Below are 114,807 nucleotides of genomic sequence, written 5' to 3' on the forward strand. Positions count from 1 at the left end.
ATCGGGGTGATGCGGCTCCCACGCAGACGCGGGGAGCGTGCCGACGGGCCGCGCTTCGCGAAGCACGGCCGTCGAACGTCTTAGTTTATGTGACGGTTCAGATCTTCGAGACCTGGTTGAACGAGAGCTCGACCGGGGTCTCGCGACCGAAGATCGAGACCAGCACCTTGAGCTTCTGCGACTCGGCGCTGATCTCGCTGACCGTCGCGGGCAGGGTGGCGAAGGGGCCGTCCATGACGGTGACCGACTCGCCCACCTCGAAGTCGACGGTCGCCGCGGTGGTCTTCGTGGTCGTCTTCTTGGTCTCCTCGCTGGGCTCGGGGGCCAGCAGCTTGGCGACCTCGTCGATGCTCAGCGGGCTCGGCTTGTTCGACAACCCGACGAAGCCGGTCACGCCGGGCGTGTTGCGCACCGCGGACCAGGACTCGTCGGTGAGCTCCATCCGGACCAGCACGTACCCGGGCAGCACCCGCTCCTTGACGAGCTGGCGCTTGCCGCTCTTCACCTCGGTCACGTGGTGCGTGGGCACCTCGACCTGGAAGATGAAGTCCTCCATGTTGAGGGACTGCGTGCGGGTCTCGATGTTGGCCTTCACGCGGTTCTCGTAACCGGCGTAGGAGTGGATGACGTACCACTCGCCGTACTGGCCGCGCAGGTGGCGCTTGAACTCCTCGACCGGGTCCACGTCGGGAAGGACGTCACCGTCCTCGTCGACGGCACCGGCCGGGACCTCCTCGGCGTCGGCGTCATCGGACTCGGCGTCATCGGCGTCGGTGTCGGCGTCATCGGACTCGTCACGAGCCTCCCCGGACTCGTCACGAGCTCCGGACCCGTCGACCTCTTCGGATGCGCCGAGCGAACCCTCCGCGGCGTCGACGGCCTCTTCCGGCTCGCCCTCCCACTCGTCGCGGGACTCGCCGGCCGACTGTGAAGACTCGGACACGGTGGCTCTTTCTCTTTTCGTCGATGGGCTGACTGGACTTGCGGAAGGGCTGGGGTCACGGCGGGACGGGCCCGCCGGATGCCGGCTCAGGATCCGCCGAAGATCCTCAGCACGCCCTCGGTGAACAGCGCATCGAGCCCGGCCACGATCCCGACCATGATCAAAACGAAGACCAGGACGATGATGGTGTAAGAAATGAGTTCCTTGCGCGTGGGCCAGATGACCTTGCGCAGCTCGGCGACGATCTGCCGATAGAAGAGGGCGGGAGAAGTGCGCTTCGGCTTCTTCTCACCGCTCGGCTTGCCTGCGGTTTCGCCGCGCGTGTCGATCGCCACAGTCCTCACCTGATCCGTCGTGTCCAACGCATGTCTGCGGCGCGCTAGACGCCCTGATGCGCGGACCGCTCCTCGCAGGGCACGAGGGACTCGAACCCCCAACCGCCGGTTTTGGAGACCGGTGCGCTACCAATTGCGCTAGTGCCCTAAGACATGAACCACCATACCCCGGTTGACCCGAAGTTTGTCCGCGGCTCACCGGTCTTGACCGCCGAACCACGCGTACGGCGGGAAGACCATGCCGGAGTCTACGGGGGAATGGGCCCCGCGTCGAACCGGAAACCCGCCCGCAGATCACAGGACGGGTAACGGAACGGTCACGGCCTTCCCTCGCCGCCCGGCGGGACGGCCGCAGGCACGTCCGCACGGCGGATGCGCGACGGCGGCGGCGTGACGGGTCTGTAACCATGGAGGCATGACCCGTCCTCGTATCTCCGCCCGTATCTCCGCGATATCCGAGTCCGCCACGCTCGCCGTGGACGCCAAGGCCAAAGCGATGAAGGCGGCGGGCCGCCCGGTCATCGGCTTCGGCGCCGGTGAGCCGGACTTCCCGACCCCGGACTACATCGTCGAGGCCGCCGTCGAGGCGTGCCGCGTCCCCAGATTCCACAAGTACACGCCCGCCGGCGGGCTCCCCGAGCTCCGGCAGGCCGTCGCCGACAAGACCCTCCGCGACTCCGGCCACCGGGTCGGCGCGTCCCAGGTCCTGATCACCAACGGCGGCAAGCAGGCGGTCTACGAGGCCTTCGCCACGCTGCTCGACCCGGGCGACGAGGTCCTGGTCGTGGCCCCCTACTGGACGACCTACCCCGAGGCGATCAAGCTGGCCGGCGGCGTCCAGGTCGACGTGGTGACCGACGAGACCACCGGCTACCTGGCGAGCGTGGAGCAGCTGGAGGCCGCCCGCACCGACCGCACGAAGGTCCTGCTGTTCGTCTCGCCGTCCAACCCGACCGGTGCGGTGTACCGCCCGGAGCAGGTCGAGGCGATCGGCCGCTGGGCCGCCGAGCACGACCTGTGGGTCGTCACGGACGAGATCTACGAGCACCTCACCTACGGCGACGCGGTCTTCTCCAGCATCGCCACCGCCGTCCCGGAGCTGGGCGACCGGGTCGTCGTGCTGAACGGCGTCGCCAAGACCTACGCGATGACCGGCTGGCGGGTGGGCTGGCTGATCGGCCCCGAGGACGTCGTCAAGGCGGCGGCCAACCTGCAGTCGCACGCCACCTCCAACGTCTCCAACGTGGCCCAGGCCGCCGCCCTGGCCGCGGTCACCGGCGACCTGTCGGCGGTGACCCGGATGCGGGAGGCCTTCGACCGCCGCCGCCGGACGATGGTCCGCATGCTCAACGAGATCCCGGGCGTGGTCTGCCCCGAGCCCGAGGGCGCCTTCTACGCCTACCCCTCGGTCAAGGCGCTGCTGGGCAAGGAGTTCGGCGGCAGGCGCCCGCAGACCTCCGCCGAGCTCGCCGAGATCATCCTGGAGGAGGCCGAGGTCGCGCTCGTCCCCGGTGAGGCCTTCGGCACCCCCGGCTACTTCCGCCTGTCCTACGCGCTCGGCGACGAGGACCTGGTCGAGGGCGTCAGCCGGGTGGCCAAGTTCCTGAGCCAGGCCGGCTAGCCGTACCCGCCGCCGGCGTGCCGCGACCTCCGCGGCCGCCGGCGGCCGCGGACGGCGCCCCTGGAACGACGAGTGCCGCGGACGGCGCCCCCGCCGGCGCGTACGGCGTGCGGCGGAGCCCCGCAGGAGGCGGGCGCGTCAGAAGGCGAGCCCCTGGAGGGCGTGTTCCACGGCGGTCCGCAGATCCGTCGAACGTCCCGTCTCGATGAGCCGGTCGTGCTCCTCCCTGTCGTTGCGGGCGAGCAGCTTCGCCTCGGAGCGCCGTAGCAGCTCGGTCAGCACGGGAGAGCGCAGGGACGGCACCCCGGCGTTCTCGCGGGCGGTGGCCGCCGCGCCGAGGAGGAACAGGGCCAGGGTGTCGTGCGCGTCGCCCTCGGCGATCACCGCGAACACCTCCAGCCCCTCGGTGAGGCAGATGTCGTCGTCGAACATCCGGGCGCCGCGGAGGGACTCGCGGACGGACGCGGTGGCCGCCGCGGTGTTGTCGAGGATGTGCTCGGCGAGCCCGAGGATCAGGTCGAGACGGGCGAGGGTCCAGTAGTCGCGGTAGGAGGCGCAGAGTTCGCGGCCCTCCCGCAGGACCGCCGTCGCCCGGGCGTACTCACCGGAGAGCATCATGCCGGTGGCCACGACGGTGTAGGTCGGCAGGAACCCGGGGAAGACGTCGCCGGACGAGCGGTGGCGCTCCCGGGCGTCCTTGATGAGCCACAGGGCCTTTCCCACGTCGCCCCTGGCGACGGCCAGGTGCGACTGGAAGTGGCTGACGTAGGGGACCAGGTCCACGGCCCCCTCCCAGTCGCTCGTCGCGCACTCGGCGAGGGTGCGCTCGGCGTCCTCGACGTCCCCGCGCTGGATCGACATCCAGGTCTGCACCCACAGCGCCTTGAGCCGCTCGGCGGAGGGCCGCCGCTCCAGGTCCAGACCGCGCCGGAGCAGTTCGTACCCCAGGGCCGGCCGGCCGCAGCAGACCCACAGGAACCACAGGTTGCCGACCAGTTCCAGGCCCTTGCGGCGCTCCTCGGGCCGGGCGTAGCAGTCTTCCGCGGCCTCGCGCAGGTTGGCGAGGTCGGGGAGGATCCGGTGGTACCAGCCGAGCTGGTCGCTCCGCCAGCCCGCGGTGGCGCGCGTGGACAGGTGCAGGAAGTGGTCGCGGTGGCGGCGCCGGGCCTCCTCGGTCTCGCCAAGGTCCTCCAGCAGCGCCGCGCCGAACGCCCTGACGGTGTTCGGCAGGCGGTGGCGGACGCCGCCGCCGTCCTTCTCCGCCAGCAGGACGGACTTGTCGGACAGGCCGCGGAGCGCACCGAGGACCTGCTCGACGGCGAGGCCTCCGTAGGCGCACACGTGCTGGGCCGCCTCGGCGTCGAAGCTCCCGGAGAAGACCGACACGCGGGCCCACACCAGGCGCTCCTCCGGGTCGCACCGGTCGTGGCTCCAGCTCAGCGCGGCTCCCATGGAACCGTGCCGCCCGGCGTCCGGGCGGTCCGCGAAGAGGTCGGCCGCGGCGGGGTCGGGGGCCGCCGCCGCCAGCTCGATCGCCAGCGGGAGGTTGTCGAGCCGCCGGCAGACCTCGGCCGGGTCGGCCCCGCCGAGTCCGTCACCGGCCAGCTCGGTGAGCAGGTCGACGGCCTCGTCCTCCGACAGGCCGCCGAGCTGGTAGGTGTGCTCGCCGGTGAAGCCGAGACGCTGCCGGCTGGTGGCCAGGACGCGCAGCACGCCGACCTCGCGCAGCAGCCGGTCGGCCAGGACCCCGGCGGTGCCCGCGACGCGGTCGCAGTCGTCCAGGACGATCATCCGCGGCCGGGAGAGCAGCTCGACGGCCACGGCGTCGAAGGCGGACGTGCCCGGACGGACGCGGACGCCGAGCGCGCGGGCGAGCGTCCCGGTCAGGCCGGGGAGGTCGTCCGGCGCCTCGGACAGGTCGAGGAGGCACACGTATCCGGGGGACGTCTGCTCCATCGCGTCGGCCAGGCGCCGCGCGAGAGTGCTCTTGCCCGCTCCGGCGACGCCGGTCAGGGTGAGCTGGCGCCGCCTGCCGAGGAGGCTGCGGATCTCGGTCCACTCCGCACGCCTGCCGATGAAAAGATCCGCTCCCACTGCATCCCCGGCGCCGTCCCGACCACTCATAACGCCCCAACTCTCGCACGGGCCCGAGGCCGGACGACAGCATTCGGGAAATTCCGTGATCTTTTCTCTTCGTCACCGCCCGCCGTCATGGCGCGCCGCGCCCGCCGGCCTCCGCCCGCCCGGCGCACGGACACGCCCGCGGGTCGAGCGGCTCCGGCCCGCCGGGCCGCGCGGGTACGGCACCATATGGAAATGCCACGTCCGCTCAGCGCCCTGCCCAAGGCCCACCTGCACCTGCACTTCACCGGCTCCATGCGGCACACCACCCTGATCGAGCTCGCGCGCGAGCACGGGCTGCACCTCCCGGACGCCCTGGTGCAGGACTGGCCGCCGAAGCTGCGGGCCACCGACGAGCGGGGCTGGTTCCGGTTCCAGCGCCTCTACGACATCGCGCGCTCGGCCCTGCGGCGTCCGGAGGACATCTACCGGCTGGTGCGGGAGACCGCCGAGGACGAGGCGGCCGAGGGCTCGGCGTGGCTGGAGATCCAGGTGGACCCGTCCGGATACGCCCACCGGTTCGGCGGGCTCACCGCCACCATGGAGCTGATGCTCGACGCCGTGCACCGGGCCGCCGCGCACGCCGGGATCGGGATCGCGGTGGTGGTCGCCGCCAACCGGACCCGGCACCCGCTGGACGCCAAGACGCTCGCCCGCCTCGCCGCCCGGTACCTGGACCGGGGGGTCGTCGGGTTCGGGCTCTCCAACGACGAGCGGCGGGGCCGGGCCCGCGACTTCGACGGGGCGTTCCGGATCGCCCGGCGGGCCGGGCTGATGGCCGTGCCGCACGGCGGGGAGCTGCTGGGCGCGGCGAGCGTGGCCGAGTGCGTGGACGACCTGGGCGCCGACCGGGTGGGGCACGGCATCCGGGCGACGGAGTCGCCGCGGCTGATGGAGCGGCTCGCCGACCGGCAGATCGCCTGCGAGGTCTGCCCGACGTCGAACGTCGGGCTGGGAGTGACCGAGCGGGCCGAGGACGTGCCGCTGCGGCGGCTGTTCGACGCCGGGGTGCCGATCGCGCTGGGCGCCGACGACCCCCTGCTGTTCGGCTCCCGGCTGCTGGCCCAGTACGAGCTGGCCCGACGGGTGTACGGCTTCCGCGACGCGGAGGTGGCGGAGCTGGCCCGGCAGTCGATTCGGGCCTCGGCCGCCCCCGAGCAGGTGCGCAAGGAGCTGCTGCACAAGGTGGACGCCTGGCTGGCCGCACCTGGCGACCAGCCCGGCGATCAGTCGAGGGCGTAGGCCACCGCGGAGTCGGGGTCGTCGTCGTGGCCCTCGGCGAAGACCGTGTCGTAGGCGTCGTCGCCGAGCAGCTGGCGGGCGGTGCGCTCGGCGACGGTCCGCGGCTCGGACATGCTCTCCGAGCCGAACCCGCGCAACCCGAACGCGGCCCACAACCGCATGCCGGACCCCTGGAGCCGGGCCGTACGGTAGCCGTCGCCCTGGACGGCGGCGATGACCGCCAGCTGGTCGAGGGCCAGCGCCACGCCGGTGGTGTCCCGCAGGCGCCACTTGGCGGCGAGCGACTGGCGGGCGGCCAGCTCGGCCTCCTCCACCCGGCCGAGGCCGAGTTGGGCGATGGAGAGCACGTAGTCGCCGGTGGCGCGGGCCCAGCGCTCACCGCGGTCGTCGCAGAGGCGCTGCACCTCCTGCAGCACGGTGATGGCCTTGGCGAAGTCACCGCGCCACGTGGCCGCCATGGCTGCGGTCACCAGGGCGAGCGGCTCGCTCACGGTCATGGTCTGGGCCTTCCGGAAGTACTCGAGGACGAGCTCGACGCCCGGCTCCACCTCTTCGAGGGCGCCGACGCAGAGCGAGCGGACGGCCAGGCGGAGCCGTGCGTGCCCCGCGGCCTCGTAGTCGCCCCACCGCAGGGCCGCGGCCAGCGCGGTCTCGGCGCGGCGGCGGCCGGACTCCAGGTCGCCCTGGGCCATGGCCACGCAGCCGTCGGCCCACAGGAGCTTGGGCAGGCCCGGGTCGGCGGGGGAGGTGGCCGCGATCGCCCGCCGCATGTAGTAGCGGCCCTCGCGCAGACGGCCCAGGCAGAACCAGAGGATCCAGAGCGCCCCGGCGAGCTCGGCGGAGGTGCCCGCCCCGGAGGGGGAGCGGGAGTCGAGGACGACGCGGAAGTTGGTGATCGCGAAGTTGAGCCGCCGGGCCCACGCCTCCTGATCGGGGCCGTACCAGCCGGCGTCGGCCCGGCGGGCCAGGTCGAGGTAGTGGCAGCGGTGCCGCTCGGCCAGCAGGTCCTCCTCGCCGAGCCGGACGAGCTGCTCCCTGCCGTACTCCCTGATGGTGTCGAGCTGGCGGTAGCCGCCGGGGACCCTGATCAGCAGCGACTTGTCCACCAGGACGGCCAGCAGGTCCGGCACGCCGGTCAGCCGCCCGTCACCGCAGACCCGGTCGGCCGCCTCGGCGTCGAAGCTCCCGGCGAAGACCGACAGACGCGCCCAGAGCAGGCGTTCGGCGGGCGTGCAGAGTTCGTGGGTCCAGCCGACCGCGGTGCGCAGCGTCTGGCTCCGGGAGACCAGGGCCCGGTTGGCCGAGAGCGCGGCGAAGCGGCCGTCCAGCCGCTCGGCGAACCGCTCCACCGATGTGTTCCGCAGCTGCCCCGCGGCCAGCTCGACGGCGAGGGGGATGCCGTCCAGCCGCCGGCAGATCCGGGCGGCGGCCTTCAGCCCCGCCCCGTCCAGGGTCAGGCCGGGCGCGGCCGTGCCGGCCCGGTCGAGGAAGAGCCGGAGCGCGTCGTCGTCCCGCAGTCCTCCCGGTGCTCCTCCGGCCTCCGCGGCGGCGGGGTCGGGCGTGCGGAACGGCTCGACGGGCAGCAGGGTCTCGCCGTCCAGGCCGAGGGGCCGGCGGGAGGTGGCGATGATCCGCACGCCGGGGGCGCGGGCCAGGACGCGGGTGAGGAGCTCGCGGCAGGCGGGCAGGAGGTGCTCGCAGGTGTCCAGCAGGAGCAGGAGCCGCTTGCCCGCCAGGAACTCCACCAGCACCTCGGACTGGGAGCGGGTGGACTCCTCGCGGAACCCGAGGACGGCCGCGACCGTGTGGGCGAGCAGGTCGCCGTTGCGCTCGCCGGAGAGCTCGACCAGCCACACCCCGTCCAGATAGGCGTCCCGGCACTCCTCGGCCGCCCTGACGGCGATCCGTGACTTGCCGACGCCCTCGGCGCCGGTGACCGTGACCAGCGGCGCCTCGGCCAGGAGCTTCACCAGCTCCCTCACCTCGGTCTCGCGGCCGACGAAACTGCTCGTCTCCGCAGGGAGGTTCCCACGCCACCACGGGTTCGGTTCCATCGATTCCAGCTCCTTCCGCGTACCAGGAATAACATCCGGTCAAGGTCACGGGCCGTATATGAAACCGTTTCAGGGTGGAGATTTTCCCCCCCGGAGGAAATCAGCCCTCCATTGCGGAATTGAATCTTCTCCCGGGCGTCGACAATATTCATTGTTGCCCGCATTTAAATACCAATGCCGACCAAATGCCCATAAATGACACAAAAGGGGAACCTTGAAGATCGATGCAGCCGAGGGCGGGACCGCCGGCCTCGCGCACCGCTCCTCCGCGCCCCCTCCGCCGGGACCGCCGGATGTCCCCTTCGGGGAGTTTGGGGAGTCGGCCGAGGGGAACGACTACTAGACTCTGGCTGTCCGTATCCGTGGCTCCGTGCCGCGGTTTTCTGCGAGCTGGACGGAACCGCATGTCTGGGTATGACCGCGTAGTGCAACCCGCGGCCGGCGACGAGGCCCTGGAGAACCACCTCGGCGGGGACGAGGCCAGGAACTACCGGCAGTACGAGTTCGACATGGTCGCCCCGCACGTGGGCCGCTCCATGCTGGAGATCGGCTCCGGCCTCGGCCACTTCGCCGAGCAGTTCCTGCCCCGCCTGGACCGGCTGGTGGTCAGCGACTTCGACCCCTACTGCGTGGAGCAGCTCAAGAAGCGCTTCACCGGGCGCGACGACATCGACGTGCTGCAGTTCGGCCTGCCGACCGAGATCCCCATCGGGGAGAAGGTCGACACGGTCGTCCTGATGAACGTCCTGGAGCACATCGAAGAGGACGTCGAGGCCCTGCGCTCGCTCGCCGCCGTCACCCTGCCCGGCGGCCGGATCGTCATCTGGGTCCCCGGCTACATGCAGCTCTACGGGGACTTCGACCGCAAGGTCGGCCACGTCACCCGCTACACCCCCGCCACCCTGCGCAGCACGGTCACGAAGGCCGGCCTCGACATCGACGTGCTCAAGCCGATCAACTTCCTCGGCGGCATCGCCTGGTGGGCCGCCGTGCGCCGCGGCGGCGTCGGCTACCCCGACCCCCGGCTGGTGAAGATCTACGACCGCACGGTCGTCCCCGCCACCCGCTTCATCGAGCGGTTCGTCCGGCCTCCCTTCGGGCAGACCGTCTTCTGTGTGGCCCGCGTACCGCAGTAGCGCGGCCGCCGGACCGCCCGCGGGGCGGCGCCCCGGCCGGTCGTGCCTTCCCGGGCCTGTCGCCCCGGCGTAGCGTCGGAGGCATCCGCGTCCGAGGAGGTCACGATGACGACCGATTACGCCAAGGCACGTGCGGTGGCCGAGCAGGCCCGCGAGAAGGAGTGGACCCGGCCCAGCTTCGGCCGGCAGCTGTTCCTGGGCGACTTCCGCCTCGACCTCGTCCATCCCGCCCCGGCGCTGCCGGAGACCGAGATCCGCCGGGGCGAGGACTTCCTGCGCGCCCTGCGCGGGTTCCTGGAGACCAGGGTCGACCCCGCGCTGATCGAGCGGACCGCGCAGGTGCCCGACGAGGTCGTCAAGGGCCTGGCCGACCTCGGCGCGTTCGGCATCACCATCAAGCGGGAGTACGGCGGGCTGGGCCTGCCGTACCTCTACTACGGCCGCGCCCTGATGCTCACCGGCTCGTACTGCCCGGCGCTCGGCACCCTGCTCTCCGCGCACCAGTCGATCGGGGTGCCGCAGCCGCTGAAGCTGTTCGGCAGCGAGGAGCAGAAGCGCGCCTTCCTGCCCCGGTGCGCCAAGGGCGCGATCTCCGCCTTCCTGCTCACCGAGCCCGACGTCGGCTCCGACCCCGCGCGGCTGGCGACCACCGCCGTCCGGGACGGCGACGACTACGTGATCGACGGCGTGAAGCTGTGGACCACCAACGGCGTCGTGGCGGACCTGCTGGTGGTGATGGCCCGCACCGGGTCGAAGATCTCCGCCTTCGTCGTCGAGGCCGACAGCCCCGGGATCACCGTCGAGCGGCGCAACTCCTTCATGGGCCTGCGCGGCATCGAGAACGGCGTCACCCGCTTCCACCGGGTCCGCGTCCCCGCCGCCAACCTGATCGGCCGCGAGGGCCAGGGTCTGAAGATCGCCCTGACCACGCTGAACACCGGGCGGCTCTCGCTGCCCGCCGTCTGCGCGGGCAACGCCAAGTGGGCGCTGAAGATCGCCCGGGAGTGGGCCGCCGAACGCGTCCAGTGGGGGCGCCCGATCGGCGAGCACGAGGCGGTCGCGGGCAAGCTCGCCTTCGTCGCCGGCACGGCCTACGCCCTGGAGGCGGTGATGGACCTGACCTGCCGGCTGGCCGACGACGAGAGCAACGACATCAGGATCGAGGCCGCGCTCGCCAAGCTGTACGCCTCGGAGCTGGTCTGGAAGGTCGCCGACGAGCTGGTCCAGCTGCGCGGCGGCCGGGGCTACGAGACCGCGGAGTCGCTGGCCGCCCGGGGCGAGCGCGGGGTCCCGGCCGAGCAGCTCCTGCGGGACGTGCGGATCAACAGGATCTTCGAAGGCAGCACAGAGATCATGCACCTGCTGATCGCCCGCGAGGCGGTGGACGCGCACCTGTCGGTCGCCGGCGAACTGGTCGACCCCGCCGCGGCGCCGCGCGACCGGGCCCGCGCCGCCGCCCGCGCCGGCGGGTTCTACGCCCGCTGGCTGCCCACCCTGATCGCCGGGGCGGGGAACCGGCCCGGCTCCTACGCCGAGTTCGGTCCCCTGGCGGCGCACCTGCGCTACGTTGAGCGGACCGGCCGCCGGCTCGCCCGCTCCACCTTCTACGGCATGTCCCGCTGGCAGGGCCGGCTGGAGCACCGTCAGGGGTTCCTGGGCCGGATCGTGGACATCGGCGCCGAACTGTTCGCGATGACCGCGGTCTGCGTGCGGGCCCGCGAGGAGGCGGCCGAGCTGGGTCGGCGTCCCGCCGAGCTGGCCGACACCTTCTGCCGCCAGGCGCGGCTGCGCGCCGAGGCGCTCTTCGACCGCCTCTGGGACAACACCGACTCCGGCGACGCGCGGCTGGCCAGGTACCTGCTGAAGGGCCGCTACACGTTCGCGGAGGAGGGCGTCCTGGACGCCTCCGTCGACGGGCCCTGGATCTCCGCGGCCGAACCCGGCGCCTCGGCCGCCGAGGACCTCCGCCGACCGGTCCACTGACGCCGCCCGTCCTCCGCCGACCGGTCCACTGACGCCGCCCGTCCTCCGCCGACCGGTCCACTGACGCCGCCCGTGCCGTCGGTCCGCGCCGTCGGTCCGCGCCGTCGTCCCCCGACGGCGGCACGGGTCCGGCGGATACCGACGCATGTCTGGAATCAACCGGAACGAGGGGAAATTAAATGGCTTGCACCGACCCCGTCCGGGCGCGTACCGTCATCGTCATGTGGATTTTCTCCTAAGAAGCCGGCGTCGATCAGCCACTGACTGATCCGCCCGCACTCAGCCCTCTGGCCCCGTAGTCCTGACGCGGCAGCTGAGTTTCCGGCACGGCCCCTCGCGGCGCCGCGTCGTCACCGTCTTCGAAGGAGATTTCCCTATGCGAATTCGCATGACCGCCAAGCGTTCCGGCAAGACCCGCACCCCGCTCCCCGGGCGGACCCCGCCCGCCATGCCGCCAGTGCCCCGGCAGATGCCCAGACCGCACCTGCCGGTGAGGCCGACCCAGCAGCCGCGCCGGATCCCCGGCAAGGGCGGCCGCTGAAGGGGAGGGCGCCGCGGTCCCTCCCACCAGGGGACCGCGGCGCCCTCTCGTGTCCGCCCGCGCCGTACGGCGCGGGCGGACACGCCCCTACAGGCGCTCGATGATGGTGACGTTGGCCTGGCCGCCGCCCTCGCACATCGTCTGCAGGCCGTACCGGCCGCCGGTGCGCTCCAGTTCGTGGAGCAGCTTGGTCATCAGGATCGCGCCGGTGCCCCCGAGCGGGTGGCCCAGGGCGATCGCGCCGCCGTTCGGGTTGACCTTGGCCGGATCGGCCCCGATCTCCTTGAGCCAGGCCAGCGGGACCGGGGCGAACGCCTCGTTGATCTCGGTGACGTCGATGTCGTCGATGGACAGGCCCGACCGCGTCAGCGCCTTGCGCGTGGCGGGGATGGGCGCGGTCAGCATGTAGACCGGGTCGTCTCCGGTGAGCGCCAGCGTGACGATGCGGGCGCGCGGGGTCAGGCCGTGGTCGCGGACCGCCTGCTCGGAGGCGATCAGCAGCGCGCCGGAGCCGTCGGAGACCTGCGAGGAGGTGGCCGCGGTGATCCGGCCGCCCTCGCGCAGGGTCTTCAGCCCGGCCAGCTTCTCCAGGGTGGAGTCGGGGCGCGGGCCCTCGTCGTCCTCGACGCCGCCGACCGGGGCGATCTGGTCCTTGAAGTAGCCGTTGGCGACGGCCTTGACCGCCCGCTGGTGGCTCTCGTAGGCGTACCGGTCGAGCTCCTCGCGCGACAGGTCCCACTTCTCGCACATCAGCTCCGCGCCGCGGAACTGGGAGATCTCCTGCTTGCCGTACCGCTCGACCCAGCCGTCGCCGAACGGGAAGGGCATGCCCTTCTCCAGCGCGGCCGTGATGCTCGCCCCCATGGGGACGATGCTCATCGACTCCACCCCGGCGGCGATCACGAGGTCCTGGGTGCCGGAGAGCACGCCCTGGGCCGCGAAGTGGATCGACTGCTGGGAGGAGCCGCACTGGCGGTCGATGGTGACGCCGGGGACGCTCTCCGGCAGGCCCGCCGAGAGCCACGCGTTACGGGCGATGTCCATGCTCTGCGGACCGAACTGCATCACGCATCCCATGATCACGTCCTCGACCGCGGACGGGTCGACGCCCGTGCGGTCGATCAGCGCCTTGAGGGTGTGCGCGGCCAGGTCGGTGGGGTGGACGGTGGACAGCCCGCCCTTCTTCTTGCCGACCGGGGTACGGACCGCCCCGACGATGTACGCCTCTGCCACAGTGCCTCCTGGGTCCCGTCCCAATGAAACCGAGCATCATTCTGTCAGTAGGAGGTTACCTCAGAACCTCCGCCCGCGCCCGCCCGGGAGTCCCCGGAAGGGCGTGGCGGGAGAACCGGCCCGGCGGAGGAGCCCTCCCTCCCGGGTCGGAGACCCTTCCGGAGACCTCTGGTGATCGGCGGGCGTGGACGCCGGAACGGCCCGGCCCGGCCCGGCGCCGGAACGGCACGGCCCGGCGCCGGATCAGGACGGACGGTGCAGCACGATGTAGCCGTCCCTTTCGAAGACCGTGCGGTAACCGCCGCGCAGCGCCTCGTCGACCCGCTGCCGCTGGAGGTCGTGGGCTCCGAACGGGAAGGACCAGCGGTCCACGTCGGCCACGATCCACGGCGCGCCGCGGGGGTCGGGCCCCCACAACAGCACGGTCGTCCGCGAGCTGAGCGCCGGCCCGACGTGGTTGACGGCTTCGACGACCACCCCGTCCGGCACCACGGCCACCGCCTGCCGGGCCGCCGCGACGTGCGGATCGCCCGCGTAGAAGGACCACTCGACCAGGTTGCCGAGCGCGAAGCGCGGGATCAGCGTGATGGCGATCACGCAGACGGCGACCGCCCAGTGACGGCCCACCGCGTGTCCCGCGTCCCGGCCTTCGACGCGCTCCGCGTCCCGGCCCGGCCCCTCCGGCCCGTCCGCCACCTCCGGCCCGTCCGCCACCTCCGGCCCGTCCGCGCCGCGGTCGGTGCTCCGGTCGGTGCTCCGGTCGACGCCCCGCCCGGCGTGCCCGGCCCGCAGGCGCCGTCCCAGCCGGTCCACCCCGTCCACGCCCGCGCACAGCAGGACCGCCACGATGAAGGCGTTGTAGTGGTGGTCCGGCCCCCACCACTGCGACCGGTCGCCCAGGAAGCGTTCGGCGATCATCGGAACCGCCATCAAGGTGAGCGGCGAGAGCAGCGCGGTCAGCAGCACCGGCCAGAGGAGGAAGGCCAGGGTGTCGACCTTGATCTCCGGGCTGACGAACTGCCACAGCGTCCCCAGCGGGTCGCGCGCCATCCCGGCCACGGCCTCGCCCGCGGTCGCCCCCCACCGGCCGTAGGCCCAGTGGAAGCCCGTCTCGCCCGAACCCGCCAGCGGCATCAGGACACCGCGGACCGTCACCAGCGCCGCGAGCGCGAGCAGGACGAACGCGGTCCCCTCCAGCCTGCGCCGTGTGACGAGCAGGTAGAGGCCGAAGCCCGCGACGAGCAGGCCCATGTCCTCCTTGACCAGCAGCAGGCCCAGCGCGGCCAGGACCGCCACGCCCCGGCGGCCCGCGTCGAAGCGCTCGATCATGATCGCGCTCAGCAGCGGGACGAAGGCCACCTCGTGGAAGTCGAACCCGGCGGTCTGCGCGACCGGCCACGAGAGCGCGTAGGCCACCGCGACCAGGTGGGCGGGGACCGGGCCCAGGCGGCGCGCGGCGTAGTGCCAGACGGGGACCGCGGCCAGTGCGAGCAGGACGGCCTGGGCGATGATCAGGGTCTGCGGCCCGTCGTGGATCCAGTACAGCGGAGCCAGGACGGCGAGGATCGGCGAGAAGTGGTCGGCGAGCTGGAGGAAGTCCATGCCCAGGCCGTGGTTCACGCCCACCGCGGGCGCCGTCGGGGGCCCGAAGCCGGCGTAGCCGCGCACCGCCTGGTCGAAGATGACCAGGTCGAAGATGCTGCTCCGGAAGGTGGCCAGCTTGACCAGCCCGAGTACGGCGTAGGCGTAGGCGGCCAGCAGCACCGTCGCGCCCAGCACCAGGGGGTGGACCCGCCGCTGCACGAACCCGTCGGCGCGCTCCAGGGCTCCGGCGGCGACTCCGGCGACGCGCCCCCTGAGCCCGGCACCGCCGGAGGCCGGCTCCGCCGCCGCGGTACCGGTTCCCCCGGCCTCCGCCGCCGCCGTACCGGCCCCCCCGGCCTCTCCGCTCTCCCCTTCGCCGCTCCCCCCGCGCCCGGGGACGGTGTCCGCGCTCATGTCCGGCGGGTTCCCGTCATCGTCGCGTAGGCGATCACGTTGTCGGTGTAGTGGCCGGTCGCGCGGTCGTAGGTCCCGCCGCAGGTGATCAGGTGCAGTTGCGGCACGGCCGACTCGCCGTACACCCGCTGCGTCGGGAAGACCGACTTCTCCGCCTGCTCCAGCCCGCCCACGGTGAACACCGCGATCAGGCCGTCCTGGCGGTGCACCTCGATGACGTCGCCGTTGCGGATCTCGTGGAGGCGGCTGAAGACCGCGCTCCCCCTCCGGGTGTCCTTGTGCCCCAGCATGATCGCCGGACCCGCCTCCCCCGCGGTGGGGCCCGAGCGGTACCAGCCGACGAGGTTGGGGTCGCTCACCGGCGGCACCTCGATCGCCCCCCGCCGGTCGAGCCCGACGGACTCGATCGGCGCGCTGACGCCGAGCTTCGGGATGACCAGGCGGAGCGGGGTCGACGGCTGCAGCGGCGGGGCCGCGGGCAGGCTCGGCTGCGGCGGCGGCACGGTCGGGGCGGCCTGGAAGTACTGCTCCGCTCCGGCGGCGCTCGGCTGCACCCGCGGCGGCAGCGTGGTCCGCTCGTCGGCGAGGCCGTACTGCTCGGGCGCGGAGACCATGAGGATCATCCCCACGAGCACCGTGACCACCCCGGCGATCCCGGCCAGGATCAGCACCGACCGCAGCACCCGCCCCCCGGCGGGGTCGACGTACGGCTCGCCGTACCCGGGCGGCGGATGACCCGGATCGCCGTACCCCAGAGGGAGACCGCCCGCCCGGCCGTACCCCGGGGGGAGGTGGCCCGCCCGGCCATGCCCCGGAGGGAGGCGGCCCTGGTCGGAATGCCCGTACGGCGGGCGGCCCTGGTCGGGATGCCCGTACGGCTGCGCGGGCCGTCGCGGTCCTCCGCCCTGCGGGGCGGGCCCCGGCCGCCGGCCGTCCGGAGGGGGCGTGGTCATCCGGCCACCCCGGTCAGCCCCGCTGCGCGGTACGGCGCCGCAGCACCAGCCCGCCGGCGCCGGCCGCCGCGACCATCAGCGCCCCGCTCAACATGATCATGCGGGCGTCCGGACCGGCCTCGCCGCCGCCGCCCGTGGACGCCGCGCCCTCGGGCGTCTCCTCGATCTGCCGTGTCTTGGGGCTCTTGACGGTCTTGGTGCTCTTCGTGGGCTCCGGCGTGATGGTGGTGGTGACGGTGATCGTCGGCTTCGGCGTCGTGGCCGTGGCGGTGGGCGTCGCCGTCGGGGTGCCCGTACCGGTGCCGGCGCCGGAGGGCTTCACCGTGATCAGCAGCCCGGCGGCGGTGACCTCGGCCGGGGACGCGGGCGTGCACTCGTAGAGGTCGTTGAGGGTCCCGGTGCCGCCGGCCGAGGTCACCGCCAGGATGAAGGAGCTGGGCTGGACCCCGATGACGCCGGTGGCCGTCGGCGTCATCGTGATGAGCACGGGGGGAGGCGTCAGCGGGCCGCCCTGGGGCACCGCCGCCGGGGCGGCCGAGACCGTGGCGAAGACGGCCGCGCTCTGCGTGGGCAGCGGCGAGCCGGTGACCAGTGCCTCCGCCTCGACCACGAGGCGCTCGGTGGCGGCGATGGCCGACGGGGCGAGCAGGCTCGGCTCGGGGGCGATGGGCTGGCCGATCTTCCAGGTCGCGACGACCGGGCCGTTCGGCGTCGGCGCCAGCGGGCCGGTCAGGTCCATCTGGAACTTGTAGGGGCTGGAGGCTCCCCCGGTCTGCGGCTCGCAGTTGTAGGTGACCGGCTTGGGAGCCGCCGCCATCGACGCGATCGCCGGGACGGCTCCGAAGAGGACACCGGCGCCCACTGCGCCGATGGCGGCCGTCTTGACCGCGACGCGCCTGCGCGTCTTGGACTTCAGCACGGTCTCTCCCCGGTTGGATGAGGTTGCGCGGTGGGGCGGTCGCCCGGGATGCCCACCGATGGTCAAGTCGTGTCATAGATCTTATGGAGACCGACCGGCAAGCGGAAACATCTCGGCAAAACGGGCAAAAATTCTCCCGCGTCCCAGACCTCCCCCTTCTCACCGTCCGCTGGACGATCCTCAAATGGTCGACGAAGCTCCTCCGCAGGAGGCGACGCCGTGGCAGGGAGAGCGGAAGCGGCCGTGCATGACGGCGCGGACGGGTCGGTCGTCTCAGGGCGTGGAGACTGCGGGGATGCCCGGGCGTGAGGGGCCCGAGCCGCACGGCATGCGGCGGCAGGAAGACCGGAGCCACCCGACTCCACACTTTTGATCATTGTCTACGACACGGGGATGTTGATCGCTCTCGCCGACCGCAAGGCCAAGGCCGTGCGACTGCACGACGGTCTCAAGGCCGCACCGCACCGTGCGGTCGTGCTGGGTCCCGTCCTGACTCAGGTCTGGCGTCCGGCTCCGACTCTGGTTCACGCCATCGCCGCCTCGCTACGTGACTGCACCGTTCCCCAGGCACGGGGTTCCGCTCCGGCGCTCCGCCCGGCAGCGGCGGGGCAGCCCACCTGCCTGATGTGCACGACCGCACCGGACCTCGCCGACTGGCAGCGGATCGGAGGCGCTCTCGGCAGGGCCGGACTACCGCCGAAGAAGCGTCCGGACGCGGTCGACGCCCTGGTGGCACTGACCGCCGCACGTCACGGCAGTGCCGTGGTGCTCACCAGCGACCCCGAGGACATGGCCGCCTGTCTGAAGGCACTCGACGCGCAAGACGTACGTCTCGTCACGGTGTGAACGCCCGGGTCAGCGGGAGGCTGCCCTGGCCTTGCCGGTGGCCGAGAGGGTCGCGTAGACGATGATGTTGTCGGTGTAGTGGCCGGTCTTCTGGTTGAGCACGCCGCCGCAGGTGATCAGGCGCAGGGTCGCCTCACCGGTGTTGCCGTAGACCCGCTTCGACGGGAAGGCCTGCTTGCTGACCTGCTCGACCCCGTCGACGGTGAACTCCGCCACGGCCCCGTCCGAACGCGAGACCTTGATCTTGTCTCCGCGCCGGAGTTCCTTCAGCCGGACGAAGACCCCGGCCTTGCCGTTGCCGTTGACGTGGCCGAGGACGACCGCGGGCCCCTGCTGGCCGGGGACGGGACCGTGCTTGTACCAGCCCGCCTGGTGGAGCCTGGTCAGCGGAGGGGTCTGGACCCGCTGCCTCTTGTCGATCCCGAGCGTCATCAGCGACGACAGCACACCGATCTTGGGGATGGCGATCCTGCGCGGGGTCGCCCCCTCGCTCGTGAGCGGCTCCGGCGGCATCACGACGGGCAGCGGCGGCGCGGCCGTGGGCGCGGCGGCCGTCAGCGGCGTCTCCAGCCCGCCCGGTCCCACCTCGGCGGGTGCCCCCGCCGCGCCCTGGTCCTGCGGCTGGACGGGCGGCGGCTGGTTCTGCGCCGCCGCCTGGGGCACCGGAGGCCCGTACATCTCCTCCTCGGAGAGCGGGGCCAGGTAGGCCAGCAGCCCGGCCATGACCATCGCCACCCCGCCCAGCGACCCGGCGACCAGGAGGGAGGGGAGCAGCCACCTCCTGCCCCCGCCGGCCGCGGGCGCGCCTCCCGGGGGGACAGGGCCACCGCCCGGGTAGCCGGAGCCACCGCCCGAATAGCCGGAAGCACCGCCCGGATGGGCGGAAGCACCGCCCGGATGGGCGGAGCCGACACCCGGATAGGCGGAACCGTTCTCCGGAAGGGGGCCGGGCCCCTCCTGCGGCGACTCCGGATGCGTTCCGGCGCCCATGCCTACTCTCCGCCCCGCGCGTGCCCCGCCCGGCGCCGGACGAGCACCACGCCGCCCAGCATCCCGCCGAAGAGCATGGCCGACCCGGCTCCGACGAGGCCCAGCCCGGAACGTTCACCGGGCCGGCCGCCCGTGTCCGCGCCGCCCTGCGGCGTCACCACGACCTGGGGGGTGGTGGGCGTCGCCCGGGTCGGCGTGACGGTGACGGTGGCGGTCGTGGTCGGCTTGGGCGTGGTGGCCTTGGCGGAGGTGGAGGACGAGGCACTCTTGCTCGTCCCCGGGGTCGGACCGGTTCCTCCGGAGGTAGGCGTGACGCAGGTGGGCGTCGGAGTGGACGAGGGGGTGGACAAAGGACTGCCCGTGGCCGACGTGGTGGGGCCGGGAGTGCACGTCGGCGGAACCCTGGTGCCGGTGGACGTCGGCGTGGAGGTCGGTGTGGACGTGGGGGTCGAGGTCGGCGAGCCGGTCATCGTGGGGGTCGGCGAGCCGGTCATCGTGGGGGTCGGCGACATCGTCGTGCCAGCCTCACCGATGGTGACCTCCACCGCCACCGGCTTGCTGACGAGCCTGCATACGGAGCGGTACCAGTGCGGCGGACCCGCCAGTTCCTCCGTGACGACCCGGAAGGCGTCCAACTGGGTCCACTTGCCATCACCGCCGTCGTCCATGATCTCGATGGTGTGCGGACCGTAGCTGAGACCGCGGAAGCTCCAGAGGGTCTGCCCGCCCTGGGTGGAGGAGTTCGTCTGCTCCCCGTTCTCCTCCTTCGACGCGTCGACGGAGGCCGGCGTGGCCGCCTTGCCATCGATCTTGAACCAGACCTTGCCCGCGTCCTTGTCGCGCCGGGCGATGTAGTCGATGCCGGTGCCGGAGAACTGCATGAAGGCGCTGTCGCCCTCATTCTTCGTACGGTGGACGTCCCGCTGATAGTCGTTGTGGTGCGGCGGTTGGTCGCTCAGGTCGTCCCATCCGGCCACCCCGCCGTACTTCACCGCCGAATCGTCGTCGTTGACCATCCTCTCGCCCGCAGGCGGCGTGTAGTCGACGAACAACCGCTCCGGTACAAGGACGACCTTCGCCGCCCGGGTGGTCTGCGCGGCGTCGGAGATCGTCTCCGGAAGTTCCAGGACGTCGTCCGACTGGTCGGCGCTCCCGACCGGTTGGAGGATGCCCTGCCAGGCGCCGGAGAGCTGCACGTTGCCGGTAACCGTGACCTTTCCTCCGGAGGCGGCGCCCTGCGGGGTGCTGAACTTGGTCGTGCCTCCGGTGTACGCGAGGTTCCATCCGATGCTCAGCGGGTCACCGACCGACAGCACCGTGGGGATCGACAGCTTGGTCTGCAGGCGCACCGCGCCCTCCCTGGCCATTCCCCCGGTGCACTTGTAATCGATGACGAACTCGGCGTTGTTCGCGGAGGCCGTGCCGGAGGACAGCACGACCAGCGCGCCGCTCAGCAGGCCCAGCATCGGGACCGCGACCGCCGTACGGAGTCCTGTCGTCCACCGCGCCACTGGTCACTCCGCTCGTAAAACCTGGACACAGAAGTGGTCATTTCATCACAACCGGTCCGGATCGTACTGGTATACGGCCGCACCCCGCAGGAGGTTCGGGGAGACTCCAGGGGCACTGTGGCGCAGTTGTGATCTCTGAACGTTCCATCCGGCGAACCCGGCGCCCCGATCTCCTGTACCTCCAGGTAACAGAATCGTATTCTGTTCCGCGGAGACCCTAAGGAGGCAGTCCATGCAGCGAGACCTCTTCGAGGAGGAGCACGACCTCTTCCGGGAGACCGTGCGCGAGTTCCTGGCCCGGGAGGTCGTGCCCCACCACGACCGGTGGGAGAAGGACGGCATCGTCCCCCGCGAGGTATGGAAGAAGGCCGGCGAGGTCGGGATGTTCGGCTTCGGCGTGCCGGAGGAGTTCGGCGGGGCGGGCATCAAGGACTTCCGCTACAACGCGGTGATCGTGGAGGAGATCACCCGGGTCGGCGCGTCGGGCCTCGGCTTCTCCCTCCACAACGACGTCATGGCCCCGTACTTCGTCGACCTGACCAGCGACGAGCAGAAGGGCCGGTGGCTGCCCGGGTTCGCGAGCGGCGAGCTGATCACCGCCGTCGCGATGACCGAGCCGGGGGCCGGCAGCGACCTGCAGGGCGTGCGGACCACCGCCGTGCGCGACGGCGACCACTACGTCCTCAACGGTTCCAAGACCTTCATCACCAACGGCATCAACTCCGACCTGGTGGTGGCCGTCGCCAAGACCGACCCGGCCGCGGGCGCCCGGGGCATCTCGCTGCTGGTCGTCGAGCGCGGCATGGAGGGCTTCACCCGGGGCCGCAACCTGGACAAGATCGGCATGCACGCCCAGGACACCGCCGAGCTGTCCTTCGACAACGTCCGCGTCCCCGCCGCCAACCTGCTCGGCGACCAGGAGGGCCAGGGCTTCTTCCAGCTCATGGGCAACCTGCCGCAGGAGCGCCTGTCGATCGCCGTCGCGGCGGTGGCCGCCGCCGAGACCGTGCTCAAGGCGACCATCGACTACTGCAAGAACCGCCAGGCCTTTGGGCGCAGCATCGGCACCTTCCAGAACACCCGGTTCGTGCTGGCCGAGCTGGACACCGAGGTGGAGATCGCCCGGCACTACCTGGACAAGTGCATCCTCGCCCTCAACGCGGGGCGGCTCACCGTCGTGGACGCCGCCAAGGCCAAGTGGTGGACCACCGAGCTGCAGACCAAGGTCATCGACCGCTGCCTCCAGCTGCACGGCGGCTACGGCTACATGATGGAGTACCCCGTCGCCAAGGCCTGGATCGACAGCCGCGTCCAGACGATCTACGGCGGGACCACCGAGATCATGAAGGAGATCATCGGCCGCTCCTTCGGCTTCTGACCGCCGCCGACCGCTGCCGGCCGTTTCTGCCCGCCGCCGACCGCTGCCGGCCGTTTCTGCCCGCCGCCGACCGCTGCCGACCGCTGCCGACCACTTCTGACCGCTTTCAGCCCTCTCGTCGGGCCTCTTCGGCCCCTCCGGGCCGCGACGCCGGTCACCGGCCACGCCCGCCCCGCGCCCACGCCCGCACGACGGAATGCCTCCCGGTGCGGGCGTGGTCGGCGGCCGGAGCCTCAGTTCCTGACGAGCTCCTCGATCCTCACCGCCACCCCGTCCTTGATCGTCACCTTGGCGTACAGCGAGACGTCCGCCTTGAGCGCCTTCTTCAGCTGGTCCACGCTGCACCGGTGCGGGATCGCCCCCTCGTCGCAGACGCCGCCCTGCACGTCGAGCACCTCGGTGTACGGCAGGAGCTGCGCGGTGCGGTCGCCGGCGTCGTCCCCCGCGATCAGGATGGAATCCGCCCCCTTCATGGTGACCTGACCCTGCACATCCTCGTCGAGGCCTCTGCCGCCGGGGATGTCCGGGCTCGCCGGCGCCGACGGCGAGGACGCCGGAGGCGACGCCTCGGCCGTCTCCGGGGCCGTCTCCGGAGGCGGGGCCGGGGTGGAGGCGGCGGGAGACGCCGCCTGCGGAGCGGATCCCGAGGCGGAGGGCGCCCCCGGGGCGGCGGACGGGTCCGAGCCGCCCTCCCCCGTGCAGGCGGAGAGGCAGACGGCGAACGCCGCCGCCAGCAGGACACGCGTTGTCTTCGACGTTCTGTTCACGACGGCCACCCTGCCACGAACCGCCGCGCCGTACGCACCCGCAGCGTACGGAGGCCCGCGCGGAACCTCCGCACCCCGCGGCCGGACGGCGCATACTGGTCAGCGAGACTCCCCCGAGGCGGTGACGATGGACAGCGGACTGATCCTGCTGGTCTTCCTGGCGTTCCTGTTCGCCTGGGGACTGAACCGGGTGCGCCGGGCACTGCGGCTCGGTCCCCTCGCCTACGCGGGCGTCATGATCGTGTTCATCATCGTGATGCTCGCCGTCTGGGGCCAGACCATGCGCTGACGGACGATGCGCCGGGCCGCGCCGGGAACGAACCGCGCGCCGGCGGGTCCCGGGCCGCGCGCTAACCGGCGGACGCCTCCAGCAGCACCCGGGCGACCAGCTCGGGATCGTCGCTCATCGGCAGGTGGCCGCAGCCCCGCAGCAGTTTCACCCGCTGCCCGGACCACCGCGCCGCCCGCACCGCCTGCCGCCGCAGCAGCAGCCGGTCGCGCTCGCCCCAGGCGATCGTGACCGGCACCTTGGGCGGCGCCGGAGGCATCAGCCACGCGAACGAGGCCAGCGTCTCGTCGAACCCCCGGGCACCCCGCAGGGCCTCTCCGGCGGCCAGGACCGCCTCCTCGGAGAGCCTGCCCGGATGGGCCACCATCACGCCCGTCGACAGCGCCCGCGCGACCGGGTTGCGCGCCGTCGCCTCGGCCCGCTCCGGCGGGAGGGCCAGCGCCGCCGCCCTCGTCGCGCGGAGCACCGTCTGGAGGTAGCGCAGCTCGCCCCGGCTCCAGAACCCCGCCGGGGACAGCGCCGCGGCCGTGCGGACGACCCCGCGGGAGGCGAGCTCCAGCGCGACGTAGCCGCCGAGCGAGTTGCCCGCCACGTGCGGCTCGCGGACGCCGAGCATCCCGCAGAAGGACTCGACCGCGTCCGCGAGCGTCTCCGCGGTGTACGGCGTGCCGGGCGGCAGCGGCGGCGAGACGCCGAACCCCGGGAAGTCGACGGCGATCACGTCCCGCTCGGCGGCGAGACGGTCGAGCACGGGCAGCCACCCCTGCCAGTGGTGCCCGATGCCGTGCAGCAGGATCAGGGGCGCTCCGGCCCCGCGTCGTTCGAAGGCCAGCTCCATGAGACCACTCAAGCACCGATCGGGCGGCGGGCCTAGCCCCGTGACCGCACGGGGCCGGGCGGCGCGCTCAGCGCGACCGGGTGGGGATCTCGAACCAGACGGCCTTGCCCTCCTGCGTGGGGCGGGAGCCCCAGCGCCGGGCGAGCTGGTCGACGAGGTAGAGGCCGCGGCCTCCCTCGTCGTTCTCCCCCGCGCTGCGGATGCGGGGGAGCCGCAGGTCCTGGTCGAAGACCTCGACCCAGACGGACTCCCGGCCGCGGCGGATCCGGAGCGTGAACTCCTTCTCCGCCGCCACCTCGTCCTCGTCCTCGAAACCGGGCAGGTCCCAGGACTCGTCGAAGTCGAGCGAGCCGCCGTCCATCACCAGGTCCCGGCGGGGGACGTTGGAGTTGGCGGCGTGCAGCACGACGTTGGTGACCACCTCGGAGACGAGCAGGCAGGCGAGCTCGGCCCGCTCCTCCGGGACGTTCCACTCGGCGAAGGCCTCCGACGCCATCCGGCGGGCCTCGCTGACCATGATCGGTTGAGCCGCGAAGGTGCGCTCCTCGACCTGCAGGTCGGCGGCGGCGGACCGGACCACCAGGATGGCCATGTCGTCGTCGATCTCCCCCGGCACCGCGACCGTCGCGGCGTCGGCGATGTGCTCCACCGAGTCGCGGGAGAACTCCACGAGCCTGTCGCAGAGCAGCGTGAGGTTCTCCTCGTCGCTGAGCGGGCGGCTGCCGGAGTCGCGCATCGGGCGGCGGTCCACCAGGCCGTCGGTGTAGAGCAGCAGCGACGCCCCCGGCGGCAGCGTCCGCGTCTCCTCCTTGTAGACCAGGTCGGCGTGCACGCCCTTGGCGCGGACGCCGAGCGGCTGGCCGACCTCCTTGATGTCGAGCTCGACGCAGGTGTCGTCGACGAGCAGCAGCGGCGGGGCGTGTCCGGCGTTGGCGAAGGACAGCTCCCGCGACCAGGCGTCGTAGACGAGGTACTGGCAGGTGACGATGGGCGGGACGCTGATGTCCTCACCGCTGTCGTCCTGCTCCGGGGTGGCGATGATGCGGGTCCACTCGTCCAGGCGGGCGAGGATCTCCGCGGGCGGCTTGTCGTCCTGGGCGAAGGCGCGCAGCGCGGCCCGGAGCTGCCCCATGACGGCGGCGGCCTTGGCGCCCCGGCCCTCCACGTCGCCGATGACGATGCCGACCCGGCCCGCCGAGAGCGGGATCACGTCGTACCAGTCACCGCCGACCTGGGTCTGGATGCCCTGGCCGTGCGAGGCGAGCGGCGCGGCGGGGTAGTAGCGGACCGCGATCTCCAGTCCGTCGAGCTGGGGCAGCGCGCGGGGCAGGAGGTACTTCTGGAAGGACTCGGCGGTGTGCCGCTCCTCCTCGAACAGCAGCGCGTTGTCCACCGCCAGCGCGACCCGGGTGGCGATGGCCCCGACGAAGTCGCGGTCGAAGGTGTCGTAGTGCGGGCTGCGCCGGTCGGTCAGGTTGGACAGCCCCAGGTACATCAGGCCGAGCGTCTCGCCGCGCACGCACAGCGGGGCGACGATGGCCGACGTCAGGCCGACCTCCGCGGCCAACCGGGTGCTGCCCTCGCTCGGGCTCGGGTAGCGGGTCCGGGCGAAGTCCTCGACCAGGATCGTCTCCTGGCGGCGCAGCGCGGTGTCGGCGTAGTGGCCCGCGGGGTAGCGGATCTCGGCGCCCAGCGGAGCCCAGGTGCCCGGCGGCGGGCTCCAGCCCTGCACGTGGGTGGAGACCCTCCGGGTCAGCCGCTCGCCCTCCATCAGCTCGATGAAGCAGTGGTCGGCGAACTGCGGGACGAGCATCTCGGCGACGCGCTTGAGCGTCTCCTCGACGTAGAGCGAGCCGGCGAGGCGCTCGCCGATCCGCTCCAGCAGGCCGAAGCGGTCCTTCTCCCGCTCGTTGCTCCGCATCGCCTCACGGGCGGTGATGACGATGCCCGACACCGCCCCGGAGGAGTGGCGCAGGGGCACGGCCTGCGCGCGAACGTAGATCATCGTCCCGTCGCCGCGCTTGACCTCGAAGGTGCCCTCCCAGACGCCGCCCTTGAGCACCTGCTTGGCGGCCTCGACCACGAGCGGGTGGTCGGCGTCCGTGAGGTTCGGCGCGAGCCCCCGCGGCTCCGTGGAGCCCGGCGGGCCGGAACGGCCGAAGAGCCGCTCGGCGAACGGGTTCCAGTAGAGGAGATTGCTGAAGCGGTCGGTGACCACCACCGCCATCTCCGCCTGGTCGAGGACGGCTCCGGCCGAGAGGTGGTCGGCGGCGTCCTGCGGAAGATCCCCCCACCGCTTCATCGAGTGACCGCCCCTCGGTAACGGGTGTGCGCAAAGCCAACCACGGTTGCTCCTGCTGCAGTCTCGGCCGGGGAGTGGAGGGATTTCCCCGTGGGATCCAACCGGGTGAATGCGCGCCGGTCAGCGCGCGGAGACGAAGACGTGGGCAGCGACCTCCCGCGGAAGGTCCGCAAGAGAGTTGCCCGTCGCATCGTCACCTATCACCCGCACACCGTCGTCGCTCGCCGCGAGCGTCACCTCGCGTCCGGGTTGTATCCCAACTTGCTTGAGTTTAAGCATCACAGCGGGATCGCTTTGCACTTGTTCGCTAATTCGACGCACGACAACGGGTACATCCCTGGGTCCGGCCGCCTCCGCCATCGACGGCAGCGACTCCCATTCGACTCCGGCCGCGGTCACGCCGAGCTCCTCCAGCCCGGGGATCGGGTTGCCGTGCGGGTCCCTGGTCGGGTTGTTCAGCAGCGTGATCAGGCGCGCCTCGACGGACTCGGACATCACGTGCTCCCAGCGGCACGCCTCGATGTGCACCTCCTCCCAGGGCAGGCCGATCACCTGGGTCAGCAGGCACTCCGCGAGGCGGTGCTTGCGCATGACGCGGGTCGCCAGGGTGCGGCCGAGGTCGGTCATGGTCAGGTGCCGGTCGCCCTCGACCCGGACCAGGCCGTCCCGCTCCATCCGCGCGACCGTCTGGCTGACGGTCGGGCCGCTCTGCTGGAGCCGCTCGGCGATACGGGCCCGGAGGGGGACGATCCCCTCCTCCTCCAGCTCGAAGATCGTACGGAGGTACATCTCCGTGGTGTCGATCAAACCGTGTGCGGTCAAGACTCCTCCCGTCCTGTATCGGCGCCGCGTCCGCTCCGCGGCGTCCCGCGGCTCGTTCCGGACAGGGCTGGATTCGCAAAAAGGTCTCGGGCTACGACCCTATTGGGAGAACCGCCCGCGATGACCCCAGATGACGAACGACGGCAACGCGGCGCGGCCCGGAATGCTTCCCCGCCGTCCCGGAGCCCCCGACGCGGCCCGCCCCGGAGCCCCCCGACGCGGCGAGCCCCGGGGCCCCCGGACGCGGCGAGCCCCGGGGCCCCCGGACGCGGCGAGCCCCGCGGGCACGGGCAGGCGGACCCGACGGGCACGGCCACCGGGCCGGCGGCCCGCCCGCCGGGAACCGGCCGGACGCGGTCAGGGGGCCAGGCGCTCGACGACCCAGGAGTCCCCCGCGCGGCGGTAGCGCAGCCGGTCGTGCATGCGGTCGAGCTGGCCCTGCCAGAACTCCGCCTCCGCCGGCACGACCCGGAACCCGCCCCAGAAGTCCGGCACCGGCGGGTCCTCGGGCCAGCGCTCCGCCAGCCTGGCGTACCGCTCGTCCAGTTCCCGCCGCGAACCCACCACCGCGGACTGCCGCGACGCCCAGGCGCCGATCCGCGAGCCGTACGGCCGGGACCGGAAGTAGGCGGCCGACTCCTCCCGCGGCACCCGGACCACCGGGCCCTCCACCCGCACCTGGCGGCGGATGGCGTGCCAGGGGAACAGCAGGCAGGCCCGGGGGTTCTCGGTCAGGTCCCGGCCCTTGCGCGACTCGTAGTTGGTGTAGAAGACGAACCCGGTCTCGTCGTAGCCCTTGAGCAGCACGGTCCGCGCCGTCGGCCGCCCGCCCGCCGAGCACGTCGCGACGACCATCGCGTTCGGCTCGGGAAGCCCGGCGTCCACGGCCTCGCCGAACCAGGCGGCGAACTGGGAGATGGGATCGGGTGCGAGGTCCTCCTCCAGCAGGGGATGACCCTCGTAGGTGCGTCGGAGCCCCGCCGGCGACGGCGGGCGCGAGGTGGCGTCCACGGGACGGTATTCTCGCGTGCTTGACCGCCGCCCACGCGCACCGCCCCCCACCTGGGGCTATCGCGTTCCGGCGGGACCGGCGGCAGGTCTACTCCCCGCAGGGGGTTGAATATGACTCGCCGGTATCTCGACATCAAGGCTTTGACTTCAAGAAAGGGAGGCGGCCGAGAATGTCCGACTTCAAACCCGGGCTCGAAGGCGTCGTAGCTTTCGAGACGGAGATCGCGGAACCGGACAAAGAAGGGGGCGCCCTCCGCTACCGGGGCGTCGACATCGAAGAGCTGGTCGGCCGCGTCTCCTTCGGGAACGTCTGGGGCCTGCTCGTCGACAACAAGTTTCAGCCGGGCCTCCCCCCGGCCGAGCCGTACCCCATTCCTGTCCATTCCGGTGACATCCGCGTCGACGTGCAGAGTGCGCTGGCCATGCTGGCCCCCGCCTACGGCTTCAAGCCGCTGCTCGACATCGACGAGGACGAGGCGCGCGACAACCTCGCGCGCGCCAGCGTGACCGCCCTCAGCTTCGTGGCCCAGTCGGCGCGCGGCCTCGGCCTGCCGATGGTCCCGCAGAAGCGCGTCGACGAGGCCCAGAGCATCGTCGAGCGGTTCATGGTCCGCTGGCGGGGCGAGCCCGACCCCAAGCACGTCAAGGCCATCGACGCCTACTGGGTGTCCGCGGCCGAGCACGGCATGAACGCCTCCACCTTCACCGCCCGCGTCATCGCCTCCACCGGCGCCGACGTCTCCGCGGCGCTGAGCGGTGCGGTCGGCGCCATGTCGGGTCCGCTGCACGGCGGCGCCCCCGCCCGCGTGCTGCACATGATCGAGGGTGTCGAGCAGGTCGGCGACGCCAAGAAGTACGTCCGGAGCGAGCTGGACAAGGGGCAGCGGCTCATGGGCTTCGGCCACCGCGTCTACCGCGCCGAGGACCCCCGGGCACGCGTGCTGCGCCGTACCGCCAAGGAGCTCGACGCGCCCCGCTACGAGGTCGCGGCGGCGCTGGAGAAGGCCGCGCTGGAGGAGCTGCACGCCCGCAAGCCCGACCGGGTGCTCGCCACCAACGTCGAGTACTGGGCCGCGGTCGTCCTGGACTTCGCCCAGGTCCCCCCGCACATGTTCACCTCGATGTTCACCTGCGCCCGCACCGCGGGCTGGGCCGCGCACATCCTGGAGCAGAAGCGCACGGGCAGGCTCGTCCGCCCCAGCTCCGACTACGTCGGCCCGGCGCAGCGCTCGGTCAACGACGTCCCCGGCGCCGACGCGGTCGTCGGCAAGTTCTGACGTCCTGAAGCCGGTACGGCCGCCCCGCGGTCTCCACGGGGCGGCCGTCTCGCGTGGGGCGGCCGTCTCGTCCTCCAGTAATCTCCGTCTCGAATCCCGGACCCGGGTCAGGGCCGCCGGACGGGCTCAGTAGGCTGGTCAGGTGGCTGACATCGTGATTCCCTCTGACCTCAAGCCCGCCGACGGCCGTTTCGGCTGCGGGCCCTCGAAGGTGCGCCCCGAGCAGATCTCGGCTCTGGCCGCCTCCGGCGCGAGCGTGCTGGGCACCTCCCACCGCCAGAAGCCGGTCAAGTCGCTCGTCGGGCGCGTCCGGGCGGGGCTGTCGGAGCTGTTCTCCCTCCCCGAGGGCTACGAGGTCGTCCTCGGCAACGGCGGCACCACCGCGTTCTGGGACATCGCCGCGTTCGGGCTCATCCGCGAGCGGTCGCAGCACCTGCACTTCGGCGAGTTCTCCTCCAAGTTCGCCTCCGTCACGGCCAAGGCCCCGTGGCTGGGCGACCCGAGCGTCATCAAGTCCGAGGTCGGCCGCCACCCGGAGGCCGTCACCGAGGCGGGGGTGGACGTCTACGCGCTCACCCACAACGAGACCTCGACCGGCGTCGCGATGCCCATCCGGCGCGTGGGCGAGGACGGCTCGCTCGTGCTCGTGGACGCCACCTCCGGCGCCGGCGGCCTGCCCGTCGACGTCAGCGAGACCGATGTCTACTACTTCGCGCCGCAGAAGAGCTTCGCCTCCGACGGCGGCCTGTGGATCGCCCTGATGTCCCCGGCCGCGCTGGCCCGGGTCGAGGAGATCGCCGGCAGCGGCCGCTACATCCCCGAGTTCTTCAGCCTGCCCGTGGCGATCGACAACTCCGCCAAGGACCAGACCTACAACACCCCCGCGGTCGCCACGCTCTTCCTGCTCGCCGAGCAGATCGAGTGGATGAACGCCCAGGGCGGCCTGGCCTGGACCACGGCGCGCAGCGCCGACTCGGCGAGCCGGCTCTACACGTGGGCGGAGAAGACCTCCTACACCACGCCGTTCGCCGCCCCCGAGTTCCGCTCCAACGTCGTCGGCACCATCGACTTCTCCGACGAGGTGGACGCCGCCGCGGTCGCCAAGGTGCTGCGCGCCAACGGCATCGTGGACACCGAGCCCTACCGCAAGCTGGGCCGCAACCAGCTCCGCATCGCGATGTTCCCCGCGGTCGACCCGGCCGACGTCGAGGCGCTGACCCACTGCATCGACCACGTCGTCGAGCGCCTCTAGTCACACCCGGCTCGCACCCGGCGTGAACGCCGCCGGGCGCGCGGTGTCCGCCGCGCGCCCGGCGGCGTCGCCTCCGGTGATCCGGTCCGCCTCCGGTGAGCCGGTCGTCCTGCGGGTGCCGCCGCGGGTTCCCCATTCCTGACGGGTCCGCGAACGCCGCCGAGCCCCCCGCGGGACCACCCGGTGGATCGTTCCCCTGCGGCGCGCCGTCCGTCAGCCGGCCCTGCCGTACGGGGAGACGACCTGGCGGCGGCGGACGATCCAGGCGGCCAGGACGCCGCCGACCAGACCGAACAGGTGGCCCTGCCAGGAGACGCCCTCCTGGGTGGGGAGCACGCCCCAGATGATCGAGTAGTAGGCCGCCGCGACGCCGACGCCGATCACGATGTCGAGCAGGCGGCGGTCGAACAGGCCGCGGGCCACCACCAGGCCGAAGTAGCCGAAGACCAGGCCGCTCGCGCCGACCGTGACGAACCTCGGGTCCGTGGTGAGCCAGACCCCCAGACCGCTGACCAGGAGGATGATCAGGCTGGCGGCCAGGAAGCGGCCCAGGCCGCGCAGGGCCGCCAGGAAGCCCAGGACGAGCAGGGGCAGCGAGTTGGCCATCAGGTGGGCGAAGTCGGCGTGCAGGAACGGGGCGAGGAAGATGCCGGTCAGGCCCTCGACGTCCCAGGCCCGGATGCCGTGGGCGTCGAACTCGCCGGGGAGCACGTAGTCGGCGACCTCGATCGCCCACATGGCGGCGACCAGGAGGATGACGAGCATGCCGGCCCCGGCCGCGCCCGCGGCCAGGCTGCCCGCGCTGCGCCGGAGCCGCGCGCCGGTGGATCGGGTGGGAGGGGTCGCCCCCGGGTGGTCGTACATGCGCTCTCCTGGCCTCATGGAGCCGTCACACCGTGGGCCTGTCCTGCCCACGCCGCACGCGCCCACACCTTCACGGTACGCACTCCGGAGGCGTCGCACGCGCCCCGGCGCGAACGGGCCGGGGCACGTGCGGTCTCAGGGGCTACTCGCCCCTCCACTGCGGAGCGCGCTTCTCGGCGAAGGCCGCCGCGCCCTCCATGGCGTCCTTGGAGCCGAACACCGGGTTGACGATCTCGCCCTGCCTGGCGAACATCTCGTCGAGGCTCCAGTCGGCGGACTCGACGATCACGCGCTTGGTCGCGGCCAGCGCCAGAGGGGCGTTCGCCGCGATCCTGCGCGCCAGCTCCAGGGCCGCCTCCAGCGCCCCGCCCGCGGGCGTGAGGCGGTTGACCAGGCCCACCTCGTACAGCCGGGTGGCCGGGAAGTGGTCGCCGGTCAGCGCGATCTCCATGGCGATGTGGTACGGGATGCGCCGCGGCAGCCGCATCACGCCGCCCGCCCCGGCGACCAGGCCGCGCTTGGGCTCGGGCAGCCCGAACGTGGCCTCCTCGGAGGCGACGATGATGTCGCAGGCCAGCGCCAGCTCGCAGCCGCCGGCCAGGGCGTACCCCTCGACCGCCGCGATGAGGGGCTTGCCCGGCGGGGCCTCGGCGAGACCGCCGAACCCCCGGCCCTCGACGACCGGGAAGTCCCCGGTCAGGAAGCCCTTGAGGTCCATCCCCGCGCAGAACGTGCCGCCCGCGCCGGTCAGCACGTAGACGGAGACGTCCTTGCGCTCCTCCAGTTCGTCCAGCGCCGCGGCGATGGCACGGGCCACGACGCCGTTGACGGCGTTCTTGGCCTTGGGGCGGTTGATCGTGATGACGGCGACGCCGCCGTCGACCTCGACGAGGACGTCGTCGGAGGCCGCCGTGGCGTCGGGAGAGACGTCGGACACCGGTACTCCTACTTGGGCTGGAAGCGGATGCCGCCGTCGAAGCGGATGGTCTCGGCGTTCATGTAGTCGTTCTCGATCAGCGAGCGCACCAGGTGGGCGAACTCGGCGGCCTGGCCCATGCGCTTGGGGAAGACCACCGGTGCGACCAGCTTGGCCTTGAACTCGTCGGCGTTGGGCGAGAAGCCGTAGATCGGGGTGTCGATGATGCCCGGGCAGATCGTGTTGACCCGGATGCCCACGGCGCCCAGGTCGCGGGCGGCCGGGATCGTCATGCCGACGATGCCGCCCTTGGACGCGGAGTACGCCACCTGGCCGACCTGGCCCTCCAGCGCCGCCACGGAGGCGGTGTTGATCACCACGCCGCGCTGGCCGTCCGCGTCGACCGGCTCGGTCTTGGCGACGGCCGCGGCGCCGATGCGCATCAGGTTGAAGGTGCCGATCAGGTTGACCTCGATGACCTTGCGGTAGGAGGCGAGGTCGTGCGGCGAGCCGTCGCGGTTCACCGTGCGGGTGGCCCAGCCGATGCCGGCGCTGTTGACCACCACGCGCAGCGGCGTGCCGGTGGCCACCGCGGCGTCCACCGCCGCCTGCACCTGGTCCTCGTCGGACACGTCGGTCTTGACGAACACCCCGCCCAGCTCGTCGGCGAGGGCCTTGCCGCGCTCCTCGTTCAGGTCGGCGATGACGACGGTCGCACCGTGCGCGGCGAGATCGCGGGCCGTGGCCTCGCCGAGGCCGCTGGCACCGCCCGAGATGATTGCTGCTGCTCCGTTCAGGTCCATGAGCGGACTTTAACGCGGAGACCGAATGAAGTTCTACTCAGGTCGGGGTAAATCTCGTCCGGAGAACGCCAGGGGAACGCCGGTTCGGCTCCGATCGGGTCAGAGCCCTCCGACGGCGGCGCCGACGTCGGGGAAGACCTTGATCCGGCGGTCGAGCCCGGTCGTACGGAGGATCCGCGCCACCGGCGCCTGGGGCGCGGCGAGGGCGACGCCTCCGCCCTGGCCCGTCGCCAGCCGCCACGCCTCGATCAGCACCGACAGGCCGCTGGAGTCCATGAACGACAGCGCGGTCAGATCGAACACCAGCCGGGAACCGTCGAGCGTGATCGCCTCGCGGACCTCGTCTCGCAGGAACGGCGCGGTGAACAGGTCGAGCTCTCCCTCGACCGCCACCACCACGGCGTCGCCGACGGCCCGGCGAGCCAGCCGTAGCTTCATCAACCCTCCTCGTCGAGCATGAGAGGCAGACCTACTTTACTTCGACATCGCCGCATGCGTGCTTCCATGATCCGGCGATCACCCCTTCGGGGCGGAGAAGGGACGTTCTGCGCGATGCACCCGGACACGGGCGGGCGCCCCGGGTCATCGGAGGAATGCTACGCGGTGGCCCTCCGCGCCGCTCCTCCGCCCTCCTTCTCCGCCCGATCGTCGCCGTTCGAGTGGGAAAGCGCTGTCCATCAACCGCGAGGAAAGTCCATTCGGCAATGATTGTCCGACAATGGCCATTATTGATCGGATGTATGCGGTTCTTATGGTCGATGTGTTTATCTAAGGCAATGAGGTTCACCGGAAGCCCCGAACCGGAACGGCTCGACGCGGACGGGTGCGCCCGCCTGCTCGGCGTCCCGCCGGACGGGACGCGCCGGGCGGCCGACGAGGGCGCGTTCGCCAGACTCGCGGGGTACGACGCCTGCGGCCGGCCGTACTGGCACGCGGAGGACGTGTACGGGTGGGCGGCGCGGACGGCGCCGGGACTGTGCGACCGCGTCCCGATCGACCACTGGCCCGCGGCCCGCCGGCCGGCGCGCTACCTCGGCGCGGAGACCGTCGTGGACCGGCCCGGCCGCTCCGCGACCGCGCTGGGCTGGCAGACCGCGGCCGGACCCGTGTGGGTGGTGTGGGACCACCCCCTCGACGGGGACGAGACGCTGGCCGAGGCCGTCCGGAGACTGCCGTCCGCCGCCGCGATCACCGCGGTGGGAGGCGACTTCGGCTTCGACGGCCCCGCGCTGCGCGGGATCCTGCCCGCCCTCCCCGACCGCGTCTACGAGGCCCCCTGGTCCGCGCTGTCGCGGGTGGTGGGCGCCTCCGTCCCCTTCTGGCCGTTCGAGCTGCGCGTCCCCGAGCTGCTGAAGGCCTGGCATCCGGGCGCCCCGCCCGTCGCGGCGCCGGCCGTGCCCGTCCAGGACCACCTCCCGGTGCTCCGCCTGGCCTCCGCGGTCGAGCCGGGCAGCCCCGCCCAGCGGGTGCTGACGAACCTGGCCCGGGTCTGGCGGCAGCGCGCCGCCGAGGCGGCCGCGCGGGACCTGGAGACCCTCGACCGGATCCAGGTCCCCGGGAGCACCGCGGTGGCCGCCGTCCCGCTCCCCGTCCCCCCGCCGGACGACGTGGACCGCTCCGTCCGGCGCGCCGGATGGCTGGAGATCCTCTCCCGCGACGACGCGCTCGCCGCCGCCTGCGTGCGCCAGGCCATGCTGTGGGACGGCGGCGCCGACTTCCCCTTCGGCGCCCCCGAGACCGTGGAGCCCGACAGCGCGCCGGGCGCCGAGTGGACCCAGCGGCTGGTCCCCGCGCACCGGACCGCCGCCTTCACCCTCCTGGACCCGGACCGGTCGGCCGTCGAGACGCTGCTCGACCCCGAGACCGACGCCCCCGTCACCCGCACCGGGAACGGGACGCTGCACGTCGCCGTCCCGCAGCGGCTGCCCGCCACCAGCCCCCTGGCCGAGGTGGTGCTGGACTCCCCCGTCTGGGTGCGGACCCGCGACGACGTGCTCTACCCCGCGCCCATGGACCGGCGCCGGCGGCTGGGCTGGGGCTACCGCGGATCCGGCGCGTCGGCCCTGGCCCTGCTGGCCGACCGGCTCCTCGCCGACGTCAACGCCCCGGCCCCGGAGCGCGGGGAGGCGGCGCCCCGGGGCCTGGAGGAGCTCATGGCGACGGGGTGGCCCCGCGGCACGGTCCTGACCCGGGGCCTGCTGGAGGCCGCCCGGGACGGCCGGCCGTACACCGGGCCGGCCTGAGGGCCGGCCTGAGCACCGGCCGGGAGCGACCGGTGGAGCCGGAAGGACGTCCCGGACCAGGCCGACCGGGTTCCGGCGCGCCGGCTGGAAGGGCGGCCTTCGCGCGGAGGCTGCGAAACCCCCGTCGTACCCGAGCGGGAGTCGCTTGCGTTTTGGTGAACAAGGCACTGCTCACCGCCGCCCTCGCCGAGAAGCAAGGCAAGTACCGATATTCAAATCGATATGCTGCATGCCCGATATCGATATTGGACATCCCGAGAAAAATTATGATCTTCTCTTCGACATGACAAGGCATCTCCGACTATGGCTGGGGCTCGCGGCCTTGACCGCTTCTGCGCTGATGAGCGGCCCTGTCTACGCCACGGATGCTGTCACCGGCGAGACGAGAACCCGCAGCGCCGTCGCCCGGGCGGAAAGCAACTCCCCCTCCGGCTTTGACTTGAACCAGGTGCTGAAGGAACTCGAGAGGTCCTTCGACGGGCGTATCGGCGCGGTGGGCATCGACCTGGGGACCGGCGAAACGGTCGGCTACCGGGCCGATGAGCGTTTCCCGTTCAACTCCATGTTCAAGGTGTTCGCGTGTGCGGCGGTGCTGCACAAAGCGCGCACCAGCGATCCCGGGCTGATGGACAAGGTGGTGCGCTGGAAGCCTGCCGAGATGGCCGGGCTGACTGGGAACTCCCCGGAGACCACCGAATACACCGACACCGGTATGACACCCGCGCAGCTGTGCCGGGCCGGGATCACCAAATCCGACGGTTTCGCGGGCAACACGCTGCTGAAGCAGATCGGCGGGCCGCACGGGCTGACCAGGTTCTTCCGCGCCACCGGTGATCGGACGAGCCGGCTGGACCGGCCGGAGCCCACGCTGACCGAGTGGCAGCCCGGCGAAGTGCGCGACACCACCACCCCCGCCGCGGCCGCGCAGACCTTCACCGACCTCACCACCGGTAAGACCCTCCACACCCGCGACCGAGCGCGGCTGGTCGGCTGGCTGAAGGCCAGCCTCACCGGCGCCAACCGGATCCGGGCGGGACTTCCCAAGGACTGGATGGTCGGGGACAAGACCGGCACCGGCGGCGCGAGCAACCACGGCACCGCCAATGACGTGGCGATCGTCTGGACACCCGGATCGAACTCACCGATGGTCCTGTCGGTGTTCACCAACCGCAACACCGACAACACCCCGCATGATGACAAGGTGATCGCCTCCACCGCGACCGCGCTGGCCAGAGCCCTCGGCAGACTCTGAGCTCGTTGTTCGACCTCCGAGATCGCCTTGCGCATCCAGCACCTGGGTCCAGCAGGTCCGCCCCGTCTCCAGCGCGGCGATCACCGAGTACGGCCGGCCCGGGATCATCAGATGCTGGTCCCTGCTGCCGCCGAAGGCATGGAGGTCGAACAACGAGCTCAGGCGACGGTGAAGCCGTACGGGAGCTCCAGCCGGTGCGCGGCCAGCAGCTCGGCGTCGGCCAGCAGCTCCCGGGTCGGCCCGTCGGCGGCGATCACCCCGCCGGACAGGATGAGCGAGCGCTCGCACAGCTCCAGGGCGTAGGGCAGGTCGTGGGTGACCATCAGCACCGTCACGTCGAGGCTCCGCAGGATCTCGGCGAGCTCGCGGCGCGAGGCCGGGTCGAGGTTGGACGACGGCTCGTCCAGCACCAGGATCTCCGGCTCCATGGCCAGCACGGTCGCCACCGCCACCCGGCGGCGCTGGCCGAAGGACAGGTGGTGCGGGGGGCGGTCGATCGCCTCCAGCATGCCGACCTGCTCCAGCGCGTCCTCGACCCGCTGCTGGAGCTCCTCACCGCGGATCCCCAGGTTGGCGGGACCGAAGGCGACGTCCTCGCGGACGGTCGGCATGAAGAGCTGGTCGTCGGGGTCCTGGAAGACCAGGCCGACCCGGCGCCGGATCTCCAGCAGGGAGTCCTTCGCGACCGGGAGCCCGGCCACCGCCACCGTGCCGTGCCCGGCGGTCAGGATGCCGTTGAGGTGCAGCACCAGGGTGGTCTTGCCCGCGCCGTTCGGCCCGAGCAGCGCGACCCGCTCCCCGCGCTCCACCCGCAGGTCCACGCCGAACAGGGCCTGCGTTCCGTCCGGGTAGGCGTAGGCGAGCCGGCTCACCTCCAGCGACGCCACCGCGCCGTCCCCCGGTCGCCGGGACGCCGTCATGCCGTCCCCCGGTCGCCGGGACGCCGCCGAGACCTCCTCCGGTCGCCGGGACGCCGCCGAGGCCTCCTCCGGTCGCCGAGACGCCGTCATGCCATCCCCCAGTTGCCGAGCAGCGCCACCAGCGCCGCGCCCGGCAGCATAGCCGCGACGAGCCATTGCCGCGCCGACGCGGCCAGGTCGACGACGACCGGCATGGAACCGGTGTAACCGCGGCTCAGCATGGCCAGGTGGACCCGTTCGCCCCGCTCGTAGGAGCGGATGAACAGCGCCCCCGCCGACCGGGCGACCACCGGCAGGTGCCGGAGGTCCCGGGCGGCGAACCCCCGCGACTCCCTGGCCACCCGCATCCGGCGCATCTCCCCCGCGACCACGTCCAGGTAGCGGAGCATGAACATGGCGATCTGCACCAGCAGCGGCGGCAGCCGCAGCCGCTGCGCGCCCAGCAGCATCAGCCTCGGCTCGGTGGTGGCCGCCAGCAGGATGCTCGCGGCAACCCCCAGGGTGGCCTTGGCCAGGATGTTCCACGCGGCCCACAGGCCCGGCACGCTGAGCCAGAGCCCCGCGACCGCCACCCGCTCCCCCGTCCCGATGAACGGGATCGCCACCGCGAACAGCACGAACGGGATCTCGACCGCCATCCGGCGGAGCACGAAGCCGGGCGGGATCCGCGCGGCCAGGGCGACCCCCGCCAGCAGCAGCGCGTAGGCCCCGAACGCGGCGAACCACTCGCGCGGCGTGGCCACCACGGTCAGCGCGAACGCGGTGACCGCGGCCAGCTTGCACTGCGGCGGCAGCCGGTGGACGAGCGTGTCGCCCGGCCGGTGGAGCCGGTGGCGGTGGCCCGCGCTCACCTCGGGCGGCTTCCGCGCCCCGTCCGCCGTGCGGCGGGCGTCACGTCGCGACCCCGCCGGTCTCGCGGGCCGGCTCCGGCGCGCCGGTCCCGCGGCGGCGCGCGGCGTACGCGACGGCCCCGGCGACCAGGAGCGTGATCCCGACGCCGACGACCCCCGCGACGCCGACCGGGACGCCGCCCCCGTCGCCGTAGTCGCCCAGCAGCCAGGAGGCGAACGGATGATCGGTGGCCCGGCCGAGGAAGCCCTCGTCCTCGGCGACCTTCTCCAGGCCGTCCGGATCGCCGGAGGCGAAGAAGGAGACGACCCCGGCGAGCACCAGCGTGACGCCGACGCCCGCGAGCAGGAACGGCCGCGCCGGACGCGGGGAGGCGGCCGGCGCCGGGGCCGGCGGGACCACCGTGCTCTCCCCGCCGGGGCCGCGCAGCACCAGCGGGGCGGCCAGGCCGCGCGCGCCGTACACCAGGTCGGGGCGGACGGCGAGCACGGTGCCGACGGTGACCGCGGTGATCAGGCCCTCGCCGATGCCGATGAGCACGTGCACGCCGCCCATCGCGGCGGCGACCGCACCGATCTCGACGGGCGCCGTGCCGCCGATCCAGAACAGCAGCGTGAAGGCCAGCGCGGAGGCGGGCACCGAGACCAGCGCGGCGGCGAAGGAGGCCGCGGTGATCGCGGCGCGGCCGTTCAGGCTCCGGGTGATCAGGCGGAAGACGCCCCAGCCGGCCAGGACGGTGACCAGCCCCATGAGCGTGACGTTGACGCCCAGCGCGGTCAGGCCGCCGTCGGCGAAGAAGAAGCCCTGCACGAGCAGGACCACCGCCATGCACAGCACCGCGGTGTGCGGTCCGACGAGTATCGCGGCCAGCGCCCCGCCCAACAGGTGGCCGCTCGTCCCCGCGGCGACCGGGAAGTTCAGCATCTGGACGGCGAAGACGAACGCCGCCACCAGGCCCCCCATGGGGGCGGTCCGGTCGTCGAGCTCGCGGCGGGCGCCGCGCAGGCAGACCGCGACCCCGGCGGCCGCGACCGCCGCCGCCGAGACCGACACGGCCACGTTGAAGAAACCGTCAGGAACGTGCACGACAAGCCTCCGATGGGCGGATGTGCTCACACCTTAAGCCATCGGCTTGTTGTTGCAATATTCCGGCATTAACGGAACATGCGCCGGAGCAGGGTGCGCAGCGGGACCGCCCTGACCACCACGCTGAGCCGCCCCTTGCCCGCCGTGCCGTACGGCCTGGCGGTCCACCGGACCGTCCCGCGCCACCACGTGCGCGCCGGTGCGACCGGCTCCGCGGCCGTGTCGATCCGGAGGCGCACCGGAGGGCCGCCCAGGTCCAGCTCCAGGTAGGCGTCCCAGGTCCCGGCCGCCAGCCGCCCGATCGCCTGCCGCGCGGTGAACCCGCCACCCGGCCCGGCCGCGACCGGCGCCTCCACCTCGCGCCCGGAGTGCCGGTCCCGCCACACCAGCCGCCGCACGGCCCGCGTCCCGACCGGCTCCGGCCGCCGCCGGCCGACCGTCGCCTCACCGGCCAGCACCAGCCGGTGCCCGGCCGCCCAGCCCGACCGGGTCAGCCGGGCCGTGCCGGGCACGGTGCACACGTGGCCGCCGGCGTCGATGCTGAGGTTGCCGTGCGGGCGGGTGAAGTAGGGCAGGACGATCGTCCCGCCGACCACGCGGGGCTCCGGCCGGGCGACCGCCCCGTCCCGGTCCGCGCCGAGCCGCGCCGTCCGGACGATCCCCTCGCACTCGACGGCCGCGTGGACGTCCCAGACGCCGGAGGGCAGCGCGGCCAGGTCGATCGTCCCGGTGAACTGCCCGCCCTCGCCGGAGGCGGGGACGACGACGGCGGCGCCGGGCGGATCCCCGTCCGGCCGCGGACGCAGCACCAGGGTGACGCCGTCGACGGCGAGCTCCGGAGGGCCCGCCGCGCCCAGGGCGGCCGGGGCCTCCAGCGCGACCCGGCCGGAGACGGTCAGCGCGGTCGACCCGGCGTCCCAGCGCAGTCCCATCAGCTCCCTGCGCACCGCGGCCGACTCGATGTGCGCCAGCCGCACGAGGCGGTCGATGTCCTCCAGCGCGGCGATCCGGTGCCGGTCGACCGGGGGGAGCCGCTCGCGCACCCCGTCGGTCAGCCAGCGTTCGCACAGGTCGGCCACCTCGGCGGCGATCTCCTTGCGCTCGATCTCCCCGGCCTCCAGGAAGGACCTGCCGAGGTGGGCGAGGGCGTCCAGCCGGAGGTGGCGGCGGAGCAGGTGGTCGCGGAGCGGGCCGGGCTGCACGTGGGCGGCCACCAGCTCGATCGGCTTGCGGATCATCCGCATCCAGGAGAGCGGGTCGCGGCTGCCCTCCCGCTGCATGATGCTGGTCCCGTCGGGCCGGTCGACGAGGTGGTAGCAGTCGTAGTCGGCGACCACCGAGATCACCTCGGCGTGGCAGTAGGCGTGGGCGGTGAAGACGATGTCCTCGCCGACCGTGAGCACCTCGTCGAAGCGGACGCCGTGGCGCTCCAGCATCTCCCTGCGGAACAGCTTGAAGCAGGTGAGGCTGTTGTAGACGGCGCTGTCCTCCAGCGGCGCCCGCTCGGCGTTCTCCTGGAACATGGAGGCGGGGGCCCGGCGCCCGTGGCCGACGATCTTCCCCAGGACGATGTCGGAGCCGTTGCGCTCGGCCATCGCCAGCATCCGCTCCAGGGCCTCGGGACCGAGGTAGTCGTCGGCGTCGCAGAAGAACACGTATCTGCCGCGGGCCAGGGACAGGCCCGTGTTGCGCGGGCGGCCCGCGCCGCCCGAGGCCTCCTGGTGGACGACCCGGACGATCCCGGGGTGGCAGGCGGCGTAGAGGTCGGCCAGTTCCCCGCCGCCGTCGGTGGAGCCGTCGTCCACCACGACGATCTCCTTGGCGACCCGCTGGACCAGCAGCGAGGTCAGGCACCGGTCCAGGTAGGGCCGGCAGTCGTGGAGGGGGACGATCACGCTCACGTCGACGGCGGACCGGCCGGCGCCCGTCGCTCCCGCCGGCTCGCCGCCGTGCCCCGTACGGACTCGCTGGAGGATCGCTCGCGCCACCGCACCGCCCCTCATCGGTCACATCACGCATACGTCGCGCTTCAGTATGTGACGAAGGGCGGTCCTCGCGCGGCCGATCCATCCGGTCGGTCCGCTCACCTCCACGCTGAGGTTGCCGTGCTTGGTGAAGAACAACCGGTTCGTACGGCTTGCGCCTTCGATCCTGGGCGCTCCGTGCCGGTCCGCGTTGAGCCGCACCTCGCGGGCGAGGTCCCGGCAGACCACCCGTACGGACACGTCCCACGTGCCCGGCGGGACCCCGGCCACCGCGGCGCGGAAGCCTGTGCCGGGCGGCGGAGACGCGACGCCGAAGAAGAGCGGCGGCCCGGCTCCGCGTTGCGACCCGGCTCCGAGTTGCGGCCCGGCTCCGGGTTGCGGCCCGGCTCCGGGTTGCGGCGGCCCGCCGCCCGGCGGGAGCGGGAAGGCGAGCCGCAGGCCGTCGCCGCGCCGCCGCAGGACGAGCTCCGCCTCGACCGGCAGCCCCTCCGGCTCCAGCCGCGCGACGCCCTCCAGCGTGAACCCGTCCCGCCCCGTTCGGGCGGCCGTCAGCCGGACCACCGGCCGCACCCGGCCGGTGATCTCGAACAGCCGGTCCGGGAGCCCCGCGCGGAAGCCCGGGTAGGCGGCGAAGACCCGCCCGTCCTCGACGACCGCCGCGCCGTACGCCCGGCCGGCCGGGCAGGCCGCGACGTCGTCGAGCTCCCGGCGCAGGCCGTGCCGGACGCAGTGGGCGCGCAGCGCGTCCGCCGGAGGGAGCCGGTCCATGATCCAGTCGGTCGCCCAGCGCTCCACGATCGGCCGGGCCAGGTCGGCCACCCGGTCCCGGGTGCGGCGGTCGAACGACCGCCACCGCGGGCCGAACCCGTTGAGCACCTCGCACCGGAAGTGCCGGAACATCAGCCGGTCCCGGTCCTCACCCGGCGGGGTGTGCCGTTCGACCAGCTCCATCACCTCGGCGACCTGCGGGAGCCGCTCCAGGGGGTGGACCGCCGACCGGCTGGCGTTGCGCACCCCCTCGCGGTAGGTGAGGTAGTAGCAGTCGTAGTCGGCCACCACCGAGATGACCCGGGCGTTGAGGTAGGCGAGGGCGGTGAAGGGCTGGTCCTCGCCGGTGCGCAGGTGCTCGGGGAAGCGCAGGCCGAGGCGCTCGACCAGGTCGCGCCGGAAGAGCTTCTGCGCCGAGAGCGTGTAGTAGACGCCGTCCCGGTAGAGGTCGGCCCGGTCCCGGTTGCGGGTGAACGGCGTCCTCGGCACCCGGCGCCCGCCGACCCCGGCCATCCGGCCCAGCACCACGTCGGAGCCGTTGCGCTCGGCCGCCGCCACCAGGCGCTCCAGCGCCTGGGGTCCCAGGTAGTCGTCGGAGTCGAGGAAGAAGACGTAGCGCCCTCGGGCCAGGTCGAGCCCGGTGTTGCGCGGCCCTCCGGGTCCTCCGGAGGCGGCCTGGTGCACCGCCCTCACCTGCGGGTGCCTCCTCGCGTACGCGTCGAGCACGGCCCCGCTGCCGTCCGTCGAGCCGTCGTCGACCGCGACGACCTCCAGCCGCTCCCGGCCGATGCTCTGCCCGACCACCGAGTCGAGGCACTCCGCCAGGTACGCCTCGACGTCGTGCACGGCCACGATCACCGAGACCACAGGAACGTCCACGCCCTCCCCCGCCCGCCTTCCCGACCGCCCCCCGGACAGGAGATGCCCCGCGATCCGGGCGGTGATCCCCGCCCGGCGGAATCGGGGCCCCGCGGGCGGCGCCGGACCGATTTCGGGCGCGGTGTAGAGGGCGGGAGCGGTCCGCGGCGGATTCTCGAGGTAGATCTAGAACATAGCGGGCATGCGGGCAGGCATGGGTGAGCGTTCAGAGGACTTCGACGTCAGCGCGGGAGGATTCGGGGACGGCTCCGGGCCCCGGCGCGGGGACCTGGACAAACTGGCCGTCGGCCTGGCCATCTCCGAGTCCCTCGCCAACCACGGCCATCACGCCCTGGCCAACGCGCACAGATCCGCCGCCGACTCCCACCGCCTGCTGGCCGAGGCCGAGGCCGGCGACGTCGGGGAGCACCGGAGGCTGGAGGAGTGGCACCGCTGGTGCGCCCTGGTCGAGAGCCAGCTCGCCGACGAGGCGGACGAGCTGACGCCCACGCGCCGGGATCGCGAGGGGTAGCAGGGCCGGTCGCCCGGATCGTCTCCGCCGGCGCCCGGTGCGGTCCCGGGACCGTGCCTCCGCCGGCGCCCGCCGCGACCCCGGGACCGTGCCTCCGCCGGCGCCCGGTGCGGTCCCGGGACCGCACCGGCGATGATGAGGCCATGACCGAAGTGATCGGCCCCGCCTCTTCGCCGTGGCACGCCCTTCCGCCCGCCGAGGTCGCCCGCCGGCTCGGCGTGGACCCGCACGCGGGGCTGTCGTCCGCGGAGGCGGCCCTGCGACTGGAGCGGCACGGCCCCAACCAGCTCGACGAGGCGCCCCGCGAACCCCGGTGGCGGGCCTTCCTCCGGCAGTTCCAGGATCTGATGATCGTCATCCTGCTGGTCGCCGCCGTGGTCAGCGTCGTGGTGGTGCGCGAGTGGGAGACCCCCGCCGCGATCGCCCTGGTGGTGCTGCTCAACGCGACCATCGGCTTCGTCCAGGAGTCGCGGGCCGAGGCCTCGCTGGAGGCGCTGCGGCGGATGAGCGTCACCACGGCGACCGTACGGCGCGACGGCCGGACCGTCCGCCTGGACGCCCACGAGCTGGTCCCCGGCGACGTGGTCATGGTGGAGGCCGGCGACCGGATCCCCGCCGACGGGCGGCTGCTGGCGACGGCCTCGCTGGAGGTGCAGGAGTCGGCCCTGACCGGTGAGGCGCTGGCGGCCCACAAGTCCGCCGGGGCCGAGGTCGGCGAGGACGTCCCGCTGGCCGACCGGGCGACCGCGGTGTTCATGAACACGTCGGTCACCCGGGGCCGCGGGGAGATGGTGGTCACCGCCACCGGCATGGCCACCGAGACCGGCCACATCGCGGGCCTGCTCACCGGGACCGCGCAGGAGCCGACGCCGCTGCAGCACCAGATCGACACCCTGAGCCGGTCGCTGGCCCTGATGGCGGGCGTCGTCGTCGTCATCGTGGCCGTGCTGGGCCTGCTGCGCGGCCAGGAGTTCGGGGCGCTGTTCGTCACCGCGGTCTCGCTGGCCGTCGCGGCCATCCCGGAGGGGCTGCCGGCGGTGGTCGCCTTCACCCTCGCCATGGGGACCGGCCGGCTCGCCCGGCGCGGCGCCATCGTCAAGCGGCTGGCGTCGGTGGAGACCCTCGGCGGCACCTCGCAGATCTGCACCGACAAGACCGGCACCCTGACGCTGAACGAGATGACGGCGCGGGAGCTGGTGGCCGCCGCCCGGCGCTTCACCGTCTCCGGCCGGGGGTACGCCACCGAGGGACGGATCCGGACCACCGACGGGACGCCGCCGCCGGCCTCCCTGGACATCGCGCTGCTGGCCATGGCCCTGTGCACGGACGCCGTGCTGCGCGACGGCGAGGTGATCGGCGACCCCACCGAAGGGGCCCTGGTGGTGCTGGCGGAGAAGGGCGGCATCGACGTCGCGGCCCTGCGCGAGGAGCGTCCGCGGCTGCTGGAGATCCCGTTCGACTCCGACTACAAGTTCATGGCGACCTTCCACCGCTGGACCGACGAGACGGGCCGCGCGATCGTCCGGTGCTTCGTCAAGGGCGCCCCGGACGTCCTGGCGGCGCGGGCGGTCCGGCATCTCGGCGAGGACGGGATCGCCGCGTTCGACGACGCCGCCCGGGAGCGGTACGACCGGGCCAACGCCGACCTGGCCGGGCAGGGCATGCGCGTCATCGCGGTGGGCGGGGAGGACTTCCCCGCCGAGGGCTTCGACCCCGGCGACGACCCCAAGGCCCTGCTCGACCGGATCACGCTGTTCGCCCTGGTCGGCATCGTCGACCCGCCGCGCCCGGAGGCGCGGCGGGCCATCGCCGAGTGCCACGACGCGGGCATCCGGGTCCGCATGATCACCGGGGACCACGCGGCGACGGCGGGCGCCATCGCGGGCGAGCTGGGCATCCCCGGCGAGGCCGTCAGCGGCGCCGACCTCGACGAGATCACCGACGACGCCGAGCTGGCCCGCCGGCTGGACGGCGTCGGCGTCATCGCACGGGTCTCCCCGGCGCACAAGATCCGGATCGTCCGCGCCCTGCAGGGCCGCGGGGACGTGGTCGCGATGACCGGCGACGGGGTCAACGACGCGCCCGCGCTGCGCAAGGCCGACATCGGCGTGGCGATGGGGATCACCGGGACGGAGGTGACGAAGGAGGCCTCGACGATGGTGCTGACCGACGACAACTTCGCCACGATCGTCGGCGCCGTCCGCGAGGGCCGCGGCATCTACGACAACATCGTCAAGTTCACCCGGTTCCAGGTCTCGACCGCGCTCGGCTTCGTGCTGACGTTCCTGATCGCGTCGCTGGCCGGGATCGCCGGCGGCGCCCCCTTCACCGCCCTGCAGATCCTCTTCGTCAACCTCGTCATGGACGGCCCTCCGGCGATGTCGCTCGGCGTCGACCCGGTGAGCCACGACGCGATGAGCCGGCCGCCCCGCCGCCCGCGGGAGCGGATCCTCACCGCCGAGCGCCTCGTCCGGACCCTGCTGGCCTCCTCGGTGATGGCGGCGGGCACCCTCGCCGTCCTCGTCTGGGCCCCCGGCCCCGAGCCCCGCCTGGGGGAGGCCGGGGTCGCGGGCACCATGGCCTTCGTCACCTTCGTGTTCTTCCAGGCGTTCAACCTGCTGAACGTCCGGCAGGACACCCGCACGCTGTTCAGCCGCGAGAGCTTCGAGAACCCCTCCGCCTTCGTGGCGACCGCGGCCGTCGTCGTGCTGCTGGTCCTCATCGTCGAGATGGACGTCCTGCACGGCTTCTTCACCACCGTCGACCTCACCTCGGCGCAGTGGCTGACCTGCGCGGCCGTCGGATCGACGATCCTGTGGGCGGGCGAGCTGGTCAAGGCCGTGCTCCGCCGCCGGCTCCGGGGCTGAAGGGCGCGGTACGGCCCGGCCCCCGGCCGGGGGCCGGGCCGTACCGTCTCCCGGCGGGTCCGCTCAGCGCAGGCGGCCGGCGCCCGCGCGGGCGGGGACGGTGCCGCGCAGCGTGTGGGCGGGGTCGATCCGGGTGGACAGGGTGGGCGTCCAGCCCGCGTCGGCGCCCAGGTCGGGGTCGTGGGCGGCGTTGTGGGCGGCGACCAGGTCGGTGGGGACCCCGCCGACCAGGTTGTCCCTGGCGGTGATCGCGGTGCCCTTCAGGACCGAGAGCACCTTCTCGGCGGGGATGCCGTCGAAGGCGTTGCTCTCCGCGTAGACCCGTGAGCCCGCGCCCACGCCGATGCTGTAGAGGTGGCCCTCACCGCCGGTGGAGTAGTTGTTGTAGATGTGCACCTGGCCGAAGCGCACCCGCGGGGTCCGCTGGCCCAGGCCCTCGAAGAAGTTGTGGTGCAGCGTCACCTTGAGCTTGTCGGTCTCGCCGTACCGGGTGCCGTTGTCGGTGTTGCCGATCAGCGTCACCTTGTCGTGGCCGCTCAGGTGGTTCCACGACAGCGTCACGTGGTTCGCGCCGCGCACGATGTCGAGCAGCCCGTCGTGGACCTGGTACGGCCGGCCGAAGTAGGACGGCTGGTTCGCGTCGGGGTTGTCGCCGTCGTTGAGGCTGTTGTGGTCCAGCCAGACGTGCGTGGCGCCGGAGACCTCGACGTTGTCGAAGGAGGCGTTCCAGTTGCCCTCGTCGCCGTCGGTCGGGTCCCACTGCGGGAAGCAGTCGGAGGTGTCGGTGATGGTGAGGTTGCGGACGATGACGTTGTCGACGTTCGTGATCCGGATGCCGAAGCTCTTCAGCGCGGCGCCGGAGCCCAGGCCGACCAGGGTGGTGTTGGAGCCGACGTTGACCGTGACGTGCCGGGCCATCGTGTCGTAGGAGGCCTTGCGGGCCTCCTCCAGCGGGCCGGAGGGCACCCTGTCCCTGCCCCAGACCGCCGGGTCGTAGGCGGCCAGGTAGGCCGCCAGGCTGTAGCCGTTCACCGCGTAGGAGTCGCAGGTGAGCGGGTTGCCCGCGTCGTCGGTGTCGGCGTCGATGGCGCCCTTGACGTAGATGATCTTCGGGGTGTTGTCCGCCGGGTTCCCGAGCGCGGCGCGGAGCTGCGCGGCGGTGGAGACGGTGTACACGTTCTCCGGGCGGGCGGCCGAACCGCCGGTGGTGCCGGCGCCCTCGGCGGCCCAGCCGTCGTTCTCGGGCAGCACCTGGCGGCCGAGCCGGTGGTCGGAGCCGGTGGGGAAGCTGCGGAACGGGTCCCAGCCGTCGGCGCCCCTGAGGTGGTCCTCCGGGTCGTGCCGCCTGGCCTGCTCCCTGGTCAGCTGCGGCCGGTCGTCGTTGACCGCCGCGCCCGGACCGCGGTTGAGGTACTCGGCGAGCCGGGCCTCCCGCCAGTTCAGGCCGGACATGTCGGTCCAGGGGGCGTCCTTGAACTGCTGGCCGAGCCAGGACTCGCGGATCAGGACCTGGCCGCGGGCGGTGGCCGAGCCGCCGGCCGGCCACGGGCGGCCCAGGTGGACGGTCTTGGCGGGGGCGTCGCTGACCAGGTGGCTGCGGTAGATCATGAAGCCGTAGGGGTTGGACAGCTCGGTGCTCGCGGCGGTGACGTAGCCGTTGTTGCCGTCGGCGGCGCCGCGGCTCAGGGACTTGATCACGCAGTTGTGGAACAGCGCGGTGGCCCGGCCGAAGATGAAGTCGACGTCGCCCTCGACGTAGCAGTCGCGGAAGTACTGCCGGGCCGTGGTGGTGGCGCTAGGGGTGTTGGCGTAGAGGGTGTCCTGGTTGCCGATGAACCGGACGTTCTCGTAGACCTGCCGGTCACCGGTGGTGCGCACCGCCACGGCCTGGCTGCTGCCGCCCGCGGCCTCGTCGTAGGAGTTCTCGAAGGTGAGGTTGCGGGCGGTGAAGTCGGGCGCGCCGATCACGTAGGACGCGCTGCCCGAGGTGCCGTAGGTGCCCGAGCCGTCCGGCTTCGGGGTTTTGGCGGCGGCGTCGAAGGTGAGCACGACCTTGCTCGGGTCCTGGGTGTCGCCGACCAGCGAGATGTACGGCTTGTCCGCGGGGACGACCACCTGCTGCTTGTAGGTGCCCTCGCGGACCAGGATGGTGACCGGCGTGGCGTTGCCGGCCGGGACGGCGTCGACCGCGGCCTGCACGGTCGTGTGGTCGCCCGATCCGTCGGCGGCGACCACGATGACGGCGGGGCGGGGTGCGGCGGTCTCCGCGGCGGCCGGCGCGGCCGCCGCGACGACCGTGAGTGCGATGACCGTGGGGAGTGTCAGGAGTCGCATCTGCAACCTTGAGGAGGAAGCGGCAATCGGTTGCATGAAACGCTGACGTAATCTCCTATTTACGTCAATAGCCTCGGGGAAATCGCTTTCCGCAATTACAAGCGATTGCAGGAAACTGGAAAAAGGCACGTCGACGGCCCCGGGGGGTGGGGGGAGGCCCTCCGGGGCCGTACGGGCCCCGCCGCCGGGGCGGCGGGGTCGTCAGGGGGGTGCGCCGCGGGTCAGGGCGGCGTCGGCACCCCGTTCACCCGGCGCGGCAGCCGCCACGGGTTGTCGTCGCGCAGCGCCTCGGGCAGCAGGTGCGGCGGGCAGTCCTGGTACACGACCGGCCGCAGGAAGCGGAAGACCGCGGCCGCGCCGACCGAGGTGCTCGTCGGCTCGGTGGTCGCCGGGTACGGCCCGCCGTGCTCCTGGGCCCAGCCGACCGCGACCCCGGTCGGATAGCCGTCGAAGACCAGCCGTCCGGCCCGCTCCCGCATCACCGCCACCAGGCGCGCGGCCAGCCTCTCCTCCTCCGGCTCGCTGTGCAGCGTCGCGGTCAGGTTGCCGGGGGCGGCGGCCAGCGCCTCGACCAGCGCGTCCTCGCCATCGTAGGTGAGCACGACGGTCACCGGCCCGAAGCACTCCTCCATCAGCAGCTCGGAGTCGTCCAGGGCGGAGACGGGCCCGGTGAGCAACCGCGCCGCCACCTGCCGCGCGCCGTCCCCGGCCCGGCCGACGGCCGCCACGCGCAGACCCGGGACGGCCTCCCGCGCCGCCGCGCCCTCCTCGAACCGCTCCCGGATGCCGTCGCCGAGCAGCACCTGCGGGCCGAGCGCGGCGACGTGCCCGGCCATCGCCTCGGCCAGCCCGGCGTCCGCGGGGGCCAGGACCAGCCCCGGCTTGACGCAGAACTGCCCCGCGCCCAGCGTCGCCGAGGCCGCGAGTCCCGCCGCGATCTCCCCGATGCGGCGGGCCGCCGCGCCGGGGGTGACGACGAGCGGGTTGAGGCTGCCCAGTTCCCCGTAGAAGGGGATCGGCTCGGGCCGGGACTTGGCCAGGTCGTGCAGGAACCGGCCGCCCGCGGTCGAGCCGGTGAAACCGACGGCCTTGACCAGCGGGCTCGTCACCAGCGCGATCCCGGCCTCGTGGCCGTGGACGAGCTGGACGGCCTCCTCGGGCAGTCCCGCCCGGCGGGCGCCCTCCCGCAGCGCGGCCAGGGTCAGCTCGGAGGTCTCCGGATGCAGGGGGTGGGCCTTGACGATCACCGGGCAGCCCGCCGCCAGGGCGCTGGCGGTGTCGCCGCCGCCGACGCTGAAGGCGAACGGGAAGTTGCTCGCGGAGAAGACCCCGACGACGCCGAGCGGGACGTTCATCCGGCGCAGGTCCGGACGGGTCCCGTCCGCGGTGTCCAGGCGCACGTCGAGGAAGGAGCCGTCGCGCAGCACCTCGGCCAGGAGCCGGAGCTGGCCGCTGGTCCGGGCGACCTCGCCGGTCAGCCGGGGCAGGCCGAGCGCGGTCTCCGCGTCCGCGGCGTAGACCAGGGTGTCCACCCGCTCGTCCAGGACGTCGGCCATGGCCTCCAGCAGCACGGCCCGGCCCGCCGGTCCGGCCGCGTCCAGGACCGGGAGCACCGCCTCGGCCTCGCGGCAGGCGCGGCCGACCTCCTCCCGGCTGGTGGAGACGTACTGTCGGCGGCGCTCGCCCGAGCGGGCGTCGACGCTCCAGACGGGATCGACGGGCCGCCACTCCAGCCGGGCGGGGTCGGGCGCGCGGACGGCGGCGGGCAGCAGGTCGCCCGCCGCCTCCAGCAGCATCCCGGCCACCTCGATCGCGCCGCGTGCGGTGAAGTGCGTGTCGTCGGCGCTGCCCCGGGGGTAGTGGGGGTGCGGGTCGAGCCAGAGGAACAGCTCCCGGGTCGCCTCGGGGCCGAGCTCCCGCCAGCGCCGGAAGCTCACGGCCTGCAGGTCGATCAGGGGCGCCCCCTCGGCGGCGGCCAGGTCCCGCATCGCGTCGGGGTAGCGGCCGTGCGTGCCCTCCGGGCCGAAGGCGCGCCGTTCGACGGAGGTGACCAGCACCGGGCGCGCACCCCGCTCACGGGCCCCGCGCACGTAGCGGCGCAGGTGGTCCTGGTAGCCGCCGTACGGCGGGGCGAAGCGGCCCTGCTCGTGCTTGCCGTCGTTGTGGCCGAAGCAGATCAGCAGGTGGTCGCCCGGCCCGATGGCCTCCATGATCCGCTGGTGCATCCCCAGGCGCTCGACCGAGGTCCGGGCGCTGGCCCCCGGGATGGCCTCGTTGACCACGGGCACGTCCCAGAAGAGCGGGAGGGCCTGCCCCCAGCCCGCCTGCGGGGCGAGCGTGACCGGGTAGGCGGCCGCGGTGGAGTCTCCGGCGATGAAGACCGTCACGGCGTCTCCCCCGCCGCCTCCGCCGGAGTGGCGGTCCCGGCCGGAGTAGCGGTCCCGGCCGCGCCCGGGGGGTCCGCCGCGGCGGCCTCCGCCAGGCGTGCGGCGGCGGCCCGGTCGAGCCGGCCGTCCGCCACGACGGTGACCACCCGCCGGGTCAGCGTGCCGGCGACGGCCAGCGGCCGGTCCCAGGCCAGGGCGGGCCCGACACCGGGGTACTCGGCGACCCGCACGAACCACGGGTCGACCGCGCCGACCTGGACGAAGACCAGGCTCCACGCCTCGGAGACCAGCGCCAGCCAGGGGGTGACGCTGCCGTGCACGGCCTGCTCGCCCTCGGCCTCGGCGGTGAACACCGCCAGGTCCGCCGACTCCTTGGGCGCCCGCCAGAAGAACCCGCCGTACCCGGCGCCCGGCCGTCCCTTGCAGGCCGAACTCTTGATCTCCAGCGGCTCGCGCACGGTGAGCGCGAAGGCGAAGTCCAGCGCCCAGACCCCCTCCGGATCCGGCCGGCCGGACGTCTCCGGCCCGCCCGCCGGCACCGGCCCGGCCACCGGCACCGGCACCGGCACCGGCACCGCCAGCACGGTCCGCCGCTCCCGGGCGACGGTCGCGCCGTCGGGCCCGATCCAGGTCAGCTCCTCGGCGAACCCGCCCTCGACCTCCTCGAAGGCGTCGTGCCGCTGCCGGCCGTGGTCGTCCAGCCAGGTCGCGCCCCGGTCGCGGACGAAGGTCCGGCCGCCCCAGAAGTTCACCGCGCCGACGTCCGCGATGGCCAGACTGACGCCCAGGTGGTGGACGTGGTCGTCGGGGCGGAACTCGGTGACCGGCACCCCGCCCCGGGTCCGCACCGGGTGCAGGTACGGCCGCGGCGAGTCCTCGGCGGGCAGGTCGGAGCGCCACACGTAGGACGCCACCGGCGTCCCCGCCACGCTCAGCTCCCGCGTGTCCGTCCCCGCCATCCGCGTCTCCCCCGTGCTCGACTCGGTCATGTCAGCTCCTCCCCTCGGCCCAGGCCGCGCCCAGCTCGGAGAAGAGGGCCAGCCGCTCGGCGCTCGCGTCCGTCAGCGCCTTGACGCCGGGCAGCTCCCGCCGGTCGGGGTGGAGCACCTGGTGCCCGTCGGCGATCGGCAGCGGGTCGGGCGCCACCCGCACCGCCTCCATGAACTCCATGAAGGCGCCGGTGCGGGCCAGCGGCACCAGCGGCTCCACCCCGGTCCTGACGTGCTCGACCAGGTTCTCCAGTAGGTTCGCCCGGGGGTGGACGACGCCGTCGAGCTCGTCGGTGGTGTAGGTCAGCCGGGCCGTGCCCGCCGAGCCGTGCACGATCAGGTACGGCTCGGTGCGCCCCGTCGAGCAGAGCGTCACGGCCACGGTGATCACCCGGCCGTCCGCCAGGCGGATCCGGGCCGCGGAGGTGTCGTCCGCCTCGATCGGGTTGGCGTGGAACATCTCCAGCTCGACGGCGGCGACCGCGCCGCGCTCCTCGGCCCCGGCGACCGCCAGCGCGGTGGCCGTCGCGTGCGCGAACGGGTTGGTGAGCGCGCCGTCCACCACGTCCTGCCCGTCCAGCCGCCGCCGGCCCGACCAGGGCGAACGGGTGTAGTAGTCGGCGGGCCGCTCCCAGGCCCCGGCCACCCCGATGCCGCGGACCTCGCCGAGCGCGCCGGAGGCGATCCGCTTGCGCAGCGCGGGGATCGCCGCCGAGGCGAGGCTCTGGAAGCCGACCTGGCAGGTCAGCCCGGTCTCCCGCACCGCCGCGGCGATCCGCTCGAAGGCGGCCAGCGAGGCCGCGGGCGGCTTCTCCAGCAGCAGGTGCGATCCCGCGCCCAGCGCGGTCACCGCGAGGTCGGCGTGGGTGTTGATCGGCGTGCACAGGATGGTGACCTCGGCGCCGGTGCGCTCGACCAGCCCCGCCAGGCCGTCGGGGCGCACCTGCTCGGGGGCGCCCAGGCCGTGCAGCCAGTCGGCCTCCACCGGGCGCACGTCGCAGACGCCGACCAGTTCGACCAGTCCCCGCGCGGACAGCCCGCGCAGGTTCTCCAGGTGCGACCGGCCGTGGCCGTACACGCCCGCGAGCACGACCCGGGTCGGCCCGCCCGCCGCAGAGCCGGTCGCCCTGCCCGTCATCCCGCCCATGTCAGCCCCAGTCCCGGCCGGCCCGCCGAGCGCAGCTCCGCGCCGGTGATCTCCACCGGGTACGGCGCGGCCAGCAGCCCCAGGTCCGGCAGGGAGGCGTCCTCCACCAGCTCCACCATGACGGGGTGGTGCAGGGTGAGGGCGAGCTGCCCCGACAGCTCGGTCAGCAGGTGCGGGTAGACCGGCACGTCGAAGGCGCGGGCCAGCTCGGCCACACGCAGGAACGGGGTGATCCCGCCGACCCTGACCACGTTGGGCTGGACGACGTCGCAGGCGCCCGCGACCAGCAGGTCGCGGAAGCCGTGCACGGTGTAGACGTTCTCGCCCACCGCCACCGGCACGCCGATGCTCCGCCGCAGCTCGCGCGTGGCGGCGAGGTCGTCGGCGGGCAGCGGCTCCTCGATCCAGTGCAGGTCGTACGGTTCCAGCGCGGCGATCGCGCGGCGGGCCCGGTGCAGGTCCCAGCGCTGGTTGGCGTCGATCATCAGGATCGTGCCGGGGCCGACGACCTCGCGGACCGCGGCCACCCGCTCGACGTCCTCGGCCAGGTCGGGCCGGCCCACCTTCACCTTGACCGCCGGATAGCCCGCGGCCTTCCACCGTCCGGCCTGCGCGACCAGCTCGTCCAGGGAGTAGTGCAGGTTGACGCCGCTGCCGTACACCGGGACGCTCTCCCGGCGCGCGCCGAGCACGTCCACCAGGGAGGACTCCCCGCAGTGCAGGTCCCACAGCGCCAGGTCGACCCCGGCCATCGCGACCGTGGCCAGCCCGCCGCGCCCGGCCTCGCTCAGGTGGGCCGCGAGGCGGTCCCAGACCACGCCCGGGTGGGCGGGCAGGCCGATCAGCGCCTCGCGGACGTCGTTGTCCAGCAGGGCCCGCACGGCGTGCGCGCCGATCTGCGGCGTCCAGGAGAACCCGGTGCCGGTCCGCCCGTCCTCCAGTTCGACCTCGCAGACGATCACGTGGTTGTACGGCACGTCGGCGCCCCACGGCCGGCGCAGCGGCGCCGACCGCAGGGCGGTCCTCAGGTCCTTGATCATTCGCCCACCAGGGCGAGGCCGCGCTGGATGATCTCGTCGAGCTCCGCCAGGTGCTCGGGGGCGAGGTCGGTCAGCGGCGCCCGGACCGGGCCGACGTCCAGGCCGCGCAGCCGCAGGCCCGCCTTGACCAGCGCGACCGCGTAGCCCGGCCCCTTGCCGCGCAGCTCGACCAGCGGCGCGTAGAACTCGGTCAGCAGCCGCTCGCTCAGCTCGCCGCCGTCGAAGTACGCCGTGGCGATCTCCGGAGCGAAGGCGAACACGGCCGAGGAGTACAGCTCCACGCCCAGGCCGCGGTAGGCCGGCATGGTCAGCTCGGCGGTCGGCAGGCCGTTGAAGAAGGTGAAGTCCGGGCCGATCTCCCGCCGGACCGCCAGCACGGTGCGCTGGAAGCGGTCGATGTCGCCCAGGCCGTCCTTGAGGCCGATGACGCCGGGGATGCGGGCCAGCTCCACCACCGCGTCGGGCTCCAGCACCAGCGCGCCGCGCTGGTAGACGATCACCGGCAGCTCCGCGGCGACCGCCCGGACGTACGCGGCGAACCCGGCGCGGCTGCCGAGCATCAGGTAGGGCGGCATGAGCAGCAGTCCCTCGGCGCCCGCGGCGCGGGCCGCGCGGGCCTGCTCCAGGGCCGCGCCGAGCGGGCCGCCCGCTCCGGCCAGCACCGGCGCCGCGCCCCCGGTCGCCTTGACGGCCACCTCGACGGCGCGGGCGTGCTCGGCCTGCGACAGCGCGGAGAACTCCCCGGTGCCGCAGGCGACGAAGACCCCGCCCGGACCGTGCGCGACGCCCCGGGAGACGTGCTCGGCGAGCACGTCCTCGGCCAGCGCGCCCCGGGCGTCGAACGGCGTCACGGGGAAGAACAGGACTCCGCTGAGATTCATGGTCGGTCGTTCCCTTCGGGAAGGCTCTGCTTCGGGAAAGTCTGTCTGCGGGGAGGCGCCGGCTCCGGCGGGGGCCGCGGCCCCGGGTCGCCGGGGAGGCCCCGCCTGCGGCTCCGGAGGGCCCGCCTCACGGAGGGCGCGACTCCGGAGGGGCCCGCCTCAGGAGAGCTCGGTGCGCCAGCTGCGCTTGGCCTGCCAGCCGAGCATGCGCTCGGCCTTGGCCGACGAGAAGGCGGGGGCGGTGCCGGTGAGGCCGTCCGCGAAGCCCGCGGTGGAGGGCATGACCTGCGGCAGCAGCTCCGCCAGCGGTGCGCGGGCGAGCGCGTCGGCGGCCCCGGCGAAGAAGGTCTCGCCGTTCGGCAGGCCGGGCAGCTGGTCCAGGAGGGTGATGAACAGCTCGGCCGCGTCGCGGGCGTCGATGTAGTTGAACAGCGAGACCCCGGCGATCTCCGGCCGGTCCAGCCGCTCGGTCACCGTGTGCCCCGACTGGGTCGGCGCGCCCTCCCACTCCTCCGGCGCGATCACGAAGCAGGGCCGCACCGCGGCCAGCCTGGTGGCGGTGGCGGTGCGGGCGAAGGAGCGCATCGTCTCCTCGGCCACGTGCTTGGAGAGGTTGTAGGCGTTCCACGGCCGGGCCGGGTGGTCCTCGTCGAGGGGCAGGTAGGAGGGGGTCCACCCGCCCGGCGAGCCGTACCCGACGACGGTCGGGCTGCTGGCCACGATCACCTTGCCCACGCCCAGCGCCACCGACGCGTCGCAGACGTTGAAGGCCAGCCGCGTGTTCGTCTGGAAGATCACCTGGTCGCTGCGGCTGAACGGGGTGGCGATGGCCGCCAGGTGGACCACGGCGTCCGGCCGGAACCGGGCGATCACCTCGTACGCCTCACCGAGATCGGTCAGGTCGGCGGGGAGGCTGTCGGCGGCGTCCGCCGGGGTGCCCGGCATGCTGTCCACGCCGATCACCTCGTGACCGGCGGCGGCGAGCGCGGACACGACGCTGCGCCCGAGGCGCCCGGCGCTCCCGGTGACAAGAGTTCTGCTCACGGGTGTCTTTCCCTTCTGGCAGTCGCAGGCGGACCCGAGGACTGCAACCAGTTGCACCAAACAGTGTCGGCAACTCCGGGAAACGTCAAGGGAGCAATTTCGACCACCATCCTGATCTGGCCTTATGCCGCGAGAGCATGAAGTGATCATCACAACCGGTCGCAGCAACAGCGCAGTCGTTCCGTTGATGAAGGCTGGTAGCGGTGTGATCGTCTGCGTTACGGTGCCGCGGGCGGGGCGGGCCCGCCCCGCCTCGCGCGGGGGAACCGCCCGCCTCCCAGGAGACCTCCCCGCCTTCCGGGGAACCGACGAGAGAGCGAGACCGCCGTGGCACCCGAGACCGCGACATCCGAGACCCCCGCGACCGCGATCCCCGCGACCGCGACATCCGAGACCCCCGAGGCCGCGAGGTTCGGGACCACTCCCGCCGGAGAGGCCGTGGACCGGTACCTGCTGTCGAACGGCCGGCTCCGGGTGGGCGTCCTCACCCTGGGCGCGATCATCCAGTCGATCGAGCTGCCCGACGGGACCGACGTCGTCCTCGGCCTGCCCACCGTGGCCGACTACCTGACCCGGAGCCGCTACTTCGGCGCCGTGGTCGGCCGGTACGGCAACCGCATCGCCGGCGGGCGCTTCACCCTGGACGGCAGGGAGCACCGGCTGCCGCTCAACAACAACGGGCACAGCCTGCACGGCGGCCTGACCGGGTTCGACAAGCGGATCTGGCGGGCCGAGGCGGACGGCGGGCGGTCCGTCCGGCTGAGCCTGGTCAGCGCGGACGGCGAGGAGGGCTACCCGGGCACGCTCACCGCCTCGGTCGCCTACACCCTCACCGACCGCGACGAGCTGCGGATCGACTACCGCGCGACCACCGACGCGCCGACCGTGCTCAACCTGACCAACCACTCGTACGTCAACCTGGCGGGCGCGGGTGACGTCCTCGGCCACGTCGTCACCATCGAGGCCGACCACTACCTGCCGGTCGACGAGGGGAAGATCCCCCTGCCGGGGGCGCCCGCCCCGGTGGCGGGCACGCCGTACGACTTCACCCGGCCGGTCGCGGTGGGCGCCCGGCTGGAGGGCTGCTACGACCACTGCTACGCGCTGCGGCCCGGCGGCATGATGCGGGTGGAGGAGCCGGTCAGCGGCCGGGCGATGGAGGTCACGACCAGCGAGCCGGGGGTCCAGTTCTACACCGGGCACATGCTCGACGGCGTCGCCACGCCGTACGGCAGGCACGCCGGGCTCTGCCTGGAGACGCAGCACTTCCCCGACTCGCCGAACCGGCCCGACTACCCCTCCACCGTGCTCCGGCCCGGGGAGGAGTACGCCTCGACGACGACCTACCGCTTCACCGTCTGATTCCGGTCCGGTTCATCGCCGGAAAGAGTCTCGTGCCCGATTCTCCGCCGAGCCTCCCCGGCGATTCCCGCCCCCGTCAATGGATTCATCCGATGACCGGGCATGCGCCCTGCTGGCTGCAACCGCTTGTAGCAACGAAGCAATTGTTACAAGATCCTTTATTCCAGGAAACCTTGCGTTAACCTCTCGACCTGCAGAAACACCCTTGACGATATATCGGTAACGATGAAGTAACGCCTGCAAAGGGTTGACGCAGGCTTTCCCCGGCCTATAGGAAAGCGCCATCCAATCACGTCACATCGGGAGGTCCCGTGATGACGAGTGAATCGAGAAAAGCCCGGCACCGCTCCGTTCAGGGGTATCGCCGTGGTTGATTCGCTGTCGCTGAAGAAGCCCGTGGTCACGGCTCCCGCTCCCCAGAACGGGAGCCGGCAGGCCGTCAACCGCTCCCGTCGCGAGACGCTGGCCGCCTACACGTTCCTCGCCCCCTGGTTCGTGGGCCTGTTCCTGATCACCATCGGTCCCATCGTCGCCTCGTTCTACCTGTCGTTCACCGACTACAGCCTCCTGGAGGAGGCCAAGTGGGTCGGACTGGAGAACTACACCCACCTGTTCACCGAGAACCCGCGGTTCTGGACCTCGCTGAAGGTCACCGGGATCTACGTGCTCGTCTCGGTCCCGCTCCAGCTCGGCTTCGCCCTCGGGCTGGCGCTGATGCTGGACCGCGGCCTGCGCGGCCTGTCGTTCTACCGGTCGATCTACTACCTGCCGTCGCTGCTCGGCGGGAGCGTCGCGATCGCCATCCTCTGGCGGAAGATCTTCGGCGCCGACGGTCTCATCAACGGCCTGCTGGCGCTGTTCGGCATCCAGGGCACCAGCTACGTCAACGACCCCGACACCGCGCTGGGCACCCTGGTCCTGCTGCACGTCTGGACGTTCGGCGCGCCGATGGTCATCTTCCTGGCCGGTCTGCGGCAGATCCCGAGCAGCTACTACGAGGCCGCCGCCATGGACGGCGCCGGCGTCATCCAGCAGTTCAAGTCGATCACGCTGCCGCTGCTCACGCCGATCATCTTCTTCAACCTCGTGCTGGAGGTGATCAAGTCGTTCCAGTCGTTCACGCAGTCGTTCATCGTGAGCAACGGCTCGGGCGGCCCGAACGACTCCACGCTCTTCTACACGCTCTACCTCTACACCAAGGGGTTCAAGGACTACGAGATGGGCTACGCCTCGGCGATGGCCTGGGTGCTCGTGGTCATCATCGCCGGTCTGACCGGGGTCAACTTCCTCGCGTCCAAGTATTGGGTCTTCTATGGCGACAGCAAGTAGCCGGAATCCGTTCCTGTACCGGCGCCGCATCTCCCGGGGTGCCAAGCACCTGCTGCTGATCGGTTTCGGCCTGATCATGCTCTACCCGCTGCTGTGGATGATCTCCAGCTCGCTCAAGCCGGAGGAGCTGATCTTCCGCGAGCCCGGCCTGCTCCCCAGCAAGGTCACCTTCGACAACTACACCGAGGGCTGGAGCGCGCTGGCCCACCCGTTCGGCTACTACCTGTGGAACTCGGCGGTCATCACGGCCCTGTCGGTCGTCGGCAACCTGGCCGCGTGCTCGCTGGCCGCCTACGCCTTCGCCCGGCTGAACTTCCCGCTGCAGAAGCTCTGGTTCGCCCTCATGCTCGGCACGATCATGCTGCCGCTGCACGTGGTGATCGTGCCGCAGTACATCATGTTCTCCCAGCTGGACATGATCAACACGATCTGGCCGCTGATCCTGCCGAAGTTCCTCGCGCACGACTCGTTCTTCATCTTCCTGATGGTCCAGTTCATCAGGACGCTCCCCCGCGAGCTCGACGAGGCCGCCTCGATCGACGGAGCCGGCTACTGGCGCACGTTCTTCCGCGTCATCCTGCCGCTCTGCACCCCCGCGCTGGCCACCACGGCGATCTTCACGTTCATCTGGACGTGGAACGACTTCTTCAGCCAGCTGCTCTACCTGAACAACCCCGACAACTTCACCGTCCCGGTGGCGCTCCGCACCTTCCTGGACTCCAGCGGTGAGTCGTCGTGGGGTCCGATGTTCGCCATGTCGATCATCGCTCTCGGCCCGATCTTCGGATTCTTCCTGGCCGGCCAGAAGTACCTGATCCGCGGTATGGCCACCACGGGTCTCAAGTAATCCTCTTCAACCCCCCTTAACGATCAAGAGGAAGGACCGGGAGATGCGTTCTCTCAAGACGGCAGCCCTGCTCGCGGTGGCGGCTCTCACCCTGACCGCCTGCGGCAGCGGCGACGGCGGCGACGCCGCCTCCGACGGCAAGGTCAAGCTCCGCTTCTCCTACTGGGGCTCCGACTCCCGGCAGAAGATGACCGAGCAGGCCATCGCGGCCTTCGAGAAGAAGAACCCGACCATCGACGTGGTCGGCGAGTTCTCCGACTGGCAGAGCTACTACGAGTCGCTGGCCACCAAGGTCGCGGCCGGCGACGCCCCCGACGTCATGACCCTGGAGATCCGCGGTCTGGCCGAGTACGCCGGCCGGGGCGCCCTCACCGACCTCGCCGGCAAGGTCAACACCGCCGACCTCGACCAGTCGATCCTCCCCGCCGGCCAGGTCGACGGCAAGCAGTACGCCATCCCCACCGGCGTCAACGTCTTCGCGATGCTCGCCAGCAAGTCCATCCTCGACAAGGCCGGCCAGGAGCTCCCCGACGACAAGACCTGGACCTGGGACGACTACATCAAGCTCTCGGCGAAGATCAGCGAGGCCGGCAAGGGCGAGTACTACGGCACCGAGTACACCTCCAACAACCCCGCCTACCTGACCATCTTCGCCGCGCAGCGCGGCGAGAAGTTCTACGACAACGGCAAGATCGGCCTCACGCCCGACACGCTCAAGGCCTGGTGGGCGAACTTCACCAACCTGATCGAGACCAAGGGCTCGCCCGACGCCTCGAAGATGAACGAGATCATCGCCGCCGGCCAGGAGCAGTCGCTGATCGCCACCAACAAGGGCGCGTTCGGCATGTGGTGGAGCAACCAGCTCGGCGCCATGGTCAAGTCCTCGGGCCAGGAGGACCTGTCCCTGCTGCGCCTGCCGAAGACGGCGGACGCGCAGAGCGGCGGCCTGTTCCTCCAGCCCGCCATGCACTGGACCATCTCCAGCAAGACCGAGCACCCGGCCGAGGCGCAGAAGTTCGTCGACTTCCTGCTCAACGACCCCGAGGCGGGCGGCATCCTGCTCAGCGACCGCGGTCTGCCGATCAACTCCAAGGTCCTGGCGGCGATCAAGGACAAGCTGCCCCCGGCCGACCAGAAGAGCCTCGCGTTCATCGACTCGGTCAAGAGCGAGCTCACCCCGGTGATCGTCCCGCCGAAGGGCGGCTCGAAGATGGAGGACATCATCAAGCGCTACACCGAGGCCGTGACCGCCGGTCAGCAGACCCCCGACGAGGCGGCCACCAAGTTCCTCGAGGAGGCCAACGCGGCCATCTCCGGCTGATCCGCCGCACCGGCCGGCCCGGCCCTGGCTGATCCGCCGGCCGGTCCGGTCCCGTCCGGGGCCGTCCGGGGCCGGACCGGCGCCGGCGGGCCGCCGTCGCCGGGGAGACACCCTCACGCCTGCCGTACGGCTCGCTGCGGAGCGCGCGCGAGCCGTACGGCACACCAATCGGGGAGAAGAGATGAGATACGCATTCGTCGGGCTCGGCCACCGCGCCCAGATGTACGTCGACGCGCTGCTCGGCGACTGGCGGGACGCCGGCACCGTCGTCGCCCTGTGCGACACCAACCGGACCCGGATGGACTACTACGCCGAGCGCATCGGGGAGAAGGTGCCCTGCTTCGCACCGGACGACTTCTCCGCGATGCTGGAGCTGTGCGACGCCGTGGTCGTCGCCACGGTCGACGCCACGCACGCCCGCTACGTCGTCGCGGCGCTGGACGCGGGCAAGCGCGTCATCGTGGAGAAGCCGCTGACCATCGACGCCGAGGGATGCGCCGCGATCGCCGCCGCCGCCGAGCGGAGCACCGGCTCGCTGATCGTCACCTTCAACTACCGCTACTCGCCCCGCAACTCCGCGGTCCGCCGCCTCCTCATGGAGGGCGCGATCGGCGAGGTCACCTCCGTGCACTTCGACTGGGCACTGGACACCATCCACGGCGCCGACTACTTCCGCCGCTGGCACCGCGACAAGGCCAACTCCGGCGGCCTGCTGGTGCACAAGTCCACCCACCACTTCGACCTGGTCAACTGGTGGCTGGACGCCGCGGCGCAGAGCGTCTACGCCCAGGGCGAGCTGCGCTTCTACGGCGCGGAGAACGCCCGCGCCCGCGCGCTCGACGCGCGGCCCGAGCGCGGCCACGGCGCGCCCGGCCTCGGCAGCGACCCGTTCATCCTGGACATCTCCGCCGATCCGCGGCTCAAGCGCCTCTACCTGGACGCCGAGCACGAGGACGGCTACATCCGCGACCAGGACGTCTTCACCGAGGGCGTCACCATCGAGGACAACATGGCGGTCCTGGTGCGCTACGACAACCGGGCCCTGCTCACCTACTCGCTCACCGCGCACGCCCCCGCCGAGGGCTACCGCGTCGTGTTCAACGGCACCGGCGGCCGGATCGAGCTGGAGGTGTGCGAGCGCGCCTGGACGCCGCCGCACGCCGCGATCGACCCCACCGCCGCCTCCAAGGAGCACGCGGCCGGCGCCTGGGAGAAGCTCACCCTGCACCCGCACTGGCAGGAGGCACGGGAGATCCCGATCGAGCAGGGCGAGGGCGGCCACGGCGGCGGCGACCGGCTGCTGCTCGACGACGTCTTCCGCGGCCCCGACGGCGACCCGCTGGCCCGGCAGGCCGGCTACCTCGACGGGATCCGCAGCGTCATGGTGGGCGCCTCGGCCAACGAGTCCATCCGCACCGGCCGGCCGGTCCGCCTGACCGACGGCGGCACCCGCATGGCGGACAGCTGAACCGTGCTGCCCGATCCTGCCGGCGGCCCGCGCCGCCTGCGGCACCTCGGCGAGTTCTCCGCACTCGCCGACCTGGCCATCGAGCAGCGCGGGCTGTTCCCCACCCCCGTCCCGGGTCCCGTGCTGCGGGCGCGGGCGCGCGACGTCGTCGGCGTCCTCGACCTGACCGCCGGCGACGTGCGCACCGAGCGCGCCTGGACCGCGGGCGACCTGTCCGGTGAGGAGGTCTCCTGGGACGTCGGGTTCGGCCCCCGGACCCGCGCCTACGTGCTGCGCCCCCGCGAGGCGGGCGGCGCGGCGCTGCCCGGCGTGCTCGCGCTGCACTGCCACGCCGGGATGAAGTGGGCCGGCAAGGAGAAGATCGCCGACGGTCCGGAGGGCCGCTCCCCCGAGGTCGCCCGGCTCCGGGCCGCGATCTACGGCGGCCGGGCGTGGGCGGGGGAACTGGCCCGGCGCGGCTTCACCGTCCTGGTCCCCGACGTGCTGGGCTGGGGAAGCCGCCGCGTCCCGCTCGCCGACATGCCCGACCCCGGCCCCGGCCCGGACACCACCGGCCCCGCTGAGACCCGCCTGAGCGAGACCGTCCCCGGCACGCCCGGCCTGAGCGAGACCGGCCCGAGCGACGCAGGCCCGAGCGAGGCCGACCGCTACGACGCCGCGGCCGCCCGGCACGAGCACGTGCTGGCCAAGTACTGCACCGTGCTCGGCACCTCCTTCGCCGGCGTCGTCGCCGGCGAGGACCTGGCCGCCGCCGCCTACCTGCGCTCCCGCCCCGACACCGACGCCGGGGCCGTCGCCGCCGCCGGGCTGTCCGGCGGCGGCCTGCGCGCGGCCCTGCTCGGCGCCTTCGACCCCGGCCTGACCGCGGTCGCGGTGATCGCGATGATCTCCTCCTACCGCGACCTGCTGGACGGCCACGTCGCCTCCCACACCTGGATGCTGTACCCGCCGGGCCTGTCCCGGCTCTGCGACCTGCCCGACCTGGTGGCCTGCGCCGCGCCCCGCCCGCTGCTGGTCTGGTACGGCGAGCACGACGCGATCCTCCCCCCGGAGGGCATGCGCCGCGCCCATGACATGATCACGGATCACTACCGGCAGGACCCGGCCGGCTACACCGGCGTGTTCGGCGACGCGGGGCACCGCTTCGACCTCCCCACCCAGGAGCTGGTCTTCGACTGGCTCGCCCGCCACGTGAGAACAGCCCGCCGCACGAGGACAACAGGAGGTGAGCCGCGATGGTGACGATCAGGGATGTGGCGCAGGCGTCGGGAGTCCACGTCTCGACCGTGTCGCGGACGTTCTCGGCGCCGCACCTGGTCAGCGCGGAGACGCGCAACCGGGTGCTGGCCGTGGCGGAAGGGCTGGGCTACCGGCCGAACCGGGCGGCGCGGGCGCTGACCACCGGGCGGACCCACAACCTGGGGCTGATCGTCGCCGACATCGCCAACCCCTTCTTCCCCCCGCTGATCAAGGCCGCGCAGGCGCAGGCGCGGGAGCGGGACTACCACGTGTTCGTCGCCGACACCGACGAGAACCCGCTGATGGAGCAGGAGCTGATCGAGACGCTCTGCAAGCAGGTGGACGGGGTGCTGCTGTGCAGCCCGCGCCTGTCGAACCGGGTGATCGAGCGGCTGCGCGCGCAGGTGCCGTTCGCGGTGGTCAACCGGCGGGTGAAGGGCCTGCCCACGGTGCTGATGGACGTGGGCCAGGGCGTGCGCGCCGCGGTGGAGCACCTGGCGGGCCTGGGCCACCGCCGGATCGCGCTGCTGTCCGGGCCGAGCGGCTCGTGGACCAGCGAGGAGATGCACGCCACCGCCACCGACGCCGCCGTCGAGGCGGGCGTGGACCTGACCGTGCTGCGGCCGAACGAGCCGACCGAGCAGGGCGGACTGGCCGCGGCGGCCGCCGTCGCCGGATCGGGGATGACCGGCGTGCTCTGCCACAACGACCTGGTCGCGCTGGGCCTGATCGAAGGGCTGCGCGGACGGGGCCTGGACGTGCCCGGCGACCTGAGCGTCATCGGCGTGGACGACAGCCTGCCGGGCCGGCTGAACCGGCCCAAACTGACGACGATCACCATGCCGACCGCGGCCGCCGGGCGGATGGCGGTCGACCTGCTGCTGGCCGCCGTCAACGCCGGGGACGCCGGGACGGCGGCGCTGGCCCGGCTGGAGACCACCCTCATCGTGCGCGAGTCCACCGGTCCCGCGGTCCCGGCCGCGCCTGCGGCCAGACTCCCCGCCGGCCGAGCCGTACGGTGACCGTCTGGGAGCCGCCCTCCTGGTCCGCCGAGCCGCCCGAAGCCGAGCACGAGCCGCCCGCCCGTCTCGGCGCCCGCCAGGAGCGGCGGTCCGTGGAATCCGGTGACCCGGCATGGCTTCTCCGGACTGATGCGCCGCGATCCGCCAGAACAGATGTCAGCTGTTCCGGATCATCTTCTCCCCGCCGAGAGCGAGAAGAAGAAACATGTCGAACTGGTGGAGGTCGGCCTTGTCCATCCGTTCGATGGCCTCGATGCCCGAGCGCGCCGTATTGACATGACCGAGCGCGCCCAGACGGGTCACGTCGAACGCGGGATCGTAATCCGCACCGTGCCTGGCTTCCTGAAGCTCGTTGAACGCACTCGCCAGCACTTCGAGATCCACTGGAACCGCTCCCGCGCCAGGGTCGGTGAGAAGAAGCCTGACGGGATTCGGCAGTGTACGGCCTGCGGCGATGTCCTCCACCCAACGGGCCGCTTTCTTGAAGTTCCCGTGGGCATACCATCGGCCGATCGCCTGCTGATGTTCGACAGGGCCGGTTCCGGCGGCTCGTCTGGCTCCGTGCTGCACGAGCTCGTAGAAGAGCGCGTAGTAAGCGGTGGATATCGCACGACGCAGGTAAGCCGTACGTGGACGGCCCCGGTCGGCCGTACGTCCGGCCAACGTGTCCGCGAGGTGCAGGTAGTCTTCGGCCTTGAAATCCCGCCTCACGACCCGTCCTGTTGATCATGAGCCAGGGCCTCGTCGATCACTCTTGTGTTCACGGGCTCGATGTCGTCCGACCGCTCCCGGTCGCTGAACTCCTGTTCCGTGAAGAGAGCGATGTACACATGTTCATCGAGGTTCCGTTCCGCTGCCAGCCTGTTCACCTCTCTACGCAACGCATGCGTGAACTCAGCGGACCATCCGCCCTCCTCAGGGGCGTCAAGAACGATCACGGCCCTCAGCGCGCGCTCTCCGTCCGCATCCAGGTACGGCTCGACAGACGCCCCTCGAATCGAGGGTGAGCCCGTGACTCTCACGTCCCGTATCGCCCGCGCCAGCTCATTCAGTGTTTCGTCTCGGCGGCTAACGCTCATGACGGCCATCTTCGCATCTCCCAGTACAGCCAGACCGGATGGCAACAAGGACGACCACCATCCTTTCAGTAGTTGAACAACCACGTAAAGTCACTATGATCTGGCACCCCGGACCCGGTCGGAGGATTGTGCGAGGGGGGCCTGGACGTGCCCGGCGACCTGAGCGTCCTCGGCGTGGACGACAGCCTGCCGGGCCGGCTGAACCGGCCCGAACTGACGACGATCACCATGCCGACCGCCGCCGCCGGGCGGATGGCGGTCGATCTGCTGCTGGCCGCCGTCAACGCCGGGGACGCCGGGGACGCCGGGACGGCGGCGCTGGCCCGGCTGGAGACCACCCTCATCGTGCGCCGGGCGCATCGGGACCCGCCGGGCGCGGCTCACCGTCCCGGTGGCGCACCCCGCCGGGATCAGCGCCCCGCCCGCTCCAGGCGGACGGCGTCCCGCGACCGGCTTGATTCTCCCGTAAGGGGAGGCGGGAGAGTGGGGGCATGGACGGCGACGCGCTCTACTCGATCGGTGACCTGGCCCGGCGGACCGGACTCACGGTCAAGGCCATCAGGTTCTACTCCGACTGCGGGATCGTGCCGCCGACCGACCGCAGCCCGAGCGGTCACCGCCGCTACGGCATCGACGCCGTCGCCCGCCTGGACCTCGTCCGCACGCTCCGCGACCTGGGAGTGGACCTGCCCACCGTCCGGAGGGTCCTGGACCGGGAGGTCTCCCTCCCCGAGGTCGCCGCGGCGCACGCCGCGGCCCTGTCGGCGCAGATCCGGACCCTGCGCCTGCGGCGCGCGGTGCTGACGGCGGTGGCCGAGCGCGGCTCCACCCCCGAGGAGATGAGTCTCATGCACAAACTGGCCAAGCTCTCCGAAGATGAACGCCACCGCCTGATCCAGGACTTCCTCTCCGGCGCCTTCGGCGGCCTGGACGCCGGTCCGGGATTCACCGGGATCATGCGCTCGATGACCCCGGACCTGCCCGACAGCCCCACGACCGAGCAGGTCGAGGCGTGGGTGGAGCTGGCCGAGCTGTCGCAGGATCCGGATTTCCGCGCCCTCATGCGGCGTACGGCCGAGCAGCACGCCGCCGAGCGCCTCCCCCGCGGGGCCGCGGTCCCGCGGCGCGACACCGTCTCGATCGTCCCCGAGGAGGTGGGCCCGGCCCTGGCCGCCGGCGTCGACCCCCTCTCGCCCGAGGCCGACCCGATCGTCACGGCGGTGACGGCCCGGTGCGCGGACCTCGTCGGCCGCCCCGACGACGACGACCTCCGGCACTGGCTGCTGACCCGGCTGGAGACCGCCGGCGACCCCCGCCGGGAGCGGTACTCCCGGCTGCTCGCGGTGATCAACGGCTGGCCCGCTCCGGAGAGCCCGGCACCGGCGTTCGACTGGTTCGCCCGGGCCCTGCGCGCCCGGCCGGCGGCCGACCGGGAGCGGAACGCGCCGGGCGGTCCCCACGACGGCCACCCGGATCAGGCCGGGCCGACTCCGGAGACGTGGTATCGGAGCACTTCGGCATCGAGGATCGCCACCGTCCGCCCTTCGTCCGGCCCGGAGCCTCGGAAGGCTTCGAGAGCCTCCTCGGACTCCCACCGCTCGTAGACGTTGATCCGCCCGGCGTCGATCAGATCGGCGCCGAGCGCGAAGTCGAGGCAGCCGGGGAAGGCGCGCGCCTGCTCGACCACCCCCGAGCACCCCCGCAGATAGGCGTCCCGGTCGCCGGGATCGACGGCCAGCCGGCCAGAAATGATGATCATGCCGTCATCGTAGGGTCCGGCACCGACGGAATCGGCGATGCGCACCGGCTCGGCGCCCCCGCCTTGCCCTTCGGCGCCATCCCTGCCGGTCCACCGGCTCCACCGTGACTCGCGGGATTCATCGTGCTCCACCGCCCACCCCCGGAGAGCGGCTCAGCCTCCGGAGGCGGCTCAGCTCCCGGAGAGCGGCTCAGCCGAGCTCGTGCCCGACGGTGGCGTCGATGTGACCGGGGAGCGGATCGTGCCGGTCGCCGACGCTCAGCGTCCCGGTCGGTTCGAACATCAGGATCGACGCCCCCGCCGCCGAGGAGGGCCGGTGCTCGACCCCGCGCGGAACGGTGAACACCGCGCCCTGCGGCAGTACGACGGTGCGTCCGGCCGCGTCGGCACCGGGGTCCCCGTACCCGGTGCCGCGCAGTTCGACGGTCAGCTCGCCTTCGAGCACCAGGAAGAACTCGTCGGTGTCGTCGTGGGCGTGCCAGACGTGTTCACCGGCCACCTTGGCGATCCGGACGTCGTAATCGTTCACCCGGGTGACGATGCGCGGGCTCCACAGGCTGTCGAAGCGGGCCAGAGCGCTCGCGAGGAGGATCGGTTCACTGATCATGGATTCATCGTGCCGGGTGGTCATCGGATCCCGCGAGTGCTAGGAATCGCATATGTCGCATGGATCCTCTCAGGGCACCGGGAGCCGGCCCCACCGGGTGGCCGTGATCGTGGACGAGGGGTCGAACCCGTTCGAGCTGGGGGTGGCCACCGAGCTGTTCGGCCTGCGCCGTCCGGAGATCGACCGGCCCTGGTACGACTTCACGCTCTGTTCCGCCGCACCCGCCGTCCGCATGCACGCCGGGTTCTTCACGCTCTCCGGAGTGGCGGGGATCGAGGCGGCCCACGAGGCCGACACCGTGATCGTGCCCAACCGGCCCGACCCGCTGGAGGCGCCGGACCCGGCGGTGCTGGAGGCCGTACGGCGGAGCGCCGGGCGGGGCGCCCGACTGGTGAGCTTCTGCACCGGCGCCTTCACCCTCGCCGCGGCCGGCGTGCTCGACGACCGCCGGGCCACCACCCACTGGCGCTGGGCGGAGGAGTTCACCGCGCACCACCCCCGCGTCCGCCTCGAACCGGACGTGCTGTTCGTCGACGACGGCGACGTGCTGACCTCGGCGGGCAGCGCGGCGGCCCTCGACCTCGGTCTCCATCTGATCCGCCACGACCACGGCGCCGAGGTGGCCAACGCGGTGAGCCGCCGGCTGGTGTTCGCCGCGCACCGGGACGGCGGCCAGCGGCAGTTCGTCAGAAAACCCATCCCCGTCGTCAAGGACGAGTCACTGGCCCCCGTCCTGTCCTGGGCTCGGCAGCGCCTGGACCGGACGCTGACCGTCGCGCGCCTGGCGGAGCGGGCGGGGGTGAGCCCCGCCACCCTGCACCGGCGCTTCCGCGACCAGCTGGGGGTGACGCCTCTGGCGTGGATCACGGCCGAGCGGGTCGCGCTGGCCTGCCGGCTGATCGAGAGAGGCGAGATCCGGATCGACGCGGTGGCCCGGCTCAGCGGGCTCGGGACCGCGTCGAACCTGCGGATCCGGCTGCGGCGGCAGACCGGGCTCAGCCCGACGGACTACCGCCGCCGCTTCGGTCCGCCGTCCCGGAACCGGATCCGGTGAGCCGCGCGGCGGCCTCACCCGTGCCGAGGATCACTGTCCCGCGCGGCGGGAAGAACCGATGCCGCCGTGAACCGTCGACCGCAGAGACGACCGCAGAGACGATGGCCGGAATCCGGCTCCCCGATTCCGGGAAGACCGACGGAATCCCGACCGGTTCAACCGATCAGCCCTGCCTGCCGCGATCGGTCCTGCCGCCCGCAGTCGCCCCGCCGTACCTCAGCGGCCCTGCCCGCGCGATCGTGAACGACGGCGCATCAGTGCCCACGCCATCAACGCGGCCGCCACGAGACCGGGCCCGCAGTGCACGGCGAGCACACCGGCCAGACCGGGGCCGCCCCAGTCGTTCCGGTACGTCGCCGGGTCGGAGAGGTCGATGACGAACGGCTCCGCGACGGCGCGGACGATCAGATACGCGCCCACGATGAATCCGAGAACCTGAAGAATCTTTCGCACGTCCTTCTCCTGTATCCGTGATCCGCTTCCACAGGCCACCCGGGATGGCCGGCGGACCGGCCCCGCCGGCGCGGTCGGCCGCACTCCGGCGTTCTGGGACCTTCCCGCCGTCACACGTCCGGCGGAAGAAGCCGGGACCTCCCCCGGTGGCAGAACCACATGGAACACCAGGACGGTCGCGGTGGCGACCGCGGGTACGGCGACTCCGCGTCCGCCGCCCGGAGGCGAGGCCGGGAACCAACTCCGAGGCCGCCTGCGGGCGCGGAGGACTCGGACAATCAAGAGGACTCGGATAAGTGGGATGGATCGGACAGGAAGTGCACAGGCGCCGACGTGGAGCGCCAGGACCGCCTCCGCTACCGGAGACCCCTCCTCCCGCGACCCGGAGCCGTTCGACGGCGCGATCCCGGACGGATACGCGGACAGGCACGCGAGCGGAGGCGGATGTCCGACCACGGACAGATGCCGCAAGATCCAGTGAGGCGATACCGTCCCCTCATGCAATGGGCTGAATGGCGGTTCGGCGGAAGGGACGTCGCCGACGCGGCGGCGGCGGTCGCCGTGGCACTCCTCATCAGATACGCCATCGCCGACCCACCGGGGCCGTCGTCGTACTGGCCCGCCTGGTCGGCCTGGCCCACAGCGGCGGTCGTGAGCCTTCCGATCGCGTTCCGGCGGCGCCGGCCGTGGGCCATGCTCGCCCTCGCGTGCGCCACGGCCACGGCCACGACCGTGATCGGCTCCGTCGGGGCGGGCGCGATCTGGCTGACGTTCGCGCCGACCGTGCTCGTGCTGTACCTGGTGGCCGCCACCGCCTCGATCGCCTGGTCGGCGGCGGGCCTGGCGGCCTGCCTGTCCGCCGCGGCGGCGGCGGTCCTGACCTTCTACGCGCAGGTGCTCCCCGGATTCGCACCCGCGGCCACACCCAGCGAGGTACCGCCGGCCTGGCCGGTCGAGATCGGCATGATCACCGTTCTGCTGACCCTCGCCTGGACCGTCGGGGTGGTCGTGCGCTGGAAGCGGGAGACGACCGCCCGGCTCGTCCGCCACCTCGCCGACTCCGCGGTGACCGACGAACGCCGGCGCATCGCTCGGGAACTGCACGACGTCATCGGCCACAGCATGAGCCTGATCGCCGTCAAGGCCAGCGTCGCCAACCACGTCGCCGACGCCCGCCCGCAGGAGGTCCGCGCCGCGCTGGCCGTCATCGAGCAGACCAGCCGCAGCACGCTCACCGAGATCCACCGGGTGCTCGACCTGCTGCGCGCCGACGGCGATCCCCGGCAGGACCCGCTGCCCGCGCCCGGCATGGCGGACCTGCCCGAACTGGCCGCCCACGCCCGCTCCGCCGGGGTCGAGGTGGAGATGGCCGTCCGTGAGGACCCCGCGCTGTCTCCCGCGATCGCGATGTCGGTGTACCGGATCGTGCAGCAGGCCCTGACCAACGTCGTCACCCACGTGGGGCCCACCCGCTGCTCGGTCACCGTGGACGTCGACGGGCGGGAAGCCGTGATCGAGGTCGTCGACGACGGCCCCCGCCCCGGCCGCCCGCCGCGCGCGGACCGCGGCGGGCGCAGCGGGCACGGCCTGATCGGCATGCGGGAGCGGGCCAGGATGTACGGAGGAACGTTCGACGCGGGCCCCCGCCCCGAAGGAGGATTTCGCGTGGCGGCCCGACTGCCCTACCAACCGAACGGCACCCACGCATGACCCCCACGACATGAACACCGGTCCCCCGCGCACGACCTGAGCACCCACGCATGACCCCCACGACATGAACACCGACGACATGAACACCGACGATGTGAGCACCCACGACATGAGCACCGGCACCCCCTCGCACACCCCGTCCCCGCCCGACCCGTCCCCACCCGTCCGGGTCCTGCTCGCCGAAGACCAGGTGATGATCCGCGACAGCTTCAAGATCCTCATCGACGCCACTCCGGGGCTGGCCACCGTGGGCGAGGCCGGCACCGGCACCGAAGCCGTGTTCCTGGCCCGCCTGCACCGGCCCGACGTCGTCCTCATGGACGTGCGCATGCCGGAGATGGACGGCATCGAGGCGACCCGGCGCATCTGCGCCGACCCCGCCTGCGCCGGCACGCGCGTACTGATCCTCACCACGTTCGACCTGGACGAGTACGTGTACGCCTCGCTCCAGGCCGGCGCGAGCGGCTTCCTCCTCAAGAGCGCCGGCGCGAGCGAGCTCTTGGCCGCCATCGGCGTCGTCGCCTCCGGTGAGGCGCTGCTCGCGCCCACCGTCACCCGCCGGCTCATCACCGAATTCCTGCACGGCCCCCGCTCAGCCCCGGCCACGCGGGACCTCGACGCCGTCACCCAACGCGAACGCGAGGTGCTCACCCTCATCGGCAGGGGCATGTCCAACGCCGAGATCGCCGAGCACCTGCACCTCACCGTCGGCACGGTCAAGACCCACATCGGCCGCCTCCTGGCCAAGCTGGACGCCCGTGACCGGGCCCAGCTCGTCATCGCCGCCTACGAAGGCGGGCTGGTCGCCATCCCGGACGGCCGCCGGTGACCGCCGACCGCCCTTCTCCGGCGGTACGGCACGCGGCACAGACCCCTCGCGGCCGGACGTCGGCGACGCGACCGGCCGCGAGGGCATCACGGCCGGCACCGTAGCCGCAGCGGTCTTCCCCCGATCCGCCGTCACCCCGTGACGCGATAGCGCCTCGACGGATCACCCGGCATCCGCCCACGGTCGGACATCCGCGTCCGCCCACGGTCGCACCCCCCGCCCCACCCCGCCCGGCAGGATGCGACCCGAGCCAGACGCCTACGCCCCGCCCCGTCCAGCACCATTTCGGTGTGCCCCGGACGCACCGGTCCAGGCACACCGATCACGGACAAGAGGGACGGGAAACCATGGCTATCGATCTTCGCGAGCGCCTCACGCGACGACGTCGGACCGGCGCGGACCGACGGGCCGCCAACGCCGCCGCCAACCTGGACCGCCCGCCCGTCTTCCCCGGCCGCTGGGTGAGCGCCATCTCACTGATCGCCGGCCCCACCCTGATCATGACCGGGACCCTCCTGCGCTCCCCGTTCTACTACTTCGTCCCGTACCAGCTCACCGCCTACACCCAGCACCCCGCCCTCATCACCGCCGCCTACACCTGCTTCGCCCTCGGATTCGTACTGCTGCTGCCCGCGGTCGTCACCCTGGCGCAGCGGATCTGCGCCACCAGCCCGATGTGGGGACTGTGGGGCGGCTGCCTGGTGATCGTCGGCCTGTTCACCCGCACCTTCCAGTTCGGCACCGACCACCTGGCCTTCCACCTGACCGACGTCCTGGGCCTGCCGACCATGCTCGACGGCATCGACGGCTACTACGACGCCTGGCGCGACACGCACTGGCACCCGTTCCGGTCCATGTCCGGACCGGCCTTCTTCGGCTGGATCGTGCTGGCCATCGGCGCCTACCGCTCCGGCGCCCTGGGCCTGGGCCGCTCCATCTCCCTGGGCCTGATGTCGGTGCTCGCCCTCGGAACGCTCAAGGGCACCGAACCGCAGTCCTTCCTCGCCGTGGGCGGCCTGTGCCTCGCCTTCATCCCCCTGGGCGTCTCGCTGCTGCGCAACGGCCCCCGGCCGACCCGGCGCGCCATGATCTGGGTCGCCGTCCTCATCGGCGTGCACGTCCTCATGACGGCCTTCGGCCCGAGAGGATGACGCCCCGGACCAGCGGTACACCGGTGAACCCGGCACCCGCCTCACCGGCACCGCCGTCCGCACCTCCACCGGCTCCGCCGCCGGTCCCGGGACACGGAAGGCCCCGGGACCGGCGGCAGAGCCCGGATCACGCTCGACCACCCGCACGAACAGAAGGCCCCTGACGGCGTACTGCCGGTCCAGGGGCCTTTTCTTCGCCGTCGCCGAGCACCGGCGACGTGGCCGCGGACCAGGGCGGCGAACGGGGTGTGGACGGCCCTGGACACCGGCATCGGACCGGGCGGACCGTTCGCCCCCGCCCGGAGGCGATGCGCCGTCCGCGCGCTCCGCCCTCATCGGATCCCCGCGGTCAGCGGTGCCCCAGGACGTTGACCACGCGGCCGTTCGGGTCGCGGACGAAGAAACGGCGGACGCCCCACTCCTCGTCCTGCAGCGGATGCATGATCTCGGCACCGCTGTCGAGCATGGCCGCGTAGGCGGCGTCCACGTCGTCCACCTCGATGCTCATGTCCGGGGTGACGGGTGCCGTCCTGTCAGCGGTCATGACGCTGACCTGTGCCGCTGGAGCGGACGGGGAGGCGAGGGTCATGATCCAGCCGTGGTTCATGACCTCCTCCAGCCCCAGGAGGCCGTAGAACTCCGCGCTCTCCTCCAAGGCTCCGGACTGGATGTTGGGGACGATCCGGCGGACGGACATCGGCGGCTCCTGCGGAAGGCGGGACGAGGTGCGGGTGGTCCTTCTGGTCAGGATGCCGCCTGGGCTCCGGGATCGGATCCGGATATCGAGAGGAGCGCTGGTTCTCGCCCCGGCGGCGTCCCGGTGGAGAGGCGTCAGCGTACGCCGACGACGCGGCCGGGTCCAGATTCGCGGCGTCGTCGACAGCGGGGTGTGCTGTTCCTGGTGATCTATGGGGCGATACGGCCGGCGCTCAAGCATGATCGCAGGAGTCGGATCCCGCGTCCGCAGGAAGTGGCGGATGCAGCACTGCGGGAGCGCGTAACGGCGGAGAGAGCAGCGCAGAAGCGCGAAGCAGAAGAACGAACGGCTCGACGGCGTGTAGCGGCGGCGGGCCGCTGGTCGGCGCGTTCATTGGGTACGGCGGGCGGATGTACGGCGACGACCCGGGGCGCCGCCGGTCGGGACCGGTGCCCACTCCGCACGCCCGGCCGGCGGGCGGCAGAGGACCGGGTACGGCGGCGCGGCGCGCCGCGCCGCCGCCTTGATACCTACAAGAACAATTCGCCAGTGTGGGCGGCATGGTTGAGAACGCTTCGGATTGCCTTGAGGTTCGTGTCACTGCCAGCAGCCGTGAGGAGGCCGACCGGATCTGTTCGGCGGTGGTGGAAGAGCGCATGGCCGCGGACGCTCAGAAGATCGGCCCGATCGCGTCCACCTACTGGTGGGCGGGGCAGATCCAGCACTCCGAGGAGTGGCTGTTGCTCATGAAGACCACGGTGGAGAACTTCGAAGGGCTCGCGCGGCTGGTGCAGGAGCTGCACTCATATGAGGTGCCGCAGATCGTCGCGGTTCCGCTGATGGCCGGCACTGCTGACTATCTGGAGTGGATCAGGCGGGAGACCGAGGCTCCGGCGGGTAGAGGTGATGTCGCCGAGTAGCTCCTCTGCCACCCAGGAGCCACCCTGTTAGCAAGGGTGTTAGCAAAACGGCCGAACGATCAAGAAACCCAAAAGGCCCCTGACGGCGTAATGCCTGTTCAGGGGCCTTTCCGTTACAGAGCCGACGAGGGGAATCGAACCCCTGACCTTCTGTTTACAAGACAGATGCTCTGCCGATTGAGCTACGTCGGCATGGTCGCCTGACGAGTGTAGTCGGACCGAGCCCCTGACGTCACGGAGAAAGGGGTCTGACCCGCGGGCGGAACTACCGCTTGCGGTGGCGGGCCACCTCGTACAGGGCGATGCCGGCGGCGACGCCCGCGTTGAGGGACTCGGCCGCGGCGCCCATCGGAATGCGGACGACCAGGTCACAGGCCTCCCGGACCAGGCGGGACAGACCCTTGCCCTCCGAGCCGACGACCACGACCAGGGGGCCGTCGAGCAGGTTGGCGTCACCGACGTCGACCGTGCCCTCGCCGTCCAGTCCGATCACGAACAGTCCCGCCTCGCGGTAGTCCCGCAGGGTCGCGGTGAGATTGGCGGCGCGGGCCACGGTGATGCTGGCCAGCGTGCCCGCCGAGGTCTTCCACGCACCGGCGGTCACCCCGGCCGAGCGGCGGGAGGGCACGACCAGGCCGTGGGCGCCGAAGGCCGCGGCCGAACGGGCGATGGCGCCGAGGTTGCGCGGGTCGGTGACGCTGTCGAGGGCCACGATCAGCGGCACCTCGGCGGCGTCCTGGGCCGCGTGGACCAGGTCTTCGGGGTGGGCGTACTCGTAGGCGGGGATCTGCAGGGCCACGCCCTGGTGCACGCCGCCCTCGGTCAGCCGGTCCAGCTTCTCCCGGCCGGCCTCCAGCATCGGGATGCCCCGGTCGGCGGCGATCCGCACCGACTCCTTGACCCGGTCGTCGTTGTCGATGCGCTGCGCGATGTAGAGCGTGCTCGCGGGCACCCCCGCCCGGAGCGCCTCCAGGACCGGGTTCCGGCCGCCGATGTACTCCGGCGCGTCCTCGCTGCGCCGGGCGCGGGCCGGAGCGGGACGCGGCGAGGAGGACCTGCCGGTCTTCTCCTCGCGCTCGATCCGCTCCGTGCGCGCCTTGTCCTTGTACCAGTGCCGCATGTGCGCCGGCGGGGTCGCGCCCCTGCCCTCCAGGCCACGGCGGACGTTGCCGCCTGTGCCCTTGGTCGGACTCTTCTTCTTCGCGGGTCGCCCGGACCCTCTACCCCCACCAGCCATGGTCCCTAGCGTACGGCCTGCGCCGGGGAGTCCTACCGCGAGATCTCCCAGCGAGGGCCCTGCGGGGTGTCCTCCACGGCGATGCCCGCCTGGGCGAGCCGGTCGCGGATGGCGTCGGCGGCGGCGAAGTCCTTGCGGGACCGGGCCGCCTGCCGCTGCTCCAGCGCCACCGCGACCAGGGCGTCCACGGTCGCGCGCAGCCCGGAGTCGCCGCCCGAGGAGCGCCACTGCTCCGAGCGCGGGTCGAGGCCGAGCACGTCGAGCATGTTCTGCGTCTCGGCCAGCAGCCGGGCCACCTGCTCCTTGTTCCCCTGCGCCAGGGCGACGTTGCCCTCGCGGACCACCTCGTGCACCACGGCCAGCGCCTGCGGCGTGCCCAGGTCGTCGTCGAGCGCGTCGGTGAACGCCTGGGGCAGCGGGGCGTCGGCGTCCACGTCGTGGATCACCTCGGCGGCCCGGGTGACGAAGCCCTCGATGCGCTGGTAGGCCGCTGCGGCCTCGAACAGCGCCTCCTCGGAGTAGTCGATCGCCGAGCGGTAGTGCGGCGCGGCCAGGTAGTAGCGGAGCTCGACCGGCCGGACCTTCTCGGTGACCTCGGGGATCAGCAGGGAGTTCTTGAGCGACTTGCTCATCTTCTCCGCGCCGATCTTGAGCATGCCGTTGTGCATCCAGTAGCGGGCGAAGCCGTCCCCGGCGGCCTGCGACTGGGTCAGCTCGTTCTCGTGGTGCGGGAAGATCAGGTCGACGCCGCCGCCGTGGATGTCGAAGGTCGCCCCGAGGTACTTCGTGGCCATCGCGGAGCACTCGAGGTGCCAGCCGGGACGGCCCTTGCCCCACGGGGTCGGCCAGGTCGGCTCGCCGGGCTTCTCCCCCTTCCACAGGGCGAAGTCGCGGGGGTCGTGCTTGCCGGAGTCGGTGTCGGTGTCGCCGGCCGCCCGCATGTTCTCCAGCCTCTGGTTGGAGAGCGAGCCGTACCGGTCGGCGTAGGAGACCACGTCGAAGTAGACGTCCCCGCCGGCGGCGTAGGCGTGGCCCGCGGCGATCAGCCGCTCCATGAGCTCGATCATCTCGGGAACGTGGCCGGTGGCGCGCGGCTCGACGGTCGGCGGCAGGCAGCCGAGCACCTGGTAGGCCCAGGTGAAGGCGCGCTGGTTGCGCTCGGCGACCACGAACCAGGGCACGCCCTCCTCGGCGGCGACCCGGATGATCTTGTCGTCGATGTCCGTGACGTTCCGGCAGAACGTGACGTCGTAACCGGACCGGGTCATCCAGCGGCGGAGCACGTCGAAGTTGACGCCGGACCGGATGTGGCCGATGTGCGGTGGAGCCTGCACGGTGGCGCCACACAGGTAGATCGACGCCCGGCCGGGCTCCACCGGAACGAATTCACGGATCGTGCGTGTGCTGGTGTCGTAAAGGCGCAGGCTCACGTGAAAAGGCTAACGCCTTCCTCCGCCCGGCAGGCCGCGTTACCCGAGATCCACGGACGGTCCCGGCCTTCGGCCCGGGACGGACGCGGCCCCCTCAGGGGACGGCCCGCCGCAGGAGGCGGCGCACCCCGATGGGCGGACGGTGCGGAAGGCAGGCGTCCGCTCACCCTGCCGGCATCCCGCCCTGCCGACATCCGCCTTCTCGGCCGACGAACCGGTCATCTCTGGACAACCGATCGCCACGGACCAGGAAGAACGCGGTTCGGCCTGGGCCGAAGGCCTGGGGTGCGACGGCATGATCGCGGTAGGGTCGGAGGGCCATGGACGTGAAATCCCCCGCGGCGGCAGGTTCGCTCTCCCGCCCGTCCTCTGCCCTGTCCACCGCTCCGGCCTCCCCCGGCCGGGCCGCCGTCGCCCTGCGCCACACAGGCGTCGCGCTGGCCGGGATCGGCGTCGCCGCCCTGACCGGTACGGCGTGCGTGCTGTCCTTCGCGACCCTGCGCGCCCTGGCCGTCACCGGCGGCGCCCGCGCCGACCTGGCCTATCTCTACCCGGCGGGCTTCGACGCGCTCCTGGTCATCGCCATGATCGGTGTGCTGCTGCTGCGCGGCGCACGCTGGCCGGTCCGCCTGCAGACCGGGGCCGTCCTGGTCCTGCTGCTCGCCGCCGTGGTCGCCGCCGAGGTGGTCAGGGCCGCCGGAACGGCGGTGGACGTACGGCGGGCCGCCGTCGCGGTCGCGGTCGCCCCCTGGGTGATGCTGGCCGTCGCCCTGTGGCTCTGGCTCGTCCTGATCAAGCACGCCCACGTACGGCGGGCCGCCCCGGACGACCGGCGGGCGGAGCCGGAACGGGGCCACGACATCGTGCCGTTCCCCCGGACCGGGCCGGAGGCCGCGGACCGCTCCTCCGCCCGCCCGGTCCAGCACCCGGCGATGGAGACCCCGCTCGACCCGCAGGCCGCCCCGCCCCTGGAGTCCGCGCCGCTGGATCCGGTTCCGCTCCACGACCTGTCCACCGAGCCCGTGGTCGGGCCCACGCCCGCGCCGGAGACGCCCGAGGTGGACGAACTGCCCGGCCCGGACCCCGCCGAGGACCGGCCGGAGGAGCCCGGCGGCGGAGACGGGGGCCGCGCGGGACACCGGGAGCGCAGCGCGGCGGAGTCCGCGGGGCCGTCCCCGGAACCCGGACCGGCGGCGTCCGGCTCCCCCGCTCCCTCCGCTCCGGAACCGACGGCTCCCGTCACCCGGGACACGCCGGTGCGCTGGGGCGACCTGGTCCGCCCGCACCCGGGTGACCTGCTCGTACATCCCCCCCGCGGCGCCGTACGGGATCCCGAGGGCGGAGCCGCAGGGGACCGGGCGTCCGGGAGCGGGCGGGCCGGAGAACGGGTGGAGACCTGGACCGCCGCGCCGCGTGAGGCGGAGGAGGAGACGGCGGAGGGATCCACGGCGGGCCCGCGCTCCGAGGCGTCCTCCGAGGTTCCCGGCGGGCCCGCCGACCGCGATGCCGACACCCGGCCGATGCGCGTGATGGACGGCGACCGGTCCCCCGGCTCCGGTCTCGACCCCGATGACCCCGGTTCCGATCCCGGTTCCGATCCCGATGGTCCCGATGGTCCCGATCCGGCGCACGGCGCCGAGGCCGCCGATCCTCAGGAGGGGGCCGACCCTCCGAAGGGCGAGGTCACGGCACCGCCTTCGGGCCGCCTGCGCAGCACCCCCGTCCCTCCGGAGGGGTGAACCGCCTCGTCCGGCGGTTCCGAGGCCGACTCCGGGGCCCGTGGAGGGAGCCGGCCTCGGAACCGCAGAGACCCGCCCGGCGCACCCTCGGGGCGCCGGGCGGGTCTCTGCGCGGAAGCCGGGACATCAGGCCTGCCACCGCGGACGTCCTGCCGGAGCGGACGGCGTCCGTCCGGACCGCGGCCGGGTCACCGGGAAGGTGCCGCTCGGCGGTCAGACCCTGGAGCGGCGGAGCCCCGCGACCAGGCCGACACCGACGACGGCCAGGACGACCTGCATGACGAGTTCGATCCAGTCGATGCCGTCCGTGGTGGCGACGCCCAGCGACTGGGCGATCGCGGTACCGATCAGCGCGGCGACGATACCGACGGCAATGGTCAGGACCCACCCGATCGCCTGTCGGCCAGGAAGCAGGAGACGACCGATTGCGCCGATGACGGCGCCGATGACGATGGCCCCGAGAATGGATGCGATAGTCATATCAACCTCCCCGTGAGGGTGAGACCTTCACTCTCACGGAAAGAGGGCTACCCCGTACTCCAGGATTACTCCCGGAAATATAAAATTTTCATCGGATCAGGGCCGGCTCGTTCCTCCCGGATGCGTCCTTCCCGGACGCATCTGGGTGACGAGCAGAACCCCCACCACCGCCAGGGCGAGCTGGAGGATGTGCTCCCACCAGTCGATCCCTCCGGTGTTCGCGATGCCCAGCGCGCCTGCGATGAGCGTTCCGATGAGCGCGGCGGCGATGCCCACGATGAGCGTCAGCGCCATGCTGATGCCCTGCCTGCCCGGAATGATGAGACGCGCCAGCGCGCCCACGATGGCTCCGATCACGATCGCGCTGATGATCGACCACAGCATGTCCAGCTCCCCCCTGTGACGGGACACGGTCATTGGAGGCGTACCCAGGACAAAGAGGATTATCCGAAGAAAAAGAGGCGACCCGTACCGCGCCAGGAAACGGGCCGCCCCGCAGAGGTTCCGGCGGGTTCTTCCGCGCCACCCGCCGGAATGCGACGAACGCTCACGCGCTCCGCATTACAGGACGTGCGACCCGCCGCCCAGGTTCACCACGATCGCGGTGGCGATCGCCGCCACGCCCTCACCGCGGCCCGTGAGCCCCAGCCCGTCGGTCGTGGTGGCGCTGACGCTCACCGGTGCGCCCACGGCCGCGCTGAGGGCCTTTTCGGCCTCGCTGCGGCGCGGCGCCAGCTTGGGACGGTTCCCGACCACCTGGACGGCCACGTTGCCGATCTCGAACCCGGCGGCCCGGACCTGCCTGGCGGTCTCCGCCAGCAGGGAGACGCCGGAGGCGCCGGCCCACCGGGGATCGGAGGTGCCGAAGAGACCGCCGAGATCGCCGAGCCCTGCCGCGGACAGCAGCGCGTCGCAGGCGGCGTGAGCGGCGGCGTCACCGTCGGAGTGCCCGGCCAGGCCCGTCTCGCCCGGCCAGTGCAGACCCGCGAGGTGCAACGCGCGCCCGGATGCGAACGGGTGGACGTCGACCCCGACGCCCACCCGTGGAAATGTCGTGTTCAGGAGTTGAGAACCTCGTCGAGCAGGGCCTCGGCCTTGTCCTCGTTGGTCTTCTCGGCGAGAGCCAGCTCGCTGACCAGGATCTGCCGCGCCTTGGCGAGCATGCGCTTCTCTCCTGCGGAGAGGCCGCGCTCCTTGTCTCGACGCCACAGGTCGCGGACGACCTCGGCCACCTTGTTGACGTCACCGGACGCCAGCTTCTCGAGGTTGGCCTTGTAGCGGCGGGACCAGTTGGTGGGCTCCTCGGTGTGAGGCATGCGGAGCACGTCGAAGACGCGCTCGAGGCCCTCCTGGCCGACGACGTCCCGAACTCCGACGAGCTCGGCGTTGTCCGCCGGCACCTGGACGGTGAGGTCGCCCTTGTCGACCTTCAGAACCAGGTAGGTCCTTTCTTCGCCCTTGATGGTCCGAGTCGTGATCGCCTCGATCCGAGCAGCCCCGTGGTGGGGGTAGACGACAGTGTCGCCGACCTGGAAAGTCATGTGACAAGTACCCCTTCCGCTGTACTCCAGAGTACCACGTATCCACAGGCTCCCGGAACAGTGAAATCACCATAACTGCAGGTCAAAGCCGCGTTTTAAGCCTTGACAAGTGTCCGACTCTATGAATCAAGGGTTGGAAAAGCACGCATGACCTGCACGCCCCTCCTCCCCGTGATCCGCCAGGCCGCCGGAAAACCCGGGAAAGCGGATGGATAAGGTTGGCGCTGCCCCGTCTCTAGTGTGACAAGGAGAACCCGCACCGTGACCCGCACCAGCCGTCACCGGGCGATCGCCGCCGCCGCGTTCCTCGCAGCCGCTCCGGCGCTGACCGGCTGCGGCGCCGGATTCGACGCGATCACCGCCCAGCCCTACGCGCCGACCGAGGCCACGAGTGTCAAGGTCAAGGGGCTGGACATCTCCCAGGCCTTCTTCCTCGGCCCGGACTCCGGCGGGACGCTGCCCGCCGGCGCCAGCACCCCGCTCTACCTGTACATGGTCAACACCTCCGCCCAGCCCGACCAGCTCGTCGGCCTCGGCGTGGACCCCGCGCTCGGCACCGCCAAGGTCCCCACGCCCGTCCCGCTCCCGGCCGGAGGCAAGCAGGCCGCCGTCGTCGGCAGGCCCACCCCCTCGATCGTCATCGAGCAGCTGAAGAAGCCGCTCAGGGGCGGCGAGGAGATCGCGGTGCAGTTGCAGTTCGAGAAGGCGGGCATCGTCCCGCTCCGGGTCCCCGTGCTCACCCGGAGCCGTGAGTTCGCGACCCTGCCGCCCGCGCAGGGCGCCTCCGCCGCCCCCACGCCGACCCCGACGCCGTCCGCCACCGCGGAGCACGGCGAGGGCGACCACTGAGCCGCTGAGCGCACCGGACCGCCGCGGGCGCCGCGGGCGCACCGGGCCACCGCGGGCGCACCGGACCGCCGCGGGCACACCGCGGGCCCACCGCGCCGCCGCAGCGGACCCGGATCACCGGCGCCTCGCGTCGGCGGGGTACGGCTCGGCGAGCCGTACCCCGCCGACGTCGCGCGGGCGCCGGATCCGGCGGGTCATTCCTCCACGGGGTCGAACTTGTAGCCCAGGCCGCGCACGGTGAGGATGCAGCGCGGGTTGGAGGGGTCGGCCTCCACCTTGGCCCGCAGGCGCTTGACGTGGACGTCCAGCGTCTTGGTGTCGCCCACGTAGTCGGTGCCCCAGACCCGGTCGATGAGCTGGCCCCGGGTGAGCACCAGGCCGGCGTTGCGCAGCAGCACCTCCAGCAGCTCGAACTCCTTCAGCGGGAGCTGGACCGCCTCGCCCCGCACGGCGACGACGTGCCGGTCCACGTCCATCCGCACCGGCCCGACGGTCAGCACCGACGACTCCGGCTCCTCCATGTCGCCCTGGCGGCGCAGCACCGCGCGGATGCGGGCCACCAGCTCGCGCGAGGAGAAGGGCTTGGTCACGTAGTCGTCGGCGCCCAGCTCCAGCCCGACGACCTTGTCGATCTCGCTGTCCTTGGCGGTCAGCATGATCACCGGCACGTTGGAGCGCTGCCGCAGGGACCGGCAGACCTCCGTTCCGGGCAGGCCGGGGAGCATCAGGTCCAGCAGGACCAGGTCGGCGCCGCCCCGGTCGAAGGTCTCCAGCGCCTCGGGGCCGGTGGCCGCCACGGCGACCTCGAACCCCTCCTTGCGCAGCATGTAGGACAGGGCGTCGGAGAACGACTCCTCGTCCTCGACGATGAGCACGCGGGTCACTGCGAGGCCTCCAGGGGGATGGTGCTGATGTCGGGTGTTACGGATACCGCCAGGCCGCCGAAGGCGGGCAGGCGGAGGGTGAACGTGGAGCCGGAGCCCTCCTTGCTCCACACCGTGATCTCGCCGTTGTGGGCGGCGGCGACGTGTTTGACGATGGCGAGCCCGAGGCCGGTGCCGCCGGTGGCGCGCGAGCGCGCGGTGTCGACCCGGAAGAACCGCTCGAAGATCCGCTCCTGGGCGCTCTCCGGGATGCCGATGCCCTGGTCGCTCACGCTGATCTCGACGGAGTCGCCCGCCGGCCGGGCGCTGACCACGACCCGGGTGTGCTCGGGACTGTAGGCCACCGCGTTGTCGATGAGGTTGCGCAGCGCGGTGACGAGGAGCTCCTCGTCGCCCCAGATCTGCAGGCCCTCGGCGCCGCCGGCCACCAGGGTGATGTCCTTGGCCGCCGCCGTGGTGTTGCAGCGGTCGATGGCGTCGTGCACGGCCTCGTCGATCGGGACCGGGCAGGGCGTGGGGACGGGCTCGGCCCCCTGGATCCGGGAGAGCGTGATGAGGTCCTGGACGAGGTAGGTGAGGCGGGCGGCCTCGTGCTGCATGCGCCCGGCGAAGCGGGTGACCGCCTCGGGGTCGTCGGCGGCGTCCTGGATGGTCTCGGCCAGCAGGCTGAGCGCGCCGACCGGCGTCTTCAGCTCGTGGCTGACGTTGGCCACGAAGTCGCGGCGGACCGCCTCGACGCGGTGGTGCTCGGTCTGGTCCTCGGCGAGCACCAGCACCTGGCCGTACGGCCCGAGCGGGGCGACCCGGACCGCGAAGTTGGTCGCCTCCTGGCCGAACCTGTGCCCCGCCACCTCGATCTCGCTCTCGCGGATCTCGCCGTCCCTGCGCACCTGCCTGGCCAGCGCGAGCAGCTCGGCCGCCATCAGGCGGTCTCCCCTGACCAGGCCGAAGGCCCGGGCGGCGGAGCTGGCCCGCAGCACCCGGTCCTCCCGGTCGAGCACGACCGCCGAGGACGGCAGGACCGCCAGCACGGAGGCGACGCCCTGGGGCAGCCCGCCGGGCTGGAGGTCGTCGATCGGCGCCACCATCCGCTGCCGCCCCGTGACCGGGCGGACGGCCATCACGGCCAGCGCTCCCACGACGAACCCGGCCAGTACGGCCAGGCTCGCCATCAGCTCACTCACGTGGTCCTCCTGTCGGCTTCACGTCCTCGATGGTAGGCGCGCCCCTCCCCTGGCAGGACGGCCCGGGAGGGCACCGCCGCCCTCCTTCCCGCAAAGTTCACTCATCGGTCGGGGTTCGTTCACGGACCCGCCCGTACGGTGAATCCATGCGCGACGCCTACCACGAAGAACTCGACTCCCTCACCGGCAGGCTGGTCGAGATGACCCGGCTGGTGAGGTCGGCGATCTCCCGAGCCACCACCGCCCTGCTCGACTCCGACCTCCCGCTCGCCGAGACCGTCATCTCCCAGGACACGGAGGTCGACCGGCTCTTCGCGGAGATCGAAGCGTCGATCTTCGACCTGATGGCCCGGCAGCAGCCCGTGGCCGTGGACCTGCGAATGATCATCACGGCTCTGCGCATGGGCACCGACCTGGAACGGATGGGCGACCTCGCCCAGCACGTGGCCAAGGTCGCACGGCTGCGCCACCCGGACTCGGCCATCCCTCCGGAGCTGCGCGCGACCATCCTGGAGATGGGCCAGATCGCCGAGCGCCTGGTCACCAAGACCGGCGGCTGCATCGCCTCACGCAACGTGGAGTCGGCGCTGGAGCTGGAGCACGACGACGACGCCATGGACAAGCTGCACCGCAAGCTGTTCAAGACCCTCATGGACCCCGCCTGGAAGCACGGGGTCGAGCCGGCGATCGACGTGACGCTGATCGGCCGCTACTACGAGCGCTACGCCGACCACGCGGTCCGCGTCGCCCGCGACGTCGTCTACCTGGTCACCGGCTCCCGTCCCCACGAGGTCACCGTCACCGGCTGACCCGGCCGGAGAGGGGAAGCGGAGACGGCGAAGGGGGCCCGCTCGGACGAGCGGGCCCCCTTCTCGCACGACCGGGCCGTTCCGTGCCCGTCACCGGACCCCTCCGGAGCCGCGGGACCCGGGACGGCGTGCCGGCCCTGGCCCGGCCGGTCACCTGGCCCGGCCGGTCACCTGCCCTGGTTGGCCACCGCCTGGATGGCCGCCTCGGCCGCCTCCGGGTCGAGGTAGAGGCCGCCCTTGGCGAGCGGCCGGAAGTCGTCGTCCAGCTCGTAGCGGAGCGGGATCCCGGTGGGGATGTTGAGTCCGGCGATCTCGTCGTCGCCGATCCCGTCCAGGTGCTTGACCAGCGCGCGGAGCGAGTTGCCGTGCGCGACGACGAGGACGGTCCGGCCCGCCGCCAGGTCCGGCACGATCCGGTCGTACCAGTACGGCAGCATGCGCTCGACGACGTCCTTGAGGCACTCGGTCCGCGGCATCAGCTCGCCGGGCAGGAGCGCGTAGCGGGCGTCGCCGACCTGGGAGTACTCGTCGTCGTCGGCGATCGGCGGCGGCGGGACGTCGTAGGAGCGGCGCCAGAGCATGAACTGCTCGTCGCCGAACTGCTCGCGAGTCTGCGCCTTGTCCTTGCCCTGGAGCGCGCCGTAGTGGCGCTCGTTGAGCCGCCACGACCGGGTGACGGGCAGCCAGAGCAGGTCCGCCGCGCCCAGCGCGAGGTTCGCCGTCTGGATCGCCCGGCTCAGCAGCGAGGTGTGCACCACGTCGGGTCGCACCCCGGCCTCCAGCAGCAGGCGCCCGCCGCGCCGTGCCTCCTCCTCGCCCGTGGCCGAGAGTCCCGCGTCCACCCAGCCGGTGAACAGACCCTTGGCGTTCCACTCGCTCTCACCGTGCCTTAGCAGCACCAAAGTCGCCATGGGACCCAGCTTAGCCAGAGCCGCGGACCGCCCCGCCCACCGCACCGGCCGCCCGCACCGACCCACCGCACCGGCTTCCCGGCGGACCGGTCCGGCCCCGCACCGGACGCGGCGACCGAGCCGGGCGGCCCGGCAGGCGGCCCGGCGGGGGCCTCAGCGGTCCGGGTCGGCGAAACGGGCGAACGCCTGCAGGTTGGCCAGGGACTCCCCCCGCTTGGCCCGCCACTCCCACTCCTTGCGGATGGAGGAGGCGAAGCCCAGCTCCAGCGCCCGGTCGAAGCCCTCGTCGGAGTAGGTGAGCACGCAGCCGAGCAGCCGGTCGATCTCCTCCTCCGACACCGCCGACAGGGCGATCCGCCCCACCAGGTAGACGTCGCCGACCGGGTCGAGGGCGAAGTGCACGCCGTACATGGAGCCGTTCCTGGTGAGCAGCCAGCGGTAGAACTCGGCGTGGTTCTCGTCGGGCTGGCGGCAGAAGAACGCCTCGACGTGCAGCGCCCGGTCGCCGACGATCAGCCAGGTCATCGTGGCGAGCTTGTGCTGGCCGGGCAGCCTCACCAGGAAGGCGCCCGGCCGGGGCTCCTCGAAGGAGACCTCGGCGCCCTTGAGCGCCGTCTCGATCACTTCGCGCATGGACCCCACCCTACGAGCGCGCGGACCCGCCCCGCGGTCAGGGCACCGCGACCGGGACGCCGTCAGGGCACCGCGACCGGGACGCCGTCAGGGCACCGCGACCGGGACGCGGTGCAGGTGCGCCATGGCCCCGGCGTAGACCTCCGCGAGCCGGGCCGCGGTCGCCGACCAGCCGAAGGCGGCGGCCTGGGCGACCGCGCCCGCGGACAGCTCCTCGCGCCAGGCGGGCAGGCGCACGAACCGGCCGAGGACGCGGGCCCAGTCGTGCGGGTCGTGCCCCTCGACGAGCACGCCCGACACGCCGTCGCGCACGGCGGTGCGCAGCCCGCCCACGGAGGCCGCGGCGACGGGGGTGCCGCACGCCTGGGACTCCAGCGCGACCAGGCCGAACGACTCGCTGTGCGAGGGCACGACGGTCACGTCGGCGGCGCGGTACCAGTCGGCCAGCTCGCGCTGGGGGGCCGGGGGCACGATCCTGACCACGTCCGCGATGCCGAGCCGCGCGGCCAGGTCGGTCAGGTGGGAGGGGCGGGCCAGGCCGTTGCCGCTGGGCCCGCCGACGCAGGCGACGACGAGCCGCGACCGGAGCGAGGGGTCCTCGTCGAGCATCCGGGCGGCGGCGCGCAGCAGCACGTCCGGGGCCTTGAGCGGCTGCACCCGGCCCACGAACAGCAGCATGAGGGCGTCGCGCGGCACGCCCAGCCGGCGGCGGGCCGCGCCGCGGGGGCCGGGCCGGAAGACGGCGAGGTTCACCCCGGGGTTGACGACCTCGACGCGGCCGGGGGCGGCGCCGTACAGCTCGACGAGCTCGGCGGCCTCGGTCGGGGTGTTGGCCACCAGCCGGTCGGCGACGTCGACGACCTGCTCCTCGCCCAGCACGCGGGCGGTGGGCTCGGGCCGGTCGTCCTCGGCGAGCAGGCTGTTCTTGACCTTCGCCATGGTGTGCATGGTGTGCACCAGCGGCACGCCCCAGCGTTCCTTGGCCAGCCAGCCCACCTGGCCGGAGAGCCAGTAGTGGGAGTGGATGACGTCGTAGCGGCCCGGGTCGTACATCGCCTCGGTGCGCAGCACGCCGGACAGGAAGGCGCAGAGCTGGCCGGGCAGGTCGCCCTTGTCGAGCTCCTCGTACGGTCCGGCGGTGACGTGCCGGACCGAGACCCCGGGGACGATCTCGGCGACCGGCGGCAGGTCCCTGGCCGTCTGCCGGGTGAAGATCTCCACCTCGACGCCCAGCTCGGCCAGGCGCTTGGCCGCCTCCACGATGTAGACGTTCATCCCGCCCGCGTCCCCGGTGCCCGGCTGGTCCAGGGGGGACGTGTGCATGCTGATCGTCGCGACCCGGTTGACCCGTCGTCGCCTCACCGACACCACCTCCGAGACGGATATAACCCCCCATATCTTCCTCACATTCCCATGATCTCCGGATATCCCGGGGCACCTGGGGCGGTCTCCGGCGGTGCTGGCAGGATGGCTGGTCATGAAGAAGACGGCTGTGGTGACGGGGGCCAGCAGCGGCATCGGCGCGGCGACGGCCCGCCGGCTGGCCCGGGAGGGCTTCGACGTGGTGGCGGCGGCCCGCCGCCGGGACCGGCTGGACGAGCTGGCCGCCGAGGTGCCGGGGATCCGCCCGGCGACCCTGGACGTGACCTCCCCGGAGTCGGTGGCGGAGCTGGCCGCCGCCCTGGACCGCTGCGACGTGCTGGTCAACAACGCCGGGGGCGCGATCGGCCTGGAGCCGGTGGCCTCCGGCGACCCGGCCGACTGGCAGCGGATGTACGAGGTCAACGTGCTCGGCTCGCTCCGGGTCGCCCAGGCCCTGCTGCCGAAGCTGACCGCCTCCGGCGACGGCGTGCTGGTGATGCTGACCTCGGTGGCGGGGCTGGTCTCCTACGAGGGCGGCGGCGGCTACAACGCGGCCAAGCACGCGCAGACCTCGATGACCGAGGTGCTCCGGCTGGAGCTGTGCGGCGAGCCCGTCCGGGTCGTCGAGATCGCCCCCGGCATGGTCCACACCGAGGAGTTCTCGCTGACCCGCTTCCGCGGCGACGCCGAGCGGGCCGAGAAGGTCTACCAGGGCGTGCCCGGCCCGCTCTCGGCCGACGACGTCGCCGACGCCGTGGCCTGGTGCGTCACCCGCCCGTGGAACGTGAACATCGACCGGCTGGTCATCCGCCCTCGCGCGCAGGCCGCGCAGCACAAGATCCACCGCGTCCCCTCCTGACCGGTGGCGCGTCCCAGGAGGCCGGTCGGCGCGATCACCCGCGGCACGACCGGCCACAACCGGCTGCGGCGGTCCGACCGCTGGGTCGCCGCGGTCTGCGGGCCGATGCTCCGCTCCGCCGACCGGCCCCTGGTCGTCGACCTCGGCTACGGGGCCTCGCACACCACGACGCTGGAGCTGTTCCTGCGGCTGCGCCGGGTCCGCCCGGACGTCGAGGTCACCGGGATCGAGATCGACCCGGCCCGGGTCGCCGCCGCCCGGCCGTACGAGCGCCCGGGCCTCGCGTTCCGGCTGGGCGGCTTCGAGCTCCCGGTGGACCGGCCGCCGCTGCTGGTGCGGGCCTTCAACGTGCTGCGGCAGTACGGCGAGGCGGAGGCGTGGGCGCACTGGGACCTGCTCAGGTCCGGGCTCGACCCGGGCGGGATGATCGTCGAGGGGACCTGCTCGGAGGTCGGGCACCGCGCCGCCTGGGTCGCCCTGGACGCCTCCGGGCCCCGGACGCTGACCCTGTCCGCCCGGTTCGACGCCTTCGAGCGCCCCTCGGACCTGGCCGAGCGCCTGCCCAAGACGCTCATCCACCGCAACGTGCCGGGCGAGCCGGTCCACGCCTTCCTGCGGGACTTCGACCGGGCCTGGGCGGTCAGCGCCCCGCTGGCCCCGTACGGCGCGCGCCAGCGCTGGATCGCCGCGGTGGAGGCGCTCCGCGCCGCCTGGCCGGTCTTCCCGCACCCTCCGCTCGGCGGCCGGTCCCGCTGGCGGCTCGGCGAGGTCACCGTGCCGTGGGCGGCCGTCGCCCCGGCGGGACCCGGGCGGCCCGGGGCCTGACCCGCCGGGGGCGGACCCGCCCGGGGACCGGGTCTCCGTCCGGCCTCTCCGTCCGGCCTCTCCGCCGGGACCTTCCTCCAGGCCAGAGCTCGACAGCCCGTAGTACTACCCGACGTGGTGCGGGGTTAGGCTTGTTCGTGTGAAGGGTCTCGGTGAGCTTGAACGCAGCATCATGGACATCATCTGGGCGCAGCCGTCCGCGGTGACGGCCCGCGAGGTGGGGCGCCTCATCGAGGAGCGCGACCTCGCTCCCACGACGGTGATGACCGTGCTCGACCGGCTGACCCGCAAGGGCTTCCTGATCCGCACCCGGGACGGGCGCGCGTGGCGCTACGCGGCCGCGGCGAGCCGCGACGCCTACGTCGCGGAGCTTATGCTGGAGGCGCTCGACATGACCGGAGACCGGTCGGCCGCCCTCACCCGTTTCGCCCAGGCCGTCTCCGGGTCCGAAGCCGAGATCCTGCGCAGAGCCCTGACGGAGCTGGAGGACGAGTGATCACCGCGGCAGCCCTGGCGTTCCTCGCCTCGGTCTGCGCGGTCGGAGCCTGGCGGCTGGTCCGGGCGCGGTGGACCTACCGCGCCCCGCACGTGGCCATCGTCCTGTGGCAGTCCCTGGGGGTGACCTGGGGCCTGGCCGGCACCGGGGCGCTGCTCGCCTACGCCCTGGAGCCCTACGGCCGGGGCGTGCTGCACGGCCTGGGCGCCTTCGCGGCCTCCGCCGTCGAGGGCGGGTACGACCCGCGCGGGCCGTACGGCCTGCCGCAGATCTTCGCCCTCATCGCCGGGCTGAGCGTGCTCACCGTGCTGGTCGTGGTGCTGCTGACCGCGGGCCTGCAGACGTTCCGCGCCCGCCGCCGCCACCGCACCCTGCTGAGCCTCATCGCCCGGAAGGACCCCGGGGTCCCCGGCGTGCACGTGGTCGACCACCCGGGCGCCGCCGCCTACTGCGTGCCGGGCCTGCGCTCCCAGGTCGTGGTGAGCGAGGGCGCGCTGAAGCTGCTCTCCCCGGACGAGCTGCACGCCGTCCTGGCGCACGAGGTCGCCCACGTGCGCGAGCGGCACGACCTGGTCCTGCTCCCGTTCGCCGCGCTGCGCCGGGCGCTGCCCTGGTCCCGCACGGTGCGGGACGCCCAGCACGAGGTGGCCCTGCTGGTGGAGATGGCCGCCGACGACGCCGCCCGGCGCTCCTGCTCGCCCCGCCGCCTGGCCACCGCCCTGCTCCGGTTCGGCACGGCCGGCGCCGTGCCCACCCCGCACGGGGCGCTGGGCGCCCTGAGCCCCTCCTCCGCGGTGATGGCCCGGGTCCAGCGCCTGGTCTCGCCGGGGCCCCGGCTCCCCCGCCGGGTCCGCTACGGCGTCGTGGTGTTCTCCGTCACATTGACCGCCTCCGCACCGTTGCTCTGGCTGGTGCCGCACTGATCAGGGCCCTGATGACGCACATTTGAACGCTTGCTGGCGTTAGCCAACGTGTTTGCAACTGCAAGCGGCATGGGGCAGAATCGAGGCATGGCACTACCGAAGGTCGGCTCGATCGGCGAGTACATCCGCGAGCAGCGCACGCAGGCGAAGATCTCCCTGCGCCAGCTGGCCGCCGCGGCCGGGGTCTCCAACCCCTACCTCAGCCAGATCGAGCGGGGCCTGCGCAAGCCCAGCGCGGAGATCCTGAACCAGATCGCCAAGGGGCTGCAGATCTCCGCGCAGGCGCTGTACGTCCAGGCCGGCCTCATCGAGGACCGCGAGCCGGACAGCGACGTGCTGACCGCCATCCGGGCCGACACCCTCATCACCGAGCGGCAACGCCAGGTGCTGATCGACATCTACGAGTCGTTCCGCAAGGAGAACCGGGCCGGGGCCCCGGACGAGGACGCGCGGACCACCAAGAGCGCGCATCCCGCACCGGAGCCCCAGACCGGCGACACGGTCTCCCCACCGGACGACGAGGGGCCGCTCCCCGAGGAGTTCGCCGCCGCGTTGAAGCCCTACACGGCGTCCTCGGCGAACGGTACGACCGAACCGAAACCAGGAAAGGGTAACTCATGACACTGGCCACCGAAGTCAAGAAGATCACCGACTCCAAGCCGTTCTACGCCGTCGCCGGGGCCGGCGACTTCGCGGTGGAGAAGCTGCGCGAGCTGCCCGAGCAGGTGCAGCGCCTGCAGAGCCGCCGCGAGGAGATCCGCGAGGTCGCCAGGGACCTGCCCGTCAAGGCCCGGCAGATCGCGGGCAAGGCCGAGGTCTACGCCAAGGAGTTCGGCGGCAAGGCCGAGGTCTACGCCAAGGACCTGCCCGTCAAGGCGCGCGACTACGCCGACCAGCTGACCGCCATCGCGAACGAGCTCTACGAGGAGTTCGCCACCCGCGGGCGCAAGGTCGTCTCCAAGGTGAGCGGCGAGGCCGCCCTGGAGCTGGAGGAGGTCTCCGAGAACGCCGAGCCGGCGATCGCCGCCACCCCCGCCCCCGCCGTCACCGCCCCCAGGAAGAACGCCCGCGCCCCGAAGAACGCGGTGAAGGCCTGACCTCCGCCTGAGGGCCGCGGACGGCGGCGCCTGGAGGGCCTTCCGCCACCGAGGCCTCCCGCGGCCTGACCTCCGTCTGAGGGCCGCGGACCCCGTCCGCGGCGCAGAGCCCGCGCAGGACCGCAGCAGGACCCGTCCCGGCACCGCCGGGGCGGGTCCCGCCGTTCCCGGCCGCCCGGCGCGTCCGGCGTGTCCGGCGTGAGCCCCGGGCGCGCCGGGCGGACCGGGCGGCCGGGACCGGGACCGGGACCGGGACCGGGAAAAGGGCTTACCGGCGGGTGCGCGGCATCGCCTAGTCTGGGGACGACCGGTGCGGCGATCCCCCTGGAGGGACGATGTTCCAGATTTACGGTGTCCTGGACCTGATCTTCCTGATCCTGGGCATCGGGGCCTTCATCCTCTCCACCTGGGCCCTCGTCCACGCGATCAAGACCCCCGCGCGGGCCTTCGCGGTCACCGGCAAGCAGAGCAAGCAGGTGTGGCTGCTCATCCTGGGTTTCGCGACGCTGTTCTCCTTCGCCGGCGCCGTGGGGTACCTCAACAGCATCGGCTTCCTGGTGATCATCTCCGTGGTCGCCGCGGGCGTCTACCTCGCCGACGTGCGGCCCGCCGTACGGGAGGTCGGCAAGGGCGGCAATTCGGGCCCCTACGGCCCCTGGTGAAGGCCCGTCCGAGCCCGCCCCGAAAAGCGCCCGAGCCTGCCCTGAAAAGATGGCCTTCTGCCTCATTGTGAAGATAGTCCGTCGAGTCCGGGCTTGCCCGTAACGTCCCCGAGACGGTAGACACGCGGGGTGATATTCGCCGACAAGCCCACCCTCCGCGGAGAGCGCGTGACGCTCCGGCCCGTCGGTCCGGAGCACGTCGACGGGCTCTGGGAGCTCGTCAACGATCCGGACATCGCGCGGCTGACCGGCTCCCACGGGACGTTCGCCTACCAGGCCGCCGCGCTCTGGTACGGCTCCCGCGGCGAGCACGACGACCGCCTGGACCTGGCGATCTGCGCCGCCGAGGACGACTCCTACGTCGGCGAGGTGGTGCTCAACGACCTGGACGCCGCCAACCTCTCCTGCAACCTGCGGATCGCCCTGGTCGGCCCGCGCGCGTTCGGCAGGGGCTACGGCACGGAGGCGATCCGGCTCGTGCTCGACCACGCGTTCACCGCCACGGAGCTGCACCGGATCGAGCTGGAGGTCTTCGACTTCAACGACCGGGCCGCCCACGTCTACCGGAAGGTCGGTTTCGTGCAGGAGGGGGTCCGCCGGGACGCCCTCCTCTGGAAAGGGGAACGGCATGACTCGATCATCATGTCGATGCTCGCTTCTGACTGGAACGTCAAGAACATCTGACAGACATCGCATGATTTTTCGGAAACGTCTGTTGACACTTCCGAAACAATGCTACGTTCACTGGGAGCGCTCCCACCTGCACGGAACTAGGTGTGGAGGAAGTTATGTCTGATGTGCCCACACTCGCCCAGGTCGCCGCAGAAGCAGGTGTGTCGCCGGCAACGGCGTCCCGGGTCCTCACCGGCTCTGTCAGGGTCAGCACCTCGACCCGGCGACAGGTGCACGACGCCATCTCCCGTCTCGGTTACGTGCGCCACCGCGCGCCCCGGGGCGGATCCGGACGGCGGTGCGACCAGACCGTGGCCGTGGTCGTCTGCGAATCCGCACAGCGGCTCTTCACCGAGCCGTTCTACGCGAGGATGATCACCGCGGCGGAGGAGGTGCTCACCGGCCAGGGGATCCCCCTCACCGTGATGACCGCCACCTCGGCCACCTCCACCATCGCCACCCCGCAGCTCGTCGCCGGCGGGGTCGACGGCGTCCTGCTCATCGGCGCGCGGGAGCGGCACCCGCTCGTGGTGACCCTGGCCGCCTCCGGCGTCCCGGTGCGCAGCGCGGGCCGCGCCCCCGACGGCATCGACCTGCCGTACGTGGACATGGACAACGCCGACGGCGGCCGGCAGGCCGCCGAGCACCTGCTGCTCGGCGGGCGGCGGTCCATCGCCGCCATCGCGGGCCCGCCCGGACTCCCCGCCGCGCGGGACCGGCTGGAGGGCTTCACCCGGACGCTCTCCCTGGCCGGCATGACGGGCGTCCCGGTGGCGTACGGCGACTTCACCCACTCCTCGGGCGTGCACGCCGCCCAGTGGCTGCTGCGCAGGATGCCGCACCTGGACGCGGTGTTCGCCGCCTCCGACGTGATGGCCGCCGCGGCCGTGCAGACCCTGCGCCGGGCCGGCCGCCGGGTGCCCGACGACGTGGCCGTGATCGGCTTCGACGACGCCCCCATCGCCCGGCGGACCTCCCCCACCCTGACCACGGTGCGCCAGCCGGTGGAGGAGTTCGCCGCGCTCGCCACCCGGCTGCTGCTGAGGGCGATGAACTCTCCCGAGGGCACCGGGAACAACCCGGTGCTGCCGACGGAGCTGGTGGTCCGTGAATCTGCTTGAACCCGGAGGGCTCCGCGCGGGCGACGTGCTCACCCGCCGGTACCTGCTGATGGAGCAGATCGGCCGGGGCGGCATGAGCGTCGTGTGGAGGGGGTTCGACCAGTCCCTCCAGCGGATGGTGGCGATCAAGATCCTGGAGGCGGACCTCGGCGCGGACCGCGAGCTCATCCGGCGCGAGGCCCGGGCCACCGCGCGTCTCATCCACCCGGACACGATCGAGGTCTACGACTACGGCGAGACCGTGACCTCCCACGGCCGCCTCGCCGCCTACGTGGTGATGCGGCTGCTGGAGGGCCGGCCGCTGGCCGACCGGATCGTCCGGGGAGCGCTGCCCTGGGCGGAGGCCGCGGCCGTCGCCGCGAGGCTGGCCACCGTCCTGGCCGCCGCCCACGAGCGGGGCGTCGTGCACCGGGACGTCACCGCCGAGAACGTGCTGCTGACCTCGGACGGCGCCAAGCTGCTCGACTTCGGCATCGCGGCGTTCGTCGGAGAGGAGGACGACGACCGCACCGGCGAGTACGGCACCCCGCCCTACGTGGCGCCGGAACGCCTGACCGGCCGGGTCGCCGATCCCGCGAGCGACGTCTACTCTCTGGGCGTGCTGCTCTTCGAGATGCTCACCGGCGCCACGCCGTACCCGGAGCGGACCTGGGAGGAGATCGAGAACGCCCGGCGCGAAGGGCCTCCGCCCGAGCTGCGCGTGCCGGGGCTGCCCCCCGAGGTGGCGGCGCTGTGCCGCCGCTGCCTGGCGCACGATCCGGCGGTCCGGCCGGAGGCCCAGGAGGTGGCCGGCGCTCTGGCCGCGGCGCTGTCCGGACCCGTGGGGACGGAGCGGCCTCCGCCGCGCCGGGTCGTCCCCCGCGCGGCGGCCGTCGCCGCCCTGGTGATCGTCACCGGTTTCCTCGTCTGGGGCCAGGTGGGCGGCGAGCGGAACGGGGCCGTCACCGGCCTCGGTCCCTCCGCCCGGCCGAGTCCCGCCCCCACGGACGGGCCCGCTCCGCCTTCGTCCTCCGGGCGACCCGAAGAGCCCGACGAGGGGACCGGCACCGCCGGACCGCCGGCCGGCGAGCCCACCGGCGCCGCGGACGACGGGCGGGGCCGGGCGGCGGACGCCGACGCCCCGGACGCCGGACGGGACCGGGCGGCGGGCACCGGGAAGGACGGGAGGGCGGGTGCCGGGGAGCCGAGCGCGGAGCCGACGGTGCTCCTGGTGGAGAGCGTACGGGCCGCACGGCCCACGGTGGACGAGAGCGTGCGGCGCTTCAACGCCCTGCTGGCCCAGAGCGCGGGCAGGGGGGAGATCCGCCAGGACGTGGCGCTGGACCTGCGCCAGGTGCTGGCCAACAGCGTCTGCTGCGCCCGGGACCTCACCCCGGTCCGGCAGAAGATCGCCGATCGGCACCGGGAGGGCTCCCTCACCGGACGGCTGCACAGGTCGCTGAACGCCCAGCTCACGACCATGGCCGTGCTGCTGGCCGGGTAGCACGGCCCGCCGGGGGGCGCGCACGTCCCGCGCCCCCCGGGCGGGAACAGTGCCCCCGGGCGGGAACAGGGCCCTCAGGCGGGGGCGACGGGGCCTGCCGGCGAGGGCGGGGCCGTCGGACGGGGAATGAGGCCTTCGGGCGGGGGCAGGGCCCTCAGGCGGGAGCTGAGGCCCGTGAGCGGGGACAGGGCTCTCGGGGGAACGGTCCGTCAGGCCGGCGCGGGGGGCGAGGCCTGTCCGGAGCGCCGGGCCGGGACGTGACGCATGGCCTCGGCGACGGTCGGATCGGTGGGGAACGCCTCGCTGAGCCGGGTCAGCTCCAGGAGCCGCTGCAGGAACCCGCGGACGCCCGCCAACCGGAGCCATCCTCCGGCCTCGAAGGAGCGGCGCAGGCCGGACAGGAGCAACCAGACTCCTGTGGAGTCGCAGAAACCCAGGGTGGAGACGTCCATGATGAGATGGACGTGCCCGGCCCCCAGCACCTCTGAGATCACCTTCTCCAGTTGCGGAGCCGAGACCTTGTCCAGGTCTCCGGAGACGGCGATGACGGCGCAGGCGGGATGAGGGATCACCTCGATGGACAACTTCGTCAATGTTCGCCTGCCTTTGAAGCTCTACCGCGGAAAGCGGCCGTGGTGTTGCGACAGGCGCGATGGCCGTTACCGCCTAACGTACAGGGGCGATCAAACGAACACAGCCCCGGGTGGAGTGCGTGTTTCCCATCCGGACGGGCACGTCCGCCCCTCACCTCGCGGAGGACCGCGCGGCTGAGATCTTCACCTCACCCGTTCCGCCGGGTGAGCCGTACCCGCCCGGCCGGAGCCCGCCCGGCGCCTCGGGCCGTTCAGGGCCGTTCAGGGCCGCCCCCGCCCGGTGGCTCCGCACCGCCCGGACGGCGAAGCAAGCGCTCGACTGAAAGTTTCACGGCGGGGAAAACACCCGGTCCGGATCGCCGCAGCCTGCCGGCCCTTGACACGAAACGCCGGTGTAACCGGGGATACACACCATTGACATCCGGGGGAGGGACTCCAGAATCCTGTTTGGGAGCGCTCCCACCCATCTTCTCCCCTGCCTGATCCGACGCGAGGCCGTCACCAGCGGAATCACGACGGGTCCACCCCTGGAGGACCTTTTCGATGTACAGATCCCCCATTCGAGCGGGAGCGCTCCCACACCGTTGGCAACGCGGTCGGAGACGGGTCGCGACCCTCGCCCTGCTCAGCCTGGCGGCCGGTACGACGACCGCCCTGGCGGCCTCCCCGGCCTTCGCGGCCGTCTCGTGCGACGTGGCCTACTCGACCAACGACTGGCAGGGCGGCTTCACCGCCAGCGTGACGATCAAGAACCTGGGCGACCCGCTCGACGGCTGGACCCTCGGCTTCGACTTCCCGACCGCCACCCAGAAGCTGGTGCAGGGCTGGAGCGCCACCTGGGCGCAGAGCGGCACCGGGGTCACGGCCAAGAGCATGGACTGGAACGGCAGGCTCGCCACCGGCGCCTCCACCAGCATCGGCTTCAACGGCAGCTGGTCGGGGAGCAACCCCAAGCCGGCCGCCTTCACGGTCAACGGCGTCACCTGCGGCGGCGGCGACCCCGTCAACCAGGCCCCGTCGGTGAAGCTCACCAAGCCGGCCGCCGGGGCGACCTTCACCGCGCCCGCCACGGTGGAGATCACCGCCGACGCCGCCGACGCCGACGGCACGGTGGCCAAGGTCGAGTTCTACAACGGCGGCACGCTGCTGGGCAGCGACACCAGCGCGCCGTACGCCTACGAATGGACCGGCATGGCGGCGGGCGGCTACTCGCTGACCGCCAAGGCCACCGACGACAAGGGCCTGACGAAGACCTCCGACCCGGTCGGGATCACCGTCTCGCCCGACAGCGCGCCCGCCGTGGTGGTCGGCCCGGCCTCGGTCGCCGTCCCCGAGGGCGACTCCGCGACCGTCGCGGTCAAGCTCTCCAAGGCCCCGAGCGCGAACGTCACCGTGGCGACCGCCCGGACCTCCGGCGACGCCGACCTGTCCGTCGGCACCGGCGCCTCGCTGACGTTCACCCCGGCCAACTGGAACACCGCGCAGACGGTCCAGATCAAGGCCGCGGAGGACGCCGACCAGGCCTCCGGCAGCGCCGAGTTCACCGCGAGCGCCACCGGCCACACCGCGGCGAAGATCGCCGCCACCGAGGTGGACAACGACGGAACCGGCGGCGACAACGAGTACATCAAGCGCTTCACCACGATGTACAACAAGCTCAAGGACCCGGCCAACGGCTACTTCTCGCCGGAGGGCGTGCCGTACCACTCGGTCGAGACCTTCATGGTCGAGGCGCCGGACCACGGGCACGAGACCACCTCCGAGGCCTACAGCTACTACCTGTGGCTGGAGGCGGCCTACGGCAAGGTGACGGGCGACTGGAGCAGGTTCAACGCGGCCTGGGCCTCGATGGAGAAGTACATCATCCCGGCCACGGCCGACCAGCCGACGAACGCGTTCTACAACCCGTCCAAGCCCGCCACCTACGCCGGTGAGTGGGACGACATCAAGCAGTACCCGTCGAAGCTGGACGGCGGCGTCAGCGTCGGCGTGGACCCGATCGCGAACGAGCTGAAGAGCGCCTACGGCACCAGCGACGTGTACGGCATGCACTGGCTGCTGGACGTCGACAACACCTACGGCTTCGGCCGCTGCGGCGACGGCACCACCAGGCCCGCCTACATCAACACCTACCAGCGCGGCCCGGAGGAGTCGGTCTTCGAGACCATCCCGCAGCCGTCCTGCGACACCTTCAAGCACGGCGGCAAGAACGGCTTCCTGGACCTGTTCACCGGCGACGCCTCCTACGCCAAGCAGTGGAAGTACACCAACGCCCCCGACGCCGACGCCCGCGCCGTCCAGGTGGCCTACTGGGCGCACACCTGGGCCAAGGAGCAGGGCAAGGAGGCGCAGATCTCCGCGACGGTCGCCAAGGCCGCGAAGATGGGCGACTACCTGCGCTACGCGATGTACGACAAGTACTTCAAGAAGCAGGGCTGCACCAGCACCTCGTGCCCGGCCGGCACCGGCAAGGACAGCTCCGCCTACCTGCTGAGCTGGTACTACGCCTGGGGCGGCGCGGCCGACCCGGCCGCCGGCTGGGCCTGGCGGATCGGCTCCAGCCACAACCACTCCGGCTACCAGAACCCGATGGCCGCCTGGGTGCTGTCCAACGTGGACGCGCTCAAGCCCAAGGGCGCGACCGCCGTGGCGGACTGGACCATCAGCACCAAGCGGCAGCTGGAGTTCTACCGCTGGCTGCAGTCGTCCGAGGGCGCGATCGCCGGCGGCGCGACCAACAGCTGGCAGGGCCACTACGCCACCCCGCCGTCGACCCTGCCGACCTTCTACGGCATGGCCTACGACTGGCAGCCGGTCTACCACGACCCGCCGTCGAACCAGTGGTTCGGCTTCCAGGCGTGGTCGATGGAGCGGGTCGCGGAGCTGTACTACGCGACCGGCAACGCCGACGCCAAGGTCGTGCTGGACAAGTGGGTCAAGTGGGCCACCGACAACACCACGGTCAACGCCGACGGGACCTACCAGATGCCCTCGACGCTGGTGTGGACCGGCCAGCCCGACACCTGGAACCCGGCGAGCCCCGGCTCCAACTCCGGGCTGCACGTCAGCATCCGGGACTACACGACCGACGTGGGCGTGGCCGGCTCCTACGCCAAGGTGCTGATGTACTACGCGGCCAAGTCCGGTGACACCAAGGCCCGGGACATCGCCAAGGGCCTGCTCGACGGCATGTGGAAGAACAACCAGGACGCCAAGGGCGTCTCCACCACCGAGACCAAGGCCGACTACAACCGGCTCGACGACCCGGTCTACGTCCCGCCGGGCTGGACCGGCAAGATGCCCAACGGCGACGTGATCGACGGCAACTCGACCTTCCTGTCCATCCGCTCCTTCTACAAGAACGACCCGGACTGGCCGAAGGTGGACGCCTACCTGAAGGGCACCGGCCCCGCGCCGACCTTCACGTACCACCGCTTCTGGGCGCAGGTCGACGTCGCCGTCGCCCTCGCCGAGTACGGCCGGCTGTTCCCCTGACGCCCCCGGCACCCCTGACGCCGGGCCCGGCGCCTGACCCCGGGCCCGGCGCCTGAAAGACCCCGGGGCGCGGCGGCACCCCTGACCTGCCGCCGCGCCCCGGGCACCACCTCCTTCTCCCCGAGAGGCACCCCCACCGATGAAGAGATCCATGGCGGTGCTCGCGCTGGCGGCCCTGGCGGCCGTACCGGTGCCCGCCGCGACCGCCGCGGCGTCCCCGGCGTCTTCGGCGGCGTCTTCAGTGGCGCCGGCCTCCTCGGCCGCGGCGGAGTTCAACTACGGCGAGGCGCTGCAGAAGTCCATCTGGTTCTACGAGGCCCAGCAGTCGGGGAAGCTGCCGAGCTGGAACCGGGTGGGCTGGCGCGGCGACTCCGCGCTCGACGACGGAAAGGACGCCGGACTCGACCTGACCGGCGGCTGGTACGACGCGGGCGACCACGTGAAGTTCGGCCTGCCGATGGCGTTCACCACGACCATGCTGGCCTGGGGCGCGGTGGAGTACCGCGACGCCTACGCCGACTCCGGCCAGCTCACCCACCTGCTCAACAACCTGAAGTTCGTCAACGACTACTTCATCAAGGCCCACCCGTCGCCGAACGTGCTCTACGGGCAGGTCGGCCACGGCGGCAAGGACCACGCCTGGTGGGGGCCCGCCGAGGCGATGCAGATGGAGCGGCCCGCCTACAGGATCGACGCCACCTGCGGCGGTTCGGACCTGGCCGGGGAGACCGCGGCGGCGATGGCCGCCTCCTCGATCGTCTTCCGCCCGACGAACGCCGCCTACGCCGACACCCTCGTCAGGCACGCGCGGGAGCTGTACACCTTCGCCGACACCGTCCGCAAGAAGTACAGCGAGTGCATCACCGACGCCCAGGGCTACTACAACTCCTGGAGCGGTTACAACGACGAGCTGGTCTGGGGCGCGATCTGGCTGCACCGGGCCACCGGTGAGGCCGCCTACCTGGCCAAGGCCGAGTCGTACTACGACAACCTCGGCACCGAGCCGCAGAGCAGCACGAAGTCCTACCGGTGGACGATCGCCTGGGACGACAAGTCCTACGGCTCCTACGTGCTGCTGCACAAGCTCACCGGCAGGCAGCGCTACCTCGACGACGCCAACCGGTGGCTGGACTACTGGACGGTCGGGGTGAACGGGCAGAAGATCAGGTACTCGCCCGGCGGGCAGGCCGTACTGGACCGGTGGGGGTCGCTGCGCTACGCCGCCAACACCGCGTTCGCGGCCCTGGTGCACGCCGACTCGATCACCGACGCGACCCGCAGGGCCCGCTACCACGGCTTCGCCAAGCGCCAGATCGACTACGCGCTCGGCGACAACCCGCGCAGGTCGTCCTACGTGGTCGGATTCGGCGCCAACCCGCCGAAGAACCCGCACCACCGCACCGCGCACGGCTCCTGGACCGACCAGCAGACCAACCCCGTCGAGACCCGGCACACCCTGTACGGCGCGCTCGTCGGCGGCCCGCCCGACCCCGACGACGCCTACGCCGACAAGCGCGACGACTTCGTGATGAACGAGGTCGCCACCGACTACAACGCCGGGTTCACCGGCGCGCTGGCGCGGCTGTACCGCGAGTACGGCGGAAGCCCGGCGGCGGGATTCCCGGCGGAGGAGACCCCCGACGGCCCCGAGATCTTCATCGAGGCCGGGGTGAACGCCTCCGGGAGCGCCTTCACCGAGATCAAGGCGATCGTCCGCAACCAGTCGGCCTGGCCGGCCAGGAACCTGACCGGCGGCTCCTTCCGCTACTACTTCACCCTCGACGGCGACACCGCCGCGAGCCAGATCACGGTCGGCTCGGCCTACACCCAGTGCACGCCCCCGACCGGCCCGACCCTGCTGTCCGGCAAGACCTACTACGTCACGATCGACTGCTCCGGCACCTCGATCTCCCCGGCCGGGCAGTCCCAGCACCGGCGCGAGGTGCAGTTCCGCCTCTCCTCCTCCGGCGCCTGGGACCCGTCCAACGACTGGTCGTACAAGGGCGTGGCCACCACGCCGGGCGCGGCCCCGGTCCGGGTGGACAACATCACCGTCTACTCCGGCACCGAGCGGATCTGGGGGAACCCGCCCGGCGACGAGCCGCCGCCGGTGGACGACGACACCCCGCCGAGCACGCCCGGCAGGCCCGCGGTCTCCGCGGTCACCGGGAGCACCGCGCGGCTGACCTGGACGGCCGCCACCGACGACGTGGGCGTCACCGGCTACGACGTCTACCGGGGCACGGTGAAGGTCGGGACCGCCGCCGGGACGTCCTACGACCTGACCGGGCTCGCGCCGAGCACGCCGTACAGCGTGCACGTGGTGGCCCGGGACGCGGCGGGCAACGTCTCCGAGGCGTCCGAGAGCACCTCGTTCACCACCACGGAGGCCCCGGCGGGCGGCTGCACCGCCGTCTACACGGTCGGCAACGCCTGGCAGGGCGCCTTCCAGGGCGAGGTCACCGTCACCAACACGGGCGCGGCCGCCGTCAAGGGCTGGACCGTGACCTGGCGGTTCCCGGACGGTCAGACCATCGGCCAGCTCTGGAACGGCGTGCACACCCAGACGGGCGCGGACGTGACGGTGAAGAACGTCGCCTGGAACGGCGCGCTCGCCCCGAACGCGTCCACCTCGTTCGGCTTCACCGCGAACCACACCGGCGCCAACGGCGTCCCCGCCCCGGTGTCCTGCACCGTGAACTGAGCGAGCCCGCCGAACCACCGACCCCACCGAACCCCCGGCCGGGCGTAGCGGACCCCTCCGCCCGGCCGGGTCCCCCCTTCCCCGAAGAGGCAGGTCATGAGAGCACGACTGGCGGTCCTCGCCGCATTCCTCATCGCACTCGTCGTCCCGTCGATCGTCGCGATCACTCCCGCCCACGCCGCCACCGGCATCCACGTGAGCGGAACGAAGATCGTCGAAGCGGACGGCAGCAACCTCATCTTGCGCGGCACCTCCCACGCGCACACCTGGTACACGAACCGGACGGCCTCCTTCGCCGGCATCAAGTCGCTGGGCGCCAACGCCGTGCGCGTGGTGCTGAGCGGCGGCCGGTGGACGCCCAACAACGCCGCCGACGTGGCGAACGTCGTCTCGCTGTGTAAGCAGAACAAGCTCATCTGCGTGCTGGAGAACCACGACACCACCGGGTACGGCGAGCAGGGCGGCGCCTACACCCTGGACCAGGCGGTGGACTACTGGGTCGGCGTGAAGAGCGCGCTGGACGGCCAGGAGGACTACGTCATCATCAACATCGGCAACGAGCCGATCGGCAACACCGCCGTCACCCCGGGCTGGACCGAGGCCACCTCCAATGCGATCAAGCGCATGCGCGGCGCCGGGTTCGACCACGCGCTGATGGTCGACGCCCCCAACTGGGGCCAGGACTGGTCCTTCACCATGCGCGACAACGCCAGGACCGTGGCCGCCGCCGACCCCGACAAGAACACGATCTTCTCCATCCACATGTACGGCGTGTTCGACACCTCCGCCGAGGTGATCGCCTACATGGACGCCTTCAAGACGGCCGGCCTGCCGCTGGTCGTCGGCGAGTTCGGGCACGACCACTCCGACGGCAACCCCGACGAGGACACGATCATGGCCCAGGCGCAGGCGCGCGGCCTGGGGTACTTCGGCTGGTCCTGGAGCGGCAACGGCGGCGGCGTCGAGTACCTCGACCAGGTCACCGACTTCGACGCGAACGCCCTGACCAGCTGGGGCCGGCGCCTGTTCAACGGCGCCGACGGCATCGCGCAGACCGCCGTCGAGGCGAAGATCTACGGCGGCGGCTCCGGCGGCGACACCGAGGACCCGTCCAGGCCCGGCACCCCGGTCGCCTCGGCGATCACCTCCTCCGGCGCGACCCTGACCTGGACCGCCTCCACCGACAACGTCCGCGTCACCGGATACGACGTCTACCGCGGCGCCACCCGGCTCGCCTCCACCACCACCAACTCCGCCACCCTGACCGGCCTGAACGCCAACACCGCCTACACCGTCCACGTCGTCGCCCGCGACGCCGCCGGCAACACCTCCGCCGCCTCGGCCGCCACGACCTTCACCACCCTGACCGGGCCCGGCGGCAGCGCCTGCACGCCCGGCTACAAGGTCGTCAACGCCTGGCAGGGCGGCTTCCAGGGCGAGGTCACCATCAACTGCATCAGCGCCGTCACCTCGTGGAAGACCACGCTGACCTACCCGGCCGGCGTGAACATCACCCAGAACTGGAGCTCGACCCTGTCGGCCTCCGGCGGCGCGTTCACCTTCACCAACGCCGCCTGGAACGGCTCCGTCCCGGCCGGCGGCTCGGCCACCTTCGGTTTCATCGGCACCTGGAGCGGCTCGGGCGCCCCGCCCGCCCCCGCCTTCTCCTGACCCCGCCCACCCAGGGGGTACGGCCCGCCGGGCCGTACCCCCTCCCCTCGACCTGCTTCCGAAAATTTCGGATAAAAGCCGTAAATTTCTGAACCACGGAAAGGGACCAGCATGTCCAGACTCCGCCGGGCGCTCCTGACCGGAGTGCTCGCCGTCCTCCCGGCCACCGCGGTCGCGGCCCTGCCCGCCTCCCCCGCGCAGGCCTCCTCACCCCTGCGCGTCCACGCCGCGGCGCACGGCAAGTTCATCGGCACCGCGCTCGCCACCGCGCCGCTGGCGAACGAGGCGGCCTACCGCACCATCGCGGCCACGGAGTTCAACCAGGTCACGGCCGAGAACGCGATGAAGTGGGACGCCACCGAGCCCGGCCCGAACCAGTTCACCTTCACCGGCGCGGACCAGATCATGGCCTTCGCCGAGCAGAACGACCAGCAGGTGCACGGGCACACGCTGGTCTGGCACAACCAGACGCCCACCTGGGTGCAGAACCTCGGCGCCGCCGAGCTGCGCGCGGCCATGCAGAACCACATCGGCAGGGTCGCCGGCCGCTACGCGACCAACCCGGCCCTCACGTCGTGGGACGTGGTGAACGAGGTCTTCGAGGAGAACGGGAGCCTGCGCAACTCGTTCTGGTACCAGAAGCTCGGCGAGGGCTACATCGCCGACGCCTTCCGGTACGCCCGCGCGGCCGACCCCGACGCCCGGCTCTGCATCAACGACTACAACGTCGAGGGCGTCAACGCCAAGAGCACCGCGATGTACAACCTGGTCAAGGCGCTCCGGGCGCAGAACGTGCCGGTCGACTGCGTCGGCTTCCAGAGCCACCTGGCGATCCAGTACGGCTTCCCGAACATCCAGGAGAACATGCAGCGCTTCGCCGACCTGGGGGTGGAGGTCCGGGTCACCGAGATCGACGTCCGGATGCAGACGCCCCGGACCTCGGCCAAGGACGCCACCCAGGCCACCTACTACTCCAACGTGGTCAAGGCCTGCCTGGCGGTGAGCCGCTGCTCCGGCGTCACGATCTGGGGCTTCACCGACAGGCACTCCTGGGTGCCGGACACCTTCTCCGGCCAGGGCGCGGCCCTGATCTACGACGAGAACTACGGCAGGAAGCCGTCCTACACCGCGGTGCACGACGCCCTGGCCGGTCCCCCGACGGACCCGGACGACACCGAGGACCCGTCCAGGCCCGGCACCCCGGTCGCCTCGGCGATCACCTCCTCCGGCGCGACCCTGACCTGGACCGCCTCCACCGACAACGTCCGCGTCACCGGATACGACGTCTACCGCGGCGCCACCCGGCTCGCCTCCACCACCACCAACTCCGCCACCCTCACCGGCCTGGCCCCCGAGACCGCCTACACCGTCCACGTCGTCGCCCGCGACGCCGCCGGCAACACCTCCGCCGCCTCCGAGACCACCACCTTCACCACCCCCGCCGGACCCGGCGGCGGCACCGGCTGCACCGCCGCCTACCGCACCGTCAACGCCTGGCAGGGCGGCTTCCAGGGCGAGGTCAAGGTCACCTGCGCCGAACCCGTCACCTCCTGGAAGACCACGCTGACCTACCCGGCCGGCGTGAACATCACCCAGAACTGGAGCTCGACCCTGTCGGCCTCCGGCACCGCCTACACCTTCACCAACGCCGCCTGGAACGGCGCCCTCGGCGCCGGCGGTTCGGCCACCTTCGGCTTCATCGGCACCTGGAACGGCACCGGCGCCCCGCCCGCGCCCACCCTCTCCTGACCCTCCCGCCCACCCCTGAGGGCGGGCGGTCCGCACGGACCGGCCGCCCTCAGGAGGTCCCGCGCTCCCGCAGGGCGGCGACCAGCCAGCGGGCGATGCGCGCGTGGCCCTCGCCCGTGGGATGGACGCCGTCGGGCAGGGTCAGCTCGCGACCCCAGCGCATGCCGAGCGGGTCGAGGAACGGCACGCCGGCCCTCGACGCGGCGAGCGCGACGGCGTTCCTGACGCCGTAGGCCCAGCGCGGCGCGTCCCCCATCCACAGCGGGCCGACCACCACGACCCGGGTGCCGGGCCAGTGCCCGGCGACCGTCCGCAGCAGCCGCGCGGCGGCCTGGTAGACCGCCCCCGGCCGGGTGCCGCGGTCGTTGTGCCCGCCGGAGACGATCAGCAGGTCGGGCGCCGGGCGCCAGGCGAGCTCCCGGACGAAGGAGTCCTGGAAGGTCCGGCCCACCCGGCCCGGGTTGACGAATCCGGTCCCGCCCATCCCCGCGGTGATCAACTGCCAGCCCAGCTCGCGCGCGCTCCTGGCGGCGTAGCTCTCCCAGCGCTCGACCGGGCCCGACCCGACGGTGAAGCTGTCCCCGATGACCATCACCACCGGAGCCGCCGCGCGGGCCGCCATGGGCCGCGCCGCACCCGACCCGCCGGTCGGCCGGCCGTCCCGCCCGCCGTCCGGCGCCGTCCCGCCCGCCGGCGGGGCGCATCCCGGGAGCAGGCAGCAGAGCAGCACGGCGAGTGCGGAGGAGAACGCTCCGCGCCGCTTTCGCAAAAGCCCGTGCATGCCACCTCGGAGAACCGTGGACCGCTGATGTGGATGCGGTTCCCGGAGCGCTCGTCGCGCCCGTGACCTGCGGCGGACACCCTCACCCGGGGGAGATCCGCGGTCACGGCCGCCCCAGGGGACCGCCTTGAGCACTCGGCATTCTAACCAGGCGGACCGGTCGGCCGAGGCGATCCCGAAACGAAAGAATTTACCTTCCAAAAGGTCCGGAAATATCCATGTATTTGTCAGTGGAATAGCCGGCCCGGCCAGGGAAACGCCCATGCATGCGTCAGGGAACGGCGACCCGCCGGGGAGCCCTTGGGGGGAGGGATCCGTCAACACTCCGTGATCCCCCGGCCACGACCGAGGAGACGACCATCCGGGACCGCTCCGCACCCCCTCCCCGCCGCGGACCGCGCGCGGGAGGCCGGAGCTCAGCCGACGTGCGAGGCGGGGGCGGTCCAGGTGTTGCAGTAGCCGGGGCGCGCGTACTTCCAGCCGTGGTCGAGCCATCCGGCGAAGTTCTGGCCGTTGCCGTGGTCGCGCCGGCCCAGCCCGTTCTGGTCGTCGCCCCGGCTGTACTCCATCTCCAGTACGGCCTGCCAGCGGGCCGCGGTGACGCCGAGCGGGACCCGGACGGTCCGCATGAAGGCCCCGGCGAAGCACTGGGCCTGCAGCTCCGACCGGCGCGAGTGCGCGTTCTGGGCGGTCTTGGACTTGGCGGAGACCTCCCACCACCACGCGCCGCCGATCCCGGCCATGGACTGCACGTGGTGGCCGTACTCGTGGGCGAGCACCGACAGGTAGGGCACGTGGTTGCTCGCCGGGTCGATCCGGCCGGTCTCCTCGATCAGGTGCGAGAGCCCGATGTACATCCCCCGGTTGGAGGGGCAGTAGTAGGCGGCGGCGCCGGAGGCGGGGTAGCTGCCGCAGGGGCCGCGTCCCGGGCGCGTCCAGAAGACCCGGCGGGGCTGCTGGAAGACCGCTCGGGCCTGGGAGAACTTGGCGGCCCAGGCCCGGTCCAGGCAGGTGGTGGCCGCGTTCAGGAAGGCGAGCATGTCCTTCGCCTGGGCCGAGGGCCGCGACGCCTGGCAGGTGGTGGGGCGCATCATGCCGGTGCCGTACAGCGGGTTGCGCTTGAGCCGGACGCCGGTCTGGGACCGCTGCATGTACCGCAGGTCGACGGCCGCGGCGCGGCGCCCGGCGGTCCGGTCCGCGGCCGTGCTCCCGCCCGCCAGCGCGATCTCCGCCTCGCCCAGCGCGCCGAGGTCGAGCCTGCGCGGCGGGCTGAAGGTGGGCGGGTCGACCTCCGCCCTCTCCGCCGGGGCGGGCACGGCCCGCTCGGTGGCCGTCGGCGCGCTCCCCGGGCCCGCCGGGACCGCCGCCTCGTCCCCGTCCGCCAGGGCGGCCACCAGCACGACGGCGGTGAAGGTCGTCGCGAGGACGCCGAAGACACCGAAGACCAGAGGACTCGACCGGCGCGGGCGCATCTGACCGCCTCTCGGGGAAGACTGGACCACCGCGCGGCAATCTAGCGGATAGACCACCAGATAACTGTATTGACCGAAAAATCATGATACGGCGGGCCGTCATGTCCCGGCCGTTCTCGATAGGCTGCCGATCCATGGCGGGATCTCTCTTTCATCGGACGGCCCATCGCATGGCCGGGAGCCTGGTCGCGGCGGCCGTACTCGCACTGGCCGCGGGCCCGTCCCCGGCGTCCGCCGGCACGGCGGGCACCGCGTCCGTCCGGGCGGACGCGGTGAAGAGCGACGTGGTCGAGCTCGAACTGCGGCCGGACGGCGTGCTGCACGTCAAGGAGACCGTCGAGTTCACCGGCGGCGCGCCGACGCGGACGCTCGTCGGCCGGACGCGCTACGACGACGGCAACGACCGGCTCTACCAGGTCACCGGGTTCAAGGGCGACGGCACGCTCTCCGGCGACTCGATCACCCTGAAGGGCTCCGGCACCGCGACGATCGAGTACGACGTCAAGGGCACGGTGACCCCGCTCGCCGACATCCAGGAGCTGCGCTGGTACGCCGTGGGCGGCTGGTCCGTCCCGGTGGAGCAGGCCACGGTCAAGGCGACCGGGCCCGCCCAGATGCAGAACCTGTCCTGCTTCGCCGGAGTGCTGGCCTCCGCGGTCGCCTGCACCGCCGCCTCCTTCGACCACACCGGGACCAGCGCGGAGTTCGAGCAGCAGGGCCTCGGCGCCGGCGAGGTGCTGACCGTGATCATCGGCTACCCGGCCGGAGCCACCACCGGCGCGCCCGTCCTGGAGCGCCGCTTCGAGCTGTCCAACGCCTTCACGCTCAACGCCGTCACCGGCGGCGCGCTGGCCGGCCTGCTGCTCCTGCTCCTCGGCGGCCTCGGCCTGCTCTACTGGACCCGCGGTCGCGACGCCCGCGTGGTCGGCCACGAGTCGAGCTCGCTCACCCCGATCGAGAACGGCCACTTCGCCCCGCCGGACGGGGTGCGCCCCGGCCAGATCGGCACGCTCATGGACGAGCAGGCCGACGTGATCGACGTGACCGCCACCATCGTGGACCTGGCCGTCCGGGGCTACATCCGGATCGACGAGCGGCCCCGGCAGACCTACGACACCCCGGACTGGACGCTGGTCCGGCTGGCCGGCGCCCCCGTCGGCTCGCTGCTGCCGTACGAGCGGGCGCTCTACGAGGCCGTCTTCCACGGCCGCGACGCGGTGCTGCTCTCGGAGCTCAAGGGCTCCTTCGGCGCCGAACTCGGCAAGGTCCGCCAGGCGCTCTACCACGACGTGGTCACCCAGGGCTGGTTCGCCCGCCGCCCCGACACCGTCCGCACGCGCTGGACCACCCTGGGCGTGGCGCTCACCCTCGGCGGGGTGCTCGCCACCGTGGCGCTGGCCTGGTTCACCACGTACGGCCTGCTCGGCCTCGCGCTGATCATCGCCGGCGCGGCCCTGGCCGTCGGCGGGCAGTACATGCCCGCCAAGACCGCCAAGGGCGCCGCCGCCCTCGCCCACACCCTGGGCTTCCGGGAGTACCTGTCGTCGGCCGAGCTCGGCGCGGACGTCCCCGCGGCCCAGCGGGTCGAGCTGTTCTCCCGCTACCTGCCCTACGCCGTGATCTTCGACTGCGTGGACCGCTGGGCCCGCGTGGTCTCCTCCGTCACCGGCGACGGGCAGCAGGCCGACAACCTGTACTGGTACCACGGCCCGGCCGAGTGGGACCTGTCGAAGTTCGCCGACTCCATGCGGACCTTCACCATGACCACCTCCGGCGCCATCTCCACCACCCGCCAGTTCCGGTCCCTCTGACACACGCAATACCACGGAAGGTAAATAAAAAGTAACGTAAAGTCAGGCGGGTGCTCTCTGCCCATGTCGACGAAAGCTGTCGCGTCCGCAAGGACGATGGCTGCGTCTGCACCCTGACCGCAGTCCTCCTCCCCGCCGGAGACCTCGACCGGATCAGATCGGCTGACGTGTCCGCTCTCGTCACACCTTCTGGATCAGGCGGATCTCGCCCACCGGGCGGCCGCCGCCGTACAGGACTCCGGTGGCGAGGTCGGCGAGCTCGGGGGCGTCGAGGCCGAGGGCGCGCAGGGCCGCGACGGTGACCGGCACCCGGGCGCGCTGGCCGCCGTCCTCGATCTTGACCGTGCCGGCGCGGCCGTCGGCGAAGGCGAAGGCGTCGAAGGCCTCGGCCCCGGCCTTGACCAGCAACCCGGGGACCGCCCGCATCAGCCGGGCCTCGGGGCGGGTCGTGCCGGACGTCCACTCGGGGTGGGCGCGGAAGGCGTCGGCGACGCGCCGCTCGGGGCTGCCGGGCCCGGCCAGCACGAGGGCGCGGAAGGCGCGGGCCACGCCGGTCATCGAGACGAAGAAGAGCGGGGCGCCGCAGCCGTCCACGCCGGTGGCGGCGACCTTCTCGCAGGTCAGCTCCTCCACCGTGGCGCGGATCGCCCGCTGCAGCGGGTGCGCGGGGTCGAGGTAGGTCTCCAGCGGCCAGTCGTTGGCCGCGCAGGTGGCGAGCATCGCCGCGTGCTTGCCGGAGCAGTTCATGTAGATCCGGGCCCTGCCGCCGCCCGAGCGCAGCACCTCCTCCCGGGAGGCCGCGTCCCCGGGCAGGTCCTCCGGGCAGCGCAGCGCGTCCTCGTCCAGCCCGGCCCCGGCGAGGATCCGGCGGGCGCCGTCCACGTGGAACGCCTCCCCGTCGTGGCTCGCGCAGGCCAGCGCGAGCAGCTCCCCCTCCAGGGCGAGCCCGCTGCGCACCATGCCGAGCGCCTGGAAGGGCTTCATCGACGAGCGCGGCGAGACCAGCGCGTCCACCGCCCCGTGCACCCGCACCGCGGACCCGTCCGCCGCGACGGCCAGCATCCGGGCCCGGTGCGCGGACTCCACGAACCCCGAACGGACCACCTCGACGACCAACGACCCTGTAGACACCTTTGTCCCCTTTCGTGCAGAGCCCGCGCAGAGTCTAGAGAGCACCCGGAGCGCGGGATGATGGGGGCATGCGTGCGGTGGTGCAGCGGGTGGGTTCCGCGTCGGTGACGGTGGACGGTGCGGTGGTCGGGGCGATCGACGAGCCGGGGCTGCTCGTGCTGGTCGGGGTGACGCACACCGACACCCCCGCCGAGGCGGCCAAGCTGGCCGCCAAGCTCTGGGGGCTGCGGATCCTGGACGGCGAGAAGTCCTGCTCCGACGTCGGCGCGCCCCTGCTCGTGGTCAGCCAGTTCACCCTGTACGGCGACGCCCGCAAGGGACGCCGCCCCACCTGGCAGGCCGCGGCCCCCGGACCGGTCGCCGAGCCCCTGGTCGAGGCCGTCTGCGCGGAGCTGCGCGCGCTGGGAGCGCGCGTGGGGACGGGCGTCTTCGGCGCCGACATGAAGGTCGCGCTGACCAACGACGGCCCCGTCACGCTGATCCTGGAGATCTGAGCCCCGAGGCCCGGCGCACCCGGAGACCGGGGCCCGCGGCGGCCCTCGGCCTTCCGTCAGCGGGTCAGCGGATGCGGCGGCGCAGGGCCGGGTCGATCTGCACGTTGCGCCCGGCGTCCGGCGGCACGACGACCTCCTGGGCCGCCGCGACCCCGTCGGCCTCCAGCGGCGCGTCCACCGGCACGGTCCGCTTGACCAGGGCCAGCGCGATCGGGCCGAGCTCGTGGTGGCGGGCGGAGCCGCCGACGAACCCGACCTCGGCCCCTCCCTCGGTCACCGGGGCGCCGCGCCGGGGCAGCCGGTCGGCGCTCCCGTCCAGGTGCAGGAAGACCAGCCGGCGCGGCGGGTGGCCGAGGTTGTGCACCCGCGCCACGGTCTCCTGGCCCTTGTAGCACCCCTTGTTCAGGTGCAGGGCCGTACCGATCCAGCCGACCTCGTGCGGGATCGTCTTGTGGTCGGTCTCGAAGCCGAGCCGGGGGCGGTGGGCCTCGATCCGCAGCGCCTCGTGGGCCCACAGGCCGGCGAGCCGCAGGCCGAGGTGCCCGGGGAGCAGGTCGCGCGGGAGCAGCACGTCCCCGCCGGCGACGATCGCCCCGGCGGGCAGGGTGAGGCGGTCGGGATCGGCCACCGAGACCACCGCGTAGCCGTCCGTCACGTCGGCGACCTCGACCCGGAGCATGAACCGCATCTTGTCGAGGAAGGCGACCAGGCCGGCCGCGGTGCCCGGCTCCACGTGCGCCCAGACGGCCTCGCCGTCGTCGACGAGGGCCAGGTGGTGCTCGACCCGGCCCTGGGCGTCCAGCAGCAGCGTCTCGGTCGCCCGGCCGGGCCGCAGGTCGTCGAGCTTCTGGGAGCTCAGGTTGTTGAGCCAGCTCAGGCGGTCGGGCCCGGAGATCCTGACGATCTCCCGGTTGCTCCGGTCGACCATCGCCTCACCGGCGAGGAAGGCGCGCTGCTCGGCGAACAGGTCGCCGTAGTGTCCGGCGACGCCGTCGTCAGGGGCGTCGGCGGCGACCGCGCCGGGGGTGTCCAGCAGAGGGCTTCGCATGCCCCAAGCCTACGAGCCCGCGGCGGCGCCCGGAGACCGTCCGTCTCAGCGGCACTTGCGGCAGCGGCCGAAGACCGTCAGGTGGTGCACGTCGGTGGCGAAGCCCAGCTCGGCGTCGAGCCCGTCCACCAGGGCCCGCACCAGCTCCGGGCTGACCTCGCTGAGTTCGCCGCAGCCGCGGCAGACCAGGTGCACGTGGTCGGCGTCGGCGGCCAGGTGGTAGGTGGGCGCGCCGTGCCCGAGGTGGTTGTGGGCGACCATGCCGAGTTCCTCGAGCAGTTCGAGGGTCCGGTAGACGGTCGAGATGTTCACCCCGCGGGCGGTCTCGCGCACCCGGGTGCAGATCTCCTCCGGGGTGGCGTGCTCCAGCGATTCGACCGCCTCGAGCACCAGCTGCCGTTGCGGGGTGACCCGATAACCGCGCGCCCGCAGTTCCTCATGCCACGACGTCTCGGCCATGGCGAGATTCTATGCCCGTGTCCCGGCCCGGCTCCCGCACTCTCCGGCGGGGCGCGTTCCCGCACTCTCCGCCCGCCGGGGCCGCGGCCCCGCGCCTCCGCTGCGTCCGGCGTCCCGACAGCGGCTTCCAAGGCTGCGACCAGCGGAAACCCGCTTGGCGAATATTTACTTGCCTACCCCCGAAGCGGTCGCATAGCGTACGAATCACGCAGAAGGGAGGTGGTCCAAACAATGGTTGATCATACTTGGGCTAGCGAGGTGGCTGTCCGCTAGGACGCCGCGACTCCGGACTCTGTCCGGACGTCTCGCGACGTTCGGCGAATCCACGACAATCACCGGAACCCCGGGCTGCCGGAGGGCGGGCATATCCCGTCTTTGGTCCATCCGGCCCTCACGCCAGAGCGGAGGAGCGAGCCCGGGGTTCTCTTTTTTACCTCTTCCGGGGACCTCCCGACTTTTGCCTTTGCGGGGATCTCCCGGCGTCTCAGTGCTCGCCGCGGGCGGGCACGCCGAGGGCGGCGCAGGCCTCCCGGTAGAGGCGCACGACCTCGCGGCGGACCTCGGCCCGCTCGGTCAGCGTCCTCCCCCACGGGACGCGCACGGTGACCTCGCGGCCGTCGGCGACCGCGGTGAACTCGATCGCCTCGGCGTCCACGTCCGACGTCGTCGCGGCCGTCGCCTCGGGCCGGCCGCCGAGACTCCTGACGATCAGCAGCGCGTCGTCGGCGTGGTCGTCGTTCATGTGGCGCCTGATCGCCTCGACCACGTCAGGGGTGAAGGGGGTGCTCATGCCCGGCATCGTATGCGCCCTCGCCCGGTCTCAGTCGGCGTCGGGCACGAAGTCGCCCACCCGCTTGAGCTCGGCCGAGATGTGCGACTGGAGCCCTTGCCCCATGGCCGCCATGTCGTAGGCCCACATCAGGTTGCCGTTGACCAGGCCGTAGAGGCGGTGTCCGCCGGTGTACTCCTTCGCGGTGGCGGTGCGGGCCACCACGTCCGTGTGCAGCTCGATCTTGTGGAAGACCACCTCGCCGACGTAGATCTCCACGATGCCGGTCGGGTGCGACAGGCAGACCTCCAGCTGGCGGTCCGGAAGCTGGCGCCAGAAACCGGTCTCGGTGCCCAGCGGGCGGACCTTGGCACCCGCCTGGTCCAGCAGCCAGGTGCGGCTGGTGTAGGTCAGGAACGGCTTGCCGTTGTGCCCGAAGACGATCTCCTGACCGAAGGT

General features: G+C 72.5%; 101 protein-coding genes, 2 tRNA genes and 2 pseudogenes (1 of these 105 only partly in view). 47 read left to right on the top strand and 58 right to left on the bottom strand.

The annotated features are described in order from the left end of the window. Positions 1-97: 97 nt before the first annotated feature. The 3 genes from nusG to HS045_RS05425 all read right to left on the bottom strand — a co-directional run bounded on the left by nusG (position 98) and on the right by HS045_RS05425 (position 1,426). On the bottom strand, positions 98-943 hold the full coding sequence (gene nusG, locus HS045_RS05415; protein WP_196450035.1) for a transcription termination/antitermination protein NusG: 846 nt from the start codon (positions 941-943) through the stop codon (positions 98-100). Between the two features lie 86 nt (positions 944-1,029). Then, positions 1,030-1,278 (bottom strand): preprotein translocase subunit SecE, encoded by a 249-nt coding sequence (gene secE / locus HS045_RS05420; protein WP_196450036.1) that lies wholly within the window; start codon positions 1,276-1,278, stop codon positions 1,030-1,032. 75 nt (positions 1,279-1,353) lie between these two features. After that, positions 1,354-1,426: transfer RNA gene (locus HS045_RS05425), tRNA-Trp, on the bottom strand. Between the two features lie 267 nt (positions 1,427-1,693). Between HS045_RS05425 and HS045_RS05430 the strand changes: the two genes are divergently transcribed. Continuing rightward, entirely contained in the window at positions 1,694-2,899 is a 1,206-nt protein-coding gene (locus HS045_RS05430) for a pyridoxal phosphate-dependent aminotransferase (protein WP_196450037.1), read from the top strand. Positions 2,900-3,037: 138 nt separating this feature from the next. On the opposite strand, the gene HS045_RS05435 is transcribed toward HS045_RS05430, so the two are convergent. Further along, positions 3,038-4,993 carry an AAA family ATPase gene (locus HS045_RS05435; RefSeq protein ID WP_196450038.1) on the bottom strand — a complete coding sequence of 652 codons (1,956 nt, stop codon included), beginning with the start codon at positions 4,991-4,993 and terminating at the stop codon, positions 3,038-3,040. Between the two features lie 222 nt (positions 4,994-5,215). Here HS045_RS05435 and HS045_RS05440 point away from each other — a divergent pair, with 222 nt between their 5' ends. Further along, complete coding sequence (locus tag HS045_RS05440; protein ID WP_196450039.1) at positions 5,216-6,262, top strand: adenosine deaminase; 1,047 nt, start codon at positions 5,216-5,218, stop codon at positions 6,260-6,262. Here HS045_RS05440 and HS045_RS05445 read toward each other — a convergent pair. Further along, the gene (locus HS045_RS05445; RefSeq protein WP_196450040.1) at positions 6,247-8,316 is read right to left on the bottom strand and encodes a LuxR family transcriptional regulator; all 2,070 of its coding nucleotides are present in this window, start codon (positions 8,314-8,316) and stop codon (positions 6,247-6,249) included. The genes HS045_RS05440 and HS045_RS05445 overlap by 16 nt on opposite strands. A gap of 425 nt (positions 8,317-8,741) precedes the next feature. On the opposite strand from HS045_RS05445, the gene HS045_RS05450 reads away from it, so the two are divergent. The 3 genes from HS045_RS05450 (at position 8,742) to HS045_RS05460 (ending at position 11,976) form a co-directional block, all read left to right on the top strand. Continuing rightward, entirely contained in the window at positions 8,742-9,452 is a 711-nt protein-coding gene (locus HS045_RS05450) for a methyltransferase (protein ID WP_307827389.1), read from the top strand. A 105-nt stretch (positions 9,453-9,557) separates the two neighbouring features. Further along, positions 9,558-11,435, top strand: a complete 1,878-nt coding sequence (locus HS045_RS05455) for an acyl-CoA dehydrogenase family protein (protein WP_196450042.1) — start codon at positions 9,558-9,560, stop codon at positions 11,433-11,435. Positions 11,436-11,811: 376 nt separating this feature from the next. Next, the gene (locus HS045_RS05460) at positions 11,812-11,976 is read left to right on the top strand and encodes a hypothetical protein (protein WP_196450043.1); all 165 of its coding nucleotides are present in this window, start codon (positions 11,812-11,814) and stop codon (positions 11,974-11,976) included. Positions 11,977-12,063: 87 nt separating this feature from the next. Here the strand turns inward: HS045_RS05460 and HS045_RS05465 are convergent, their stop codons facing one another. The 4 genes from HS045_RS05465 to HS045_RS05480 form a co-directional block, all read right to left on the bottom strand. Beyond that, entirely contained in the window at positions 12,064-13,209 is a 1,146-nt protein-coding gene (locus tag HS045_RS05465) for an acetyl-CoA C-acetyltransferase (protein WP_196450044.1), read from the bottom strand. A gap of 243 nt (positions 13,210-13,452) precedes the next feature. After that, on the bottom strand, positions 13,453-15,207 hold the full coding sequence (locus HS045_RS05470; RefSeq protein WP_196450045.1) for a DUF2079 domain-containing protein: 1,755 nt from the start codon (positions 15,205-15,207) through the stop codon (positions 13,453-13,455). Continuing rightward, positions 15,204-16,160 (bottom strand): class F sortase, encoded by a 957-nt coding sequence (locus HS045_RS05475; RefSeq protein WP_196450046.1) that lies wholly within the window; start codon positions 16,158-16,160, stop codon positions 15,204-15,206. The genes HS045_RS05470 and HS045_RS05475 overlap by 4 nt, the downstream gene beginning before the upstream one ends. Positions 16,161-16,173: 13 nt before the next feature. Continuing rightward, the gene (locus HS045_RS05480) at positions 16,174-17,079 is read right to left on the bottom strand and encodes a hypothetical protein (RefSeq protein WP_196450047.1); all 906 of its coding nucleotides are present in this window, start codon (positions 17,077-17,079) and stop codon (positions 16,174-16,176) included. Positions 17,080-17,472: 393 nt separating this feature from the next. Here HS045_RS05480 and HS045_RS05485 point away from each other — a divergent pair, with 393 nt between their 5' ends. Further along, positions 17,473-17,925, top strand: a complete 453-nt coding sequence (locus HS045_RS05485; RefSeq protein ID WP_196450048.1) for a hypothetical protein — start codon at positions 17,473-17,475, stop codon at positions 17,923-17,925. A 9-nt stretch (positions 17,926-17,934) separates the two neighbouring features. Here the strand turns inward: HS045_RS05485 and HS045_RS05490 are convergent, their stop codons facing one another. Further along, positions 17,935-18,915 carry a class F sortase gene (locus HS045_RS05490; RefSeq protein WP_196450049.1) on the bottom strand — a complete coding sequence of 327 codons (981 nt, stop codon included), beginning with the start codon at positions 18,913-18,915 and terminating at the stop codon, positions 17,935-17,937. 2 nt (positions 18,916-18,917) lie between these two features. Continuing rightward, complete coding sequence (locus HS045_RS05495) at positions 18,918-20,426, bottom strand: hypothetical protein (RefSeq protein ID WP_196450050.1); 1,509 nt, start codon at positions 20,424-20,426, stop codon at positions 18,918-18,920. A 232-nt stretch (positions 20,427-20,658) separates the two neighbouring features. Here HS045_RS05495 and HS045_RS05500 point away from each other — a divergent pair, with 232 nt between their 5' ends. Continuing rightward, on the top strand, positions 20,659-21,804 hold the full coding sequence (locus HS045_RS05500) for an acyl-CoA dehydrogenase family protein (RefSeq protein ID WP_196450051.1): 1,146 nt from the start codon (positions 20,659-20,661) through the stop codon (positions 21,802-21,804). A 233-nt stretch (positions 21,805-22,037) separates the two neighbouring features. Here the strand turns inward: HS045_RS05500 and HS045_RS05505 are convergent, their stop codons facing one another. Continuing rightward, complete coding sequence (locus tag HS045_RS05505; RefSeq protein ID WP_196450052.1) at positions 22,038-22,571, bottom strand: hypothetical protein; 534 nt, start codon at positions 22,569-22,571, stop codon at positions 22,038-22,040. 127 nt (positions 22,572-22,698) lie between these two features. Between HS045_RS05505 and HS045_RS05510 the strand changes: the two genes are divergently transcribed. Beyond that, complete coding sequence (locus HS045_RS05510; protein WP_196450053.1) at positions 22,699-22,860, top strand: hypothetical protein; 162 nt, start codon at positions 22,699-22,701, stop codon at positions 22,858-22,860. 61 nt (positions 22,861-22,921) lie between these two features. Here the strand turns inward: HS045_RS05510 and HS045_RS05515 are convergent, their stop codons facing one another. The 4 genes from HS045_RS05515 to pdxH form a co-directional block, all read right to left on the bottom strand. Next, complete coding sequence (locus HS045_RS05515; RefSeq protein WP_230883443.1) at positions 22,922-23,710, bottom strand: alpha/beta fold hydrolase; 789 nt, start codon at positions 23,708-23,710, stop codon at positions 22,922-22,924. Positions 23,711-23,765: 55 nt separating this feature from the next. Beyond that, positions 23,766-26,000, bottom strand: coding sequence for a SpoIIE family protein phosphatase (locus HS045_RS05520; RefSeq protein ID WP_196450054.1), 2,235 nt, complete (start codon positions 25,998-26,000; stop codon positions 23,766-23,768). A gap of 120 nt (positions 26,001-26,120) precedes the next feature. After that, positions 26,121-26,822 (bottom strand): metal-dependent transcriptional regulator, encoded by a 702-nt coding sequence (locus HS045_RS05525; protein ID WP_196450055.1) that lies wholly within the window; start codon positions 26,820-26,822, stop codon positions 26,121-26,123. Between the two features lie 357 nt (positions 26,823-27,179). Next, a complete protein-coding gene (pdxH, locus tag HS045_RS05530; RefSeq protein WP_196450056.1) occupies positions 27,180-27,833 on the bottom strand; it encodes a pyridoxamine 5'-phosphate oxidase in 654 nt (217 codons plus the stop codon). Positions 27,834-28,003: 170 nt separating this feature from the next. Between pdxH and HS045_RS05535 the strand changes: the two genes are divergently transcribed. Next, the gene (locus HS045_RS05535; protein ID WP_196450057.1) at positions 28,004-29,110 is read left to right on the top strand and encodes a citrate synthase 2; all 1,107 of its coding nucleotides are present in this window, start codon (positions 28,004-28,006) and stop codon (positions 29,108-29,110) included. 142 nt (positions 29,111-29,252) lie between these two features. Then, positions 29,253-30,362: a phosphoserine transaminase gene (serC, locus tag HS045_RS05540; RefSeq protein ID WP_196450058.1), complete on the top strand. Its 1,110-nt coding sequence runs from the start codon at positions 29,253-29,255 to the stop codon at positions 30,360-30,362. A 213-nt stretch (positions 30,363-30,575) separates the two neighbouring features. On the opposite strand, the gene HS045_RS05545 is transcribed toward serC, so the two are convergent. From HS045_RS05545 to HS045_RS05560, 4 genes are all read right to left on the bottom strand, one after another. Further along, a complete protein-coding gene (locus HS045_RS05545) occupies positions 30,576-31,226 on the bottom strand; it encodes a rhomboid family intramembrane serine protease (protein WP_196450059.1) in 651 nt (216 codons plus the stop codon). A gap of 142 nt (positions 31,227-31,368) precedes the next feature. Further along, on the bottom strand, positions 31,369-32,163 hold the full coding sequence (locus HS045_RS05550) for a crotonase/enoyl-CoA hydratase family protein (protein ID WP_196450060.1): 795 nt from the start codon (positions 32,161-32,163) through the stop codon (positions 31,369-31,371). A gap of 8 nt (positions 32,164-32,171) precedes the next feature. Beyond that, a complete protein-coding gene (locus tag HS045_RS05555; RefSeq protein ID WP_196450061.1) occupies positions 32,172-32,945 on the bottom strand; it encodes an SDR family oxidoreductase in 774 nt (257 codons plus the stop codon). 99 nt (positions 32,946-33,044) lie between these two features. After that, on the bottom strand, positions 33,045-33,383 hold the full coding sequence (locus tag HS045_RS05560) for an STAS domain-containing protein (RefSeq protein ID WP_196450062.1): 339 nt from the start codon (positions 33,381-33,383) through the stop codon (positions 33,045-33,047). A gap of 338 nt (positions 33,384-33,721) precedes the next feature. Between HS045_RS05560 and HS045_RS05565 the strand changes: the two genes are divergently transcribed. Both HS045_RS05565 and bla read left to right on the top strand, forming a co-directional pair. Then, entirely contained in the window at positions 33,722-35,188 is a 1,467-nt protein-coding gene (locus HS045_RS05565) for a hypothetical protein (RefSeq protein ID WP_196450063.1), read from the top strand. 229 nt (positions 35,189-35,417) lie between these two features. Next, on the top strand, positions 35,418-36,440 hold the full coding sequence (gene bla / locus HS045_RS05570; protein WP_230883444.1) for a class A beta-lactamase: 1,023 nt from the start codon (positions 35,418-35,420) through the stop codon (positions 36,438-36,440). Positions 36,441-36,598: 158 nt separating this feature from the next. On the opposite strand, the gene HS045_RS05575 is transcribed toward bla, so the two are convergent. From HS045_RS05575 to HS045_RS05595, 5 genes are all read right to left on the bottom strand, one after another. Continuing rightward, positions 36,599-37,360, bottom strand: a complete 762-nt coding sequence (locus HS045_RS05575) for an energy-coupling factor ABC transporter ATP-binding protein (protein WP_196450064.1) — start codon at positions 37,358-37,360, stop codon at positions 36,599-36,601. Between the two features lie 86 nt (positions 37,361-37,446). After that, complete coding sequence (cbiQ, locus tag HS045_RS05580; RefSeq protein WP_196450065.1) at positions 37,447-38,211, bottom strand: cobalt ECF transporter T component CbiQ; 765 nt, start codon at positions 38,209-38,211, stop codon at positions 37,447-37,449. A 40-nt stretch (positions 38,212-38,251) separates the two neighbouring features. Continuing rightward, positions 38,252-39,295 (bottom strand): energy-coupling factor ABC transporter permease, encoded by a 1,044-nt coding sequence (locus HS045_RS36030; RefSeq protein WP_196450066.1) that lies wholly within the window; start codon positions 39,293-39,295, stop codon positions 38,252-38,254. Positions 39,296-39,363: 68 nt separating this feature from the next. Beyond that, positions 39,364-41,283 carry a glycosyltransferase family 2 protein gene (locus tag HS045_RS05590; RefSeq protein ID WP_196450067.1) on the bottom strand — a complete coding sequence of 640 codons (1,920 nt, stop codon included), beginning with the start codon at positions 41,281-41,283 and terminating at the stop codon, positions 39,364-39,366. 18 nt (positions 41,284-41,301) lie between these two features. Continuing rightward, complete coding sequence (locus HS045_RS05595) at positions 41,302-42,927, bottom strand: glycosyltransferase family 2 protein (protein WP_196450068.1); 1,626 nt, start codon at positions 42,925-42,927, stop codon at positions 41,302-41,304. Between the two features lie 193 nt (positions 42,928-43,120). On the opposite strand from HS045_RS05595, the gene HS045_RS05600 reads away from it, so the two are divergent. Both HS045_RS05600 and HS045_RS05605 read left to right on the top strand, forming a co-directional pair. Beyond that, positions 43,121-43,438 (top strand): hypothetical protein, encoded by a 318-nt coding sequence (locus HS045_RS05600; protein ID WP_196450069.1) that lies wholly within the window; start codon positions 43,121-43,123, stop codon positions 43,436-43,438. A gap of 143 nt (positions 43,439-43,581) precedes the next feature. Continuing rightward, complete coding sequence (locus HS045_RS05605) at positions 43,582-46,305, top strand: cation-translocating P-type ATPase (protein WP_196450070.1); 2,724 nt, start codon at positions 43,582-43,584, stop codon at positions 46,303-46,305. 63 nt (positions 46,306-46,368) lie between these two features. On the opposite strand, the gene HS045_RS34170 is transcribed toward HS045_RS05605, so the two are convergent. The 7 genes from HS045_RS34170 to HS045_RS05640 form a co-directional block, all read right to left on the bottom strand. Further along, positions 46,369-48,639: a pectinesterase family protein gene (locus HS045_RS34170; protein ID WP_230883446.1), complete on the bottom strand. Its 2,271-nt coding sequence runs from the start codon at positions 48,637-48,639 to the stop codon at positions 46,369-46,371. Between the two features lie 221 nt (positions 48,640-48,860). Continuing rightward, a complete protein-coding gene (locus tag HS045_RS05615) occupies positions 48,861-51,026 on the bottom strand; it encodes an aldehyde dehydrogenase family protein (protein ID WP_196450071.1) in 2,166 nt (721 codons plus the stop codon). Beyond that, positions 51,023-52,015: a PmoA family protein gene (locus tag HS045_RS05620; protein WP_230883447.1), complete on the bottom strand. Its 993-nt coding sequence runs from the start codon at positions 52,013-52,015 to the stop codon at positions 51,023-51,025. Before HS045_RS05620 ends, HS045_RS05615 begins: the two co-directional genes overlap by 4 nt. Position 52,016: 1 nt before the next feature. Then, positions 52,017-53,153 (bottom strand): Gfo/Idh/MocA family protein, encoded by a 1,137-nt coding sequence (locus HS045_RS05625; protein WP_196450072.1) that lies wholly within the window; start codon positions 53,151-53,153, stop codon positions 52,017-52,019. Continuing rightward, positions 53,150-54,202 (bottom strand): mandelate racemase/muconate lactonizing enzyme family protein, encoded by a 1,053-nt coding sequence (locus HS045_RS05630; protein ID WP_196450073.1) that lies wholly within the window; start codon positions 54,200-54,202, stop codon positions 53,150-53,152. Before HS045_RS05630 ends, HS045_RS05625 begins: the two co-directional genes overlap by 4 nt. Further along, positions 54,199-55,083, bottom strand: a complete 885-nt coding sequence (locus tag HS045_RS05635) for a 5-dehydro-4-deoxyglucarate dehydratase (RefSeq protein WP_196450074.1) — start codon at positions 55,081-55,083, stop codon at positions 54,199-54,201. Before HS045_RS05635 ends, HS045_RS05630 begins: the two co-directional genes overlap by 4 nt. Before the next feature lie 159 nt (positions 55,084-55,242). Next, the gene (locus tag HS045_RS05640; RefSeq protein ID WP_307827390.1) at positions 55,243-56,127 is read right to left on the bottom strand and encodes an NAD(P)-dependent oxidoreductase; all 885 of its coding nucleotides are present in this window, start codon (positions 56,125-56,127) and stop codon (positions 55,243-55,245) included. 327 nt (positions 56,128-56,454) lie between these two features. Here HS045_RS05640 and HS045_RS05645 point away from each other — a divergent pair, with 327 nt between their 5' ends. From HS045_RS05645 to HS045_RS05675, 7 genes are all read left to right on the top strand, one after another. After that, positions 56,455-57,489, top strand: coding sequence for an aldose epimerase family protein (locus HS045_RS05645; RefSeq protein ID WP_307827391.1), 1,035 nt, complete (start codon positions 56,455-56,457; stop codon positions 57,487-57,489). A 396-nt stretch (positions 57,490-57,885) separates the two neighbouring features. Then, positions 57,886-58,818, top strand: coding sequence for a sugar ABC transporter permease (locus tag HS045_RS05650; RefSeq protein WP_307827458.1), 933 nt, complete (start codon positions 57,886-57,888; stop codon positions 58,816-58,818). Next, entirely contained in the window at positions 58,802-59,665 is an 864-nt protein-coding gene (locus tag HS045_RS05655; RefSeq protein WP_196450077.1) for a carbohydrate ABC transporter permease, read from the top strand. Before HS045_RS05650 ends, HS045_RS05655 begins: the two co-directional genes overlap by 17 nt. Before the next feature lie 43 nt (positions 59,666-59,708). Next, positions 59,709-60,986 carry an ABC transporter substrate-binding protein gene (locus HS045_RS05660; RefSeq protein WP_196450078.1) on the top strand — a complete coding sequence of 426 codons (1,278 nt, stop codon included), beginning with the start codon at positions 59,709-59,711 and terminating at the stop codon, positions 60,984-60,986. Between the two features lie 181 nt (positions 60,987-61,167). Beyond that, positions 61,168-62,454, top strand: a complete 1,287-nt coding sequence (locus HS045_RS05665; RefSeq protein WP_196450079.1) for a Gfo/Idh/MocA family protein — start codon at positions 61,168-61,170, stop codon at positions 62,452-62,454. Between the two features lie 3 nt (positions 62,455-62,457). Continuing rightward, the gene (locus tag HS045_RS05670) at positions 62,458-63,696 is read left to right on the top strand and encodes a S9 family peptidase (protein ID WP_196450080.1); all 1,239 of its coding nucleotides are present in this window, start codon (positions 62,458-62,460) and stop codon (positions 63,694-63,696) included. Then, the gene (locus tag HS045_RS05675) at positions 63,690-64,715 is read left to right on the top strand and encodes a LacI family DNA-binding transcriptional regulator (RefSeq protein WP_196450081.1); all 1,026 of its coding nucleotides are present in this window, start codon (positions 63,690-63,692) and stop codon (positions 64,713-64,715) included. The genes HS045_RS05670 and HS045_RS05675 overlap by 7 nt, the downstream gene beginning before the upstream one ends. Before the next feature lie 156 nt (positions 64,716-64,871). Here the strand turns inward: HS045_RS05675 and HS045_RS05680 are convergent, their stop codons facing one another. Next, positions 64,872-65,426, bottom strand: coding sequence for a hypothetical protein (locus HS045_RS05680; protein ID WP_196450082.1), 555 nt, complete (start codon positions 65,424-65,426; stop codon positions 64,872-64,874). Then, the gene (locus HS045_RS05685; protein ID WP_196450083.1) at positions 65,423-65,803 is read right to left on the bottom strand and encodes a hypothetical protein; all 381 of its coding nucleotides are present in this window, start codon (positions 65,801-65,803) and stop codon (positions 65,423-65,425) included. Before HS045_RS05685 ends, HS045_RS05680 begins: the two co-directional genes overlap by 4 nt. 117 nt (positions 65,804-65,920) lie before the next feature. Between HS045_RS05685 and HS045_RS05690 the strand changes: the two are divergent. Both HS045_RS05690 and HS045_RS35770 read left to right on the top strand, forming a co-directional pair. Further along, positions 65,921-66,136 (top strand): annotated as a pseudogene (locus tag HS045_RS05690) (substrate-binding domain-containing protein); the annotation flags it as partial. Positions 66,137-66,285: 149 nt separating this feature from the next. Then, positions 66,286-67,398 carry a MerR family transcriptional regulator gene (locus HS045_RS35770; RefSeq protein ID WP_307827392.1) on the top strand — a complete coding sequence of 371 codons (1,113 nt, stop codon included), beginning with the start codon at positions 66,286-66,288 and terminating at the stop codon, positions 67,396-67,398. Positions 67,399-67,409: 11 nt separating this feature from the next. Here the strand turns inward: HS045_RS35770 and HS045_RS36035 are convergent. Both HS045_RS36035 and HS045_RS05705 read right to left on the bottom strand, forming a co-directional pair. Next, a pseudogene (locus HS045_RS36035) lies at positions 67,410-67,553 on the bottom strand (putative quinol monooxygenase); the annotation flags it as partial. Between the two features lie 190 nt (positions 67,554-67,743). Beyond that, entirely contained in the window at positions 67,744-68,160 is a 417-nt protein-coding gene (locus HS045_RS05705; RefSeq protein ID WP_196450085.1) for a cupin domain-containing protein, read from the bottom strand. Between the two features lie 52 nt (positions 68,161-68,212). Here HS045_RS05705 and HS045_RS05710 point away from each other — a divergent pair, with 52 nt between their 5' ends. Next, complete coding sequence (locus HS045_RS05710; RefSeq protein WP_196450086.1) at positions 68,213-69,214, top strand: helix-turn-helix domain-containing protein; 1,002 nt, start codon at positions 68,213-68,215, stop codon at positions 69,212-69,214. Positions 69,215-69,430: 216 nt separating this feature from the next. Here HS045_RS05710 and HS045_RS05715 read toward each other — a convergent pair whose 3' ends face one another. Continuing rightward, entirely contained in the window at positions 69,431-69,667 is a 237-nt protein-coding gene (locus HS045_RS05715) for a hypothetical protein (protein WP_196450087.1), read from the bottom strand. 498 nt (positions 69,668-70,165) lie between these two features. On the opposite strand from HS045_RS05715, the gene HS045_RS05720 reads away from it, so the two are divergent. The 3 genes from HS045_RS05720 to HS045_RS05730 all read left to right on the top strand — a co-directional run bounded on the left by HS045_RS05720 (position 70,166) and on the right by HS045_RS05730 (position 73,357). Continuing rightward, complete coding sequence (locus HS045_RS05720) at positions 70,166-71,377, top strand: sensor histidine kinase (protein WP_196450088.1); 1,212 nt, start codon at positions 70,166-70,168, stop codon at positions 71,375-71,377. A 109-nt stretch (positions 71,378-71,486) separates the two neighbouring features. Next, on the top strand, positions 71,487-72,206 hold the full coding sequence (locus HS045_RS05725; RefSeq protein ID WP_196451070.1) for a response regulator transcription factor: 720 nt from the start codon (positions 71,487-71,489) through the stop codon (positions 72,204-72,206). Between the two features lie 347 nt (positions 72,207-72,553). Next, a complete protein-coding gene (locus HS045_RS05730) occupies positions 72,554-73,357 on the top strand; it encodes a hypothetical protein (protein ID WP_196450089.1) in 804 nt (267 codons plus the stop codon). A gap of 349 nt (positions 73,358-73,706) precedes the next feature. Here HS045_RS05730 and HS045_RS05735 read toward each other — a convergent pair whose 3' ends face one another. After that, positions 73,707-74,054 (bottom strand): VOC family protein, encoded by a 348-nt coding sequence (locus tag HS045_RS05735; RefSeq protein ID WP_196450090.1) that lies wholly within the window; start codon positions 74,052-74,054, stop codon positions 73,707-73,709. Between the two features lie 560 nt (positions 74,055-74,614). Between HS045_RS05735 and cutA the strand changes: the two genes are divergently transcribed. Next, the gene (gene cutA, locus HS045_RS05740; protein ID WP_196450091.1) at positions 74,615-74,974 is read left to right on the top strand and encodes a divalent-cation tolerance protein CutA; all 360 of its coding nucleotides are present in this window, start codon (positions 74,615-74,617) and stop codon (positions 74,972-74,974) included. Positions 74,975-75,093: 119 nt separating this feature from the next. Here cutA and HS045_RS05745 read toward each other — a convergent pair. From HS045_RS05745 to cysS, 3 genes are all read right to left on the bottom strand, one after another. After that, positions 75,094-75,166: transfer RNA gene (locus HS045_RS05745), tRNA-Thr, on the bottom strand. Between the two features lie 73 nt (positions 75,167-75,239). Next, the gene (gene rlmB, locus HS045_RS05750; RefSeq protein WP_196450092.1) at positions 75,240-76,211 is read right to left on the bottom strand and encodes a 23S rRNA (guanosine(2251)-2'-O)-methyltransferase RlmB; all 972 of its coding nucleotides are present in this window, start codon (positions 76,209-76,211) and stop codon (positions 75,240-75,242) included. A gap of 32 nt (positions 76,212-76,243) precedes the next feature. Further along, positions 76,244-77,641: a cysteine--tRNA ligase gene (gene cysS, locus HS045_RS05755; RefSeq protein ID WP_196450093.1), complete on the bottom strand. Its 1,398-nt coding sequence runs from the start codon at positions 77,639-77,641 to the stop codon at positions 76,244-76,246. Positions 77,642-77,961: 320 nt separating this feature from the next. Between cysS and HS045_RS05760 the strand changes: the two genes are divergently transcribed. Then, the gene (locus HS045_RS05760; protein WP_196450094.1) at positions 77,962-79,380 is read left to right on the top strand and encodes a DUF2637 domain-containing protein; all 1,419 of its coding nucleotides are present in this window, start codon (positions 77,962-77,964) and stop codon (positions 79,378-79,380) included. 213 nt (positions 79,381-79,593) lie between these two features. Here HS045_RS05760 and HS045_RS05765 read toward each other — a convergent pair whose 3' ends face one another. The 4 genes from HS045_RS05765 to HS045_RS05780 form a co-directional block, all read right to left on the bottom strand. After that, positions 79,594-79,860 carry a GlsB/YeaQ/YmgE family stress response membrane protein gene (locus HS045_RS05765; RefSeq protein ID WP_196450095.1) on the bottom strand — a complete coding sequence of 89 codons (267 nt, stop codon included), beginning with the start codon at positions 79,858-79,860 and terminating at the stop codon, positions 79,594-79,596. A 96-nt stretch (positions 79,861-79,956) separates the two neighbouring features. Beyond that, positions 79,957-80,244 (bottom strand): GlsB/YeaQ/YmgE family stress response membrane protein, encoded by a 288-nt coding sequence (locus HS045_RS05770; RefSeq protein ID WP_196450096.1) that lies wholly within the window; start codon positions 80,242-80,244, stop codon positions 79,957-79,959. 177 nt (positions 80,245-80,421) lie between these two features. Further along, the gene (gene ispF, locus HS045_RS05775) at positions 80,422-80,901 is read right to left on the bottom strand and encodes a 2-C-methyl-D-erythritol 2,4-cyclodiphosphate synthase (protein WP_196450097.1); all 480 of its coding nucleotides are present in this window, start codon (positions 80,899-80,901) and stop codon (positions 80,422-80,424) included. Positions 80,902-80,918: 17 nt separating this feature from the next. After that, a complete protein-coding gene (locus tag HS045_RS05780; RefSeq protein WP_012887713.1) occupies positions 80,919-81,401 on the bottom strand; it encodes a CarD family transcriptional regulator in 483 nt (160 codons plus the stop codon). A gap of 261 nt (positions 81,402-81,662) precedes the next feature. Here HS045_RS05780 and HS045_RS05785 point away from each other — a divergent pair, with 261 nt between their 5' ends. Continuing rightward, on the top strand, positions 81,663-82,250 hold the full coding sequence (locus HS045_RS05785; protein ID WP_196450098.1) for a copper chaperone PCu(A)C: 588 nt from the start codon (positions 81,663-81,665) through the stop codon (positions 82,248-82,250). Between the two features lie 194 nt (positions 82,251-82,444). On the opposite strand, the gene HS045_RS05790 is transcribed toward HS045_RS05785, so the two are convergent. Further along, on the bottom strand, positions 82,445-83,134 hold the full coding sequence (locus tag HS045_RS05790) for a response regulator transcription factor (protein ID WP_196450099.1): 690 nt from the start codon (positions 83,132-83,134) through the stop codon (positions 82,445-82,447). Further along, complete coding sequence (locus tag HS045_RS05795; protein WP_196451071.1) at positions 83,131-84,306, bottom strand: cell wall metabolism sensor histidine kinase WalK; 1,176 nt, start codon at positions 84,304-84,306, stop codon at positions 83,131-83,133. Before HS045_RS05795 ends, HS045_RS05790 begins: the two co-directional genes overlap by 4 nt. Positions 84,307-84,464: 158 nt before the next feature. Here HS045_RS05795 and phoU point away from each other — a divergent pair, with 158 nt between their 5' ends. Next, on the top strand, positions 84,465-85,127 hold the full coding sequence (phoU, locus tag HS045_RS05800) for a phosphate signaling complex protein PhoU (protein ID WP_196450100.1): 663 nt from the start codon (positions 84,465-84,467) through the stop codon (positions 85,125-85,127). Between the two features lie 167 nt (positions 85,128-85,294). Here phoU and HS045_RS05805 read toward each other — a convergent pair whose 3' ends face one another. From HS045_RS05805 to mshA, 3 genes are all read right to left on the bottom strand, one after another. Continuing rightward, the gene (locus HS045_RS05805; RefSeq protein ID WP_196450101.1) at positions 85,295-86,038 is read right to left on the bottom strand and encodes a phosphoglyceromutase; all 744 of its coding nucleotides are present in this window, start codon (positions 86,036-86,038) and stop codon (positions 85,295-85,297) included. Positions 86,039-86,191: 153 nt separating this feature from the next. Beyond that, on the bottom strand, positions 86,192-86,671 hold the full coding sequence (locus HS045_RS05810) for a YbjN domain-containing protein (protein WP_196450102.1): 480 nt from the start codon (positions 86,669-86,671) through the stop codon (positions 86,192-86,194). Positions 86,672-86,758: 87 nt separating this feature from the next. Next, positions 86,759-88,039: a D-inositol-3-phosphate glycosyltransferase gene (mshA, locus tag HS045_RS05815; RefSeq protein WP_307827459.1), complete on the bottom strand. Its 1,281-nt coding sequence runs from the start codon at positions 88,037-88,039 to the stop codon at positions 86,759-86,761. A 109-nt stretch (positions 88,040-88,148) separates the two neighbouring features. Between mshA and HS045_RS05820 the strand changes: the two genes are divergently transcribed. The 10 genes from HS045_RS05820 to HS045_RS05865 all read left to right on the top strand — a co-directional run bounded on the left by HS045_RS05820 (position 88,149) and on the right by HS045_RS05865 (position 96,171). Next, positions 88,149-88,892 (top strand): SDR family oxidoreductase, encoded by a 744-nt coding sequence (locus HS045_RS05820; RefSeq protein WP_196450103.1) that lies wholly within the window; start codon positions 88,149-88,151, stop codon positions 88,890-88,892. Between the two features lie 3 nt (positions 88,893-88,895). Further along, on the top strand, positions 88,896-89,717 hold the full coding sequence (locus HS045_RS05825; protein WP_196450104.1) for a class I SAM-dependent methyltransferase: 822 nt from the start codon (positions 88,896-88,898) through the stop codon (positions 89,715-89,717). A gap of 139 nt (positions 89,718-89,856) precedes the next feature. Continuing rightward, entirely contained in the window at positions 89,857-90,213 is a 357-nt protein-coding gene (locus HS045_RS05830; protein WP_084008187.1) for a BlaI/MecI/CopY family transcriptional regulator, read from the top strand. Continuing rightward, positions 90,210-91,136 carry a M56 family metallopeptidase gene (locus tag HS045_RS05835; RefSeq protein WP_196450105.1) on the top strand — a complete coding sequence of 309 codons (927 nt, stop codon included), beginning with the start codon at positions 90,210-90,212 and terminating at the stop codon, positions 91,134-91,136. Before HS045_RS05830 ends, HS045_RS05835 begins: the two co-directional genes overlap by 4 nt. A gap of 87 nt (positions 91,137-91,223) precedes the next feature. After that, positions 91,224-91,757: a helix-turn-helix domain-containing protein gene (locus HS045_RS35775; RefSeq protein ID WP_196450106.1), complete on the top strand. Its 534-nt coding sequence runs from the start codon at positions 91,224-91,226 to the stop codon at positions 91,755-91,757. Continuing rightward, positions 91,754-92,233, top strand: coding sequence for a hypothetical protein (locus HS045_RS05845; RefSeq protein ID WP_196450107.1), 480 nt, complete (start codon positions 91,754-91,756; stop codon positions 92,231-92,233). Before HS045_RS35775 ends, HS045_RS05845 begins: the two co-directional genes overlap by 4 nt. Before the next feature lie 335 nt (positions 92,234-92,568). After that, a complete protein-coding gene (locus HS045_RS05850; RefSeq protein ID WP_196450108.1) occupies positions 92,569-92,895 on the top strand; it encodes a DUF2516 family protein in 327 nt (108 codons plus the stop codon). Between the two features lie 129 nt (positions 92,896-93,024). Beyond that, complete coding sequence (locus tag HS045_RS05855; protein WP_307827393.1) at positions 93,025-93,579, top strand: GNAT family protein; 555 nt, start codon at positions 93,025-93,027, stop codon at positions 93,577-93,579. Positions 93,580-93,683: 104 nt separating this feature from the next. Continuing rightward, the gene (locus HS045_RS05860) at positions 93,684-94,688 is read left to right on the top strand and encodes a LacI family DNA-binding transcriptional regulator (RefSeq protein ID WP_196450109.1); all 1,005 of its coding nucleotides are present in this window, start codon (positions 93,684-93,686) and stop codon (positions 94,686-94,688) included. After that, a complete protein-coding gene (locus tag HS045_RS05865) occupies positions 94,675-96,171 on the top strand; it encodes a serine/threonine-protein kinase (RefSeq protein ID WP_196450110.1) in 1,497 nt (498 codons plus the stop codon). The genes HS045_RS05860 and HS045_RS05865 overlap by 14 nt, the downstream gene beginning before the upstream one ends. A gap of 209 nt (positions 96,172-96,380) precedes the next feature. Here HS045_RS05865 and HS045_RS05870 read toward each other — a convergent pair whose 3' ends face one another. Further along, positions 96,381-96,764: an STAS domain-containing protein gene (locus HS045_RS05870; protein WP_196450111.1), complete on the bottom strand. Its 384-nt coding sequence runs from the start codon at positions 96,762-96,764 to the stop codon at positions 96,381-96,383. Between the two features lie 543 nt (positions 96,765-97,307). Between HS045_RS05870 and HS045_RS05875 the strand changes: the two genes are divergently transcribed. The 4 genes from HS045_RS05875 to HS045_RS05890 all read left to right on the top strand — a co-directional run bounded on the left by HS045_RS05875 (position 97,308) and on the right by HS045_RS05890 (position 106,383). Then, a complete protein-coding gene (locus HS045_RS05875) occupies positions 97,308-100,259 on the top strand; it encodes a glycoside hydrolase family 48 protein (protein ID WP_196450112.1) in 2,952 nt (983 codons plus the stop codon). 139 nt (positions 100,260-100,398) lie between these two features. Further along, positions 100,399-102,963: a glycoside hydrolase family 9 protein gene (locus tag HS045_RS05880; RefSeq protein ID WP_196450113.1), complete on the top strand. Its 2,565-nt coding sequence runs from the start codon at positions 100,399-100,401 to the stop codon at positions 102,961-102,963. Between the two features lie 96 nt (positions 102,964-103,059). Further along, on the top strand, positions 103,060-104,634 hold the full coding sequence (locus HS045_RS05885) for a cellulase family glycosylhydrolase (protein ID WP_196450114.1): 1,575 nt from the start codon (positions 103,060-103,062) through the stop codon (positions 104,632-104,634). Positions 104,635-104,745: 111 nt separating this feature from the next. Then, positions 104,746-106,383: an endo-1,4-beta-xylanase gene (locus HS045_RS05890; RefSeq protein ID WP_196450115.1), complete on the top strand. Its 1,638-nt coding sequence runs from the start codon at positions 104,746-104,748 to the stop codon at positions 106,381-106,383. 49 nt (positions 106,384-106,432) lie between these two features. Here the strand turns inward: HS045_RS05890 and HS045_RS05895 are convergent, their stop codons facing one another. Both HS045_RS05895 and HS045_RS05900 read right to left on the bottom strand, forming a co-directional pair. Then, positions 106,433-107,164, bottom strand: coding sequence for an SGNH/GDSL hydrolase family protein (locus HS045_RS05895; protein ID WP_196450116.1), 732 nt, complete (start codon positions 107,162-107,164; stop codon positions 106,433-106,435). 416 nt (positions 107,165-107,580) lie between these two features. Then, positions 107,581-108,636 (bottom strand): neutral zinc metallopeptidase, encoded by a 1,056-nt coding sequence (locus tag HS045_RS05900; protein ID WP_196450117.1) that lies wholly within the window; start codon positions 108,634-108,636, stop codon positions 107,581-107,583. A 134-nt stretch (positions 108,637-108,770) separates the two neighbouring features. Between HS045_RS05900 and HS045_RS05905 the strand changes: the two genes are divergently transcribed. Then, the gene (locus tag HS045_RS05905) at positions 108,771-110,447 is read left to right on the top strand and encodes a DUF2207 domain-containing protein (RefSeq protein WP_230883448.1); all 1,677 of its coding nucleotides are present in this window, start codon (positions 108,771-108,773) and stop codon (positions 110,445-110,447) included. Positions 110,448-110,627: 180 nt separating this feature from the next. Here the strand turns inward: HS045_RS05905 and HS045_RS05910 are convergent, their stop codons facing one another. Next, a complete protein-coding gene (locus HS045_RS05910) occupies positions 110,628-111,578 on the bottom strand; it encodes an asparaginase (protein WP_196450118.1) in 951 nt (316 codons plus the stop codon). A 68-nt stretch (positions 111,579-111,646) separates the two neighbouring features. Here HS045_RS05910 and dtd point away from each other — a divergent pair, with 68 nt between their 5' ends. Next, on the top strand, positions 111,647-112,072 hold the full coding sequence (dtd, locus tag HS045_RS05915; protein ID WP_196450119.1) for a D-aminoacyl-tRNA deacylase: 426 nt from the start codon (positions 111,647-111,649) through the stop codon (positions 112,070-112,072). Positions 112,073-112,136: 64 nt separating this feature from the next. Here the strand turns inward: dtd and HS045_RS05920 are convergent, their stop codons facing one another. From HS045_RS05920 to HS045_RS05935, 4 genes are all read right to left on the bottom strand, one after another. Continuing rightward, on the bottom strand, positions 112,137-113,120 hold the full coding sequence (locus HS045_RS05920; protein ID WP_196450120.1) for a folate-binding protein YgfZ: 984 nt from the start codon (positions 113,118-113,120) through the stop codon (positions 112,137-112,139). Positions 113,121-113,165: 45 nt separating this feature from the next. After that, positions 113,166-113,579: a Fur family transcriptional regulator gene (locus tag HS045_RS05925; RefSeq protein WP_196450121.1), complete on the bottom strand. Its 414-nt coding sequence runs from the start codon at positions 113,577-113,579 to the stop codon at positions 113,166-113,168. A 484-nt stretch (positions 113,580-114,063) separates the two neighbouring features. After that, on the bottom strand, positions 114,064-114,369 hold the full coding sequence (locus HS045_RS05930; protein ID WP_196450122.1) for a DUF2470 domain-containing protein: 306 nt from the start codon (positions 114,367-114,369) through the stop codon (positions 114,064-114,066). Between the two features lie 30 nt (positions 114,370-114,399). Beyond that, positions 114,400-114,807, bottom strand: the 3' portion of a protein-coding gene (locus tag HS045_RS05935; protein WP_196450123.1) for an FABP family protein. It continues 102 nt past the right edge of the window; only the last 408 of its 510 coding nucleotides appear in the window; its start codon lies beyond the right edge, outside the window — the gene reads right to left on this strand; the stop codon is at positions 114,400-114,402.

This window comes from Planomonospora sp. ID82291 (assembly GCF_015711645.1).
In the GTDB taxonomy this organism is placed as follows: domain Bacteria; phylum Actinomycetota; class Actinomycetes; order Streptosporangiales; family Streptosporangiaceae; genus Planomonospora.

Excerpts from the sequence above, each read along its gene's own strand:
- HS045_RS05430 (WP_196450037.1), top strand. The coding sequence starts at position 1,694 with ATGACCCGTCCTCGTATCTCCGCCCGTATCTCCGCGATATCCGAGTCC.
- HS045_RS05440 (WP_196450039.1), top strand. The coding sequence starts at position 5,216 with ATGCCACGTCCGCTCAGCGCCCTGCCCAAGGCCCACCTGCACCTGCAC.
- HS045_RS05445 (WP_196450040.1), bottom strand. The coding sequence starts at position 8,316 with ATGGAACCGAACCCGTGGTGGCGTGGGAACCTCCCTGCGGAGACGAGC.
- HS045_RS05455 (WP_196450042.1), top strand. The coding sequence starts at position 9,558 with ATGACGACCGATTACGCCAAGGCACGTGCGGTGGCCGAGCAGGCCCGC.
- HS045_RS05460 (WP_196450043.1), top strand. The coding sequence starts at position 11,812 with ATGCGAATTCGCATGACCGCCAAGCGTTCCGGCAAGACCCGCACCCCG.
- HS045_RS05470 (WP_196450045.1), bottom strand. The coding sequence starts at position 15,207 with ATGAGCGCGGACACCGTCCCCGGGCGCGGGGGGAGCGGCGAAGGGGAG.
- HS045_RS05475 (WP_196450046.1), bottom strand. The coding sequence starts at position 16,160 with ATGACCACGCCCCCTCCGGACGGCCGGCGGCCGGGGCCCGCCCCGCAG.
- HS045_RS05485 (WP_196450048.1), top strand. The coding sequence starts at position 17,473 with ATGTTGATCGCTCTCGCCGACCGCAAGGCCAAGGCCGTGCGACTGCAC.
- HS045_RS05490 (WP_196450049.1), bottom strand. The coding sequence starts at position 18,915 with ATGGGCGCCGGAACGCATCCGGAGTCGCCGCAGGAGGGGCCCGGCCCC.
- HS045_RS05500 (WP_196450051.1), top strand. The coding sequence starts at position 20,659 with ATGCAGCGAGACCTCTTCGAGGAGGAGCACGACCTCTTCCGGGAGACC.
- HS045_RS05510 (WP_196450053.1), top strand. The coding sequence starts at position 22,699 with ATGGACAGCGGACTGATCCTGCTGGTCTTCCTGGCGTTCCTGTTCGCC.
- HS045_RS05520 (WP_196450054.1), bottom strand. The coding sequence starts at position 26,000 with ATGAAGCGGTGGGGGGATCTTCCGCAGGACGCCGCCGACCACCTCTCG.
- HS045_RS05535 (WP_196450057.1), top strand. The coding sequence starts at position 28,004 with ATGTCCGACTTCAAACCCGGGCTCGAAGGCGTCGTAGCTTTCGAGACG.
- HS045_RS05545 (WP_196450059.1), bottom strand. The coding sequence starts at position 31,226 with ATGTACGACCACCCGGGGGCGACCCCTCCCACCCGATCCACCGGCGCG.
- HS045_RS05555 (WP_196450061.1), bottom strand. The coding sequence starts at position 32,945 with ATGGACCTGAACGGAGCAGCAGCAATCATCTCGGGCGGTGCCAGCGGC.
- HS045_RS05560 (WP_196450062.1), bottom strand. The coding sequence starts at position 33,383 with ATGAAGCTACGGCTGGCTCGCCGGGCCGTCGGCGACGCCGTGGTGGTG.
- HS045_RS05565 (WP_196450063.1), top strand. The coding sequence starts at position 33,722 with ATGAGGTTCACCGGAAGCCCCGAACCGGAACGGCTCGACGCGGACGGG.
- bla (WP_230883444.1), top strand. The coding sequence starts at position 35,418 with ATGCCCGATATCGATATTGGACATCCCGAGAAAAATTATGATCTTCTC.
- HS045_RS05575 (WP_196450064.1), bottom strand. The coding sequence starts at position 37,360 with ATGACGGCGTCCCGGCGACCGGGGGACGGCGCGGTGGCGTCGCTGGAG.
- HS045_RS05600 (WP_196450069.1), top strand. The coding sequence starts at position 43,121 with ATGGGTGAGCGTTCAGAGGACTTCGACGTCAGCGCGGGAGGATTCGGG.
- HS045_RS05605 (WP_196450070.1), top strand. The coding sequence starts at position 43,582 with ATGACCGAAGTGATCGGCCCCGCCTCTTCGCCGTGGCACGCCCTTCCG.
- HS045_RS34170 (WP_230883446.1), bottom strand. The coding sequence starts at position 48,639 with ATGCGACTCCTGACACTCCCCACGGTCATCGCACTCACGGTCGTCGCG.
- HS045_RS05620 (WP_230883447.1), bottom strand. The coding sequence starts at position 52,015 with ATGACCGAGTCGAGCACGGGGGAGACGCGGATGGCGGGGACGGACACG.
- HS045_RS05625 (WP_196450072.1), bottom strand. The coding sequence starts at position 53,153 with ATGACGGGCAGGGCGACCGGCTCTGCGGCGGGCGGGCCGACCCGGGTC.
- HS045_RS05630 (WP_196450073.1), bottom strand. The coding sequence starts at position 54,202 with ATGATCAAGGACCTGAGGACCGCCCTGCGGTCGGCGCCGCTGCGCCGG.
- HS045_RS05635 (WP_196450074.1), bottom strand. The coding sequence starts at position 55,083 with ATGAATCTCAGCGGAGTCCTGTTCTTCCCCGTGACGCCGTTCGACGCC.
- HS045_RS05655 (WP_196450077.1), top strand. The coding sequence starts at position 58,802 with ATGGCGACAGCAAGTAGCCGGAATCCGTTCCTGTACCGGCGCCGCATC.
- HS045_RS05660 (WP_196450078.1), top strand. The coding sequence starts at position 59,709 with ATGCGTTCTCTCAAGACGGCAGCCCTGCTCGCGGTGGCGGCTCTCACC.
- HS045_RS05665 (WP_196450079.1), top strand. The coding sequence starts at position 61,168 with ATGAGATACGCATTCGTCGGGCTCGGCCACCGCGCCCAGATGTACGTC.
- HS045_RS05675 (WP_196450081.1), top strand. The coding sequence starts at position 63,690 with ATGGTGACGATCAGGGATGTGGCGCAGGCGTCGGGAGTCCACGTCTCG.
- HS045_RS05685 (WP_196450083.1), bottom strand. The coding sequence starts at position 65,803 with ATGGCCGTCATGAGCGTTAGCCGCCGAGACGAAACACTGAATGAGCTG.
- HS045_RS35770 (WP_307827392.1), top strand. The coding sequence starts at position 66,286 with ATGGACGGCGACGCGCTCTACTCGATCGGTGACCTGGCCCGGCGGACC.
- HS045_RS05705 (WP_196450085.1), bottom strand. The coding sequence starts at position 68,160 with ATGATCAGTGAACCGATCCTCCTCGCGAGCGCTCTGGCCCGCTTCGAC.
- HS045_RS05710 (WP_196450086.1), top strand. The coding sequence starts at position 68,213 with ATGTCGCATGGATCCTCTCAGGGCACCGGGAGCCGGCCCCACCGGGTG.
- HS045_RS05720 (WP_196450088.1), top strand. The coding sequence starts at position 70,166 with ATGCAATGGGCTGAATGGCGGTTCGGCGGAAGGGACGTCGCCGACGCG.
- HS045_RS05725 (WP_196451070.1), top strand. The coding sequence starts at position 71,487 with ATGAGCACCGGCACCCCCTCGCACACCCCGTCCCCGCCCGACCCGTCC.
- HS045_RS05730 (WP_196450089.1), top strand. The coding sequence starts at position 72,554 with ATGGCTATCGATCTTCGCGAGCGCCTCACGCGACGACGTCGGACCGGC.
- HS045_RS05735 (WP_196450090.1), bottom strand. The coding sequence starts at position 74,054 with ATGTCCGTCCGCCGGATCGTCCCCAACATCCAGTCCGGAGCCTTGGAG.
- cutA (WP_196450091.1), top strand. The coding sequence starts at position 74,615 with ATGGTTGAGAACGCTTCGGATTGCCTTGAGGTTCGTGTCACTGCCAGC.
- rlmB (WP_196450092.1), bottom strand. The coding sequence starts at position 76,211 with ATGGCTGGTGGGGGTAGAGGGTCCGGGCGACCCGCGAAGAAGAAGAGT.
- HS045_RS05760 (WP_196450094.1), top strand. The coding sequence starts at position 77,962 with ATGGACGTGAAATCCCCCGCGGCGGCAGGTTCGCTCTCCCGCCCGTCC.
- HS045_RS05765 (WP_196450095.1), bottom strand. The coding sequence starts at position 79,860 with ATGACTATCGCATCCATTCTCGGGGCCATCGTCATCGGCGCCGTCATC.
- HS045_RS05770 (WP_196450096.1), bottom strand. The coding sequence starts at position 80,244 with ATGCTGTGGTCGATCATCAGCGCGATCGTGATCGGAGCCATCGTGGGC.
- HS045_RS05780 (WP_012887713.1), bottom strand. The coding sequence starts at position 81,401 with ATGACTTTCCAGGTCGGCGACACTGTCGTCTACCCCCACCACGGGGCT.
- HS045_RS05795 (WP_196451071.1), bottom strand. The coding sequence starts at position 84,306 with ATGGCGAGCCTGGCCGTACTGGCCGGGTTCGTCGTGGGAGCGCTGGCC.
- phoU (WP_196450100.1), top strand. The coding sequence starts at position 84,465 with ATGCGCGACGCCTACCACGAAGAACTCGACTCCCTCACCGGCAGGCTG.
- HS045_RS05805 (WP_196450101.1), bottom strand. The coding sequence starts at position 86,038 with ATGGCGACTTTGGTGCTGCTAAGGCACGGTGAGAGCGAGTGGAACGCC.
- HS045_RS05810 (WP_196450102.1), bottom strand. The coding sequence starts at position 86,671 with ATGCGCGAAGTGATCGAGACGGCGCTCAAGGGCGCCGAGGTCTCCTTC.
- HS045_RS05820 (WP_196450103.1), top strand. The coding sequence starts at position 88,149 with ATGAAGAAGACGGCTGTGGTGACGGGGGCCAGCAGCGGCATCGGCGCG.
- HS045_RS35775 (WP_196450106.1), top strand. The coding sequence starts at position 91,224 with ATGGCACTACCGAAGGTCGGCTCGATCGGCGAGTACATCCGCGAGCAG.
- HS045_RS05845 (WP_196450107.1), top strand. The coding sequence starts at position 91,754 with ATGACACTGGCCACCGAAGTCAAGAAGATCACCGACTCCAAGCCGTTC.
- HS045_RS05850 (WP_196450108.1), top strand. The coding sequence starts at position 92,569 with ATGTTCCAGATTTACGGTGTCCTGGACCTGATCTTCCTGATCCTGGGC.
- HS045_RS05860 (WP_196450109.1), top strand. The coding sequence starts at position 93,684 with ATGTCTGATGTGCCCACACTCGCCCAGGTCGCCGCAGAAGCAGGTGTG.
- HS045_RS05875 (WP_196450112.1), top strand. The coding sequence starts at position 97,308 with ATGTACAGATCCCCCATTCGAGCGGGAGCGCTCCCACACCGTTGGCAA.
- HS045_RS05880 (WP_196450113.1), top strand. The coding sequence starts at position 100,399 with ATGAAGAGATCCATGGCGGTGCTCGCGCTGGCGGCCCTGGCGGCCGTA.
- HS045_RS05885 (WP_196450114.1), top strand. The coding sequence starts at position 103,060 with ATGAGAGCACGACTGGCGGTCCTCGCCGCATTCCTCATCGCACTCGTC.
- HS045_RS05890 (WP_196450115.1), top strand. The coding sequence starts at position 104,746 with ATGTCCAGACTCCGCCGGGCGCTCCTGACCGGAGTGCTCGCCGTCCTC.
- HS045_RS05895 (WP_196450116.1), bottom strand. The coding sequence starts at position 107,164 with ATGCACGGGCTTTTGCGAAAGCGGCGCGGAGCGTTCTCCTCCGCACTC.
- HS045_RS05900 (WP_196450117.1), bottom strand. The coding sequence starts at position 108,636 with ATGCGCCCGCGCCGGTCGAGTCCTCTGGTCTTCGGTGTCTTCGGCGTC.
- HS045_RS05905 (WP_230883448.1), top strand. The coding sequence starts at position 108,771 with ATGGCGGGATCTCTCTTTCATCGGACGGCCCATCGCATGGCCGGGAGC.
- dtd (WP_196450119.1), top strand. The coding sequence starts at position 111,647 with ATGCGTGCGGTGGTGCAGCGGGTGGGTTCCGCGTCGGTGACGGTGGAC.
- HS045_RS05920 (WP_196450120.1), bottom strand. The coding sequence starts at position 113,120 with ATGCGAAGCCCTCTGCTGGACACCCCCGGCGCGGTCGCCGCCGACGCC.
- HS045_RS05925 (WP_196450121.1), bottom strand. The coding sequence starts at position 113,579 with ATGGCCGAGACGTCGTGGCATGAGGAACTGCGGGCGCGCGGTTATCGG.
- HS045_RS05930 (WP_196450122.1), bottom strand. The coding sequence starts at position 114,369 with ATGAGCACCCCCTTCACCCCTGACGTGGTCGAGGCGATCAGGCGCCAC.